Genomic DNA, 113,227 nt, shown 5'->3' with positions numbered 1-113,227 from the left:
GGCCAACGTGTTCATGTTTGCTTGCGAGATATACCGGGTCGAATTTTTCCCGCGAAAAGTCGGGTTGCTGTCTGACGTATTCATCCACCAAACGGTCATAGTCGGCTTCGGTGATGAACTTGTAGATATCCCGGCGATAAAAGAATCCCAACTGGAAACCCAGGGTTTCGCTGGAATGAGTAGTCTTGCCGGAAAAGCAGTTTTCAAAATCGATGGCTTTGAGAGGTTTGCGTGTTTCGGGAATCATGATGTTGCCGGCCCAGAAATCCATGTGCGTGATGTTCTTCAGGGCCAAGGAATGCAGCAATTCGAACGCATCGAGAATGAAGGCTTCGACGTGCTTCGGGTGCTGGATGAGCCATTGCACGCCGTTGACATGGTCGTCGAGCAGGCGCGTGAGAATGAAATACTCTTGGGTCAGGCCCATTCGATCACGGGTATAGCCGAAGCCTTGCAGAGGTGGCATTTGCACCCCGCGGTGTTGCGCTTCATGGGTATTGATCAGCTCTTCCAGTGGCCAGTCGAATCGGCCATTGCGCTGCGGCTTGCCCAGGGTTACCCGGACTTTAGCCTTGAAGGAGTCCAGCGGCTGGACCTTGGCAAACAGCGGTGTATCGCCGGATACCAGTGGCGCGCTTGCCCGTGAGAGTTTGCGAGCGCGGCGTTTGTTAATCAGCTGTTCAAGCGCCTGTCGGGTTTCGACGCAAGGCTGTTCGCTCAAGTGCAGCGTGGTGTTGAACAGGCTGAAAGTGAAGGGGTAGTCGAGTTGGAGTGTCTTACTGCTGAACACAAGGGCGTCCTGCCTGATATCTAAGTGCGATCATTTCACGATTTTTTTACAAAACCATAACAATTTCTTCACGTTATCTTAACGGCGTTTTGTGTTAGCAAATAGCAAATAAAAACGCCCTTCGACGGAAGGGCGTTATGTGTGTCCGGCGTGTTATTCAGAAGGGCGCAGGGCACTCGAATCGCAAGCGTTCGCCGCTTTGCGGGTGAGTGAAACTCAGCATGCTCGCGTGCAGGCACAGACGTGGCCAGGCAGCGAGTGCTTGCTCATGGGCGTAAAGCCCGTCACCCAACAGCGGGTGGCCGATGGAGAGCATGTGCACGCGCAACTGGTGAGAGCGGCCGGTGATCGGTGTCAGCTCGACGCGGCACCAGTCGCCACAACGCTCCAGCACACGCCAGAAGGTCAAGGCATGCTTGCCGAACTCGTGGTCCACCACATGGCGTGGCTTGGTCGGCGGGTCGTAGCGCAGGGGCAGGTCGATGCTACCGCTGTCCAGTTCCGGTTGCCCCCAGCACAGGGCGGTGTAGGCCTTTTCGGTTTCGCGGTCGTGAAATTGCCGAGACAGCTCGCGATGTGTATCCGGGTCGCGGGCCAGCAGAATGATGCCGGAGGTTTCCCAGTCCAGCCGATGAACAATTCGTGCTTCCGGGTAGCCGTTTTCTTGCAGACGCGTAATCAGGCAGTCCTTGTTGTCATCGGCCCGGCCAGGGACGGAGAGCAACAGGGTCGGCTTGTCTACCACCAGTACGGCGGCGTCCTGATGGATGATGCGGATGTTGGACAACGGCATTAAAACAGCCTCGTAACAAACGCCAACGGCGGCTCAGAACCTTCACTGTCCGTGTAGGAGCTGCCGCAGGCTGCGATCTTTTGATTTTGCTTTTAAAACAAGATCAAGAGATCCCAGCCTGCGGCAGCTCCTACACAGGCTCGAAGGTTCTGCGCCGCCGTGGCTCCTGTCGGATCGACTCAGCGATCTGGCAGGGTGATATTGAGTTCCAGAATCGAGCAGCTGCCCTGGTTTTCCAGAGCGACATGCACGTCATCGGACCCGATATTGACGTACTTGCGGATCACTTCCACCAGTTCCTTCTGCAAGGCTGGCAGGTAATCCGGCGTACTGCGCTGGCCGCGTTCATGCGCCACGATGATCTGTAGACGCTCTTTCGCTACCGAGGCGGTATTAGGCTTTTTGTTGGCACGAAAGAAGTCAAAAAGGTTCATTACCTACCTCCAAAAAGTCGCTCGAAGAATCCCTTCTTCTCGACATCGAGGAAACGATGGTCCACGGTTTTGCCCAGCAGACGATCGACCGCATCGCTGTACGCCTGACCGGCGTCGCTCTGGTCGTCGAGAATCACTGGCACGCCCTGGTTGGAGGCTTTGAGGACGGCTTGCGATTCCGGAATCACGCCCAGCAGGGTAACTGCGAGGATGTCCTTGACGTCTTCGACGCCGAGCATTTCGCCGTTGCTCACGCGTGTAGGGTTGTAGCGGGTCAGCAGCAGGTGTTCCTTGATCGGCTCTTCGCCGTTCTCGGCGCGACGGGACTTGCTGGCCAGCAGGCCGAGCATGCGGTCCGAGTCACGTACCGATGACACTTCCGGGTTGGTCACGACAATCGCTTCATCAGCGAAGTACATGGCCAGGTGGGCGCCTTTCTCGATGCCCGCCGGGGAGTCGCAGACCACGAATTCGAAGTCTTCTTTGAGTGCCATCAGCACTTTTTCCACGCCTTCCAGGGTCAGCGCGTCTTTGTCGCGGGTCTGACTGGCGGCCAGGACGTAGAGGTTTTCCAGGCGCTTGTCTTTGATCAGCGCCTGTTGCAGGTTGGCTTCGCCGTTTACCACGTTGACGAAGTCATACACCACGCGGCGCTCGCAACCCATGATCAGGTCGAGGTTACGCAGGCCGACGTCAAAGTCGACAATAACTGTTTTGTGACCACGCAGAGCGAGGCCGGTACCGATAGCGGCGCTGGTGGTGGTCTTACCCACACCACCCTTGCCGGATGTAACCACGAGAATCTTGGCCAAGGTGTTTTACCCCTAAGGAAAAAGGACGTTTAGCCCCTGAAAAACATCTCTTGAAAAACTACTGCAGTCGGACAGCCTTGGCTGGAATCCGGTTCTGAGCGGCGTTTACCCCCGGTAAACACTGCTTTTAGCCTTTTTCCTACTTCGTTTGAGCCGTTTTCGCTACGTTTTAGAGATGCTTGGAAAATGCGGCAGTATCCGTTAAAGCCGAATGATGTTCAACACGTCGCCCGACAGGCTGACTTGTACGCCCGCGCCCCACAATGGATCACGACGCAAATCCTCGGAAACCTTGTAGTGGCCGGCGATGGAGACCAGTTCAGCGGTCATTTGCTGACAGAAAATCCTGGCTTTCGTGTCACCTTTGACGCCGGCCAAGACACGACCGCGCATCGCGCCGTATACATGGATGTTCCCATCGGCGAGAAGTTCCGCCCCCGGGCTGACCGACGAAATCACCACCAAATCGCAACCCTGAGCATAAATCTGCTGGCCACCGCGTACCGGCGAGGTAATGATTTTGGTCGGTTTGATGGTCGGCTCCGGTGGTTTTTCCGGTTTTTTTGCAACGATGCCTTCGTTCGGGTCGAGCGGCCGCTCACGGGCACCGGACGGCGGCAGCACCGGCAGATCGACCGCGATGGCGGCGGCGATGTCTTCGATGCGGCTGGCACGGATCGCCAGGGTGCGCAGGCCGTGCTGGCGGCAGATGCGCATCAGTCCGGGCAGATCGACCGAGCCTTCGCTGGCCGGGAGTTTGTCCAGGGCCAGGACCAGCGGCGCGTTACTGAAGAAGTTGGGCGCCTGGGCGACCTTTGCGGCGAGTTGCCGATCAAGGTTCTCAAGGTCGTTACGGGCCAGTTCCAGCACCGTAATGGCGAGCATGCTGCCCTTCAACTGGAACACGGGATTTTGGTCTAGCGGTTCGGTTTGGCTCATGGTCGGCATACAACGGCTTGTCACTAAAAGTGCCGAGACTTATAACGAGAACGCCCGCAGGCCGCAAGCCGGGTCGAACGATGTAGAATGCGCGGCCACTGTCTTGACGGAACCTTTAATGGATCGCCCGCGTTTTCGAACAGCATTTCTTTCTCCACGTTTCTGGCCGCTGTGGTGTGGCTTGGGGCTGTTGTGGCTGATTGTGCAGCTGCCGTATCCGGCGTTGCTGTCGGTCGGTCGCGTCTTGGGTGCATTGATGTATCGAGTGGCCGGCGACCGACGGCGCATTGCCAAGCGCAATCTTGAGCTGTGTTTCCCTGAAAAGACCGCTGCCGAGCGCAAGCGTCTGCTCAAGGAAAACTTCGCCTCCACCGGCATCGCCTTCTTCGAGATGGCCATGAGCTGGTGGTGGTCGCGCAGGCGTCTGGCGAAACTGGCTCATGTCGAAGGCCTGGAACATTTGCAGCAGGCCCAGCGCGACGGCAAGGGCGTGATTCTGATGGCCGTGCATTTCACCACGCTTGAGATCGGCGCGGCGCTGCTCGGTCAGCAGCACACCATCGATGGCATGTACCGCGAACACAAAAATCCGCTGTTCGACTACATCCAGCGTCGTGGCCGCGAGCGGCACAACCTTGACTCGCTGGCGGTGGAGCGCGACGACGTGCGTGGCATGCTCAAACTGCTGCGGGCAGGCCGAGCGATCTGGTACGCACCGGATCAGGACTATGGCGCCAAGCAAAGTATCTTCGTGCCGTTGTTCGGGATTCAGGCGGCGACCGTCACCGCCACCAGCAAGTTCGCGCGGCTGGGCAAGGCGCTGGTCGTACCGTTCACTCAGCAACGCCTGGCTGACGGCAGTGGTTATCGGTTGGTGATTCATGCGCCGCTCGAGGGTTTTCCCGGCGAGACGGAAGAGGCTGACTGCATTCGCATCAACCAGTGGGTCGAAAGTGCTTTGCGCGAATGTCCGGAGCAATACCTCTGGGCACATCGCCGCTTCAAGAGCCGTCCACCGGGCGAACCGAAGCTGTACGCCAAACGCGGTTGAGTCACCGATCCCTTTAAGCACCATGGAGTGTTGCGATGAGTTCTGCTGAACCGGTTACAGGGTTGATACTTTCCGGCGGCGGGGCTCGGGCGGCTTATCAGGTGGGCGTGCTGGCGGCGATTGCCGAGCTGCTGCCGGTGGGGGCGGCGAATCCGTTTCCGGTGATCGTCGGCACCTCGGCCGGCGCGATCAACGCGGTCAGCCTGGCCAGTGGGGCAATGGACTTTCGCGGCGCGATTCAGCGTCTGACCGCCTTCTGGCAAGGTTTCCGTAGCCATCTGGTATTGCGCAGCGACTGGCCTGGGGTGATCCACCAAGCCACCCGTTTTGTCAGTCACAATCTGATGGGGATTGGCGCTCCGGTGCCAGTGGCCCTGCTCAACAGCTCGCCGCTGCGCGGTTTGCTCAACGACAAACTGCACATGCCCGGGATTGCCGAGGCCATCGCGCAAAAGCAATTGAAGGCGGTGGCGGTCACGGCGTTTGGCTATGAGTCCGGTCAGGCCGTCACGTTTTATCAGGGTGGCGGCACCATCGAATCCTGGTTGCGCCATCGGCGAATCGGCGTGCCGACCCAATTGAGCGTCGAACACTTGCTGGCCAGTTCGGCGATTCCATTGCTGTTTGCGCCGGTGAAAATCGGCGAAGAATATTTTGGCGATGGCGCGGTACGTCAATCGGCACCGATCAGCCCGGCCCTGCACCTGGGTGCCAGCCGCGTGCTGGTGGTGGGCGTCAGCGGCAACCCGCGCGGGGTCGACCCGGAACAGCCGCTGCAACGCGCCTACACCGGTCAGCAGCCGACCCTGGCACAAATAGGCGGGCACATGCTCAACAGTACGTTCATTGACAGCCTGGAAAGTGACATCGAGTTGCTGCAGCGTCTGAATCAGTTCAGCCATCTGCTGCCCGACGGCGTACCGAGTCGTGCATTGGGAGCAGCGCCGGTGGACGTGCTGGTGATTTCGCCGAGTCAGCCAATCGATGAAATTGCGGCGCGGCATCGCCAGGAATTACCGGCGGCCTTGCGTCTGTTTTTGCGCGGGCCGGGGGCGACCAAGACTAGCGGGGCGGGGGTGCTGAGTTATCTGCTGTTTGAGGCGGGGTATTGCAGCGAGTTGATCGATCTGGGGCGGCGCGATGCGTTGGCCAAGCGGGATGAGCTGTGCCGGTTTCTGGGGTTGGTGGAGCCTGCGGTTTCGGCTTGAGATTTGCGGTGCGGCAATTCGCGGGCAAGCCTCGCTCCCACAGGTTTTGTGTCGTTCACATCATCGGCGAACGACACAAAACCTGTGGAAGCGAGGCTTGCCCGCGAAGCTTTTACGATTAGAAGTGGAACTTCACCAGGAAGCTCGTGTTGCTCTGATCGGTCTTGAAGTACTGGCTGTCCTTGATCCCATACTTGTCTGACCAGTAGTCGTACTCGACACCGACGTACAACTGCTTCTCGCCAATGTTCAGGGCTTTACCCAAGTCGTATTTGATCTGTGGGTTGAAGTGCAGGTTGGCGTGGTAGGTGCCTTTGCTGTTCTTGTCGTTGTCGACCACCCAGTCCATGAAACCATCGATCAGGATGTTCGAATCGCCCACGGGAATGGTGTAGGACCAGACCGGGGTGATCTGCCAGACGTTGTCACCCGGGCGACTGCCCTCGGTGTGACGCTGGTAGAAGTTCAACTGGAAGTAGTCGAACCCGGGAATCGCCAGGTCGAAACCAGGACCGATCAGGTAGGACTCGGTATCGCCCTCACCGAATTCGTACGTCATGGCCAGCAGCACGTCCTTGACCGGGCCGAACTCCAGTTTCTGATCGAAGATCTTGCCAAACGACAAGCGCGGGCTGATTTCGCCGTAATAGGTGTTCGAGCCGACGCCGCTGTCTTCTTTGCCGTTGTAGAAAATCTTGTCGACGAACACGAAGTTGTCGCCGTATTTCCAGGCATCGGCGTGCTCGAAGGTGACGGTTTGCTGAATGCGCGGGTTGACCTGGAAGTCTTTGCCATAGAGGTAGGTCAGACTGTTGTTCTGCCATTGCAGCAAGTCGCCGGCCATTGCCTGGCCCCCGGCCAGCAAGGATCCCGCGAGCATCAGGCTGGTGCACGTACGTTTCATTCGGTTGCTCCCAAAAAGTAGGTGGTTCCACGTTATTTTTCTAAGGTCGGCGCTCTGGTGTGGCGCCTTTTTCTTTAGCTGTAAAAAATCATCCAATCGGTCAGCTTCAGTGCTGTTAGCAAGAGCTGAGCCAAGGCTTTTAAAAAGCCAAAAAACTCCCGTTCGGCGGCTCAAGAGCAGTCGATTGAGAGTGGTTTTGGAGTGCCTTGGTACCGTCCAGCGCCGGGATAAGTTGGCTTTCTGGTCAGGAATTAAATCCGGGCTTTTTTTTAGACCAGATTCGGGCGGCCGCGGAGAATACTGACTCCTCGGCCAGGTCTCAAGTGCCCCGCAACAGCGCATCGACGACAGGTTTGGAGCACGGTTGCGGATCATCTAGAAATGCACCTTCACCAGCAGGCTGGTGGTGTTCTCGTTAGTGTCGAGGTTGGCGTTGTTTTCGATGCCGTATTTGTCTTTCCAGTAGCTGTATTCGACGCCGACGTACACCTGTTTCTCCCGCCAGCCCAAGGCCTTCCCCAGGTCATATTTGATCTGCGGGTTCAAGTGCAGGTTGGCGTGGTAGCTGCCATGTGAGTTTTGGTCGTTATCCACGACCCAGTCGATGTAGCCGTCGATCAACAGGTTCGAACTGCCCAATGGCAGGGTGTAGGACCAGGCCGGCGTGATCTGCCAGACATCGTCGCCGGGACGCGAGCCTTCGGTCTGGCGATAGTAGAAGTTCAAGGTGAAAAAATTGAAGCCCGGTACCGAGAGGTCGAAACCGGGGCCGATCAGATAGGCCTCAGTGTCGTCTTCGCCATTCTCGTAGGTCATGGCCAGCAACACGTCCTTGATCGGGCCGAATTCGAAACGGTGGTCGAGGATTTTGCCGAAAGACAGGCGCGGACTGAACTCGCCGTAATAGGCGTGAACGCCTTTGTTCCGGTCTTTCTCGCCGTTGTAGTAAGTGCTGTCGACGAACAGGAAGTTGTCGCCGTACTTCCAGCGGTCGGCGTGCTCAAAGGTTATCGTCTGCTGGATCGACGGGTTGACCGCGAAATCCTTGCCATACAGATAGCTCAGGCTGTTGGTCTGCCACAGCAGCAAATCCCCGGCCATGGCTTGACTCGCGGCCAACAGGCCAGTGCCCAACAGCACGCTGGTTTTTGTCCGAATCATCTGTTGCTCCCTCTTGTTTTTATTGTTTGAGGCGCAGGCATCCAACCTGTGGGAGCGGGCTTGCTCGCGAAAGCGGTGTGTCAGAAACATGAATGTCGACTGATACGACGCCTTCGCGAGCAAGCCCGCTCCCACAGGGTTTGTGTTGTTACTTGTTAGTGCGCGTGACAGTCGTTGACGGTTTCGCGCTCGTGACCGCCAAGAATGTTGAACAACAGGTTCAGCGCCAAGGCGCTCAGCGTGGCCATGGCGATGCCGCTGTGGGTGATCGGGCTCATCCACATTGGCAGGTGCGCGAAGAATTCCGGGCGTACCACCGGGATCAGCCCCATGCCGATGCTCACCGCCACCAGCAATTGGTTGCGACGGTCACCGATATCGGCCTCTTGAAGAATCTTGATCCCGGTGGCGGCGACCATGCCGAACATCGCAATGGCCGCGCCGCCCAGTACTGCGGGTGGAATCGATGCCACCAGGAATGCCGCTTTCGGCAGCAGGCTCAGCACTATCAGCAAGCCGCCGGCAACGATGGTCACCGAACGGCAACGCACGCCGGTCATCTGCACCAAACCGATGTTCTGGGCGAAAGAGGAGTGGGTGAAAGTGTTGAAGAAACCGGCGAAAAACGAAGCGCCGGCATCACACAGCAAGCCGCGACGCAGCATCCGTGGCGTGACGTCCTGCCCCGTGATTTTGCCCAGCGCCAGGAACATCCCGGTGGACTCGACGAAGATGATCACCACCACCAGGCACATCGAAAGGATCGGCGCGAGGTGGAATTGCGGCATGCCGAAATGCAGTGGCGTGACGATTTGCAGCCACGGTGCCTGGGCCATGCCGCTGAGGTCGACCATGCCGATGACGCCGCAGATGACGTAGCCCAGGCACATACCGATCAGCACCGAAATGTTGACCCAGAAACCGCGCATGAAACGATGGACCAACAGAATCGTAGCCAGTACCAATGCAGCGATAGCCAGGTAAACAGGCGAACCGAATTGAGCTGCGTCAGCACCGCCGCCGGCCCAATTCACGGCCACGGGGAACAGCGACAAACCGATCGAGGTGATGACGGTGCCGGTCACCAGTGGCGGGAAGAAGCGCACGACTTTGGACATGAACGGCGCGATGACCATGCCGAAGAATCCGGCGGCGATGGTCGCGCCGAAAATCCCTTGCAGGCCGATGCCAGGCATCCCGGCCATGGCCACCATGCTGCCGACCGCGGCGAAACTGGCGCCCATCATCACCGGCATGCGGATGCCCATCGGGCCGATGCCCAGCGACTGGACGATGGTGGCGATGCCGGCCACCAGCAGGTCGGCGTTGATCAGGAAGGCGATTTCTTCACGGCTCAGCCCTGCGGCCTGCCCGATGATCAGCGGCACCGCGATGGCTCCGCCGTACATCAGTAGAACGTGTTGCAGACCGACCAGGATCAGTTGCAAAAGGGGTAAGCGCTGAATGGCGGGTGCGTCGGGGATGCGGGCTTCGGATAGCTCGGACATGCAACACCTCGGATCTTTTTTATTCTTGTGATTTGTGTCAGGTGGACCTGTGGCGAGGGGGCTTGCCCCCGTTGGGCTGCGGAGCAGCCCCAAAACCAACAACCGCGTCCTATCTGGAGGACCGCATCCTCTGGTTTTGCGACCGCTTCGCGTTCGAACGGGGGCAAGCCCCCTCGCCACAACGGCGTGTTGCTTATTGGGTTTGGGCCCCCTGAACAATCCACGCACCAATCAAGTCACGTTCCTGTTGGGTCATCTGGGTGATGTTGCCCAGTGGCATGATCTGGCTGGCAACAGCCTGGGCCTGGATGCGCGGGGCCTGGAGCTTGATCTGCTCCGGGGTATCGAACATCACGCCCGCGGGCGCTGCGCTGAACAGCGGGCTGGTGGGTTTGGCCGAATGGCAGACCGTGCAGCGTTCCTGGATCACGTCGTGCACCTTGTCGAAGGCAGGACCGGCATTTGATGCCTGGGCGGGTGCAGTTTCAGGGGCCGCCGCGGGTGCAGCTTCAGCCGGTTTCTTGCCACCACCAAGGGCCGTTTCCGGCAGCGGCTGGTACTCGATGGTCCCAGGCGCCTTGGCCACTTCCGGTGCGCTGGACATCGGTGCCGGCCCGGTCACGTAGGCCAGGCAGATCATGCCGACCGCCGCAACGGGCAGGGTCCAGGCAAACTTGTGGCTGTCATGACGGGTGTTGAAGTAGTGACGCACCAACACCGCCAGTACCGCGATCCCGGCCAGGATCAGCCAGTTGTATTGGCTGCCGTAGGTGCTCGGGAAGTGGTTGCTGATCATGATGAACAGCACCGGCAAGGTGAAGTAGTTGTTGTGGCGCGAACGCAGCAAGCCTTTGGCCGGCAGCGCCGGATCGGGCGTGCGGTTCTCGGCGATCGCCGCCACCAAGGCGCGCTGCGCCGGCATGATGATACGGAACACGTTGCCGACCATGATGGTGCCGATGATCGCGCCGACGTGCAGGTACGCACCACGACCGCTGAACACTTTGCTGAAGCCGTAAGCGGCGCCAATGATCAGCACGAACAGGATTGCGCCTAGCAGGGCAGGGCGTTTGCCCAGGGCCGAGTCGCAGAGGAAGGAGTAGACAAACCAGCCGACGAACAGCGAACCGATGCCCAGCAGAACACCTTCAGGGCCGGTCAGGCTGCTGCCCGGAGCGAGCAAGTACAGCGTCGGGTTGGAGTAGAACACCACGCACAGCAGTGCGACCCCCGACAGCCAGGTGAAGTAGGCTTCCCATTTGAACCAGTGCAGGTTGTCCGGCATGGTCGGTGGAGCCAGTTTGTATTTTTCCAGGTGATAGATACCGCCGCCGTGGATCGCCCACAAATCGCCCGCCAGCCCGTTTTTCGGGTTGACCCGATTGAGGTTGTTTTCCAGCCAGACGAAATAGAACGACGCGCCGATCCAGGCCACGCCAGTAATCATGTGAACCCAGCGCACGCTCAGGTTCAGCCATTCCAACAGATGTGCTTCCACAGTCTTTACCTCTCGCCTGTCACTCTGTTGTCGAGTGATCAGACCTTCTCTTATTGGTGGGGGGCGAGGATCAAACGCTCATCCTCTTTGAAAAAATGCTCATCGCAGTTGTTGCCTGTGCCACTGCGATCAACCACCAGGAAGTCATCCCGCTTTTCGATCGTCAGCACCGGGTGGTGCCAAACGCCGCGATGGTAATTAATGCCCTGCCTGCCGTTGGTGACGAAGGCGCGGACCAAGCCTGATACAGGTTCATCGCCAAGTGGCGCGACCACGATCAGAAAGGGGTTGCCGAGCAGCGGAATGAAAGCCTGGCTGCCCAGCGGGTGACGCTCCAGCATGCAGACGGTCAGCGGCATGTCCTGCGCGTCGGCGCGGAAGATGCTGATGATCGCCTTGTCCTCTGGCGTGGCGGTTTCGACCACAGCCAGTTTGTGAAAGCGCATGGTCGAACCATTGTTGATCATGAAGTGATCGCTGCCGTCGGTTTCGATCACGTCACCGAAAGGGGCGAAGGCTTCTTTGGTCAGCGGTTCAATCGTCAATGTGCGCATGCTGGTCTTCTTAGTCTTTATAATTTGATCGTTCCCACGCTCTGCGTGGGAACGCCGCCATGGACGCTCCGCGTCCACTGTGACGCGGAGCGTCACGGTATGCATTCCCACGCAGAGCGTGGGAGCGATCGGGTGTTACTTCGCGACCTTGCCCAATACCCGCAGGCGGCTCACGCCCCCATCCGGGAACACGTTCAGGCGGATGTGGGTGATCGGGCCCAGCGCCTTGATCTGCTCGGCGAAGGTGTGTTCGGCGTGCATTTCCAGCTTCTGGCTTGGCAACAGTTCACGCCAGAACAGCGATTGGGTTTCGATCTGGCTGTCGGTGCCACCCTTCACGAATGCACCCTGGATCGAACAGGTGTCCGGGTAGTTGCCTTTGAAGTGCAGGGTGTCGACGATGACTTTTTCGATCTCGCCCGCATGGCCCAGCGCGACGATCACCCAGTCATTGCCCGGCGTACGACGACGTGCGGTTTCCCAGCCGTCGCCCATGTTGATGCCACGGCCCGGGTTGAGGATGTTGCTCATGCGGCCGAAGTGTTCGTCGGAGCAGGCCAGCGCACGGCCACCGTTCAGAGCTGCGGCCAGGTCGACCTGTTCGTTGTCGCCCACAGCTGACCAGTCGCGGAACGGAATGCCGTACACACGCAGACGGGCGACGCCGCCATCCGGGTAGATGTTGAAACGCAGGTGGCTGAACGCCTGGTCGTTGTTGATTTCATGGTAGTGGTGGCTGTTGCCTTGCAACTCGACGGCCGACAGCACTTCAGTCCACTGGGTGTTTTCGTCCGGCTCGCCCGAGGCCAGGAAGCAGGCTTCCAGGGAGGCCGACGGCGGGAAGTTGCCGGTGAAGAATGAAGTGTCGATGTCCACGCCTTTGATCGAGCCCGGTACGCCCAGGCGGATCACCGCGCTGTCGTAGCCTTCGAAGCGCTTGCGGCGCGACTCCCAGCCGTCCATCCACTTGCCGTTGTCATCGAACACGCCCTCCTTCCACACGGCCGGGGTCGGTTGGAACAGACGGTTGGCGTCTGCGAACCAGTCATCGGTGACCGAGATGATTTTGGTGCCCAGACGGGCGTCGGCCAGGTTGACGAACTTCTCGAAAGGTACGGCGTAAGCTTTCATTCTTCTTGTCTGCCTTTAAATAAGTTGGCTTGGGATGCTCGCAGTGCCCTGGGTGATTTCGCGTTTTGAACACTCGGGCAAGGCTCGCTATAGGGTCAGTAAACGGAACAAAGCGATCTTGTTGATCTCCGCCAGCGCGCATTTGAATTCGGTGTCGACCGAGTTGTGAATGCGCGTTTCGAACGCCGCGAGGATCTGATGCCGGTTGCTGCCTTTTACCGCCATGATGAAGGGAAACTTGAACTTGGCCTTGTAGGCGTCGTTCAGCTCGGTGAAGCGCTGGAACTCTTCGGCCGTGCATTGGTGAATACCCGCGCCAGACTGTTCTTCAGTGCTGGCTGCGGTAAGCTGGCCTTGGACGGCGGCTTTGCCGGCCAGGTCCGGGTGAGCGTTGATCAGGGCCAGTTGGCTTGCGTGATCAGCGCTCAACAGGATGTCGCTCATGCGCTGGTGCAGGGTTTCGATCTCGTCGATCGAAGCGTCCTGGCCCAGGTCGAAGGCCTTTTCGGCCACCCATGGCGAGTGTTCGTAGATGTCGGCGAAGGCGGCGACAAACGCGTCGCGGCTCAGGGTCGAGGGCTTCAGGGTTTGGAAGTGGCTCATTTCGCGGCCCCTTGATACGGGTGGGTTTCGTGCCAGTGACGGGCGATGTCGACGCGACGGCTGAACCACACCTGTTCATGACTTTTAGCGTATTCGATAAAGCGTTTGAGCGAGGCCAGGCGCGCCGGACGGCCGATCAGCCGGCAGTGCAGGCCGATCGACAACATCTTCGGTGCTTCGGCGCCTTCGGCGTACAGCACATCGAAGGCGTCTTTCAGGTACTCAAAGAAATCGTCGCCCTTGTTGAAACCCTGGACCTGGGTGAAGCGCATGTCGTTGGTGTCCAGGGTGTACGGGATCACCAAATGCGCCTTGCCGGTCGGGTTGTTCGGTTCCCAGTAGGGCAGGTCGTCGTCGTAGGTGTCACAGTCGTAGAGGAAACCGCCTTCTTCCATCACCAGCCGACGGGTGTTCGGGCCGGTGCGGCCGGTATACCAACCCAGTGGGCGCTCGCCGGTGATTTCGGTGAGGATGCGGATCGCTTCGAGCATGTGCTCGCGTTCCTGCGCTTCGTCCATGTATTGGTAGTCGATCCAGCGATAGCCGTGGCTGCAGATCTCGTGACCGGCCTCGACCATCGCGCGGATCACGTCCGGGTGGCGCTGGGCGGCCATGGCCACGGCGAAGATGGTCAGCGGGATGTCGAATTCCTTGAACAGTTTCAGAATCCGCCAGACGCCGGCACGGCTGCCATACTCGTAGAGGGATTCCATGCTCATGTTGCGCTCGCCTTGCAGCGGCTGCGCCGAAACCATCTCCGAGAGGAAAGCTTCGGACTCTTTATCGCCGTGCAGGATATTGCGCTCGCCACCTTCCTCGTAGTTGAGCACGAAGGACAGCGCGATCCGGGCATTGCCCGGCCAGTGTGGGTGAGGAGGGTTACTGCCGTAACCGATCAGGTCGCGTGGATAGTCAGCGCTCACTGCAGTCTTCCTTCTTGTTCGTGTCGACTTATTCAAAGTCAGGGTGTGTGTGGCGGCCTGGCGATGAGAGGGCAGGCTGGCGTCACAGTGATGGAGTGATTGTATACAACTTTATATTCACTTTGTAAGCCTGATTTTTTGCATTTTTCACTGACTGCCCTCTTTGGAGAGTATTGCAAGAAACCTGCCTGACTGGTCAGCTAATGGATAAGAGGTCCTTTGATCTTATGGTTTGGCGCAAGATTCGCTGCCAAAGGCTGAATGACGGTGGTAGCGGTAAAAATGTCGTTTTTATTGTGTACAATTTTTTTGAAAAATGTCTTAATCAGTCGCTCGCCGCAGCTTTTCGTGCTCCGAAACGGTGCGGTCTCCTTTTCAACTGGCTTCGGGAGGCGCGAGGTCTGACTGCTCCACGCAGGCAGGCGCGCAGAATCAATGGGACGTTTGACTACACACGTTTTGGACGCTGCACACGGTTGCCCGGGCAGTTCGATCAAGGTCGAGTTGTACCGCGTTGAAGGTTCGCAGCTGGAATGGGTCGCCACTGCGCTCACCAACAGCGATGGCCGTGTCGATGCGCCGCTGCTGCAAGGCGATGACTATCGGTCCGGGGTTTATCAGCTTCAGTTTCATGCGGGTGATTACTACCGCGCCCGTGGGGTTCAGCTGCCTGAGCCTGCGTTCCTGGATGTGGTGGTGCTGCGTTTCGGCATCTCTGCGGAACAGGATCACTACCATGTGCCGTTGTTGATTTCGCCGTATAGCTATTCGACCTACAGAGGAAGCTAGGACTTTCCCCCCAAGAATCCTGCGCATATAGCTTCTTTGGTCTTTCGCCCGCTCACACTGCGGGCTTTTTTTTTGCCCTGAGATATGTGGTGTTGCTGATGACGCCTTCGCGAGCAAGCCCGCTCCCACACTGGATCTTCTGCGTATACATTATTTGTGACCGGCAGAGATCAAATGTGGGAGCGGGCTTGCTCGCGAAGCTTTTGCTTTTAACGACTCAACAACGAAGCCGCGCCGGCACCACTGAACAACCCCGCACTCACCCGGTTAAACCAACTCTGCCCCTTGCCGCTGCGCAGATACTGCGCCGCGCCGTGAGCACCCAGCCCATAAGCCAATTTGCACAGCAGATCCAGCACGGTCCAGGTGGCAATCATCACCAGTAACTGCGGCAAGAAGGGTTGCTCGGCACTCAAAAACTGCGGCAGGAAAGCGGCGAAGAACAAAATGTCTTTCGGATTGCTCGCGCCGAGCATGAACGCGCGCCCGAACAGTGCGCGAAAGCGCGGCACTGGTGCAGCCTGGGGCACTTCGGCGCCTTGGGTTGGCAGGCGCGATTGCTGCCAGCTCTGCCAGGCGAGATAAAACAGGTACAGCGCGCCGACGATTTTCAGGGCGCTGAACAGCTGTTCCGACGCCAGCAACAATGCGCCCAGACCCAAAGCCGAAGCACTGAGCAGGCAGATCGACGCAATCACGCCGCCCAGAAACGCTGGGTAAGAACGGCGCAAACCGTAATTCAGACTGTTGCTGATCATCAGCAAAGACAGTGGCCCCGGGATCAGGATCACCACCAGCGCAGCGCCGCTGAACAGCAGCCAGGTTTCCAGACTCATCACTTTCCTCCATTTGCACAAAAGCCTCACCCGACGGGGTGAGGCTGATTTGAAACACTGTTTTTGAAACGTAGACGGCTTACAAGAAAATGAACTTGGCGATGAAGATCGCGCAAAGCACCCACAGGCTGACGGAAATTTCCTTGTACTTACCGGTGCCGGCCTTCAGCGCCACATAAGTGATGAAGCCCAGCGCGATGCCGTCGGCGACCGAGAAGGTCAGCGGCATCATGATCGCGGTAACGATCGCCGGAATGCTGTCGGTCGCTTCGTCCCATTCGATATGCGCCATGCCGCCCATCATCAGCATCGCCACATAAATCAGTGCACCTGCGGTTGCATAAGCGGGGATCATGCCAGCCAGCGGGGCGAAAAACATTGCGGCAATAAATAGCACACCTACGGTCACGGCGGTAAGACCAGTCCGACCACCCGCTGCTACACCAGCGGCACTTTCCACATAGCTGGTGACTGGCGGAACACCGACCACCGCACCAAATACGCTGGAAGCACTGTCGGCTTTCATGGCGCGGGAAAGGTTTTCGATCCGGCCGTCAGCGTTCACCAGGTTGGCGCGCTGGGCGACGCCCATCAGTGTCCCGGCGGTGTCGAACATGTGTACGAAGAGGAAGGCCAGCACCACGCTGATCATGCTGACGTTGAATACGCCGGCGACATTCATGGCCATCCAGGTCGGTGCCAGGCTCGGCGGGGCAGACATGATGCCCTCGTAGTGCACCAGACCCAGGCCCCAACCGGCCAGGGTCACGGTGATGATGCTGATGAGGATCGCGCCGAACACTTTGTGGTAGCTGAGCACGGCAATCATCAGGAAGCAGATGGCCGCCAGCAGCGGACCAGGCTCGCGCAGGGAACCAAGCTTGATCAGAGTGGCCGGGCTATCGACAACGATGCCAGCGGTTTTCAAACCGATCAGCCCCAGAAACAGGCCCACACCGGCGCCCATGGCAAAGCGCAAACTCACTGGAATGCTGTTGAGCAGCCATTCGCGAATCCGGGAAAAGGTCAGGAACATGAACAACACACCGGAAACGAACACCGCACCGAGGGCGGTTTCCCAGTTGTAGCCCATGGTGCCGACCACGGTGTAAGTGAAGAACGCGTTCAAGCCCATGCCCGGCGCCAGGCCCACTGGCCAGTTGGCGTACAGGCCCATCAGCAGGCAACCCAGCGCGGCGGCGATGCAGGTGGCGACGAACGCCGCCCCGTGATCGATGCCGGCATCGGCCATGATGTTCGGGTTGACGAAGATGATGTAAGCCATGGTGATGAAGGTTGTCAGACCGGCGATCAGCTCGGTCTTCACCGTGGTGCCATGCAAGCTGAGTTTGAAGATGCGCTCCAGCCAGCCATTGCGTAATGGCGGCGAGAGTTCCAGCGTCGGGGCTTCGGATTTGCGGCTTTCCACAGCGAGTACTCCTCAAGAGTTTTATTGTTATTTCCAGGGCCGGACCCATGAGGGTGGCAGCGGCCCTTTGAGGTACTTGCGAATTTGTTGACCTGATGGTCAGGAACTCGCACGAAGCGAATTATGCTTTTGTATACAAATAAAGCAAATAATGTTTTTGATTTTGTAGACGAAAAGTTTGTTGATCGGGATATATCGGCTATAGACGATCGTTCCCACGCTCTGCGTGGGAATGCCGCCATGGACGCTCTGCGTCCGCCGTTGATGTGACGCAGAGCGTCACGGGATGCATTCCCACGCAGAGCGTGGGAACGATCAGCTTGGAAAGACCTGGGCTTTACCCAGCGCCAGATTCACCGCCAGCCACCCATTCACCGCCGTCTCCCCAGCCTCGGCAAACACCCGCTCCAGCAATTTCACCTGTTCGCGCCGCAGTGACTGCTCAAACCGCGCACCATCGTCGGTCAGTTCCAGCAGCCGCTTACGCTTGTCGGTCTCGGACGCGACGCTGTTCACCAAATGCATTTCCACCAATTGCCGCAGCGGAATGTTCAGCGCCTGCTTGCTCACGCCGAGCAACGCCAGCAACTCCTTGACGCTGAGGGCAGGGTAACGGGCGATGAAAAACACGATGCGTTGATGCACCCGGCTCAAGCCGCGACGCTCGAGCATTTCGTCGGCTTTGGCGGTGAACGCTTGGTAACCGAAGAAAAACGCTTCCATGGCTTGTTGCTGAGTGCTGGGGTTTTTAAGGTCAAGCATGTTGACGTATCCGCTCGGTCTGTCGTAATTTCGGTCAACCAGTTTGACTCATTTTCCTCTGGCCTCGCTACCGGTGACCCCCCATGGCTTTTTCCGAACGTGTCTCGCGCCTTAAAAGTTCTTTGATCCGTGAAATCCTCGCCGCTGCCCAGCGCCCGGAAGTGATGTCGTTCGCTGGCGGCTTGCCGGCCGAAGCCATGCTGCCGAAAGTCGAGTGGGCGGACATGCCGCTGTCCATGGGGCAATACGGCATGAGTGAAGGCGAACCGGCGCTGCGTGATGCGCTGGCGGCCGAAGCCCGAGCGTTGGGCGTGCCGTGCGAGGCGAGTCAGGTGCTGGTGGTGAGCGGTTCCCAGCAAACCCTCGATCTGGCGGCCAAGCTCTATATCGACAAAGGCACCGAGATCCTGCTTGAAGCGCCGACTTACCTGGCGGCGTTGCAGATTTTTCAGCTGTTCGGCGCCGACTGCATCACCGTCCCGCTGGAAGCCGACGGCCCGAACCTGGCGCAATTGCGCAGTCGTCTGGAAAAGCACAAACCCGCGTTCATCTACCTGATTCCGACGTTTCAGAACCCGTCGGCAGTGCGTTATAGCGAAGCCAAGCGCGACGCAGTGGCGGCGTTGCTCGACGAGTTCGGCGTGACCCTGATCGAAGACGAACCCTACCGCGAACTGACCTTCGACGGCGGCAGTGCCACGCCAATCGTCAGTCGCTTGAACAAGGCCAGCTGGATCTACACCGGCACCGTGTCGAAAACCCTGTTGCCGGGCTTGCGGGTTGGTTACCTGATCGCCAGTCCGGACCTGTTTCCGCACTTGTTGCGGCTCAAGCAATCGGCCGATCTGCACACCAACCGCATCGGGCAGTGGCAAGCGCTGCAATGGATCGGCACTGAGAAATACCAACAGCACTTGGGTGAGTTGCGGGACTTCTATCGGGTTCGTCGGGATGCGTTTCAGTCGGCATTGGAAACGCACTTTTCCGATCTGGCGGAGTGGAACGTGCCGCAGGGCGGGTTGTTTTTCTGGCTGACGCTCAAGCAGCCGCTGGATACCCGCACGCTGCTCAAGGCTGCGCTGGCGGCGGATGTGGCGTTTATGCCGGGCGAACCGTTTTTCCCAGAGCCGGACAAGAACCCCGGTCATCTGCGGCTGAACTTCAGCCATATCGACCCGGCGCGGCTGGACGAAGGGCTCAAGCGATTGGCTACGGTGGTGCGTCAGGCTCAGGCGGCGCAAGCGGCCTGAGGCTGTTGGTGGGAGAGGGGGTAGAAACGAATAAACCGGCCAGTCGGCCGGTTTATTTTTGTCTGGATTTTTGTGGTGATTGTGCCGGCCTCTTCGCGAGCAAGCCCGCTCCCACATTGGATCGATAGTGAACACAAAACCAATGTGGGAGCGGGCTTGCTCGCGAAGACGTCATCCATCACGCCACAAAACCATCAGGCAGCAGCAAACCGCTTATCCAGATAATCAATGATCACCTTGGATTCATACATCCAGGTGGTCTGGCCATTCTCTTCGATGCGCAGGCACGGCACCTTGATCTTGCCACCTTGCTCCAGCAGAGCCTGGCGATCCTGTTCGTTGTTCTTGGCATCGCGCAATGCCACCGGAACGTTCAGGCGGCGCAGGGTGCGGCGGGTTTTCACGCAGAACGGGCAGGCGTGGAACTGATACAGGGTCAGGTCCTTGGCGGCTGTTTCGACCTGAGCCTGAGCAGCGGCGGGGCGCTGCTTCTTGCTTGGACGAGTAATGAAATCAATGAAGATGATCAGTTGGCCGAGGCCGACACGAAGCGCTTTTACTAACACGGTACAAGCCTCACAGGAGCAAGCAGAAGGCGCGCAGCTTACCTGATTTTTCATGGGCGAAAAAAAACCGGCGATCAGTGCCGGTTTTCTTCGTGCTGCGAGTTACTTGATCAGGCTGAGAAACTCGCTGCGGGTGGCCGCGTTTTCGCGGAACTCGCCGAGCATCACCGAGGTGATCATCGTCGAATTCTGTTTCTCCACACCGCGCATCATCATGCACATGTGCTTGGCCTCGATCACCACCGCAACGCCGATGGCGCCGGTGACTTGCTGGACCGCATCGGCGATCTGGCGGCTGAGGTTTTCCTGGATCTGCAGGCGACGGGCGTACATATCAACGATGCGCGCGACTTTCGACAGCCCCAGGACCTTGCCGCTCGGGATGTAGGCAACGTGCGCCTTACCGATGAACGGCAGCATGTGGTGCTCGCACAACGAGTAGAGCTCGATGTCCTTGACTAGCACCATCTCGCTGTTGTCGGAGCTGAACAAGGCACCGTTGGTGACCTCTTCCAGTGTCTGTTCATAACCGCGGCAGAGGTACTGCATGGCTTTGGCGGCACGTTTTGGCGTGTCGAGCAGGCCCTCGCGGGAGGCGTCCTCGCCCAATTGGCCGAGAATCTCGGTGTAATTCTGTTCCAGGGACATGAAACTACCTGTGGGATTTTACGCAAAGGGCAAGGGTACGGTGACGGACACGGCGCTGCAAGCGTGAAGCGACGGCATCACTCGTCGCGACCTTCCATCATGGTGCGTTTGAGCATCACATAAACCGCTCCGGCGCCGCCGTGTTTCGGCTGGCACGAGGTGAAGCCGAGCACCTGTGAATGCTGGCGCAGCCACGTGTTGACGTGGCTCTTGATCATCGGCCGCTTGCCGTCCAGGCGAACCGCTTTGCCGTGGGTGACACGTACGCAGCGGATTTCGAATTTTGTCGCTTCTGCCAGAAAGGCCCACAGGGTTTCACGGGCCTTTTCCACATTCATGCCATGCAGGTCGAGGCTGCCTTCAAACGGAATCTGTCCGATCTTGAGCTTGCGCATCTGGCTTTCCTGGACACCGTCACGGGCCCACATCAGCTCATCTTCGGGGCCGACATCAATGACGAACTGATCGGACAGCCCGTCAACGGTGGTGGTATCGGTGCGCACAGTGGCGGCCTGGCGCAGCTTGGCGATTTGCGCGCGGTCTGCCTTGGGTTTGCCGGTTTCGGCGCGATCGTGCTTGATCGGCTTGACGCCTTGGATCGCGTTTTTGAACAGGGAAAAATCGTCGTCTTGCATGTCAGCCTCCGCGAAGGGCGGCCAGTTTACCCAAGTCGGGACGAATCGGGCGCGACAAAACGTCCGGCGTTGGGCTCAGTCGTGTTTTTTCATCAGATGCGGTGCCATATTCAGCTCTTGCGACTGGCGCGAGCGGCGACGGCAGCGTCGCCATAGCCACACGCCGATGTACAGCACGAACAGGCCCACGCCCAGAATGATCGCCGAGCCCAGCGGGCTGGCATTCAACTCGCCCAGCGCCGGTGGCCGGCCCAGCAGGCTGGCCGCGCCGGCCATCGCCAGCAACACACCGCACGTCGCCAGCAAGGCAGCGAACGCTGCGCCGAAGCGAAAACGCCAGTTGCTTTGGCCTTTGGGCCGCAAGCGGCGTGCATCAAAACCATCGGATAACTTCATTCCGACCTTCCTCAATGGGTATCGGCCCTTCGACCGGGAGTTGACCGGGATGTTCCTGAGGCTAGGGCAATTACAGCAAATGAGAGGCTTTTGCGGATGAGCGGCGGCATGGACCGCTCATCGACGGTCGATCAGATCAGTTCGTGCGTCAGGGCGAGGGTGGCGAAGTTGTCCGCCATGATCGCCATTTCGGTGTGTTGCACATGCTCGGCAGTGAGTACGCCACCCTTGTAAGGCAGGTCGCGAGTCGCGCAGGCGTCTTCAACCAATGTGCAACGAAAACCCAGGTTCTTCGCGGCGCGCACAGTCGTGCTGACGCTGGAATGGCTCATGAAGCCGCAGACGATAAGGTCCAGCGAGCCGAGATTCTGCAGGCGCTCCAGCAATTCGGTGCCGTGAAACGCACTCGGCAGCAATTTGCCGATGATGGTTTCGTCGCCCTGTGGTTCGAGCCCCGGGATGAACTCGCCGCGCTCGCCTTGCGGGTCGAACAGCCCACCAACGGTGCCGAGGTGGCGCACGTGTACGATCGGCCGACCGGCTGCACGGGCAGCGGCCACCAGTTGCTTGATGTTCGCGACGGCAGCATCCATGCCGCTCAGTGCCAAGGGGCCGCTGAGGTATTCTTTCTGGGCATCGATGATGACAAGGGTCGCATGACCCAGATTGGCCGCTGCGTAACCACGGCCGCTGAGTTGAAACATCGTTTTTGGAACGGACATTCTGGGGCTCCTTCGGGTGGGGCTTTTGCGACATTGTCCTCTGGCTGAGCGCTTCTGTGAATCGCTACCATCGTAGGCACCGCCGTTGTTGGGTCGCAGCCTTGTCAAGATACTCGTTCTGTTCAATAGCTTGCTGAAAAAATAGAAGAGTCCTACATCTGATCCGGTGTTTTTCCTGCGTCGTCGTGGCGTCTTTTGGCTGTTAGAATCGTCAGTCGTTTTTTCTGGAGTTTGCCCCGTGATCACTTCCCGACTTCGTACCCTGCGTGACCATATCCGTTGGGCCGTCAGCCGCTTCCATGGGGAGGATCTGTTTTTCGGCCATGGGACCGACAACGCCTGGGACGAAGCCCGTCAACTGGTGTTGGGTGCGCTGCACTTGCCGTGGGAAATCGCCGACAGCTATCTGGACTGCCGTCTGGAAGATGATGAACTGGTCAATCTGCAACGCTTGCTCAAGCGCCGCATCGAAGAGCGCATTCCGACCGCTTACCTGCTGGGCGAAGCCTGGTTCTGTGGCATGTCGTTCATTGTCGACGAGCGCGTGCTGATCCCGCGTTCGCCCATTGGCGAGCTGATCGAAAAGCGTTTCGAACCGTGGCTCGGCGCCGAACCTGCGCGCATTCTCGACCTGTGCACCGGTTCCGGCTGCATCGGCATTGCCTGTGCTTACGAGTTCCAGAATGCCGAAGTGGTACTGGCCGATCTGTCGTTCGAAGCGCTGGAAGTGGCGAACCAGAATATCGAGCGTCACGGTGTCGATGAGCGGGTGTTCACCGTTCAGGGCGATGGTTTCGATGGCTTGCCGGGTCAACGTTTCGACCTGATCGTGTCGAACCCGCCTTACGTCGATGCGGAAGATTTCGCCGACATGCCGGATGAGTATCAGCACGAACCGGAACTGGGCCTGGCCTGTGGCGACGACGGTTTGAACCTCGTGCGCCGCATGCTCGCAGAAGCGGCGGATCATCTGACCGAGAAGGGGTTGCTGATTGTCGAGGTGGGTAACAGCCAGGTTCACGTCGAAGCGCTGTACCCGGAAGTCGACTTCGCCTGGCTTGAGTTCGAGCGCGGTGGGCATGGGGTGTTCATGCTGACAGCGGAGCAATGCCGCGATCATCAGGCGTTGTTTGCTTCTCGCGTCTGACCTTAGAAAGCCTTCGCGGGCAAGCCACGCTCCCACAGGTTTTGTATGTGCCGCATCATTTGGACACGACACAAAACCTGTGGGGGCGAGGCTTGCCCGCGATGGCCGCGCCGGGGTCTCAAGCCTTCAACGGTGCGTAGCAATCCAGATCAACAACCCCGCCTGAAAAACCGCAAACGCCACCAGACAGGTAATGGTAAAACGCAGCCCGGCGTCTTCGCGCTTGTACTTGCTGACTTTTTCTTCGTGCTTCTTCAGTTTGACTTCCTGTTCCGCCAGGTTCTGCTCGGCTTGCTGGAGCATCTGCGCGGCTTCGAGGATTTCTACCTGCTGTAGCTTTTCGCTGTTCCAGTCGCCGAGCAAATCACCGACCGACACCTCTTTAACGCTGCCCTTCAAATGCTGGGCGTCGGCGTAGACCAGGTCAAAACCGTGCACCCGCAGAAAGTGATCGCGGCGCAGGCGAGTGTCTTCGTTCAGCGCATCCTTGTTGTTCAGGTCAGTGCCGTCGACGGTGTAGGCGGGCCATCTCTTCTTCGCCCAGGTAATGCCCTGAGCGGCCATATAGCGCCCGATACCGCGGTTCATCGGCTCGATCTGCAAACCGCTTTCCGGCCCGAAATGCACGCGTTTGGTCGTGTGATTGACCCACACGTCCAGATGATTCTGTTCTTTGCGCACCCGCTGGCCCGGCAGCTTGATGGTCATGCGCAGCAGGCTGTGTTCCTTGCTATTGCGCTCGGCGTAACCGAATTCGACAAAGCGCAACGGCCGTCCGCCAGTGTTGCGGTCGGTTTGCAGCGGCGCCAGGCGGAGCATTTTGTGGTGCTCGACGTGGACGTCCGCCCACGGCAGCTCGACCGCTGGCAGTGCGTCTTTTTCAGCGGTGGTGTCGGGTGAAGTCTGGGTATCAGTCATAACGGCGAGATCCTGTCCAAGCCCTGCTTGCCGCCAGCCAGTGCGCTGGCGACAAAGGCTTATCGGCCGTTTTTTTCAGGACTGGAGGGTAGGGGCCGTTCTCAACTCGTTTTCCCGCGGCGTGAAAACGAGTTGAGAACGTCCACTGACAGCGCTTAACGGGTGCGAAGTCCGTCAATAAACCCGAGGATTCGCGCGCCGAGTTCGGATGCCAGTGGTAATTGCGGATCCTTATAGGAGGCCAATTGCCGCTTCACATCGTTGGGCACGATGCGCATCACGTGGTTCATGCCTTCGATCAGCGCCAGCTCGGCGTCCGGTTTGGCCGCCTTGAGCGCCTGGGCATCACCGACGCCGACCTGAATGTCGTTGCTGCCCTGGATGATCAGCGCCGGCATTTTCAATTTGGCGAAGGCCGCCGCCGGGTCTTGGCGGAACAACGAAATCAGATATGGCTGCACGCTGGGGCGGAAAATCACCTGCAATTGCGGGGGCACGTTGTCGTCGGTGCGGCCGGCCTTGAGGCTGTCGAGCAGTTCATTACTGCGCAACATCAAGGGAGGCGGCAGGCGATTGCTTAGCTGCTGGCGCAGTACCTGATCGATCGGCCGGGCGCTGCCGGACATGGAAATCACCGCCGCGGCATCGACGTTTGGCGCCGCCAGGCTGGCGATCAACGCACCTTCGCTGTGGCCCAGCAAAATCAGTTTGCCAAAGCGTGGATCGGCTTTGAGCTTGTGGCCCCAGGCTTCGGCGTCGGCCACATAGGCCTCCACCGACAGATTACGTTCGTCTGGAGTCGCAGCCAGGCTCGCCGCCACGCCGCGCTTGTCGTAGCGCACACTGGCGATGTTGTGTTTGGCCAGCACCCAGGCCAGCCGTTTGAGGCTGTCGTTGCGCCCGCCGTCGGGGTTGTTTCCGTCACGATCCGTAGGACCGGAGCCGGAAATGATCAGTACAACCGGTACAGGCGTGTCGGACTTGGGCAGCAACAGCGAGCCGAAAAGCTCGCCGCTGCCCGTGTCCAATGTGATCGGGCGTTGCAGGACAGTGGCCTGTGCAAAGCCGGTAAACAAGGTAAGGCTCAAGGCTAGAACTCGCAGCATCATCACGCCATCATCAACAAGGTGCCGGTTGGACTCGCAGGCACCCATAAGGTTCGAGGATGAACTAGTCGGGTAGCCTGCGTATACTGGCGCGCATTACGTATTTTAGTTTCGATTTCACGGAGCGTCCCGCATGTCCGGCAATACCTACGGCAAGCTGTTCACTGTCACCACCGCGGGCGAAAGCCATGGTCCGGCGTTGGTCGCCATTGTCGATGGCTGCCCGCCGGGCCTGGAGATTTCCCTTGAGGATCTGCAGCGCGACCTGGACCGCCGCAAGCCCGGCACCAGCCGCCACACCACCCAGCGCCAGGAAGCCGACGAAGTCGAAATCCTCAGCGGCGTGTTCGAAGGCCGCACCACCGGTTGCGCCATCGGCCTGTTGATCCGCAACACCGACCAGAAGTCCAAGGACTACTCGGCGATCAAGGATCTGTTCCGCCCGGCCCACGCCGACTACACCTACCACCACAAATACGGCGAGCGCGATTACCGCGGCGGCGGTCGCAGTTCGGCCCGTGAAACCGCCATGCGCGTGGCGGCGGGGGCGATTGCGAAAAAGTACCTGGCCACCCAGGGCATCGTCATTCGTGGCTACATGAGCCAGCTCGGCCCGATCGAAATTCCGTTCAAGACCTGGGATTCGGTGGAAGAAAACGCTTTCTTCAGCCCCGACCCGGACAAAGTGCCGGAGCTGGAAGCCTATATGGACCAGTTGCGTCGCGACCAGGATTCGGTCGGCGCGAAGATCACCGTGGTTGCCGAAGGCGTGATGCCTGGCCTCGGTGAGCCGATCTTCGACCGTCTCGACGCAGAACTGGCCCATGCGCTGATGAGCATCAACGCGGTCAAAGGTGTGGAAATCGGTGCCGGGTTTGCCAGCATCGCCCAGCGTGGCACCGAACACCGTGATGAAATGACCCCGGAAGGTTTCCTCAGCAACAACGCCGGCGGCATTCTCGGTGGCATCTCGTCCGGTCAGCCGATCGTTGCGCATCTGGCGCTCAAGCCAACCTCGAGCATCACCACGCCGGGCCGTTCCATTGACATCCATGGTAACCCGGTTGAGGTCGTCACCAAGGGCCGTCACGACCCGTGCGTCGGCATCCGCGCCACACCGATTGCCGAAGCGATGATGGCCATCGTGTTGATGGATCACTTGCTGCGTCACCGCGGGCAGAACCTCAATGTGCGCGTGAGCACTCCGGTGCTGGGTCAGCTTTAATGGCTGACCTTATGGCCGCCGGGGTCTGACGACCATGGCGGCGCTTCCGTACTGGCGGCTTTCCAGTTTCTATCTGTTCTATTTCGCCTTGCTCGGTTCGACAGCGCCATTCCTGGCGCTGTACTTCGATCACCTGGGCTTTTCCAGTGCGCGCATCGGCGAACTGGTGGCGATCCCGATGCTGATGCGCTGCGTGGCGCCGAATATCTGGGGCTGGCTCGGTGACTACACCGGGCGACGGCTGGCCATCGTGCGGTTCGGCGCGGTCTGTACGCTGCTGACCTTCTCACTGATTTTCGTCAGCAAAAGCTACGCCTGGCTGGCGATGGTCATGGCCTTGCACGCGTTCTTCTGGCACGCGGTATTGCCTCAGTTCGAAGTCATCACCCTGGCGCACTTGAACGGCCAGACATCTCGCTACAGTCAGATTCGCCTGTGGGGTTCCATCGGTTTCATCATCACCGTGGTCGCCCTCGGACGGATGTTCGAATGGCTCAGCCTGGACATCTATCCGGTGGCGTTGGTGCTGATCATGGCCGGGATCGTCGTCAGCAGTTTATGGGTGCCTAACGCGCAACCGATTCAGAGTGAACGGTTGGCGGGGGAGGGATTCCTCCAGCAATTGCGCAACCCCGGGGTATTGGCGTTCTACGGTTGCGTGGCGCTGATGCAGATGAGTCACGGGCCGTATTACACCTTTCTGACCCTGCACCTTGAGCGACTCGGGTACAGTCGCGGGCTGATCGGCATGCTCTGGGCAGTCGGCGTGGTTGCCGAAGTCTTGATGTTTGTGGCCATGAGCAAAATCCTTACGCGTTTCTCGGTGCGCCGAGTGCTGCTGGCGAGTTTCCTGCTGGCGGCGTTGCGTTGGTTGTTGCTCGGTTCGTTTGCCGAGTTTCTCTGGGTGCTGCTGTTTGCCCAAGTGCTGCACGCCGCAACCTTCGGCAGCTTTCACGCGGCTGCCATCCAGTTCGTGCAACGTAGCTTCGGCGCGCGTCAGCAAGGACAGGGCCAAGCGTTGTATGCCGCGCTGGCCGGCACTGGCGGTGCACTGGGCGCGCTGTACTCCGGCTATAGCTGGAATGCCCTCGGCGCCACATTGACCTTTAGTATTGCCAGCCTCGCAGCCTTCGCCGCTGCCGTTATCATTGCAACACGTATGCAAGAGGACAGGCCATGAGCCTTACCCGTGAACACCTCGCCCAGGAAATCATCGACGCCGGGCGATTTCTGTATGGGCGTGGCTGGTCGCCGGCCACCAGCAGTAATTACTCGACCCGCCTGTCGCCGACCGAAGCCTTGCTGACGGTGTCTGGCAAGCACAAAGGCCAGTTGAGCCTGGATGATGTGCTGGCCACCAACCTGTCGGGCAATAGCCTGGAGCCGGGCAAAAAACCGTCCGCCGAAACCCTGCTGCATACTCAGCTCTACCGCTGGCGCCCGGAGATTGGCGCGGTGCTGCACACCCATTCGGTGCATGCCACGGTGCTGTCGCGCCTGACGCCGGAAGACTTCATCGAGTTCGAAGACTACGAACTGCAAAAGGCCTTCAGCGGCGTCTCGACCCACGAATCCCGGGTGCGCGTGCCGATTTTCGACAATGATCAGGACATTGCACGGCTGGCCGCCAAGGTGCAGCCTTGGCTTGATGCCCACCCCGATTGCGTCGGCTACCTGATCCGCGGCCATGGCCTCTACACGTGGGGCGCACGCATGAGCGACGCGCTGCGGCAGATCGAGGCCTTTGAATTTTTGTTCGAGTGCGAGTTGAAGACGCGCTCGCTCTCGAACCATAAAGCATGAACCGTTAAGGAGTTGCCCAGATGAGCAGCCTGTCCGTTTATCACGTCTCCAGCCCTGAAATACCGAACAAAGTCCTGACCCACCTCGAGGACATTGCCTCGACCCTGGCCGAGCAGGGCGTGCGCTTCGACCGTTGGCAAGCCACGGCGAAAATCCAGCCCGGCGCCAGCCATGAAGAAGTGATCGCCGCGTATCAGGAGCAAATCGACAAGCTGATGACCGAGCGCGGTTACATCACTGTCGACGTGATCAGCCTGAACAGCGATCACCCGCAAAAAGCCGAGTTGCGCGCCAAGTTCCTCGATGAACACCGCCATGCTGAAGACGAAGTACGATTTTTCGTCGCCGGCCGTGGCTTGTTCAGCCTGCACATCGGCGATTACGTCTACGCCGTGCTCTGCGAGAAAAACGACTTGATCTCGGTGCCGGCCGGCACAAAGCACTGGTTCGACATGGGCGAGCACCCGCATTTTGTCGCAATCCGACTGTTCAACAACCCCGAAGGCTGGGTGGCCAGTTTCACCGGCGATGACATCGCCAGCCGCTTCCCGCGTCTCGAGGACTGAGTCGATGCCGATCAAAGCGATTCTCACCGACATCGAAGGCACCACCAGTGCGGTGAGTTTTGTGTTCGACGTGCTGTTTCCCTACGCGGCCAAACACCTACCGGATTTCGTTCGCGAAAACGCCGAACGCGCCGACGTTGCCGAGCAGCTCGCCGCTGTTCGGCGTGACAGCGGTGAGCCGCAAGCCGACGTCGAACGGGTCATCGAAATCCTGCTGGGGTGGATCGCCGAAGACCGCAAGGCCACGCCACTCAAGGCGTTGCAAGGCATGGTCTGGGAGCAGGGTTATCAGGTCGGGCAGTTGAAAGGCCACGTGTACCCGGATGCCGTTGAAGCGCTCAAGCGCTGGCATCAGGAAGGCTATCAACTGTTTGTGTATTCTTCGGGCTCGATTCAGGCGCAAAAACTGATCTTCGGTTGCTCGGACGCGGGGGATTTGTCGCCACTGTTCAGCGGCCATTTCGACACCACCTCAGGGCCCAAGCGCGAAGCGCAGTCCTACGAGCGCATTACCCAGGCAATTGGCGTCGAGGCTTCGCAGATTCTGTTTCTGTCCGACATCGTTCAAGAGCTGGATGCCGCGCAGACGGCCGGGATGGCAACCTGTGGCTTGGCCCGTGAGGGTGGAGAACTGGCAGGGCATGTGACCGTCGACAGCTTTGCGCGGATAAATCCTTCCACTTTTTAAAGATCAACGCACATAACATGTGGGAGCGAGCAGGCTCGCTCCCACATGGATTACGCTCCAGAAAACAAAACAGGCCGTGAAGCGAAAGCTCTCACGGCCTGTTTGTTTGTAGCGTTGTAGCGTTTAAACCGAGTGATAGGTCGGCAAGGCGAACCGTTGCTGGCTTTGCAGCATGGAGATCTGCGGCAGTTCGCTGGCCTGTTCGGCGACGTCACGACGTATCGCGCTAATCACCCATGACAGCTGATCGCCGGCATGCAATTGCTGGTAGGAAATCGAACGTTTGAAGACTTTGCCGTCCGTACTGCGAAGGGTCAGCAGAATGCCGCCGTCAGGCCGTGGCTGGGTGGTCACTTCGAAGTTGGAGAACAGCGACGAAAATTTTTCCTGGATCAGGCTCATGTCTATCAGCTCCGTGAGTGCTTTGAAGGGCAACATGGAGAGGTAGTTGCAGTGATTGTGCCAGCGCCCTATTTTTTAAAAATTCATATAAATCAATAAGTTAATAAAATTGTGTTTTTGTGCTTTCGTGCAATCTGCATGAATGGTCATCGTGCATCCTGCATTTTGCGTGGTCGGCATCGATTCGATGGAACCAATCACAACGCCAGGGTTCCGCTTTTCGATCTTCGGTCTGAACGCTTCAGTCGCGGATACAAAACATTTCAAAAACTGCGTGTACAGCGCAAGAACCGCTGACGTATTTTCGGCCTCAATCAACGCCACCCGACAATAAGAAGATCGAACGGGAGCACCATGAGCCGCACGCTGAACGACACGATTACCTGGGGCATGATGCTCCGCAAGCTGCCTTCCATTGCCAAAGCCATTCCCCGCGTGGTGAAGGGCATGAAAGCCGCCAACGTCAAGGACCCGACCCAACCGTGCGGCCTTGGCTGGAGCTTCGAGCAGGCGACATTGCGTAATCCCAATGGTCCGGCCTTGCTGCAGGGCGAGGTAGCGCTCACTTATGCACAGGTCAATCAGTGGGCCAATCGCATCGCCTATCATTTGATAGCCCAAGGCATCGGCAAGGGCGATGTGGTGGCGATCTTTATCGAAAATCGTCCGGAACTATTGGTGACGATATTGGCGGTGGCCAAGGTCGGCGCGATCAGCGCCTTGCTCAATACCTCCCAGACCCGCGATACCCTGGCCCATAGCCTGAACCTGGGGGCGCCGGTGGCGATCGTGGTCGGAGAAGAGCTGGTTCCGGCCTTCAATGCGGTCCGCGAGCGGGTGTCCATCGACGCGGCGCGCACCTGGTTTGTCGCCGATCAAGACACTTATCGCGACCCGGGCAATTCGCCCGATGGCTTCATCAACCTGATGAGGGTCAGCACCGAAGCGTGCAGCGATAACCCCGTCAGCAGTCAGCAGGTTTTTCTCGACGATCCTTGTTTCTACATTTACACCTCGGGCACCACCGGGTTGCCCAAGGCGGGGGTGTTCAAGCATGGCCGCTGGATGCGCAGTTCCGCCAGCTTCGGGCTGATTGCCCTGGATATGCAGCCGCAGGACGTCGTCTATTGCACCTTGCCGCTGTACCACGCCACCGGGCTCTGCGTGTGCTGGGGCTCGGCAATCAGCGGGGCGTCGGGGTTTGCCATCCGCCGCAAGTTCAGCGCCAGCCAGTTCTGGAGCGACGTGCGCAAATACCGGGCGACCACCCTCGGTTATGTCGGCGAATTGTGCCGCTACCTGGTGGATCAACCGCGCAGCGTCGATGACAGTCGGCACAGCGTGACGAAGATGATCGGCAATGGTCTGCGCCCCGGCGCGTGGAGCGAGTTCAAGACGCGTTTTGCCGTTGACCATATCTGCGAGCTGTACGCCGCCAGCGACGGCAATATCGGCTTCACCAATATCCTCAACTTCGACAACACCATCGGTTTTTCCCTGATGTCCTGGGAACTGGTGGCGTACGACCACGACAGCGGTGCACCCACCCGTGATGCCAAGGGCTTCATGCGCAAAGTGGCCAAGGGCGAGCAGGGTTTGCTGCTGGCGAGGATCGACGACAAGGCGCCGCTGGACGGCTACACCGATCCGCAGAAGACCGCCAAAGTCGTGCTCCACGACGTGTTCAAGAAGGGCGACCGTTACTTCAATACCGGTGACTTGCTGCGCAACATCGGGTTTGGCCACGCCCAGTTTGTCGATCGTTTGGGCGACACCTACCGCTGGAAGGGCGAAAACGTCTCGACCACCGAGGTCGAGAACATCCTCCTGCAACACCCGCAGATCGCCGAAGCCGTGGCTTATGGCGTAGAAATCCACAACACCAACGGACGTGCCGGGATGGCTGCAATCACGCCGGCTGAATCCCTGGCGACCCTGGATTTCAGCGAGTTGCTGGCTTTCGCCAGGCAGCAAATGCCTGCCTATGCGGTGCCACTTTTCCTACGGGTGAAAGTGAAAATGGAAACCACCGGGACCTTCAAATACCAGAAAACCCGACTCAAGGACGAAGCCTTCGACCCGAACAAAACCGGCGATGACCCGATCTACGCCTGGTTGCCGGGCACCCAGACTTATGTGCAAGTCACCGAGCAGGTGCTGGCGGATATTCACTGTGGCAGGTACCGCTATTGAATGTGGCTCTTATTAAATGTGGCTATGGCTTTCCATGAGAAAAAAGAAGTGACAGGTTCCGGAGCGCTCGGGAAACTATCGGCTTTTCCGATTGACCGAATGTGGAGTCCCCAATGTCAGACAAAAGCCGCCAGATGACACCCGAAGAGGCTGCCGAATTTGCCGAACAGGTGTTCAACAAAGCGCGCGAGGGCGATGCGGCCATGATGGCTGCGCTGCTGACCAAGGGCTTGCCGCCGAACCTGCGCAACCACAAGGGCGATACCTTGCTGATGCTCGCTGCGTACCACGGCCATGTCGAGACGGTAAAAGTCCTGCTCGAGCACAAGGCCGATCCGGAAATCCGCAACGACAACGGCCAGAGCCCGATTGCCGGCGCGGCGTTCAAGGGTGATCTGGCGGTGGTCAAGGCGTTGGTGGAAGGTGGCGCGCAAGTGGAAGGTTCGTCCTTCGACGGTCGCACTGCATTGATGATGGCGGCGATGTTCAACCGCGTCGAAATCGTCGACTACCTGATCAGCAAAGGCGCCGATCCGAAAGCCAAGGATGCCAACGGCGTATCCGCGCTGGACGCGGCCAAAACCATGGGCGCGGTGGATACCACGGCTCAGCTGCAAAAACTGCTCGGCTGATCACATTAAAAGATCGCAGCCTTCGGCAGCCCTACAGCGCGCACGTCATGCCAATGTAGGAGCTGCCGAAGGCTGCGATCTTTTCGTCTTTGCGTTTAACCTGCGCTATCCTTCGCGCCCTCAAATCTCCCTCGCTACAGGATCCACCTCATGAAAGCCGCACTCGTCGAACTCATCAGCAAAATCAGCTCCGGGTGCATGAGCGATGACGAAATCCTGAAAGTCGCTGACGAAGCGGCTCAGGCTTACGCCGATCCAGAGGCTTTTCTGGCGGCCAATCCGGACATCAACTACGACGAAACCTTCCCGATTTCGTTGGGTGAGTGGGTGGTCGTCGGCAGCTTGCCGGAAACCGTGCTGTTCCAGGCTGACACCTACATGGACCTGTTTGCGCAGATCGTCGCTTCGTTCGGTCCCAGCGTCGATTTCAACATCAAACCCAAGCAGCTGGCCAAGACCGAAGCCCTGACGGCGCTCAATCGCATTCAGGTGCAGATGAGCAGCATGAACAAGGAAAACGGCGGTTACACGCTGATGAACTTCAGCCAGTTGCTCGACGATGAACTGCAAGTGGTGCTGGTCTACGGTAATGACGTGCCACGGGTTCTCGAATTGTGCGCCGAAGTCGGCATCGCCGCCGCGCCCGCCCTGGAAGCCCTGAAAGTGGCGATCCATGTCTGAAGCTGTCTAGAACGGTAATAAAACGGAACCCTCGCAAGGCCCGACTATCCTAAGAGTGCATACCACTCTTCGGGAGCGTCACCATGGGTTCCACGTTCAACAGCCTGGTCGGTCTGATTATTCTTGCCCTGGATATCTGGGCCATCATCAACGTGCTTAAAAGTGGCGCCGAAACCGGGATGAAAATCATCTGGGTGCTATTGATCCTCCTGCTGCCGGTCCTGGGCCTGATCATCTGGGCCATCGCCGGGCCGCGAGGCAATGTGCGGATCTGACAGACTGACACTTTTCCCCTGTAGGAACGCCGGACCCTGTGGGAGCGGGCTTGCTCGCGAATGCAGACTGTCAGTCGACATCAATGTTGAATGATAAGCCGCTTTCGCGAGCAAGCCCGCTCCCACATTGGTTCATCGAGCCTTTGAGAATAATGTTCGCTCGGGGAACGTTCGACCTGTCATATTCCGCGACATAGAATGCGCGTCTTTCCCGGTCGATCGGGGCGTTCGATTGGCCATCATGGGCGGGTAACCGTCCGTTGCCACCCGCATTCACGGAGCACTTCCCATGAGCAATACTCCAACCAGCGAGTACCTGGAAACCCTCTACGAAGGCTATGGCCAGCGTTTTCGCATGGAAAAACTGCTGCACGAAGTACGCACCGAACACCAGCACCTGGTGATCTTCGAGAACCCGCGCATGGGCCGGGTAATGGCACTGGACGGCGTGATCCAGACCACCGAAGCCGACGAATTCATCTACCACGAAATGCTCACCCACGTGCCGATCCTCGCCCATGGCACCGCCAAGCGCGTACTGATCATCGGCGGCGGCGACGGCGGCATGCTGCGTGAAGTGGCCAAGCACCGCAGCATCGAGCACATCACCATGGTCGAGATCGACGGCACCGTGGTCGACATGTGCAAGGAATTCCTGCCGAATCACTCCAAGGGGGCGTTCGATGATCCACGCCTGAACCTGGTGATCGACGACGGCATGCGTTTCGTCGCCACCACCACCGAAAAGTTCGACGTGATCATTTCCGACTCCACCGACCCGATCGGCCCGGGCGAAGTGCTGTTCTCCGAAAACTTCTACCAGGCTTGCCGTCGCTGCCTGAACGAAGGCGGCATCCTGGTGACCCAGAACGGCACGCCGTTCATGCAAATCGAAGAAGTCAAAACCACCGCCGGCCGTCTGCGCAGCCTGTTTCCGGACTGGCACTTCTATCAGGCGGCCGTGCCGACCTACATCGGCGGCGCGATGACCTTCGCTTGGGGCGCAACCAATACCGCCTATCGCAAATTGTCCCGCGAAACCCTGCAACAGCGGTTCGCCGGCAGCGGCATCATCACCCGCTACTACAACCCGGAAATCCACATCGGTGCGTTCGCCTTGCCGCAATACGTACTGCAAGCGGTGAACAAACCCAGCAACGACTAAAGGTTGCACACAACTCCCCTGTGGGAGCGGGCTTGCTCGCGAAAGCGGTGATTCAGTCGACATGCATATTGACTGAATCACCGCTTTCGCGAGCAAGCCCGCTCCCACAAGGGGTCTTGTTTTTCCTGTCAGAACACCGCAATTCGTTTGAACGATCAGTCAGCGCAAAAGTCCAGATACTTGTAAGCCCATCCATGGGTTTTATCGAGGAGGCACCGATGCAAAAGTGGAAAATCACTTTCGTGGATGATCACGGTGAAACAGTGGACGAACTCTTCGAGTGCGAGGAATGCCCGAACAGCGAGCAAGCCGCCAAGCTCATTCGCGCCCGGTGCCTGCCGGTCGCTGCCGAACTGGATCTCAATGATCTGGAGGGTCGTACCGATGATCCGACCGTCAAAAGCCTGAAATCCCAGAACAGCATTGAAATCATCAGTATTACCCCGATCTGATACACCTCTTGTCACATTCACAACCAGACCTTGGCAGCAGCTCTATCTTGGGGCTACTCTGCAAGCGAGATCAGCGAATGACTCGCTAAGGTCTGGTCTTGTCAGCTACATGCTTGTTTCCCGTCGGCAACCTCTGTTGCCGTATCGCTCTCACCAATCGGTTGAAAGTGCAGGGAATACGGAAAGTCTATCCATCAGTCTGAGGGGGACGTTTCATGAGCACAGCCTATCAAGAAGACATCAGCAGCAGTGTGCTGCGCCGCATGAAAGAAGGCGGTTTCGACTTTTCACGATTCCATCCCATCGAGTTCTACGCCATTTTTCCGGACGAGGAGCGGGCACGCAGGGCGGCAGGTCATTTCAGTGGTGAATCCTTGAATGCCCAGATCAGCGTGCGCGACGACGGCGCGTGGCATCTGGAACTGAGCAAAGTGATGTACGCCACCTACGACGGGATCGGCGACTTTGAGCAGGACTTCGAGGCGGTGGTCGAGCCTCTGGGCGGTATCATCGAAGGATGGGGCGTCAAGCAGGAGGTACGAGGGTTACTCGCATAACTTTATGAACAGTGACAACACTCAGCAACGGCTGACCTTTGGGTTGGCCGTTTTCGTTTTCGCGGTTTGAAAAGGCTCTTGATCGTGTTTTTGATTCACAACGTTTCAACAACGCAAAAAAAAGCCGCCTAAACAGGCGGCTAAAAGGGAAGTTCGGCAAGTGTTCGGTCATCTTTCCAGCGAATGCGCCGATTATCCGCATCGCCCTCCGGGCAGTGAAATCAACTCTGACTATGCTGCAGGTAGGCGACAGCATTGCTTCGCCATGAAGCGGGGGCGATCAGGTTGGGGCATTTACCGCACAGGATTGGTGCGGTGCATGCAGCGCCATTATCCAACTGATTGATATCAAAGCGTTTATGCCGATGGCACGGGCCTTGCGAAGGCTTGGTTGTCCGGGTGACAAGGAGTACGGCATGATCCGCACCTATTTTGATGAGATGTACGATGCCGGCGGCCAGGTCCGCCCGCATTATCGGGAGTTTGCCCGTTGGCTGGCCGAAACGCCTGACGAGCTTTTGGCACAACGGCGACGCGAGGCCGATCTGTTATTTCATCGTGCCGGGATTACATTCACGCTCTATGGTGATGAGCAGGGGACAGAGCGCCTGATTCCCTTCGACACCATTCCCCGCAGTATCCCCGCCAGTGAATGGCGGGTCGTCGAGCGCGGCTGCATTCAGCGGGTCAAGGCATTGAACATGTTCCTTGCCGACCTCTATCACGAGCAGCGCATCATCAAGGCCGGCATCATTCCTGCCGAGCAAGTGCTGGCCAACGAGCAATACCAGTTGGCGATGCAAGGGCTGGATCTGCACCGCGATATCTATTCGCACATTTCCGGCGTCGACCTGGTGCGCGATGGCGACGGCACGTACTACGTGCTCGAAGACAATCTTCGTACACCCAGCGGCGTGAGCTACATGCTCGAAGACCGCAAAATGATGATGCGATTATTCCCCGAGTTGTTCGCGGCCCAGCGCATTGCACCGATCGACCACTATCCGAACCTGTTGCTCGACACCCTGAAAAGCTCCAGCCCGATCGACAACCCGAGCGTGGTAGTGCTGACGCCGGGGCGCTTCAACAGCGCGTTTTTCGAGCATGCGTTTCTGGCCCGGGAAATGGGCGTTGAACTGGTAGAAGGCGCGGACCTGTTCGTGCGCGATGACAAGGTGTTCATGCGCACCACGGACGGGCCGAAAGCCGTCGACGTGATCTATCGTCGCCTCGACGATGCGTTCCTTGATCCGCTGGCGTTCAACCCGGACTCGATGCTCGGCGTTCCAGGTCTGCTGTCGTCCTACCGCTCCGGCAACGTGGTTCTGGCGAATGCCATCGGCACCGGGGTCGCGGACGACAAATCGGTATATCCCTTCGTCACGGACATGATTCGTTTCTACCTGGATGAAGAGCCGATCCTGAAGAACGTGCCTACATGGCAGTGTCGTAATCCCTCTGAACTGTCCCACGTGCTGGCCAATCTTCCAGAACTGGTGGTCAAGGAAACCCAAGGCTCCGGTGGTTACGGAATGCTGGTGGGGCCGGCGGCGACGGCAGCGGAAATCGAATCTTTCCGTGAGAGGATCAAAGCCAAGCCCCACGCGTACATCGCCCAACCGACGTTGTCTTTATCGACCTGTCCGACCTTTGTCGAAAACGGCATCGCTCCACGCCATATCGACCTGCGTCCGTTTGTATTGTCTGGCCGCGAAACCCGGGTAGTGCCCGGCGGTTTGACCCGTGTCGCCTTGCGCGAAGGCTCCCTGGTGGTGAACTCATCCCAGGGCGGCGGAACCAAGGACACCTGGGTGGTCGAGGATTGAAGGAAGCCTGCCATGTTAAGTAGAACTGCCTCGGATCTGTATTGGATGTCGCGTTACCTGGAGCGGGCCGAAAACCTCGCACGGATGCTCGACATCAGTTATTCGCTGTCACTGATGCCTCAGGACGGTCGTGGCGACGGCTTGCACGAACTCGCCATGCCGTTGCTGATCACCGGCACTCTGGACGATTACCTGGAGCGTCACGGCGATCTGCATGCCGAACGGCTGCTGCATTTTTTCGCGTTGGATGCGGCCAACCCGGCGAGCATCTACAGCTGCCTCGGTGCCGCGCGAGCCAGCGCCCACGCGGTGCGTGGGCGAATCACCGCCGACATGTGGGAAAACATCAACGCCACCTGGCTGGAAATTCGCGGGATCGCCGAGCAAGGCTTGAGTCGCTACGGCATGAGCCGTTTCTGTGAGTGGATCAAGGAACGTTCCCACCTGTTCCGCGGCGCGTCCTACGGCACCATCATGCGTAATGACGCGTTCCGGTTCATTCGTCTGGGCACCTTTATCGAAAGGGCTGACAACACCTTGCGCCTGCTCGATGCCCGTTACGAAATGGCCGGCGATCAGGCCGAAGCAGTCAGCGACGGCACGGCTCACGCCTATTACCAGTGGAGCGCCTTGCTGCGGGCCTTGTCGTCGTTTGAGGCTTACACCGAGATTTACCGCGACGCCCCTGGTGCCCGACATGTGGCCGAGTTGTTGCTGCTGCGCGCCGACGTGCCGCGATCCCTGCGCGCCTGCACCGAAGAAATCGACCAGATCCTCGCCCAATTGCCGGGGGCCAACGGCCGTCCCGCGCAACGCCTGGCCGCGGAAATGGACGCACGCCTGCGCTACACCGGTATCAACGAAATTCTCGACGAAGGCCTGCACGCCTGGCTGACCGAGTTCATCCCGCTGGTGCGCCAGTTGGGCAACGCCATACACAGTTCCTACCTGGAGGCTGCATGAGACTTTCCATTAGCCACGAGACCACCTATCACTACGAAGATCAGGTGCGGGCGAGCATCCAGTACCTGCGACTGACCCCCCATGACAGCGAGCGCCAACACGTGCTCAGCTGGCAGCTCGACCTGCCACGCCCGGTGCGCGCGCAACTCGATCCGTTCGGCAACATTCTGCATGTGCTGACCCTGGACGAACCCCACGAGGCAATCATCATCGGGGCCCGAGGGCAGGTGGACATCGACGAACTGCGCGAAGCCGAGCATGAAAGCCAGTCGGCGCTGCCGTTCCTGCGCTTCACGCGCCTGACCGAGGCCGACGAAGCGCTGCGCGCATTCGCCGACAAGGCCTGCAAACAACGCCGGGATCGTACGGCGCTGATCGATTTGATGCATGGCCTGAACCAGCACATGACCTACACGCCGGGTTCCACCGAAGTGGACACCAGCGCCGCCCAGGCTTTCGCCGGGCGTTCCGGGGTCTGCCAGGACCACACCCATGCGTTCCTCGCCTGCGCCCGCAGCCTGGGCATTCCCTCGCGTTATGTGTCGGGGTATTTGTACAGCGAGAATTGCGAACACCTGGCCAGTCACGCCTGGGCTGAAGCCTGGCTGGATGACGCCTGGTACAGCTTCGACGTAACCAACGAACTGGCCCGCCCGGAGCGTCACCTGAAACTGGCCGTGGGCCTGGATTACCTCGACGCCTGCCCGGTGCGCGGCATGCGTCGTGGCGGTGGGTGCGAGCAGATGCATGCGAAGGTGTTTGTGTCACCGACGCCGGTGCCGGTGATCTCAGTGCAACAGCAATAAGATTGGGGATACCGCTTCGCGAGCAAGTCCGCTCCCACATTAGAACTTTGGCATGCACAAAATTTGTGACACAAAGGAGATCCAATGTGGGAGCGGGCTTGCTCGCGAAGAGGCCAGCCCAGGCAACACAAGGCTCAAGCGATCAAGGCTTCACCTTCCGCCCCGCCATATGCTTCAAATACCCCACCAACAACTCCAGATCCCCCTCCGGCAACACCGTCGTCGCGAACGCTGGCATTTTCGCCTGCGGCCACTGGCGCAAGCTCTGCGGATCACGAATATAGCGCTTGAGGAAGTCCGCGCCGAAGTACTCGGTCGGGTTGAACGGAATATTCAGGTCCGGTCCGAACTGCGAATCCCCCGCGCCATTGAGTCGATGACAGGCCAGGCAGTTCTTCTGAAACAGTGCAAAGCCCTTGTTCACCGGATCGTCCGCCTTCAGCGCAGGATCGGGCAGCAGGGCAGGGAAGCGCTCGGCCACCGGGGCCATGCGCTTGATGCTGGCCACTTCGAACGGCCATTGCTCGGGGCTGATATTGCCCGCTTGTGGATCGGTCCAGACCAGATAAAACGGCCCGGCACTGTGCTTGCCCTCGGACAATGCTGGCCATGGCTTGGCGGGGTCTTCAATTGCCAGCCAGGCCCGCGCGCCTTGGGTATTGAGCAACGGCGCGGCGGCCAGTTCGGCGGCAAAACCGTCCAGGGCAACGGCTTGCAGATGATCGTCAGGCTTGATGCCCGTCAACAACGCCGCTAACGGCACGGCGCGATAGCTCATGTCCCGTTTGTAGGAAACGTCGTTAGTGATCGTGATGGTCTGAACCTGAGGATGCTTGAGCAATTGCTCGGTCTGCCAGGTGCGAGAACTCGCGCCCAGCTCCAGATTCAGCTGTGCGGCAGACAGAGGCATGCTGAGCAGCAAGGCCCCAAATAGAGTGAGCGCTTTCAAGTGATCGCCGTCCATGTCGTGGAAGTGCCGCAAAGGTTGGCACAGCCACGCTGACCCGGGTAGCGAGCCAATCACATTTTTATCAGGCGAAATGAAAACCCTGATGCTCGATCAGCCAATCACCTTGGTCAGGTTCGGCAAAATCAACAACAGTGTAGTGGCAAATAGAATGAGCCCGGCTTGACGAACTTTCGAATGCTTGAACATGGCTTGACCGCCTTTTTTGTTATTTCCTGATGCCTGCCTGCCTATCTCCATGACGGCAGAGCGCTGCACTTCCTTGTATGACGAGTGCCTCGGCAAAACCCGACGACAACTTCGTACAGGTTTACCTTAGGGCCCGCGTCACGCTTGGCTTAGATCCATTTCGTATGTGCTGAGCACTCATCGCTTTTAAAAAGGTATGAGGCTTATGGCCAGCTTCTTGGGCGCCCGTTTGCTAGACAGCTTGGTGACTTGAATTGGTTTATCCGATAGCAGACTACCGTTCGTCTGAGCGTGACCGTCAACGCCAATGAGCGCTGTGGTCATTGAATCCACGGCTGCTCGGCATAAGGTGAGGGCATAAAGATCAGGTCATACGGTCTCCCGTAGGAGCTGCCGCAGGCTGCGATCTTTTGATCTTCATTCACCATCAGGTTTCGAGGACGTCATGACCCAAGCTTTGATATTCGACGCGTTACGCACGCCCCGTGGCAAAGGCAAGGCCAATGGCGCCTTGCACAGCGTCAAGCCAGTGAACCTGGTGGCCGGGCTGCTGACGGCGCTGCAGCAGCGCACGTCCCTGGACACCAGTCAGGTCGATGATGTGGTGCTCGGCTGCGTGACGCCCATCGGCGATCAGGGTTCCGACATCGCCAAGACCGCCACGCAGGTGGCCGATTGGGACGTCAGCGTGGCCGGCATGCAGCTCAATCGCTTCTGCGCGTCGGGGCTGGAAGCGGTAAACCTCGGTGCGATGAAAGTGCGTTCCGGTTTCGAAGACCTGGTGGTGGTCGGTGGCGTCGAATCGATGTCCCGCGTGCCGATGGGCAGCGATGGCGGGGCCTGGGCGCTGGACCCGGAAACCAATTTGCACAACCACTTCACGCCTCAGGGCGTGGGTGCGGACCTGATCGCCACGATTGAAGGTTTCAGCCGTCAGGACGTCGATGCCTTCGCGTTGCACTCCCAGCAGAAGGCAGCGCGGGCGCGGGCGGACGGTTCGTTCAATAAGTCGCTGGTGCCAGTGCAAGACCAGAACGGCATCATCCTGCTCGATCACGATGAGTTCATTCGTGCTGAATCGACGATGGAAGGCCTGGGCAAGCTCAAGCCGAGTTTCGAAATGATCGGGCAAATGGGCTTCGACGCCACGGCATTGCGGGTTTATAGCCAGATCGAGCGGATCAACCACGTGCACACGCCGGGCAACAGTTCCGGAATCGTCGATGGCGCGGCGCTGATGCTGATCGGCTCCGAGGCCAAGGGCCGGGCGCTGGGCTTGCAGCCACGGGCGCGAATCGTCGCCACGGCGGTCACCAGCACCGACCCGACCATCATGCTCACCGGCCCGGCGCCGGCCACGCGCAAGGCGCTGGCCAAGGCCGGGCTGCGGGTCGAAGACATCGACCTGTTCGAAGTCAATGAAGCGTTCGCCTCGGTCGTGCTCAAGTTCATCAAGGACATGGCCATCGACCCCGACAAGGTCAACGTCAACGGTGGCTCCATCGCCATGGGCCACCCACTCGGCGCCACCGGCTGCGCGATTCTCGGCACGCTGCTCGATGAACTGGAAACCCGGCGCCTGCGCTATGGCCTGGCGACATTGTGTGTCGGCGGCGGCATGGGCATTGCCACCATCATCGAACGCCTCTGAGCCCCGATTTCAAGGAAATAGCCATGACCGAAGCCATCCGTTACGAAAAAGGTCAGGACCAGATCGTCGTCCTGACCATCGACATGCCAGGCCAGAGTGCCAACACCATGAACGCGGTCTACCGCGAGGCCATGGCCACCTGCGTCGCCCGACTAGTCGCCGACAAGGACGCCATTGCCGGCGTGATCATTACCTCGGCCAAGAAAACCTTCTTCGCCGGCGGCGACCTCAATGAACTGATCAAGGTCGGCAAACCCGAAGCCAAAGCTTTTTACGACATGGTGCTGACCCTCAAGGGCCAACTGCGCACCCTGGAAACCCTCGGCAAACCGGTGGTCGCCGCCATTAACGGCGCGGCGCTCGGCGGCGGTTGGGAGATCTGCCTGGCGTGTCATCACCGTGTGGCGCTGGACAATCCATCGGTGCTGCTTGGCCTGCCGGAAGTCACTCTTGGCCTGTTGCCGGGCGGAGGCGGGGTAGTCCGCATGGTCCGCATGCTGGGCATCGAAAAAGCCCTGCCGTATCTGCTTGAAGGCAAAAAAATCCGGCCGCAACAGGCGTTGCAGGCACGATTGATCGATGAGTTGGCAGCCGATCGCGATGAGCTCATGGCCAAGGCGCGGGCGTGGATTGTCGCTCACCCGGTCGCTGTGCAGCGCTGGGACGTGAAGGGTTATCAGATCCCTGGCGGCACGCCGTCGGACCCGAAGCTCGCGGCGATGCTTGCTATCACGCCATCGATTCTGCGCAGCAAAACCCAGGGCTGCCTGCCCGCGCCGGAGAAAATTCTCTGTGCTGCGGTGGAAGGCGCCCAGGTGGATTTCGACACGGCGCACTTGATCGAAACCCGTTACTTCACCGAACTGACCACCGGCCAAGTGTCGAAAAACCTCATTGGCACGTTCTGGTTTCAGCTCAATGAGATCAATGCCGGCGGCTCGCGACCCCAAGGCATAGCGCCTTATGTGACGAAGAAAGTCGGCGTGCTTGGCGCCGGGATGATGGGCGCGGGCATCGCGTTTGTCAGCGCATCAGCCGGCATCGACGTGGTGCTCAAAGACATCAACCTCGCCGCGGCAGAGAAGGGCAAGGCTCACTCGGCGGCGTTGCTGGACAAGAAGGTTGCGCGTGGTCAGTTAACCCGGGAGCAGCGCGAAGAGATTTTGGCGCGAATCCATGCCACCGAAAACGATGCGGATTTGGCCGGTTGTGATCTGATTATTGAAGCGGTGTTTGAGGATCGCGAACTGAAGGCCAAGGTCTCATCAGCCGCGCAAACAGTCGTCGGCCCGGACGCGGTCATCGCCTCCAACACCTCGACCTTGCCGATCAGTGGCCTGGCCACCGCCGTGCCGGACCAGACGAAATTCATCGGCCTGCATTTCTTCAGTCCCGTCGAGAAAATGCCACTGGTGGAAATCATCAAGGGCGTCCATACCAGCGACGAAACACTGGCTCGAGGTTTCGATTTCGTCCTGCAAATCAAAAAGACCCCGATTGTGGTTAACGACAGTCGTGGCTTTTTTACCTCGCGGGTGTTCGGCACCTTCACCAACGAAGGCATCGCCATGCTCGGCGAAGGTGTGAGCGCGCCGATGATCGAGACCGAAGCGCGCAAGGCCGGCATGCCTGTCGGGCCTCTGGCGATCTCCGACGAAGTTTCCCTCAGCCTCATGAGCCATATCCGCGAACAAACCGCCAAAGACCTGCGAGCAGAAGGGAAAACCCTGATTGAGCACCCGGCGTTCGCCGTGATTGACTTGTTGCTCAAGGAATACAAGCGTCCGGGCAAGGCCGCTGGAGGTGGTTTCTACGATTACCCGGCGACTGGGCAGAAGCATTTGTGGCCTGAGCTGAAAAGCCGTTTCGAGAAAGCCGATGGGCAGATTTCGCCGAAGGACATACGTGATCGGCTGCTGTTCGTACAAGCTATCGAAACCGTGCGCTGTATGGAGGAGGGCGTGCTGACCTCGACGGCGGATGCCAATGTCGGTTCGATCTTCGGCATCGGCTTCGCGGCCTGGACCGGCGGTGCGCTGCAATTCATCAACCAGTACGGCGTGAAAGACTTCGTCGCCCGGGCCCAGTACCTGGCCGAGCAGTACGGCGAGCGCTTCACACCGCCTGCGCTGCTGCTGGAGAAAGCCGCCAAAGACGCGTTGTTTTAAGGGACGTTCAAAGGGACCGATGACGCGCTCCGGGGCTTGCCTTGCCACTGTGTTTCAAGGCAGGCTCTGGGGTGTGCATTATTCCCTTCATGTGTCAGGTATTTTTTATGTCGTTACGCATCTGCATTCTGGAAACCGACATCCTGCGTCCGGAACTGGTCGATCAATATCAGGGTTACGGGCAGATGTTCCAGCGTCTGTTTTCGCAGCAACCCATCGCTGCCGAGTTCACCGTGTACAACGTGATGCAGGGCGATTATCCCAGCGATGACCTGACCTTCGATGCGTATCTGGTCACCGGCAGCAAGGCCGATTCCTTCGGCACCGACCCGTGGATTCAAACCCTCAAGACCTACCTGCTGAACCGCTACGAGCGCGGCGACAAACTGCTGGGCGTGTGCTTCGGCCATCAACTGCTGGCGCTGCTATTGGGCGGCAAGAGCGAGCGGGCGACCCAGGGTTGGGGCGTCGGCACTCACAGCTACAAACTTGCGGCCAAGGCGCCATGGATGAGCCCGCTGAGGGAAGAGCTGACGCTGCTGATCAGCCACCAGGATCAGGTCACCGCGCTACCGGAAAACGCTACGGTCATCGCCTCGAGCGATTTCTGCCCGTTCGCCGCGTACCACATCAACGATCAAGTGCTGTGCTTCCAGGGGCATCCTGAGTTCATTCACGATTACTCACGGGCATTGTTGGATATTCGTCAGGAAGCGCTGGGCGAGCAGATCTATGCGAAAGGTATGGCGAGTCTTGAACACGAGCATCACGGCACTACCGTTGCGGAGTGGATGATGCGGTTTGTGGCGCATAAGCCTGAGGGTGAAGCGGTTAAACGCTAAAAGCTTCGCGAGCAAGCCCGCTCCCACATTGGATCTGTGTCACGACGAAAATCCAATGTGGGAGCGGGCTTGCTCGCGAATGGGGGCAACCGGTTCTGACTGAAACCCCACCGTCTCACAACCATCCCGACCGCTTGAAACTCGCCCACAAACCGACACACCCAATGGTGATGAACCCCAACACCCCGAAATACCCATAATGCCAACTCAACTCCGGCATGTTCTGGAAGTTCATCCCGTAGATCCCGGCCACCGCCGTCGGGAACGCCAGAATCGCCGCCCATGCCGCAAACTTGCGCTGCACCACGCTCTGGCGTGACGCCTCCAGCAATACCCCGACCTCGATGGTCTGGCTGGCAATGTCCGCCAGCGTTGTCAGGTCTTCCATCTGCCGCGTGACATGGATCTGCACATCGCGAAAATACGGGCGCATGTTCTTGTCGATGAATGGGAAGCTCAGTTTCTGCAACTCTTCACCGATTTCCACCATCGGCGCCGCATATCGGCGCAAGCGCAATACATCGCGGCGCAGGCTGTGGAGTTTCTGGATGTCGCGCTCGTTCAGGGAACCGCACATAACGTTTTGTTCCAGCTCATCGATCTCGGCATGGATCGCTTCGCCCATCGGCTGGTAGTTTTCAATCACGAAATCGAGGATGGCATAAAGTACGAAATCTTCCCCATGCTCCAACAACAGCGGCCGTGCCTCACAACGCTGTCGGACATAGGCGTAGGACGCCGAGTGACCATTACGAGCGGTAATGATGTAACCCTTGCCGGCGAAGATATGAGTCTCGATGAACTCCAGTTTGCCTTCATTGCGGATCGGCGAATACGTGACGATGAACAGGGCATCACCGAAGGTTTCCAGCTTCGGCCGGCTGTGTTTTTCCAGGGCGTCTTCGATGGCCAGTTCGTGCAGGTTGAATTGGCGTTGCAGGTTGAACAGCTCCTGGGCGTTCGGCTCTTCGAGGCCAATCCACACAAAGTGGCCAGGCTTGGCAGCCCAGGCAGCGCCTTCGTCGAGGGTGATATTGGTGACTTTCTTACCGGCGCTGTAAACCGCAGCAGCAACGACTCTACCCATGATGGTGATTCACTTCTTATTAGCCGCTTTCTGTAAAGACTGGCGGTGCCAGGCAGGATTCAGCATAACCTTGTCTGCTGCTTGAGAGTCAGCAAAATCTGTAGAGTTCGCAGGCAAAAGAAAACCCGCACAGGGCGGGTTTCTTTCAGGCGGCTTGCAGTTGCCGATCCATCGAGTCGATGCACTCGCGCATCTGCTCGCGGCACTGGACGATCAGCATGGGCATGTCATCCAGACTCAATCCAGCCGTAGGAATCGCCGGCAGCGAACGGATCAGAATCTTCCCACTGCGCCAGCGGTTCAATCGCATGTGTTTGACGTAACTGCTGACACACACCGGCACGATTGGCACGCCCGCGGCAATCGCCATCTGGAACGCGCCTTTCTTGAACGGCAGCAACTCTTCGCCGAGGTTGCGCGTGCCTTCCGGGAAGACCCAGATCGAGGTGTCTTCATGCTGCAAGGTGTGAGTCGTGGTTAGCATCGACTGGCGTGCCTTGTGCGCATTGCCGCGGTCAATCAACACATTGCCGGCCAGCCAGAACAACTGCCCGAACAGTGGCACCCACTTCAGGCTTTTCTTGCCGATACACACGGTGCGGCGGGGCACTACGTTGCCGAACACAAACAGATCGTAGTTGGACTGGTGGTTGGCGATGATCACGCAACTGTCAGGCTTATCCATCAATGGCCCGACGTCAGCCTTCACCCGCAAACGCAAAATGCACATCGCCGGCCACGCGTACAGACGTGCGCATAAACGGCTATTGTCCGGATTAAACGGCCGGCATAGACCGAGGATCACTCCAAGCACGCCGGCCAGAATAAAGTGCAAGCCCATCAATAACATACGAAACACAAACAGCATTTAAAGGGCCCACCGGGACAAAAGGTGGCGCAGTGTACGGATGTGCACTGTTTTCGGCAATTGCCGCTATAGAAGTGGGAGATAGCCGATGTTTGAGCGCATGTTTCCGACTTATGGGTCAGATGCGGTCTAGAGCGGTTGTAAGGTTTTAAACCAAACACGCAAGAAAAAGCCCGACACGACGGTCGGGCTTTTCGGTGCAACGCGTTAGGGCTTAGCCCATATGCTCCTGATCCAGGATGATCGCGTTGTCCAGCGTCTCCAGCAGTGCCTTGCGCACTTTCAGCTTGGTGTTTTTGTGGGCGGTCATGTTGAGCTTCTTCAATTGACGAGCCGCCGCCAGTGCCGCGCCTTGCAGCTCTTCGGCCGACACCACCACATCAAGGAAGCCGGCATCCACAGCACTCTGCGGATTGAACATCTCGGCATTGATCACCGCACGATGAAACGCCGACTTGCGCAGACGATCACGCGCCAGCTCGATACCGGCGTGGTGCATGGTCATACCGATCTGCACTTCGTTCAGACCAATGCTGAACGGGCCATCGACACCAATGCGGTAGTCGGCCGACAACAGAATAAACGCACCCTTGGCCACCGCATGCCCAGGGCAGGCCACAACCACCGGGAACGGGTGCGACAGCAAGCGACGAGCCAGGGTCGAACCGGCAGCCACCAGCGCCACAGCCTCTTTAGGGCCGGCCGTCATCACCTTCAAGTCATAGCCACCCGAAAAAATACCTGGCTGACTGGTAATGATCACCACCGCCCGATCCGCCACCGCTCGATCCAGCGCAGCGTTAAACGCAACAATCACATCCGGCGAGATGGCATTGACCTTGCCATTACTCAAGGTCAGGGTCGCGATACCGTCTTCGAGATGGTAAGAAATCAACTCACTCATGACGCCAATCCTTCTAATAAAGTAGGGCAGACGTTACCCACCGCCGTAGGCCAGGTAAAGCGCCGTGACTGACTCGCCAGTCACCCTTTCGCCGCCCGCCAGCCGTAGTCAGCCACGTCCGCCGCGCATTGGCTTCTATATAGAAGGAAAGGCGAAGCCGGAGATTGGCAGGTTTGCCATGCCCTTGAACGGCACGAAACGGATAACGGCGTTAACCGCATGAAAATTCTGAAAAAAATGTTTGCCATAAGAAAAGCTTTCGACTACATTAGCGCGCCTCGACAGACAGAACATGTTTGAAGAGATACGGTGAAGTGTCCGAGTGGCTTAAGGAGCACGCCTGGAAAGTGTGTATACAAGAAATTGTATCGAGAGTTCGAATCTCTCCTTCACCGCCACATTTATACGTTAGAGCCCTGATTATTCAGGGCTTTTTCGTTTCTGCGTTTCTAAAAAAAATCCCAGCCCATACTTTGGCCCATACCCTGGATGGCTCAGTGCTTTGCGACCAAAGGCTAATTTTTCCGACAGTTTCTAAGCGGCGTAGTCCAACAGCGTCAGTCGATCAATCTGGCTCGCATCGTTGTAACCGGGACCGTCCTCGGCTGACACCAACGCGCGAACGCTTGTCAGTGGATAGTAATAGCGCGTCGATTCAGCGTGCTAGGCACGTTAAACCAGAAGTCATGGGGTATAGGCCTTATAAAGTCAAATTTCAGTAAGGTTCAACATGCTTCATGCTCGGTTTTGCTCCCGGTTTGGATGCGGTGTATGACCTTTCTTTCACGGTAGCTGCGTTGCTCTCGATACGTTGTGCGGTCTATGGGTGGACACCTTCCAAGTATCTTCAACAGTCTGGACGAAACTGAAAAAGAGCCCTAAAAGCAGGTTGGTGGGCAAGCCAGGTCTTCGCGGTTTTTGTTTTGCCAGCGGGCTCCAGTATTCCGGATCGCTCCAGCCAGGCCTCGGGATCGGCTCGAAATCCCTCCAGCATAGTTTCTGCTTGCTCTACTGACATGTTCGCGACGGACGATGACCAGAAGGCATCCTTCAGGGCGAAGTTACCTTCAACACTGACAAGGCTCTTCACGCACTCTGGGTAGCGGTGGGCGAATGCATAGGCCACCACTCCACCGACCGAATGCCCAACAAGACTCACTGCACATTCATTGAACTCGGCTTCGACCACCTCGTGTATTCGTTCGACCTGTCCCTGAATATTGATTTTCCCCATAGGTGTGCCCTGGTGTTTTCCATAGCCGTAAAGGTCAGGGGCAAGGAAGGGTCGATCACCGAGCTGTCTATGGATCTCAGGATCATTCAACGTACCGATAAGGCCGTTGATGAATACCACAGGGGTGTTGGATGCGTTATTCATTTGGCTTTTCCTTGCGAACAATGAAGTGAGTTCTTTTCTTTAGCGTCGTGAACGGTTGAGCGAACATCTGGGACGGGTCTCACAGACATTGCGACGAGATCTTCCAGCAACGCTCTCCCCTGAAGCCAATCACCAAGTCCGCTGGCCGAATTAATGTGCCCTTGGGGCCCAATATTCACCAGGCGGCTGCCCCAGGCATATGCACATCGCCGGCTGTAATCCATATCTGCATACGGGTCGTTGGAGCTTGCGACAACCGTACTTGGAAATGCAAAACGCTTCAGCCCAAGCGGACTAAACCCTAGCGCCTCGTTCGGAAAACTGGAGCGGTCGGGGTCTGGTACGGCAACCAGTAAAGCGGCCCTGACCGATGTGCGGCTACATTGCGCCCAGTGGGCGACTTGCAGGCAGCCAAGGCTGTGGGCTACTAACACCGTGTCGGGCCCAGCTCGGCTAATCGCGACCTCCAGATTCTCGACCCATCTTGCGCAAACCGGTCGATTCCAGTCTTGCCCCCCAATGCTCTCCATGGATGCGTCGGTGTGTGCCCATATCGTTTGCCAGTGACCTGGCCCGGAATTGCCAATACCCGGGAGGAGCAATATCGAAGGTGTCATTTCTTGTTTCTCGGAAGGGGTGTCCGCAGAATGTAGCGAATGACACATCGACCTTGGATGGCAAATCATCCGAAAGAAGCACCATCAACCGATGATTCATCGGATTATTCAGCAGAGGAAAAGCATGGGGCTGGACAGCAAAGATTGGCAGATTCTGGAGGCACTGCAAAAGAATGCACGGCAAAGCCTGGCATCCTTGGGCAAGTGCATTGGGCTTTCGCAACCGGCTATGAGCGAACGGGTCCAGAAACTCGAAGCTGCGGGTGTCATAGAGGGTTACGGCGCGCGGGTAAGTTTGCGTGAGGTAGGGCTGGGATTGCAGGCGATCCTGCGCATTCGCACAACTCACCAGCACATCAAGCGCTATCTGGAGTTGTTTAACGACATACCAGAGGTGCTAGAGGCTGACAGGATTACGGGGGAGGACTGCTTCATAGTCCGTTGCGCGTTTTCTCAGCCCGCTGATTTGGAGATTATAGTCGATGCGCTGGCTGTCCATGGTTCGGTCACAACTTCGTTGGTTCTGTCCAATGCTGTGCGCAAACAGGTACCTGTACGTCCGAGAAGTGGCCCAGACAATTAACTGCTTGCCAGACGCTTACCGCTTACCGCCTTCCAGTACAGGAATACCTAACACATCATCAGTATTCGCGGCTGGTGTCCGAGTGAGGCCAATACCGTTGCCTATATCTGCGAGTAAGTCACTGTAACGATGATCTTTGATGTCGTGCAATGCTGTGACAGCGAGAGGCAGTCCCTTAGCACCTGGTAGACCTCGCGGGCATAATAGAGAGTGGCTATGCTAAAAATTTTTCCTTCTGCGGATGGTCGCCTCAGATTAGACCATTACAAAACCAGTCTTGCATCAGATGAATACGCAATCTCCGGCTGATAGGCTGGGCATCTACCAAAGTTTTTTGGAAATTGCGGTTCGATCAATTTTATTAAGCTCTTCCTCTTAGCCAACACCTGAGCGGACGAGTTCTGATATATTTAGATCTAAAACTAATTTTCCTATCATTTTTACCGCTGTTTCGACACGATTGTCTAGTATTCCGCCATAATTTATGCGAATACAGTTTTCATATTTTCCTGAGGAGGAGAAAATTTTCCCCGTTGCGATCTGTATCTTATTTTTTATTAGTTTGTCACTTAACTCATATGCTGAAACGCCCTTAGGAAGCTCGATCCAAAGAAAGTAACCACCTTCAGGCCTACTAACCCTGACTCGAGCATTAAGGTACTTTGATATCCAGAGCATCATGATGTCTCTGTTGGATTTATAATGTGCACGCATTCGACGAAGATGGATCTGGTAATATCCCTTTTCCATGAATTCAGCGATAGCCCTTTGATTTGCTGTTGCTGTTGCACCGGAGCTAATGTACTTTGTATGCAAAACTTTTTCGTAGATGCGACCGGGAACTATCCAGCCGACCCTTAACCCGGGTGCCAATGTTTTGGAAAATGAGCCGCAAAGAATAATCCTACCTTCTGTATCCTGTGACTTTATTGCTTTGGGTCGAGGGTATCGGAATATTAGGTCGCCATAGGTATCATCTTCTACGATGTAAAATCCAAATTTTTTCGATAGATTTACCAGGATTTCCTTGCGGTCATCCGGCATTACATATCCTAAAGGGTTGTTGCAGTTTGGATTCACCAATACGGCTCGGATAGTCCATTTTTCAGCAATCAACTCTAGTGATTCGAGGTCTATTCCCGTTAGTGGGTCGGTTGGAACTTCGATGACTTTTACGCCACATCCTTTAAGTATTTGAATCGCACCATGAAAGCAGGGTGACTCGACTACTACGATATCGTCCTGGTTGCAAATAGATCGGACAGAACACATTAAAGCTTCTTGGCAACCGGCGGTGATGATAATTTCATCAGGGTCGACCTGACATCCAGAGTCAATGATCAATCGGCTTATTTGTGTTCTTAAATCGAAGTTTCCTTTGATATTCTCATAGTTGAGTCCATCCTTCTGCCATCTTTTTGCCTCGTAACTTAAGCTTCTCATTAAGTGCTGTAGCGTGGATGTCTCAACACTCGGCATGCCTCTGCCAAGCTGCAATACATCTTCGTCAGGTGTGCTGGCAGTAACTTTATAGATTTCATCCCATTCCAGTATATCGATGGGGTGTTTTTCAATCTCGCGCATCGTTGGCAGCAGATAGAGGTTCTGCTTTTTATTCACAAAATGGCCCGATTTCGGTAAGGGCGATGCTAATCCTTCCTCCTCCAAAACTCGATAAGCCTGCTGGACTGTCCCTAAGCTAACGCCGTGTTCTGTACTCAATATCCGCAAAGATGGTAGTCGTTGTCCTTCTCGGTAAAGCCCCCTTTCAATCCTGCTACGCAGTAAATCGGCCAAATCTGAATACTTTGCCACTGATCCCTCCATAGAGCGCCGCTCCCCTCACCATACAGGCGTGAGCACTTCATCAACCAGATAGAGATTGTATTTACCGTGACCTATCTGGGGAACATTGTCACGGCGGCAAGGGTTCATAGTCGTCTACAGTCACCATCTGTGGCAAGCGCTCTGGTGGGGGGCATGCATAACAGGATACTCAGCGGCTTCGACGCTCTAGCGTAAGTGCCCTCATCAAATGTTTACACCGCGATTCGTGACTCGAATCGGTATAGTACAAGCCATGATGCGACACGGAAAAGCTGATCTGACTGTCTGATGAAGCTCGTAGAATTTGGTAGCTCCACCTGCCATTGTCCACCGGATTTTTTGTGGTCGTAGTGAACCCACTATGCAACCGGTAGTAGTCTATGAAAACTCTCCTCACTGCTATCGGTGAGGTGTCCAGTTTCCTTGTTGAACGAGCCCCATGAGAGACAGGACACCGTTTCCTCCCTCACCACAAGGGATAGGAAAACGACGGTGTTTATAACTAATAGCAAAGATAAGAGTGTAGAAATCCACGTCGCAGGATCGTCGAGCAAAGCAGGCCGTGGTTTGCGTGAGCCTGGAGCCTGGCAAGAACGTGTCCGTGGTCGCCCGATGCAATAGATCAACAAGCTGTACCAAGACGGCAGCCAGTGCTGGCGAAGCGGTGGTGCTAGTCTCTGAGTTGAGCAATGTGCGCAAGAAAACCCGCGAACTGCAACACATGCTGGGCAAGAAAACTATGGGCGCGGAAATTCTCAAAGACGCCGCCGTTGAGATCGCCCGATCGCGAAAATGAATTGCGCACTCACCCTTTTTACCAGGGGGACAGTGAAGCTGGTCAGCAAATATCTCGGTGAAGCGCACTCGCAATTGACGGTACCCAACGAGCGGGCAGTAGACCGCCGTTGGATGTGTTGGTTACTGAGATCAAGCAGCAGATCAGCGAGGTGCCCAGTCATGGCTAACCGTTGGCAATGTGGGTAGAGATTAGTGAAGAAAGCGAACTCCCGGTTTTAATGGTCAGGATTCGTGATGGTGTACACGGTTCGAAAGCGAGCAGACTTGCGCCTGATTTTATAATATAAAATCGTAATTCTAGTTTGTTTGTCGGGAGCTCGGGAAGCCTTTTAGTATGCGCCTAAAAAATTATAGGGTGATGATTATACATGACATGTAGGTTGTGTGAAAAAAACCGGCTCCTTCACGATGTCTTATGGAGGATTGATCAAGATATCGTGAAATTCTTACGTAAGATTTTTAGTTGGTGGGTTGGGTAATTAATTATCTGGTGCTACCAGGCTAAAAGGGATAGATGGTTTTGTTGGTGCATACTAAAAAACAGGCCAGTCTCGGCCTGTTTAAATATATAAAATCCTTTTTTAATCACGATTTTGGAAAAATTATATAGTACATGCGATCGGGCCCAGGGCCTGGTTGGTCAGCTCCCCTTGCCCAGCCAGTAGACTCGTAAAGTTCGACAGCTTCCTTGTACAAAGCTCTGGTTTTGAGGAATATTTCATCATATCCCATTGATTTTGCAGTTGCTACAGCGGTGTCCAGCATAGCTCGACCTGCACCGAACCCCCTAAAATTCCTATCCAGATAAAGCTTGGTTAGCTTGACTCTACTGTCACCATTTGAGGTTAATATAGCTGAGCCTACTGGTAAATCCCCGAACACGGTTACCATCTCAACTACATTGTCCTTGGGTTGTCCAAAGGACATGATGTCTCGATCGTCTTCGTCAGGGTCTGCAGCAATTCCATACTCCACAAAGGTTCTAAAAACCATCTTTCTTATTGCAACTGCGTCGTCTAATTTTGCGCTGCGAATTAAGAACTTATCATTCTTTAGATAAATTTTTCCTGTCATTTGTACCATGCCTCAACTTCTATGTCAGATAGCGGAACCAGTACGCAAGGCAGGATGGCGTTGTTTCTTATTTCCTTTTCAGTAAGGGCCAACATTGGGGCGATTTCTTCATAGTCGCCAGATATTATTCTTATCTGGCATGCGCCGCATTTACCTTGTCGACACCTGGTGCGAATAATCCCTAATTTTTCGCACGCATCAACTAGGGCATAAGCTGATTGGGTAACAGGCTCACGGCTACCAGAAAATGTAAGTGTGAAATTATCTTTGCTCATATTTCGTCCAGTCCCAGTCGAGATTTTCGTAAAGCTTCATTAGTCCCCTGTTGTTATTTGTAAATTCCACATCCTTTTGAAGGTCAATGGCATTGGTTTTGATTTTTTTACGCAATTTATCTAAAGACTTACGGTCTAGTTGATCAAATACGGCTAGCCATGCTTCAAGGTCTGCTCTGAAGAAGTTATTAGCGACTAGCTCGACAGTATCTTTAAAAACTTTTTTACCGTCACCTGAAAGTGACCAATAGATATCACGAGCCAGCACGGAAAATTGTGATCCGTGATTCCACTCATCTTTTGCGTGAGCGTTAACTGCAGTCAGGAACATTGGCTGAATAGACGATGCTTGCGCCAGAAGATCCAAGTAGTCGGTAATATGATTCTCTGTGCAGCAGGCGGTAGCGATTCGTGCAACTCTCCTTTTCCATTCCGAATCGAGACTGCTTATGTAATTGTTCATTGTTTTAACAAGATGGAAGTCTTTAGGGAATAATGAGAGCTTTCTATTAACTCGTACAGCATCGCACGTGAGAATAGCTAAAAGAGTATGATATCCCTCGTCTGTCATAGCTTCTGCCATCGAACGGGCCATCTCAGGGCCAACAAGATTGTCCTGTCGCGAGCGAATGATCTCTATGCATGCCGGAGTGACCAAGTCAGTTTCGATAAAAATCGTATTGCTCTGGTAGATTATCCAACCGGCGGAAAGCAAGTCGTTCTTTTCTTGATTTTCGAGTTCTCCCCATTCATCGAACATTGAAAATGGAATCATCTCCTCTATAAAATCCGGAGCGTCGGTAATAAATGACAAGCGTGTAATTCGGCCCGAATTCACCACCTCTGATTCTGTCGACCAACCAAGGCTTATTCTGTTAATAACCTCTTTTGAGTAATCTCTAGCTTCAATATTTAGACTACTATGACTAGACATTCTCATCCCCTTGCGCAGTAAATTCTAGAAAAAGCATATCTCTTGATGCGGCTTGGTCGTTCGAAGAATTCATCCTGCTTACGCTGTGGTAAATCTTGGAGTCATCAAAAAGCACCAAGTCTCCAAATCGTTTCAAGGTAAAAGTCTCAATCAACTCCTTGTCGTTGTCATAGATAGAGTTTTCTGCACCTGCACAGTTTTCAGTACGGTTGACACAGAATAGACTTGAGAAGGTAACTCCATCTTTATGAATCCCTTCTGGTGTGGGGAACCCAGGTATATCCTTCGACGAAGTAATCCTGACCTGATGCAAATAAATCTTCCAGCTAGATACATTTTTATATCGGCTAAATATGGCGACATAATCCCTAATCATACGTTTTAAAAAAGGGTGCGTGGCAACATAAGGGGTGATAGGTTCGAAGTGTCTGTCGCGCCCCCCATTCAAAGTGTTATTGTACTTGTCCTGAAAGAAAGGCTGGTGAGGTAATATACTAATCTCGTCGTTTTGAACATCGTATTGAAGCTCGGAAAATCTGCGTCTTCTGTACTTTCCACCGTCAGCCATAAATTCATCCGGTGGCAGGCCATCCCATGTTTCGAGGATTTTTTTCCAATCGTCAGATCGGTGGGCCAAAGTGATGAAATAATTAAAATAATTTCCTACCCAGTAGCCCGGTTTTTTAAGTTGCGTCTGTATGCGTTCTGAGGAGCTTTGTGTTCCGATTAAAAGTTCGGCCGATAAATTTTCATGCTTCATGCTTACTTATCCTTCAATGGATTGTGGAAAGCCCTAGCGCCGCTCCAAAAAAAACAAAAAATACAGCTACTATTTTGGAACCGATCCTGCTAGCGGATGGCGATGTTATTTTCGAGGCTATCCTGTGCTATTACGGCATAACAGGAAAGAACGGAGAACTATCAGTGCACTTAACATCACGAGAAAAGCAAAAAATGCAGATCTGGAGTGCCTGACTTCTCAAACTGGGGTAAAGTGCAGCAAAATAGACGAGCGCCTTTGGGTTACTTATCCCAATAAAAAATGACTGAGACCATTGTCGCCACAGAGAAGGTGTCTTTGGATTCGACTCACATGATCTTACAGTTCCAGTAATTGTCATGCTTTTCTTGAAGGCTCCGACTCCTAGATAAATAAGGTATACGGCGCCGGCGAGTTTTAATGTGTTGAACATGGTTGGGTGGTTTTCAAAAAAAGTCGCTATACCCAATGATGATATTAAGCCCATGATTAATATCGCAAGCACATCTCCTGAGAGTACTCCAATTGCTTTGAGTGGCCCGTATTTGATGGAGTTGTTAACTAAAAACACTGTGGATGGCCCAGGAGATCCTGCCTGTACCATAGTAATCAAGATGAACGACAGCCACGCATAGGTGGTCATAGGCTAGCCCTCTTCTAGTTGGATAGTCTTTGGAGTTCTATCCGTGACCAATAATGATTTTCTAAAGTTATATTTTTCGCCTAATTAATCGCATAACTAAGATTCAGGCTGTTAACTTTTTCCACACACAGTCGATCAACAAGTCATCTGTATGGTGTTTTTTTTGGAAATCTGTACCAGGATCCGTATGCCATTCTTCAAAAGAGCCAGATAGATAGCGTGGCCCTTGAGGTGCAGGAAGCGTGGCTTGCAAATGGGTAAGGATGAGGTCGGTGACGCGTGGAAATGACCTAAGTGGGTGTAGATAACTATGTTGTTATCGATCGCGCCAGCAGACAGGCCTCTACAAAACAAACCTAGGACTCGCTGACTTTGTGTAGGCAGTCGTGGTGCATGAGTCGCCAGGCGTAACTACACTCCACGAGTGAACTGACCCCACAAAGCTGGACGATTACATGCCTGTACCTAAGCTGCCTGATTTCTGTATTCAACAGGACTCATGCCGTTTAGCGTCAGTCTGATACGCGAGTGATTGTAATACGGGATGTACTGGTCGATGCCTGCATGAAGCTCATCAAGGTCGTTCAGCCAGTCCGCGATACGACTACTGTACCTGCGGTTTGAGGCCTCAATCGACACGAGCCAGTAGGTCGGGTGACCCGCGGTAACTGAAGGCGGTTTAATGCCAGGTGAGCGAGCCAAGTGAGAGGGCCACTTACATCGACTTGACCGGTCCAGGTGATCCCCAGGAAGCATTTGAAGCAGGTTTTCTGCTGCGGTTGCAGCAGACGCTGATCATGCGGCGTGAAGCCGTCACCTCCCAATCAACCAGCCTTGATGCCTGAGTCTGTAATTGACGTTTGAGACTTTGCTTTTCCCGCCAAAACCTCCGATCTAGCGATCTTTGATCGCGCCGGTCGGAGGGTTCACTCGTTTTTTCTCGAAGCCACCGCTATCCACCGTCTCATTTCATTATCTGATTAGCACCACGCTTTCCTTTCCCCGTCAGTAATTGCCCTCGATCTCTATCGAGTGCAATGCAGTTTCGACGTCAGAGCCGAGCTTGTCTTAGGGATATGGCTATAGATGGCGACAGCGGCGACAGCGGCGACAACGCATGTAGAACGTGGTCTGGAGCATGGCGACAAAAGTGGCGACAGTCGCCACTTTTTGCTCGCTTTGGCCGGGATGCTTGACCACCTTTTCGAGCGGGTATAAAAATTGGCGCACGGAACGCTGTCGTTGACAGCACCAGCCCAGGTAGCCAGAACCTTTAAGGCTACGCCACTTGTGTGGTGGTTCTTCCGAAGTGCGATTAGCGTCCGGCGGCTCGCACGGTCACTCCCCAAGAGTGATGGATGCCTACTCGACCGATCTGCCCACAGCGGCAGACGATGGACCTTCCTCGCTGCACTGCAGCAACCTCACCTCTCGGCACACTTCGCTGCGCCAATCCGCGCCCGTCTCTTTCTCCTTGAAAGAGACGGGCGCTCGTACCACTGCTGCAAGCCACGTCGTACAAGGCATTGCCGCAACTCTCCTCGTGACAATCGGCCTGACAAATCCGATTCGTCGCCATCCGCAATAACACAGGCACCGGTGCCGCAGCCTAAGGAAAGGCTGCACCTGACTGACAGTCAGGCATGCCCCAGGTGTCGATGTTGTTGCCTTCTCCCACTCAGGATGTCCAGGTGCCGAACTCGTCAGTCGGCACAGCCTCCACCCGCCCGTGTCTTTGGATACGTCAAGGAGGTCAGGTTCATGGGGTCATGCCCTCGCTCCCGGTCGTATGGAGCCGTGCGTTCCACGTCAGTGAACACCTCACAGGCCGCAGGGGCCTTGATCCCTGATAACACTCAACAGCCGTGGCGGGACTACGTGAGGACAACCAGCAATTACCGAGGAGAGGGCCCATGCAGCAGTTAGATCCGAAGCTTGAACTACCACGACCGCCTCGACCGCTGATTGAGTCAAACCCCGTGGCCGAGCCTTATCCGGTCCAGGCACTGGGTGGAATTCTTGGGCCCGCGGTTGAGCGCATGGCCGAGGTCATCGGCGTGCCCCAGGCACTGGCCGCACAATCGGTCTTGGCTGCCTCGGCGCTGGCCACTCAAGGTCATGCGGGCTTGCAACTCGATGGACGAAATTACCCCCTGTCGCTGTTCCTGATTACAGTGGCCGCGTCAGGTGATCGCAAGACCGCGGCAGATCGTTTTGCATTGCTGCCAGCACGGCAATGGGAGCGTGAGCAGTGGCAGCGCTACCGTGAACAACTCGCCCGGTACCGTGTCGCGCAGCGACAGGCGCAGCGTATCAACCCTGGCGATCCCGACCCCACAAACGGCGTACCGCTTGAAGCGGAGCCCTCTGCACCTAGGCTGATCACCACGGATCCGACTATCGAGGCCCTGATCAAGGGACTCTGCCATGACTTGCCGAGCATGGGCCTGTTCTGTGACGAGGGGGGACAATTCCTCGGTAGCAGCACCATGAGTCGAGATAACCGTTTGAAAGCGGTTACGACCTTGTCGTCACTCTGGGACGGCAGTCCGATAGATCGCGCGCGGTCCATGGTGGGTGAAAGCTTGCGAGCTTACGATCGACGCTTAAGCCTGCACCTGATGCTGCAACCGTATCTAGCCATGCAGTTACTCAGTGACCCGTTGCTGCAGGGGCAAGGCATTCTCGGTCGCTGCCTCATGACCTGGCCCACCAGCCTGGCTGGACAACGTAGCTATCAGGCTGTCGACTTGTCCAAAGACGCCGCCCTAAAGCGCTATCACCACCGTCTTTCGGCGCTGTTTGATCAGCCGTGGTCACTTTCCGCTGACGGTGCTCTACAGCTATCACCGCTGAACCTCAGTCCCTTGGCCCGCCGTCGCTGGATTGATCTGCATGACGCCATCGAAGCCCAGTTGGGTGAGTTTGGGGAGCTGGCCAGTGTGCGGCCTAGTGGATCGAAGGCCGCCGACAACCTGCTGCGCATTGCCGGCATCCTGGCCGTCGTGGAGGAGAATGGCGTGGTGGAGGTCGACCATATCCAACGGGCCTCCGCCTTAGTCGGTTACTACCTCACCGAGATCCAGCGCCTGACCGAACAGGAACCAGTGTGCCGGGTAAAGGAAGAGGCGGACCGGCTGCTGCGCTGGCTGAAGGTCAAGGAGTGGAAGCGCTTCAGTATTCGAGAGCTGAATCGCAACGGTCCCCGCTTTGCCCGTAAGAGCAGTCGTCATGCCGCCAAGCTGTTGGTCGAGTTGATTGATCATCATTGGCTGATCACCGATGGCCATACCTTCGAGGTGCGCCATGTTCAATCTTGATGAAGCGCTACGCAACCATCTGGCTCAGCGCCAAAAGGAGCTGAAAGCGCGGTTTGTCGCCGCGACTGTCGCCACTTTGTCGCCGCGCTCAAAGCCAGGCAGGACAAGGGTTGTCGCCGCTGTCGCCAATGTCGCCACTATCCGTAAAACTATCACCTCGACGACAGCCATCATTCAGTGGTTGAAAGAGGAGGGCGCGCATCTTTACGCCACCGACAACACGCTGTGTTTTCGCCCGACTGATTGGGCGCAGTTCGCCATCGTGAGTGCGAACTGGAGAGCCCTTTTGCATGATCTCGCTGCAGTCGATCAGGAACAGAAAAATGGCTCGGGTCGGTAAGCGAGCTGGGCGTAATTTTGGCTTCGGTCGCCAGCTCAGCTATGCCGGACCGCAAGCCCTGAAAGATCTGTTTGGTGGCGGCCATTTTGCTACCGTCAAAGCCCATAGCGATCGCTGGCAGGCATTCGTGCAATGGTGTCGATCAGAGGAGGGAACGGGACTCAACGACGCGCGACAGATCGACCGCGAGATCCTGATGCGGTACGCGGCCCATATGCGGGAGCAAGTTGAGCAGGGCAACGTCGGCATTGCCACCGCGCAAAACCGCCTGTCCAGCGTGAACCGAACGATGGCCGCGTTGCGCGGTGATGAGTACGTCAAAATCCCCAGTCCGAGCAAGGCGCTGGGTTTGCAGCGCTCAAGCGTGCGCAGTGAGGCCCCGCAAGGCCAAGACCGTGTGCAGGTCGAGTTGATCGCACAGGCGTTGTCAGAGCGAGGCCAGCAATCGAGGGTGAGTGCCATTGTGCTCCTTGCTCGGGAGACCGGCATGCGCCTGCGTGAAGCGATCTTGGCGGACTTGCCCCGGCTGAAACGTGAGGCTCGGCAACTGGGTAAGATCAATATCCAGGACGGCACCAAAGGCGGTCGATCAGGCGCATCGGCACCGCGTTGGATTGCGGTCACGGATCAAGTTCGTGGCGCCCTGGATAGAGCCAGTGAGGTCTCACCCAGTGGCAGTCGGAATTTGTTGGCGCCCGACGAAAGCTACAAAGACTTCATGCAGACAGTCGTGCGACCGGCGCGGGACCTCCTACATGAGCACGGATTAAAAGGCTTTCATGAGCTGCGGGCGGCTTACGCCTGTGAGCGCTATGAACAACTGACCGGCTTCTCCGCGCCCATCAATGGCGGTCGTGGTCATCGAGAGGATCGAGCACTCGATCAGCGTGCACGCCAGCAGATCAGCCACGAGTTGGGGCATAACCGCATCGACGTGGTGAGTGCCTACGTCGGAGGTCGTCGATGAAAGCCGAGTTCGATATGGCGTTGTTTCTGAGTCCGGTGCTCAAAGGTGCGCATGCCACGCGGCAGCGGCACATCAGGCAAGCAGAAAGGATGCAAGAGGTAATTCGTGAGCGCTGGAGTTGCGCAACGCCCTGGTCCTGGAAGGAAAAGCACACCAGATGGTTTTTAGAGCACTGTCTGCGTTGCTCTGCGCCAGCGACTGTTTACTACTACGAATTAACAGCAGGGTTGATTCGTCGAAGATGTGAAGGCCGTTCAGCTGACTATCAGCTCAATATGGATAAGCGCTCCCCAAACCATAACGGTAAATAAGCCAAATACTCTGCTTCAAGCTGACTCTCCCAGGGCCCTCTACGGAAGTGCTTCGTTGGGTTGAGGGGGAGGAGATCGCTGTTTGTAAGGAATTATAAGCGGGGCGGTAGGAGTGCTAATCAGCCATGAAAATACGGTCGGTACCTAGCAATCTCGCGATTGATCCGCATAAAAGCCCCTCGGGACTGACACCGCCGATGGTGACGCTAGAGGCGTTACTGATTTTGTATTTTTACGGTCTGGAAGGTTGTCGCCTACTTTTGTCTCGAAACGCTGAAATGGGCTCCATCAAGGTTTACATAGGATGCAGGTTATAGAAACAACGCTCTCACGAGGGGATTCATCCAGTCCTTGAGTTGCTCGGGCAGCGGGTCGATACAACCTGACATCGGGCTAAATTGAGCCTCATAGGGGGATGTGGGTTGTCGACAAGACCTGGCGCAACCCCATGAACGAGCGAATCTGGCGAACCCCGGGCAGGTAAAGCAATTGCTCCGCGTGGAGCCGGTTGAAACTGTTGCTGTCCTTGGTTCGTATCAACATGAAGTAGTCGAATTCCCCCGTCACCACATGGCATTCCATGCAGCCGGACACCTTTTGCGCCGCGGCTTCGAAGGCTGCGAAGGATTCCGGCGTCGAGCGGTCCAGTACCACGCCGATCAACACCACCATCCCTGCATCGAGCGCTTGATTGTCCAGCAACGCGACAATGCCCTTGATCAGGCCCGCCTGCTTGAGGCGTTCGACTCGTCGCAGGCAGGCCGGCGCGCTCAGTTTCACCTTCTCGGCGAGCGCCACATTGGAGATAGAGGCGTCTCGCTGCAGGGTCTTGAGAATGGCGCGGTCGGTCCGGTCCAGCGGGTGCGGCTCCGCACCTGAAGTGCCGGGTTTCTTGTGATTATTTGTTGCGCTCATATTGGTTTCTACACAATAAAAATATGTTTTAAGTAGTGATAGATGATTTATGTTTCTTTAATGGATTGAAACTTGCAACACATATTTTCAGCTTTGTTCTTAATATTGAACTCGTCGGAGCCCCTCTGAAAGAACCTGGAACGCAGCCTTTTTGCCTTTCGGTCTGGCGCTTGGATATCCAATAAACAAGGAGCAGAGTCATGAACCTGAATCGTTTTAAACGTTATCCGCTGACCTTCGGTCCTTCTCCGATCACGCCCTTGAAACGCCTCAGCGAACACCTGGGCGGCAAGGTCGAGTTGTATGCCAAACGTGAAGACTGCAACAGTGGCCTGGCCTTCGGCGGCAACAAGACGCGCAAGCTCGAATACCTGATTCCCGAGGCACTCGAACAGGGCTGCGACACCCTGGTCTCCATCGGCGGGATCCAGTCGAACCAGACCCGGCAGGTCGCCGCCGTCGCTGCCCACCTCGGCATGAAGTGTGTGCTGGTGCAGGAAAATTGGGTGAACTACTCCGACGCCGTGTATGACCGGGTCGGCAATATCGAGATGTCCCGCATCATGGGTGCGGACGTACGACTGGACGCTGCAGGGTTCGACATCGGTATTCGGCCCAGCTGGGAGAAGGCCATGAACGACGTGGTGGAACGGGGTGGCAAGCCGTTCCCGATACCGGCGGGTTGTTCCGAACATCCCTACGGCGGGCTCGGGTTCGTCGGCTTTGCCGAGGAAGTGCGGGAGCAGGAAAAACAACTGGGGTTCAAGTTCGATTACATCGTGGTCTGCTCCGTCACCGGCAGTACCCAGGCCGGCATGGTCGTCGGTTTCGCCGCGGACGGCCGTTCGAAGAACGTTATCGGCATTGATGCCTCGGCCAAGCCCGAGAAAACCAAGGCACAGATCCTGCGTATCGCCCGGCACACCGCTGAGCTGGTGGAACTGGGTCGTGAGATCACCGAAGACGACGTGGTGCTCGATACACGCTTCGCCTACCCGGAATATGGTTTGCCCAACGAAGGTACGCTGGAAGCCATTCGTCTGTGCGGCAGCCTTGAAGGTGTGTTGACCGACCCAGTGTATGAAGGCAAATCCATGCACGGGATGATCGAAATGGTCCGCCGTGGCGAGTTCCCCGAAGGCTCGAAAGTGCTTTACGCACACCTGGGCGGGGCACCTGCGCTGAACGCCTACAGTTTCCTGTTCCGCAACGGCTGATTAACGCCAATAACCTGTAGGCGCGAGCTTGCTCACGAAGCGGTGGGTTAGTCGGCATCAATGTTGAATGTCACGGCCACATCGTCGGATCACCGCCCGGAGCAAGCTGCTCCTACCAAACTGCCGGGAGTACCACCATGCATGCGATATCGCAATCCGCAGTCTGGATCAAGGAGCCTTCGGCGGATGCCGGAGTGGTCATCGTGACCAGCGCCGCGTTGCCCAAATACATGATCGACAAGCTGCACGTGGCGATAGATGACTGGGACCAGGTGGCTTATCTAGCCGTCAAGCAATCCGAGGAGTTGATGGTCGACTGGTTGCGGGTCGGGTCTAGCCCGGAGCAATCTGCTGGGGGCTACGCGTGTTATGCCAGCCACCTGTTGCGCTCCGTCTCCCACGGCAGTTTTTTACTGGATGTCGAAGTCGGCACGGTTCCCGGCTTGACCTGGCTGGGGTCCGTGCGCGGTCACCCGTTGCGCGTCGTCGAACTGGGAACGATAGCCTCATCCACCGCAGCGATGGATCAACAGGTAGAACAAGTGCTTTCGGCGACCCGCCGTCTGGCGAAAAGCGTGCTGCAGGCGCGCGGCGTCATTTAGCCAGTGTCCTCGCCAATTCGCCTGTTGAATCAACCACCCCAAACAACAAAGGCAACGCCTATGAGCCAAGCTGCCGACTGTCGTACCAACGCCCTGAAGTGGATGCGCGAGCCTTCAAATTGCACACGTATCGTGGTCATCGCGTGCGGGCTTGATAGCGATCATATTGACTTGATCCATCAGGGTTTCAGCTGTTTTGACAATGTGGCACTGATCCATGTCGATGCTGTGAACACGATGCCTGGCCAGCTCGCTGAAGTGCGAGTGGCCAAGGGTGACTACTGTTTTGTCGTGCTCGGTGAACTGGATGAGCGTTTATTGCACGACCTTTCCATTGGTCAGCCCTGCATCTACCCGATTGCTTCAGACGGGGCGGCCGAACGTTCGGTCATTGCGGCAGTAGAACAGGTGAAAAGCCTCGCCCGAGTGAACCGTTCGCACCACCTTGAAGTGTTATCCGACACCTGCAGGAGTTGCTCATGAGCCCGTCCGATATCCAGACCCAATTGCCGGGCCAGACAGCTGAAGATGCACAGGAAATGGCCGAGTGGCGGGAGGCGTTGCTGTCCGTCATTGCCCACGGCGGCACGGTCCGGGCAAAACAGATCCTCGACATGCTGGTGGCCGTGGCCAGCACTTCCGAGATCGGTTGGCGGCCCAGCCACGGCACGCCCTATATCAATACGATCAGCGTCGAGCAGCAGCCGGTGTTTCCGGGCGACCTGGCGCTGGAAGAGCGACTGGCTTCGATCATGCGCTGGAACGCGCTGGTCATGGTCGCCAGAGCCAACCAAGCCTATGGGGAACTGGGTGGCCACATCGCCAGTTACGCCAGCGCCGCCGATTTGTTTGAAGTGGGCTTCAACCATTTTTTCAAGGCGCGCACCGACACTCGTGGCGGTGATCTGGTGTTTTACCAGCCGCACTCGGCACCGGGCGTTTATGCGCGGGCCTTTCTGGAAGGGCGCCTCGAGGAGCAGGATCTGCAACATTATCGGCAAGAGATCGGCGCGCGCGCCAATGGCGCCCGGGGTTTGTCGAGTTACCCGCACCCGTGGTTGATGCCGGACTTCTGGCAGTTCCCGACGGGCTCGATGGGCATCGGTCCGATCAGCTCGATCTACCAGGCGCGTTTCATGCGTTACCTGGAGCACCGCGGCCTGCAAAATACCTCGGGGCGGACCGTCTGGGGGGTGTTTGGCGACGGTGAAATGGATGAGCCGGAAAGCATGTCGGCGCTGACCCTGGCGGCGCGTGAAGGGCTGGATAATCTGGTGTGGGTGGTCAACTGCAACCTTCAGCGCCTGGACGGTCCGGTGCGTGGCAACGGTCGCATCATCGATGAGCTGGAGGCGCTGTTCGGCGGGGCCGGCTGGAACGTCATCAAACTGGTCTGGGGCTCCGACTGGGACGGATTGTTTGCCCGGGATAAAGACGGCACGCTGGTCCGGGCATTGTCGGCAACGGTCGATGGCCAGTTCCAGACGTTCGCGGCCAAGGATGGGCGCTTCAACCGTGAGCATTTCTTTGGCCAGAACGAAGCCCTGGCGCATTTGGCTCAAGGCCTGACCGACGAGCAGATCGACCGCCTCAAACGCGGTGGTCATGACCTGGTGAAAATCTTTGCCGCGTATCAAAGCGCAATGCTCGAGGGCAAGAAGCCTACGGTGATTCTGGCGCAAACCAAGAAAGGCTTCGGCATGGGCGACGCCGGGCAGGGCAAGATGACCGTGCACCAGCAGAAGAAACTCGACAAGGACGCCTTGATCGCCTTCCGCAACCGCTTCAATTTGCCGCTGACCGATGAACAGGCGACCTCGCTGAGCTTCTTCAAACCTGCTACCGACAGCGCGGAAATGCGTTACCTGCACGAACGTCGCCGGGCGTTGGGCGGGTACATGCCGTCGCGGCCCACCACTTCGGCGTCGTTGGTTGTGCCTGACGTCAACAGCTACGCCGGGTTTGCCATCACCGCCGAAGGCAAGGAAATGTCCACCACCATGGCCTTCGTGCGGATGCTCAGCGGTTTGCTGCGGGACAAGCAACTGGGGCCGCGCATCGTGCCGATCGTGGCGGATGAAGCGCGTACCTTCGGCATGGCCAGCCTGTTCAAGCAGATCGGCATCTACTCCAGCGTGGGGCAGCGTTATGAGCCGGAGGACATTGGTTCTATCCTGAGTTATCGAGAAGCCCTGGACGGGCAGATTCTCGAAGAGGGCATCAGCGAGGCCGGCGCCATCAGCTCCTGGGTGGCTGCCGCGACCAGCTACTCGGTGCATGGCCTGCCGATGTTGCCGTTCTACATCTATTACTCGATGTTCGGCTTCCAGCGCATCGGCGACCTGATCTGGGCAGCGGCAGATCAGCGTGCTCGCGGGTTCCTGCTCGGCGCCACCGCGGGGCGCACGACCCTGGGCGGCGAAGGTTTGCAACACCAGGACGGCAACAGCCATTTGATGGCGTCGATGGTGCCCAATTGCCGTGCCTACGACCCGGCGTTCGCCAGTGAGTTTGCGGTGATTCTGGACCACGGCATGCGCCAGATGCTGGAGCGTCAGGTCGACGAGTTTTACTACGTCACGTTGATGAACGAGAACTACCCGCAGCCGAATCTTCCCGAAGGTGTCGAGCAGGCGATTATCAAGGGCATGTACCTGTTCGCCCGACATGAAGTCGAAGACGCGAGCGGCAGCGTTCAGCTGTTGGGCTCCGGCACGATCCTGCGGGAGGTGATCGCGGCGGCCGAGTTGTTGGCCCGCGACTGGAACATCGACAGCGAAGTCTGGAGCGTCACCAGCTTCACCGAGCTGGCCCGGGATGCCCGGGAAGTGGAACGCTGGAACCGCCTGCACCCCGGACAAACCGCGCGGCACAGTCATGTTCAGGAGTCGCTCAACGACACGGCGCCGATCATTGCCTGCACCGATTACGTGCGCGCCTTGCCCCAGTTGATCGCCAGTTATCTCGATGCCCATTACACCGTGCTCGGCACCGACGGCTTTGGTCGCAGTGATACCCGCAACCAGCTGCGCAGGTTCTTCGAAGTGGACCGCCATCAGGTCGTCTTGAGCGCACTGACTGCACTGGTGCATGAGGGGCATCTGGACGCCAGTGTCTGTGCCGAGGCGATTGAGCGCTACGCCATTGACGTTGACGCAGTAGTCCCTTGGGACGCTTGAAACCGGCTTCAGACAGAATCGAATTTTCAGGAAACGGTTATGAAGAATGTGCATGAAGTTCGAATGCCCGACATCGGCGATGCCAAGGATGTCGGTGTCATTGAAATCCTGGTCAAGGCGGGCAATGCGGTAGTCGAAGGGCAGCCCCTGATCATCGTTGAGACCGACAAGGCGTCCATGGAGATTCCTTCGCCGCAAGCGGGCGTGTTGCAATCATTGGCGGTCAAGCTGGATGACAAGGTCAGCGAAGGATCGTCGATTGCCTTTATCGAGATTGATCGGCCATTGTCAGTGCTTCCACAACCGGATATCGCACCTGTAGCCGAAGCTGTTGCAACCTGCGCCGAACCCGAGCGGGTCGTTGCGACACCATCGCCAACTGAAACCAATGGTTCACTAACGGACTTGCCGCTGGCATCGCCCTCGGTGCGTAAGTTCTCTCGGGAACTGGGTGTTTCACTCAAGGCCATTCAGGGCACGGGAGCGCGTCATCGCATCACTAAGGATGATGTCCTGGCCCATGTAAAAGGGGCTCTGACCGCCCAGGCGCCGGCGGCCAATGCTCAGCCGTTGGGTGGTTTATTACCTTGGCCGGTGGTTGATTTCGCCAAATATGGGCCGGTGGAAAGCAAGGCGCTGTCCCGGATCAAGACAATCAGTGGCGCTAACTTACACCGCAATTGGGTGATGATTCCTCACGTTACCAATCATGACGATGCGGATATCACATTGCTGGAACAGTTCCGTGTGCAGATGAACCAGGAAAAAGCACAAGGCGGAATAAAGATCACGTTGCTGGCCTTGTTGATGAAAGCCTGTGCGGCGGCGCTGAAAAAGTTTCCGGAGTTCAATGCCAGCCTCAATGGCGACGAACTGGTGTTTAAGCGTTACTTCCATATCGGGTTTGCCGCCGATACGCCGCAGGGATTGGTCGTCCCTGTGATCAAGGATGTAGACCAGAAAGGCGTGCTGGCGATTGCGCGGGAAATGTCAGCGCTTGCTGAGAAGGCTCGTGCAGCTAAGTTGAGCGTTAGCGATATGAGTGGCGGCTGCTTTTCCATCTCATCGTTGGGCGGGATTGGCGGGACCTATTTCACGCCGATCATCAATGCGCCCGAGGTCGCCATATTAGGGGTGGGTAAAAGCAGGGAAAGACTGGCGATGGAAGATGGGCAAGTGGTCACGCGGAACATTCTGCCATTGAGCCTGAGCTGGGATCATCGCGTGATCGATGGCGCCGCCGCCGGGCGTTTCAATGCCTATCTGGGCAGTGTGCTGGCGGATTACCGCAGGCTTGTTTTGTAGTCTGAAAGTGACGGTTTGGTTGAGCCGTTTATAGATTTTTCGTTTGTCATCGCGTTGATCTACGAGGCGCTGTAAATCACCCCCTGTTGCGATGCTCATCATCTGGAAGGTACGGATAAATTGGTGGGTGTTTTCCCGCGACCGCAAATCAGAATGTGGCGGATCATCCTCATGTCTCCATCAATTGGGATGACGTTACCGTTGCGCTTTGGTCACGCCCCGGTGTGGTGTGGACGTGGGTAAACTCATCGGCGTGGTGGCGGCGACGGAAACTTCCCCGGCAAGTCGAGGGTGTGCAGGCATTCTTGAAGGATACCGTGACGAACGCCGTGTTCTGGCCTCGGGCGAAAAACAGTGTCGTCAGTGCATTGGCCACACGGTATTCGGCGCGGTGTCCCCCGTTGGGTCAGTAGGCTGTTGCACGCATCCAGGACGCGTTGCATACGCAGGAGCATGGTGCGCAAGGTCCCGATGGATTCTTATGCTGGCGATACGTTACGCCTCCAGGCTTGAGCGCTTGTCGCCATCTAGGGCGTTGAAGGAGTAGTCCACCAATTCCGGACAGTAGCGTTGGACCCTTGGAATTGTCATGACCATGCGCTCTTACAGTCGGATGCTCGAATGTCATCTCGTCGGTAAACACTGGATCTTGTCGCTTGTCCGGGGTTGTTGAGTCCGCGTTATGGCGCTGGGTTAATCAGTTCCTGCTCGTTCATGTTGGCGTGCGATCTTATCTCGTCGGTGGTATGCCATCAGGTGATGATGTCAACCTTCAACGCCGGGGCGTGACTGCGTGAACACCCTATCCCCGGCGATTCGTAGAGACCCATTAGCTCAACTGCTCTCGCCGATAGCCAGAATGGTCGCCACCAAGGCCAGCGCGCGAGGCACCAGCGTGTCCAGTTCCAGATATTCACGATCGGTGTGGACCTTGCCACCAACCGGCCCGAGGCCACACAGGGTTGGAATGCCCAGGCTGGCGGTGAATCCGGAGTCGGCGCAACCGCCGGTGAATTCGCCTTCGACGCTGAAACCCAGCACCAGCGCTTTTTGTTGGTAGATGTGCAGCAGCCGTTCGCTGTGATGGGCTTCCATCGGTAGAAAGGTCGTCGCTTCCTTGAGGATGGCGCTGGTGCCGATCAGTTCTTCTTCTGCGACGATGGCCTGGATTGCGGTAAAGATCTGATCCCAGTGCTTGAGTTCGATGAAGCGCACGTCCAGTCGGGCGGAGGCGCTAGGCGCGACGGTGTTGCTGGACGTGCCACCGGATATCAGGCCAACGTTAGTGGTGATGCCTGCCGGGTAATCGGTCAAGGCATGGAGCTTGACGATCTTGCGTGCCAGGGCCTCGATGGCGCTGGCTCCGTCGGCATGGTTGACCCCGGCATGCGCCGCGCGGCCGCTGACTTCGATGATCAGCGTGGCACCGCCTTTGCGTGCGCTGACCACGTTACCGCTGGCCCGGCCGGGTTCGGTATTGAGCACGGCGCGGGCGGCACGGGCTGCGTTTTCGATATGGGTTCTGGCGCTGCCGGAGCCGATTTCTTCGTCACCGGTGTACAGAACCTGCACCGGACAGGGCAACTGACCGGCGCGCTTGAGTGCCATGAGGGCGAAGCAATTGAGCACCAAGCCGCCTTTCATGTCGGCGACGCCGGGGCCATAGGCGAGATTGGCGTCGCGGCTGTAGCCGCGAGTCGTGGTGGTGCCTTTGGGGAACACTGTGTCGCGATGGCCCAGCAACAGCACCGGCTTTCCAGATGCGCCTGGCACTTCGGCGAGTATCACGTCGCCAAAACCATCGACCGGCATGCGCTTGAGCAGGATGCCGTCAGCTTCCAGTTCAGCCTCGAGCAGCGCGCCCACAGCGTCGACGCCCGCCTTGTCATAGCTGTTGGAGTCGGTGTCGACGATACGCTGTAGCAGCGCTTCCATGGCTTGGCGCTGGTCAGCAAGCCAGTCCAGCGCCTGTTGTGGCGTGGCGTTCATTGCGCCTGCTCCCGTAACTGATGTTCCTGAGTCAGGCGTGCCGCGTCGTTGCCCAGGTCCCAGAATAGCCCGGCCATGATTTGCAGGCTTTCCTTGACCACCGGTGCCAGCAAGTGCTCGTTCGGCGCATGTTGTGAGCATGCCGGGTACGAGTGCGGCACCCACAATGTTGGCAGGCCGAGCACGTCCGCGAACACGTCGTTGGGCAGCGAGCCACCGAGGTTTGGCAGCAGCGCAGGTTTTTTGCCGGTGGTCTGTGCCAAGGAGCTGAGCGCCCAATTGACCCATGGGCTTTGCGGGTCTAGCCGAGTGGCATGCATCACATCGATGCGGCTTTGCTTGATCTCGACATTGCTGAAACCATGAGCATCCAGGTGGGTGCGCACAGCCGGGATAAAGGTCGTGTAGTCGCTGTTCACCACGAAGCGGATATGGCAGTGGGCGTTGGCCTTACCGGGGATCGCATGCACGGGGGCGTCCGGGTTGCCGGTCTTGAAGGCGATGACGTCGAGGGTGTTCCAGCCGAACACCTTTTCGCTCAGCGAGAGCTCCGGATTACCCCAGTTGGCGTCGATTTCCGGATCGCCCGGTCCGCCACCGACGTCAATATCGGCCAGTGCCTGCCGAACCGGCTCCGGCAGTGTCTCGGGCATCAGCCCCGCAACTTTCACCCGACCGTGTTCATCGACCATGCTTGCGATGGCATTGGCCAGAATGATGCCAGGGTTAGCCAGCAACCCGCCCCAGTTGCCAGAGTGATGAGCGCCTTCGCGCAAATTGACCACCAGCTCGAAGTTGAACACCCCACGTGAGCCAAGAAAAATCGTCGGTCGTGATGCCGACAGGCGCGGGCCGTCCGAGGCGATGAAAATATCCGCCGCGAGCTCTTTACTGTGCGCGGCACAGAATGCATTCAAGCCCGGCGAGCCTTCTTCTTCGCCCATTTCCAGCAGCAGTTTGACGTTGAAACCCAGCTTGCCGTCGCGAGCCTTGAGCGTTTGCTCCAGCGCGGTCAGGTTGATCAGGTGCTGGCCTTTGTTATCCGCCGTGCCGCGGCCGTACCAGCGATCGCCTTCGACAGTGACTTGCCACGGCGACAGGCCTTCACGCCATTGCGCTTCATAGCCCCGCACCACATCACCGTGGCCGTAGCTGAGCACGGTTGGCAGTTCTGGATGTTCAATGCGTGTGGCGATCATGAAGGGGCCGCGCTCTGCCACCGGGTTGTCATAGATCTTGACGCTGAAGCCCATCGCCTCGACATGCGGGGTGATGAAGTCATTGAGGTAGCGATGCAACTCGGGCTGGCTGTCCGTTGCCTGGCTTTCGGTGTGCAAGGCGACGCTACGTTCGAGCAGATTGAAAAATGCGCCGTTGTCAAATTGCTCTGTGGTGTTGCTGATGGCCAGTGAACGACTCATGAGTGGACAAGCTCCAGTGTTTGGGCAGGATTGTCGTGAAGGTGGCAACGCACGTTGCCGCCGATAAGCGGACCATTGGCCGGGTAGGCCGTTTTGCAGGGGGCGAAGCAGTTCGGGCAGCGCGGATGGAAGGCGCAACCGGACGGCGGTGACATCGGATTGGGGAAGGTGCCGTGCAGGCCGATTTCGGGAATGCCCAGGCGTGGATCGGGCGTGAGCACCGAATCCAGCAAGGCGCGGGTATAAGGGTGGCCGGGTTTAGCGAACAACGATTCGCGAGTGCGTTCTTCGACGATGCGCCCCAGATACATCACCGCGACCCGGTCGGCGAGGTGTTCGATGACTGCCAGGTTATGGCTGATCAGTAGATAGGTCAGGCCGAATTCGCGCTTGAGGTCTTGCAGCAGGTTGAGAATCTGCGCCTGCACCGAAACGTCCAGCGCCGAGGTGGGTTCGTCGCAGATCAACACGTCAGGGCGCATGATCAACGCCCGGGCAATGGCCACCCGTTGCCGCTGGCCGCCGGACAGTTGGCTCGGATAGCTGTCGATGACCCGTTTGGGCAGGCCGACCACATCGAGCATCTCTTCGGTCTTCTTGCGCCGCTCGGCGGTGCTGCCTATGTCATGTACGATCAGCGGCAGGGTAACGATTTCGCGCAGCGTCTTGCGTGGGTTCAGCGAGGAGTACGGGTCCTGGAATATCGGCTGAATGTGCCGGGACATTTCCTTACGATCAGTCGCCGCCAGATGTTTGCCATTGACCAGCACATCGCCGCTGGTCGGCGGCAACAGACCGAGCAGCATCTTTGCCAGGGTACTTTTTCCGCAACCGGACTCGCCTACCAGACCTAGGGTCTCGCCACGCATCAGGCGCAGGGAAACGCCATCTACGGCTTTCAGTGTGGCGGCGGGTTTGAAAAAGCCCTTGTTGATCCGAAACTCGCGACGGATGTCACACAGCTCCAAAGTGATGTCTTTTTTCATGACCATGCACTCTCCTGAAGGCGAATCGGCGCTGGGTCTGGTGCGGCGAACAGGCAGCGTGCCATGTGTCCGTCCTGCTCGACTTCGGGGATGTTTTGCGCGCAGGCCGGTATCGCCTGACTGCAACGATTGCGGAACGCACAACCTTGCTGTTCGCCTACCAGGCTCGGCACCAGGCCTGGAATCGAACCCAGCGCCTCACCCGGTTTGGTCCGGCCAGGGATTGGAATACTGGCCAGCAGACCACGGGTGTACGGATGCTGCGGGTTCTCGAACAGTTGCAGGGCAGGGGCGGTTTCGACGATTTCTCCGGCATACATCACTGCGACCCGATCGGCGATCCGTGCCACCAGCCCAAGGTCGTGGGTGATGAAGATCACCGCCAGGCCGAGTTCTTTCTGAATGTCGCGGATCAAGCGCAGGATCTGCGCTTGAATGGTCACGTCCAGTGCCGTGGTTGGCTCATCAGCGATGATCAGGTCCGGTTCGCACATCAACGCCATGGCGATGATCACCCGCTGGCGCAAACCGCCAGAAAGTTGATGCGGATACTGACGCAAGCGCTCGGTAGCATTGCTGATACCGACTTTCTCCAGCATCTGCGCGGCGCGAGCCAGGGCATCCTTGCGTGACACCCTGCGATGCTGAGTCAGAACTTCGCTGAGCTGATCGCCAATGCTGTAGGCCGGGTTCAGCGAGGTCATCGGTTCCTGGAAGATCATCGCCAGACGGTTGCCGCGCAGGTCACACATGCGCCGCTCGCTCTGGCCCAGCATGTCGATACCGTCCAGAGTCAGCCGGGACGCGGTGCGTTTAGCCTTGCGTGGCAACAGGTCCATCAGCGCCAGCGAGGTCAGGGATTTACCGCAGCCGGATTCGCCGACGATGCACAGCATTTCACCGCGCTCGACTTCAAAATCCAGACCGCGCACGGCATGCAGCATGTCATCCGGCGTCGGGCTGTTGCCCATGGGGATGTCCACGCGCAGGTTTTCTACATGGAGTAGTGCCATGTTCGGTACCTTCTATCAGTTACGGCCGTCTATCAGTTGCGGCCGTCGGGCAGGATCAGATCGCGCAGACCATCGCCGACCAGGTTGATGCCCAGCACCAGAATCATCAGGGCGACGCCGGGAATGGCGATGACCCATGGGGAAAAGAACATGTAGGGTTTTCCTTCAGCGATCATCAAACCCCAGGACGGCGTCGGCGGCTGCACGCCAACCCCGAGGAACGACAGTGCCGACTCCAGCAGGATCGCGTGGGCCATTTCCAGAGTAGCGACGACGATCAGCGCGCCGACCAGATTGGGCAGAATTTCACTGACCAGAATGCGCAGGGTCGAGCAGCCAAGAGCCTGGGCCGACGCCACATATTCAGCATCGCGAATCTGTTGCACCGAAGCCCTGACCACCACCGCGAAGCGATCCCATAACAGGCAGCCGAGCAGCACGATTACCACTTTCAGTGAGCCGCCCATCAGCGAGGCCGAGGCCAGCGCGACCATCACGACCGGCATCGCCAGTCGGGTGGTGATCAGGTAGCTGATAAACGCATCGACCTTGCCGCCGTAGTAACCAGCCAACAGCCCCATGACGGTGCCGATAAAGCCGGAAATCAGCGCCGCCGCAATGCCGATGAACAGCGAAATACGTGCGCCGTAGAGCAGTCGCGACAGGTAGTCACGGCCCAGCTTGTCGGTGCCGAGGACGTACTCCCAGGTGCCGTGGGCCATCCATACCGGCGGTTTCATGCGCAGCATCACGTCTTGCGCATAAGGGTCGTAAGGTGCCAGCCACGGCGCGAATAGTGCACCAGCGAAGATGATCAGCAACAACACCGCGCCGATGGCGAAACCACGATGACGAAAGCTCTTGCCAAGTACTCGGCTCAGGCTGCTCGGTGGTGGCAGGTAGTCATTGATCGCAAGGGTCGTGGGGGTGCTCATGTAAGCCTCCTAGCGCACGCGAATGCGCGGGTCGAGCAGTGCGTTGAGCACATCGGCCAGCAAGGTGAGGATGATGTAGATCACCGCAATCAGCAGGACCACGGCCTGTACCACCGGAAAGTCGTCACGGGCGATGGCGTCCCAGGCGAGTTGTCCGATGCCTTGCAGGGAGAACACGGTTTCGATCACCACCGAACCGCCGAGCATGAAGCCGAACTCCACCGCCGCCAGCGCGACTACCGGAATCAAGGCGTTGCGCAGTGCATGCTTGAACAACACGCGGGCAGGGCGCAGGCCCTTGGCGCGGGCGGTGCGGATGTAATCGGAACTGAGTACATCAAGCATGCCGGCGCGGGTCAGACGCATGATTGCCGGAGTCGCGTAGTAGCCCAAGGCAATGGCCGGCATGACGAAGTGCAGCATGGTCGAGTTGCCGGACACCGGTAGCCACTTGAGCGTCACCGCGAACACCACGATCAACATCAGCGCAAACCAGAAACTTGGCATTGCCTGACCCAGCACCGCAATGCTCAAGGCCAGTCGGTCAACCCAGGTGTCGCGTTTGACCGCCGCCAGCACGCCCAGTGGAATCGCCACCAGCAAGGCGATACCCAGCGCCATGGCACCTAACCCGAGGGTAATCGGCAAGCGGCTGGCGACGAGGTTGTAGACCGACTCCTGAAAGAAAAAAGAGTTGCCCAGGTCCAGCCGTAGCAAATCGCCCAGCCAGTTGAAGTACTGGGTCGGTAGCGGTTTGTTCAAACCGTACTGCACGCGGATCTGTTCGATCTGTTCGCTAGTGGCTTCCGGTCCGCCAATGGCCGTGGCCAGGTCGCCGGACAGATGCAAAAGAGAAAAGCTGATCACCGACACGGTAATGGCAACGCAAATAGCGATGCCCAGACGGCGCAGAAGGAATCCAAGCATGGCAAGTTTCCTCATATCCAATGGATGGCAGGTGTGAGGACGTGTCCGTGGTGCGGGTTAGTCCGCAAGCCACGGCACCTCTCGATCAATCCGCTCGGTTGCGGATTACTTCCAACTGGACTGAACGAAACGCGGCAGCTCATCCGGGTACGGCGTGAACGCGAGTTCGGAGGTGTAGGCGTAGTTCATCGAGTAGTTGAACAGCGGCGCCCAGTACGCCTGTTCGCTGATGCGCTGCAACGCCTTGCGGTAGTTGTCCTTGCGAAATTGCGGGTCGAGGGCGTTATCGGCGGCCTGCAACCAACGCTGGACTTGCGGATCTTTGATGTTGTCGTCCGGATTGCCCTTGAACCAGGTGCCGGCCGACGCCGAGGTGTCGAGGATCGAGAACGAGCCCCAGGCCTGAAACGACATCGGCACCTTGCCGCCACGTTGCTGATCGCGCAGGGCGGCGTACTTCAAGTAGCGTAGCTTGGCGTTGATGCCCACAGCGCGCAGGTTACCGATGATGGCTTCGACGTAATCACGGTCGCGATAAGCGAAGATTTCTGTCTCGAAGCCATTTGGGTAACCGGCTTCGGCGAGCAGCGCCTTGGCCTTGGCCGGGTCATAGTTGTAGACCGTGGCCGCGGTGGTATCGCAGCCGAACTGGCCTGGATAACAGGCAACCTGCAAGGGTTTGGCTTCGCCACCCACCAATTGCGTGGCCAGCGCATTGCGGTTGATCGCATAGTTGATGGCCTGACGCACCTTGAGGTTCTTCATCGGCGAGTTTTCCGTGGAGGTGCCCCGAGCATCAAGAATCAGGAAGCCGATGCGCATGGTTTCGCTGCTGGTCACGGTCAGGTTCGGCATGCCTTTGAGGTCGACTGCCTGATCCGAGGTCACACGCCAGGTCCAATCGACACCATCGGTCATCAACTCGGCCAGGCGGGTTTCTGCATCCGGGATCACCCGGAACGTGAGGTGGCCGATATGTGGCTTGCCTTGTGGGCTGTCCGAAAAGTAGTCCTTGTTGATCTCCATGGTCACGCCTTCGCCAGCCACCACCGACACGGCTTTATACGGCCCGGTACCAATTGGCTTGCGACTGAATTCGGCCAGGCCGACCTTCTCGAAGTACTGCTTGGGGAACATCGGAACGGCGTTGGACAGGTATTCCAGTGCCGGAGGGAAGGGCTTCTTCAAATACAGGCGGACGCTGTAGTCACCGGTCTTTTCGGCGCTCTTGATCCAGTCTACGTTTTGCACGGTAACGACTTTCGCTTCCGGCGACACCACGTAGTTGAGGGTGAACACCACGTCGTCGGCGGTGAAGGCGTCGCCGTTGTGAAATTTGACGCCTTTGCGCAGATCAAAGTCGATGGTGGTGTCGTCGACCTGTTTCCAGCTGGTGGCCAACATGGGTTTGTATTCGCCGCTCTTGGGATCGCGGTAGATCAGGTTGTCCCAGATCAGCCGGCCGAGAATCACACCTTCGCGTAAATCGTTGTGATAGGGGCTGATGTTTTCAGGCTCGCTGTCGGAAGCGTAAACCAGGGTGTCGTTGGCTTTACCGGCGTGAGCCGGAAAACTGCTGATGAGGCCCATCAGCGCAATACTGCAGGCGAAACCTTTGATGCCCATGCCGTCGTCTCCGTTGGCGAGAGTGGTTGAATCAAAGGGCAGCGAATCGCAAATGCGTAAAGGAGGATGAATAGGTCAGGTAATGTTTTTTTGGTCTGGACACGAATGTAGGGAAAGGCTATCAATGCCACAAGAATAATATTTCGATACTTCCGTTGCCGAAAAGGCAATCCTTGGGGGCGCCGATGCAGCTGTATGGTGTGCAGTCCACGGCTCTGCGCTATTTTCTGGAAGTAGCGCGATGCGGATCGATCAGCGAAGCCTCGGTACGGCTGAATGTCGCGGCGTCAGCGGTGAGCCGACAAATCTCCAAGCTTGAGTTGGCCCTGGATGCCAGCCTGTTTGAGCGTCGTGCCCGTGGCATGGTGCTCAGCGAGGCGGGGGCGCGACTGGCGGCTTATGCGCGCAAGTCGCAGCTTGAGGCCGAGCAGGTGGTGCTGGAAATTACCGAGCTGCATGGCTTGCAACGGGGTCATGTGCATGTTGCCTGCTCGGAAGGATTTGCACTGGAATACATGCCCAGGAGCATTAGCGCGTTCAGGCGTGAGTATCAGGGCATTCATTTCACATTGGAGGTCTGTGCGCCTGCGGAAGCGACTGAGAAGGTTCGTTCTGGGGAAGCCGATCTGGCGATGACCTTCAGCCTGATGCCGCAAAAGGAAATCAAGGTCGAACATGTCCTGAGCGGGGCGATTTTTGCCGTGGTCTCCAATTCTCACCCCTTGGCCGGGCGTGAAGCGGTCAGCCTCGCCGAGTTGCAACCCTGGCCCATAGCGTTACCGAAGGCCGACACCACGATACGGCAACTGTTCGACATCTGTTGCGGTGTACAGGGGTTGTTGTTCGACCCGGTGTTGACCACTAATTACGTTGCCGCACTCTATAGCTTCGTCCGCGAAGAAGGTGTGATTAGCCTGGCCAGCGAAATGACCTTGCACAAACAGGTAGCGGACAAGCAGCTGCAATGCTTGCCGATCCTGGATGAAGGCATGCAGGCACGGCGCATCGAACTGCAAAGCATGGCTGGACGCAATTTACCGGCGGCGGTTTCTGCGTTCAGGGATTTTCTGATCGCTGAGCTGGCGAAGGCGAAGCGTCGTTGAAAAGACCAGGTTACTCGACGCTTCCGCCTTGTGGTCGCTCTAGCACCCAAATCAAACTCTACGAGTGGCTGCGAATAACTGTGGGCTTAACCATACGACGCAACAATGCGGAGCCTTCCCGTCCTCGTGGGCTTGGCCGAAAAAGCCCCAAGAGCGAGGCTTGCAACGGCGACAGGCGCCACATCTGTCGCCACGCTGCAGGCCAAGCACCACGCGGGTTGTCGCCGGTGTCGCCATCCTCCACTCGATAAACGAGGTGAGATGATGGCTTGAACATCTCGCTCCTCATTCAACAGTATTTGCTACCGGATGCCCGGAGGCATATCGCGCCCAATCCTCCATCAATATTCGCCGCTTTTCAAAAAGATCGCCACGTCGATAAGCCGCCTCTACCGCATTCTCTACTGTATGCGCGAGCGCCTGCTCACAGACCTCTCGAGGATGGTGAGTAACTTCACTAGCCCAATCCCTGAAAGTCGAGCGGAATCCATGCGTCGTGAGATCGTCCCGCTTCATCCGACGCAATGCCATCAACATCGCCATATTGCTCAGAGGACGCTTTTTGCGAGCCCCCGCAAATAGGTGATTGTTTCCTTCAACACGAGGAAGCCCTGTGAGTAAATCCAATGCCGCTTTTGATAGAGGCACCCGGTGTTCCTTACCTGCTTTCATCCTCAGCGCAGGAATGGTCCATACCCTTGCTGGCACATCAATCTCTGCCCACGTCGACTCAAGCACCTCACTGGTTCGGCAGGCAGTCAGGATGGTAAATCGCAATGCTTTAGAGCTAAGATCATCTGCTTTCTCAAGGGGCGCCATAAAGGCGGGAAGCTCTGTCCATGACATTGCTGCGTGATGCTTCACAGCACGCACTTTTGAGCGAGGTGGTAGCAGTTTGTCCAGGTGTCCACGCCATCGAGCGGGGTTTTCTCCATCGCGTAGCCCTCTGGCCTTTGCTGCATCGAGTACCAGTTCGATTCGGTTTCGCAAGCGGCTGGCAGTTTCGGGTATTGCTGTCCAAATCGGCTTGAGGATTTTCAACACATGCTCAATGCCTATTTCCTGCGTCGGAAGATCGCCTATGACCTTGAATGCATAAGTAGCCAGAGTGTTCTCCCACTGCTGAGCATGCTTGGCATTTTTCCAGCCCGTCCTGTGGGCAGCGATGTAGTCGAGTGCAACCTCTTTGAAAGTGGTTGCTTTGGCCCTGGCTGCATCCTGAGCTAAACGCTCGGCTTCTATTTCCAGTCGTTGCCGTTCCATCTCCTCATCCCGAGTGGTAAGAGGATCGACGCCTGATTTGCTCAGCTTTCTGGCTTCTGCTGCTTTCTCACGAGCTACCGCAAGGCTTACTTCGGGGTGCCCGCCCAGCCCCATGTCTCGGCTCTTGCCAGCAAGCTTGTAGCGGAAGATCCAACTTGCGCCACCGGTACGGCCGACTTTCAAGTAGAGGCCGTCACCATCATTGGTCATTCCAGGTAACCCGGATCTGACTATTTTCTCTACCGTTTTCGTCGTCAGGGATGCCATCAATCACCTCCTATTTGAAAGGCTGATGACTCAATCTAAATGAACTCCGGCCCATACTCCAGCCCATACCTTGGACCCTGGCTTCATGTAGCCACGCTTGGAACACCAAAGAAAAAAATCACTCAATCATCTGTTTTTATAGAAGTTTTATAAGAAACCTTAAAAGTCGCTGGACTTCTAAAAACACTAAAATAGCGGACTCCTTCACCGCCATATTCAGTAAACGCAAACCCCTGATTTTCCTAGAGAAAGTCGGGGGTTTGTGGTTTTTGGCGTCTGAAAAAGGGCGGTATGGGAACGGTATGGGAATAAGGGGGCTTTTCTACCCCCTATCCGACTACCCTAGTCGAGCTCGTGAGACCTCAACGTGCGCCAGCAAAATACTCGCTTTCCTCAGGAGCATTTTTCCAAGATTCAAGAGCATTGATTACGTCTTGGCTGACAAGGGTGCCATTGTCCGCGAGGCACAGCACTTCTGAAGCGACAGCTTTGTTTTGAGAGATGGTCCCGAGTTGATAGCCAGGGAAGTAAGACCCTGCGCTTGCAAAGCGAGGACGGATGTTCACTATGATGAGTGGCGCGATCACGACGCTACTGGTCTCGTCGTGGAGAACCTCAAGTTTGATCAAGAAAAGAGATAACCCGTTAGGATCTGAGTCATAGTCAGTCTCCAGGCGGAACGCTACTCGCTCCGTCTCCTGAGGCTTCACTTCGTGGTGGACCTTTACGCGGGAAACTGACCCTACCTCTTTGCATATCTTCAGGTCGTACGTTGCCGAGATAGGTACAAGTCTATGGTGGTGATTAGTCAACGTCTCCCAGTGCTTGAGCGTGGTTGCCCTAACCTCTTTTATATAAGTGACTTGCGTACCGCGATTGACCAGCTTTAGCTCTAGGGTGGTGATGTATTCATCGTCTTCGCCGCTACAGCGTTCTACTTCATACAAATCAACAATTTTGATACCCGGGGCCAAATCCAGCAAATGCTCTGGCACAGGGTTCAAGATTGCAGCGGCAAGCAATTCTTTGTAAAGCCTCAATGCCTTTCGATCAATGATATCTGCATGCGCCATCTTATGATGCTTGTCGCAAAGAAGGACGAGGTTGCTTGGATCGTTATTTTCACGATTGTGATCGATATGGTGAATTTCTAGGTAAGTATGCTCAGAGCACTGATTTATTGCGCAGCAATGGCCGCTTTCAACTTTTATTGCTCTGGCAACCTCTGCCGGAATGGTGGGGCGTTTCGTTGTGTAGATGCTATCCATGTCCTTACTCGCCGATATCTGAGTTAATTTGTTTATTGAAAAACTCGAGCAAATCAGTCAGTTGCTCAAGATCGACTACCGGGTGCGGTGCACCCCTGCCAAGAAAGCTTCCTTGGTCGACCAGCAAAGCCCCTACCACCTCAGCTCCCTTCAGAGCCGGTACGTCCGATAGCCAATTGACCTTTCGTTCCAGTTTCGAGTGAAAATTCTCTTGGTCGTCCGGACCAAGTTTGCCAACAACATTAGTTAGTTTGCTCTTTGAAAAAGGCTGTGTAAGCACCTTGCATTCAAGTATCAGCGCGAGCAATCCGGAGGGATGCAACGCCAGCACATCGATCTCTCCAGGCACCTTTTTACCGTTCGGATGAACCAACTGACAATTGCCGGCCGCCCAGTATCCTTTATCGCTGACTACACCGGCCTTCCATCCTATTTTTAGGCAAAGGTCCACGGCCGCTTGTTCAAACGGCTGCGAGATATGCATCTGAAAAGCAGATGGATGTACTGGTGAGCCCCCATAATCCGCGCAATCAAAAACCGAGTTCTCAACAAAGCAGTTGATCGAATCGATAATTGTCAAAACCGTCGTGGCGAAGGTCTTGTTGTCGATGCGTAGTACAGGTCTTTCAACCAACATGTTCGACGGGAAATCTTTCATGCGACGTTTAGGATACCAATCTGCTTGCCAGAAGCAGGCCTCCACACTTGCTTGCACCGAGGCTACTTGAAGACCAAAACCGGTGATTTCGGCCGCAAATTCCTCGAAGAGCACTACGCCGCTGTAAACCTCGGCCCCAGCCAACTTGAACTGCAGCGCAAATTGAAGCACGGTAAGCCTGGCTTTAAGTCCCAACCAGAAGGCCGGTTTTTCTCCCGCCTGGGCGAATACTGTACCGGCAAATAACTCGATATCGCTTGACTTCTCCCCTTCCAGCACACGCGTAACGGCATCGGAAAATGCGCGGGGATTCTCAAAAATGACTGACTTAGAATGCTCTAGAGTTCTTTGTGTCTCTCCGTAAGGTGAAGCCATTGCATTCCATTGTGCCAGTAACACCTTGTATCTTTCACTGGAGTGCGAAAACCCGCGGGGATGGAATTCAACGGACTCAAATCTAAACACTTTGTGATGTTCATAACTCGCGACTAACTGCTCCCAAGCCATGGCTGCGAAAACGAGTTTCTGCAGTTGAGCAGCACTTTTATCAACAGCAGTCTGTGCCTGACGGTTTGGCCAGATCATCGCTATGGATGTTTTCATCGCGGAGCCGCAAATTGGTACCTCTTTCTTCCAATTGGTGTCGCGATAGTAGAAATCGTCCACCGCCTCCAACAGTGCAGGAATCGCAATTCTTGTGTCAATTGTGCAGGCAATGGAATCTAAGCGTTGCTTGGTGTACTCGATGGCTCTCAGCCATTGCTCGTCATTCTGCAGTGCAAGCAAACCATGCGACGCTAGCAATTGAGCAGCGTCAGAGAACCATTCAGAATCCCCCGAAATACTGCAGCGCAAACCGCGGGCTAGTTCGTTGGCCTGTTTGTAAATTCTCGACGAGTCTTTGAACAGAAAATTATCTCGGGTCATCACTACATTGCGTTCCATGTCAAATTGCTATCATACCTTTTCGTCCTGCTTCACATGAGCAATTATCTACAGATTGCGGGCAAGCTGCAGTATCCCAACGACATCCGGTCCATCCTCATTAATCCACGTCCCATAATGCTGCCGGATCATATTCCCTGTCGTATGCCCCATCTGCTCAGCAATCCCATCGATTGAAGCCACGCCCGTGATCAGCAACTGACTGGCGTAAGTATGCCGACATTGCCTCGGCCCCAATACCGAACCCCAGCCGCGTTCAAGTGCGCCTTTAAAAACCGATCCCGGACAACAAAGTCGCTCACATGCGGCAACCCGCTTTTGCTATTCAGGAAAACAAAATGCAGTTTGTGCTGCCGCACCGTCTTATTGTCCCGCTCAACGATATCAACCGTCTCCACCTTCTTGTTCTGATTGCTCGCATCAATCTTGAGCAACTCATCCCACGCCGGCTCCAGCAGCCGAACCTCCGCGTCGACCGTCGAGTCTTCGTAACCCGGTTCGGGTCTCTCCTTCATTGCCACATTTGAAACACGCAAATCACTGATTTTCCTAGAGAAAGTCGGTTATTTGCGGTTTTTGGTGTCTGAAAAAGAGCCATATGGGAATATGGGGCCATGAGCTACTTTTTTTGCCCCGTGCTAGCTTTATCGAAAGGTGCTTTTCTTGATTACTAATGGCGATGGGTTCCGGCTGTAGGTTTGACACTGTCTAGGTCTTTCCACCAATGACCTAACCACCGGTTTGCCTCTGCTCTTGACGAAAACAGGTGACGTTGATGCAACCCGAACTTAGCTTCACCGATGCGGTACGCACAATTCTGCGAGGTCGCCCCGCAGGTATGATGCCTCAAGAAATCAGAGAGAACATAAAGGTGCGTTACCCTGCGTACTACGGTACCGAGTCGCATCTACGGAATGTGCAGAACGGAAATTACAAGGATGTTGATCACGCGGTTCTGGCGCAGATATACATCGCCTGCCGCAGCGCCAGGGATATTTTTGCGGACAAGTCTCAGAAGCCTCATCGAATGTCGTTAGAATCAGATGCTGAGCCTATCGAGCAGGACGCGGAAGATTTCATCGAGGGTGAGAACCTTGAAAAGCTAGCTGACGATGTCGGTACCTTATATGTCCTCGGAACCAATTTATACATGGCCGATGGCATTGAGATCATCAAGATAGGCATTACCACAGGCTCTGTGGACAAGCGAATCGCTCAACTTTACACAACTGGAGTGCCCTTCCGTTTTCGAGTCATTTCTCAATGGGAGACCACTAACTACTCGAAGCTTGAGCAAGCACTGCATTGTCTTTTCAATAGGTATCGCATCAATAAGGCTCGCGAGTTTTTCACAGCCCATTGCCTTAGTCACATACCTGATCTGATCGAAATCCATGGGAAGATTGAACAGGCTTGAATTCAAAAAGACACGTATTTTATTCACATCGATGGCTGTGATACTGACATGACCTCCCATCACTTAGTCAATCCAAGGACATTCATGGCCGACTCCAGCAATAGCATTAGCAAAGTCATCACTACTAGCACGACTTTCATCGATAAAGCAGTTGAATTTCGGCACTTTATGCTGTTGATCTCCTTCCTGCTGGCACTGGACTCATGCCTGATGATCTTTTACAAAAAGAATCTGCTGCAGTCTTTTGGTAGTTTGAGCGCTCCAGAGGTCAATGCAGCTGGAGCTTTGGTTTTCCTAGGCATTTTTGCATTTTTGATGGCCCTTCTTTTTCCTGTGTTGCGTCAGGTTTTACTTGCAGCGACAACATGGATTAAGTGGCGATTCCCGAGCAGGGATAACCAAATTAATCACGACTATCGCTATCCGTCTAGCATGCGTAAAAAAGCGCTCATTGAAAGAGACAAACTAATTATAGAACTGCTCGACAAACAGGATGATCAAAAAAGAGATCACGAAACCAACATGAACATCGGCTTTGGGCTAGTGCTCAGTTTCGCAATCAACTATCTGATCTTGGGGACCGGTCAAGTGTTGACGCTCACTCAAACCGCGGCCACATTGCTGGATGCTAGCCCAGGTTTTTGGATCAGCGCTTTGATCCGGCTTGCTGTAGGCACGTTTATGGTTTCCCTGATGGTGATACTTGCTATGTCCCTAACACCAGAAGCCAGCGACAAAATCTACCTGCCTGAGAGCGAGGAGGAGAAGGCAGCACGGATAGAAAGAGAGAAAAAAATGCAGGGCACTAGTGATGTCTACTTAGGCTAATGGATCTGTTGCACTGGCTTGAAGCTTAATATGTTTCAAGCCAGTCATGATGCCCTGGTATCTCCGCAGCCGATGGGATACAGATTCAATGACCATGAAACAGGCAGAGCTGGAAAAGGTTCATGTAGAGATCGTCAAACTGATCGCTGAACAGCGCAAGCTGAACGCCGAGGCCGGCAAGATCCGAACGATATGTAGGAATTAACTGCTTTTCGGGTACGACCTTTTCAAGCTGCCCCCAAAGCCGTGTTTCAGGCGTATTCCGCCCTCCTGTTAGACTGCCAACCCCTCGACGGTAATCGATCTCTATACTCAATTCTCGCGCCGTTTTCCCCGTCGTTTCACCCTATCGACGACAGCTCTGAACAAGGACATTTCATGATCACCACCACAACCCACACCATCGAAGGTCGGCAAATCACCGCTTACCTGGACATCGTCAGCGCTGAGTCGGTGCAAGGCGTTAACGTGATCCGTGATCTGTTCGCCGGTATGCGGGATTTTTTCGGCGGGCGGTCCCAGACATTGGAGCGGGCATTGAAGGATGCGCGAATTCAGGCGACCGACGAGATCAAGGAGCGGGCGCGGGCGCTTCAGGCGGATGCAGTGGTAGGGCTCGATTATGAGATCAGCATGCCGGCCGGCAAGGGTGGAATGGTGGTGGTGTTTGTGACCGGGACGGCGGTCAAACTGCGGTAAGTCAGTGTGAAAAAATCATGAGGGTGCCGCGCCAGAGCGTGCTCGTTTTGTTTATTCGTCATTTGGTTTTGTAGGAAGCAAGCGCTGGCCATTCGTCGGCACGTAACAATCTGAATCACAAGTCCGGGAATGACCGACTAGTCTCAAAATCCTGGGTGGTCGATATTTTTCAGGCAAATAGGGCTTGCCGGTATCGACCCGTTGATAGGAGCGAAGATATGACTGAGCCGTATATCGAAGACGACGGGGCGGAGTTTCCAATCAATAATTGCGTGCAGTGTGGTCAGACGGACTATGTGCCGAGCTTTGGTGAAGACCGTATCAAAATCAACAAAATCAAATCTACAGTGCCTCGAACTCGAGGGCCGAAGTCGAAATTCATGCCCAAGCTGGGTGCGCCTTCCAGGAAGTAAACAGTGACTCGTACGAGCCCCGCCATTGAGCGGGGTTTCTTGTTTTTGAAGGGTAGAAAGCGTGGCTTGGCGGCAATGCGGGAAAACGTCCTACAAACTTTGCGAGCGCTAGTTTTTTTTTCACAAACTTTTCACACCTGCCTACGTAGTCTCAGCTCATCCGTTAGAAAGCAGTACCCTGGCCCGTCTCCCCAGCGGGCTTTTTTTTGCCTGTCATAAAACCTTTTCCATAAATGCTGTCCAACCGTCGCTAATGACGAGGTTGATCCGTGTTTGTGTCTGGACTTTGCCTCCTCTAAAGCATTCAATCTCCGGCCTTTCGGTTTCCCCCTTTTTTGAGGTTCTCGTTATGCGTTTGACACTGCCTGCTCTGGTTTTGGGCCTTTTGGTTGCTCAAGGTGCGATGGCTGCCGGTGATGGCACCGCTGCGCTCGGTGGTGGTCTGGGTGGCGCGCTGGGTAATGTGGTCGGTCAGAAAATGGGCGGCAGCACAGGTGCAGCAATTGGTGCTGGTGTAGCGGGCGCAGCCGGCAGTGCTGTTGCAGCACGCAAAGGCAGCCGCACCAAAGCGGCTATTGGCGGCGGGGTAGGCGCGGCGGGCGGTTCGGTGATCGGCAACAGCCTGGGCGGCAAGACAGGTTCCACCATCGGTGCCGGCCTGGGTGGTGCATTGGGCGGCGGCGTGGGCAGCAATCTGTCCAAAAAGCGCCACTGATCTTAATGATCCGCTGAAAAAGCCCGGCTCGATGCCGGGCTTTTTCGTTTTGGAACGTTTCTCCCGTATATGGCTCAAATCTCTTACAGTCGGTATCTGATTTGCTGTTCAACAGACGCAGATGCCAGGCTGAGGCCTATCCGCGGCACGATCTTCCCCCGATGCGGAAATTAGAGGTTCATATCATGCGTTTGACATTGTCCACGGTGGTTTTGGGACTTTTGGTTGCTCAGGGTGCGATGGCTGCCGGCGACGGCACCGCTGCAGTGGGCGGTGGTCTTGGCGGCGCGTTAGGTAACGTGGTCGGCGGTCAACTAGGCGGTAGCACGGGAGCAGCGGTTGGCGCTGGCGTCGGCGGTGCGGCAGGCAGCGCGGTCGGTGCGCGCAAGGGCAGCCGCACAGAAGCAGCCGTTGGCGGCGGTATCGGCGCGGCGGGCGGCTCAGTGATTGGCAATAGTTTGGGCGGCTCCACCGGTTCGACCATTGGCGCTGGCGTGGGTGGTGCAGCCGGTGGCGCGGTGGGCAGTAACCTGGGTAATGACAGCGGCAGCTCGCACTCCGGCGGTGGCAAACACAAACACAAGCATAAAAATAAGTACAAGCATCGCTAACTCGATATCGAGTTAGAGTAGAAACCCGGCCCAGCGCCGGGTTTTTCGTTTCTGTCAGTAGGACTCAGGAACGTTTGCCCGTAGGACGCCTCGAACGTCATACACCCCTGAACGTTGCGAGGCATGTCATGACTCCGGAAACCGAAGGCATGGAAGATGAAGGTCCGATCAACGATCCTGGCAACGAAGATCCGGGGTCTCTGATGGACGACGCCACGGTGCCGCTCAACGATGCCGATGACGCAGGCGATGTGGGCAATATCGAGTACGACGAATACGATGAGGAAGACGACGAGTGACAGGGGGTTGTGGTCGGGCCGACCGATCGTCCCTCTGATCGAACCGCGCCTATCGTGTTGTCCTCGAAATGTCAGGATCTGCTTTTCAGGTCCATTGAGAGGTGCGTTATGAACGCTGATCCAAAAGACTCTGATATCGACGACGATACCCCCGAGTATCCGCTACCTTCACCCACCGACTCCCTGAGTCGCGATCAGCGCCCGCCCGACGATGACGACACCGGCGTGGAGCAGGTGCCCACCGATACCGATGATGTGGAGCGCGGGGATGTGGAAGCCAACCCCGATGACCCGGACATTGCCGGTGACGATCTATCGGGAGAACCGAGCTGAAGCCTGCGCAGCGATCCATCGCCGCTCGTCGATTGTGCGGCACCTTAAAAAAGCGACCGCTGCCAGACATCAGGTAAAGCACTCTTTAATGGAGGTGCGCCATGATCAGGTCAAAACTGACGACCTTGACGGTGGTCGGCTTATTGTCGATCAGTTCATTGTCGGCGTTAGCTCAATCTTCCGGCCGCGATGCGCCGGTCGACAAGGGCGGGATGCCACCTTACTCGGAAATGAATGCGGGTTCCTCGGACGGGAAGACGCCGCCACCGGACACCATTGGTGGTGGGAATGGCGGCGATGCCAGCGGGAGTAGCACCAGCCCGGGGGAGGGAAGTGGGTCGATGAGCGAGGGAGGTTCGATGGAGAGTGGTTCTGGAGGTGGGTCTGGAGAGTCAGGTGATTTTGAGATTGATGAGAGCGGTGGAGGAGTAGGAAGTGGAGGTAAAACTGGCGGTTCTGGCGGCTAAGTCAGTGTTTAATGTGGAACTGAGCCCAGCATCGAGCTGGGCTTTAGATGTTTTTCACAGGCGTCACTTATGCTTGACGCATTTGCTCGATGAGCGTGTTGCGTGAGTTCATGATTCTATATTGTTGGTTGTTTTATTGAGTATTATCTTCAGGTTTTTTTTTGCGTTGTAATAATTAATGACTCGATCCAGTTTTTATAGAAGGTTTTTTGCTCTTCAATGTTGCTAGTAATATTTTTGTCTTCGTAGTCGAAAATTCGTACTATGTCCTCTTCTTCGCTAGGTTTTCCAAGTTTAAGTTCGTATGCGACTAAGCCGCTAGACATTTGGGACGACATTCGTGAAGGGTGAACATTTAATTTGGCTCCTTTGCACAGAAATTTTATCTCAGGATAGTCGGCTCTTAACATGCCAAAGCATACGTAAAGGTCATAGGCTGTATAAATTTTTTTTAAACCACTTTGCATCGTGAATGTGAGTGTCGGTTTTTTTCTGTCGCATTCGATTGTGGCCCTTTCTATGACTCCATGATTGTTTATTAAAATTTCTATTGTTTTCATGGTTACTTCCTGAAAGGGTTGGGTATTGAGTAGCCCTTATAGCTACCATCATCGTAGACGGGGGTGACGCCCACGATGTCGTGATTTTTTATTCCTCCTGGGAACGCTATTTCAACCTCACGCCGATGTGGTGACATCATGCCCAGTTCTTTATTTACATCGATACCGCGAATGTTTTTCAGCACATATATATAGCCGTCGGCAAGACCGTACCCTGTGGCAAACTTTTTTGCCTCTTTTTCGTTTGTCGTAGTGCTGACAAAGTAACTGGGAGGGCTTCTGTTATCTGATGCATGCAAAAACAGATCTGTACTTTCTCCCAAGGGTTCAAATCCTGCCTCAAAAATTTCCCATGGTTCTCGGTCGTCACCACGGTACAAATAATAGTTCTCTTGTTTTGGATTTGGGGGGCCGGGCTCCCCCTCATCAACCCCCACCTTACCCGCCGGATCCTCATCCCCAAACGACGGCTTCTTACATCCATCGCCTCCAGGACAATCACTCAACCCCAACGGATCAACCCAACCCACCGGATTGCGCGTGTACTGATAGCCGTTTAACCCACCCACCAACTTGCTCGGGTCCGGCGTCAGGTACCGTCCGACATCCGGATTGTAGTAGCGATGCCGGTTGTAGTGCAGGCCGGTTTCCGCGTCGAAATACTGCCCTTGAAAGCGCAGCGGTTGATCGAGGACCTGGTGGGTGTCGCGGTTGAGGCGGGTGAGGCGGCCATAGGCGGTGTATCGGGCGGCCCAGATGATGTCGCCGCTGTAGTCGGTGAGTTCTTGCGGTGTGCCGAGGTGGTCGAGTTGGTAGTAGAACGGGCAGGCCTGGCGCGGGCCTTTGCCGTCGAGCATGGCCAGCGGGCGGAAGGTGCCGGGTTCGTAGATGTAGCTTCGATGGTAATCCTGGCTGTGTTCGGCGACGAGGTGGTCGCCTTGCCAGAAGAACTCGGTGGCTTTGCCATCGACGGATTTGCTGATACGGCGGCCGAAGGCGTCGTAGCGGTAAGTGGCTTGGCTACCGTTGGGCAGGGTGGCGCCGATCAACCGGTGCTGGCAGTCGTAGCGGTATTCGGTGACGAGTTTTTGCGCGGTGCCGCGGCGTTCGCGAATCAGGTTGCCGAAGGCGTCGTAGTCGTAATGCCGGTCGCCTTGCATCAGCAGGCGATTACCCAGCACCTTCGCAACGCCAGGGCGATCCTGCATCAGCAGGTTGCCCGCTGGGTCGTGGGCGAAGCTTTCCGGCGATTGGTCACGGGAATGGCGGACGCGGGTCAGGCGGTCGAGCGAGTCGTACTGGTAGCTGCGCTGGCCGTGGCGGGTATCGGCGATATGGTCGAGATTGCCGTTGGCGCTGTAGGCATAGTCGCGACGGTACAGCGGATGTTGATATTGGCTAACGGCATGGGCTTTCAGGCCGCCCTGGTCGTCGTAGGTGTATTCGCTGAGCAGCAGACCCTGTTGGCGGGTTTGTTCGCGACCGAAGGCAAACTGGTGCGTGGTGAGGCGTGTGCCGTTGAGGTCAATGGCCGTCAGCGCGCCGCCCTTGGCGTGGTGATAATCGAGTTTGCTGTTGTCCGGCAGGCGCAGGCGCTTGAGTTGGCCACAGGCGTCGTAGGCATAACGTAGCGTGCCCCAGCCCTGATGCTCGGTGATCAGGCGGTCCTGCTGGTCGTAGTCGAATTCCAGCGGATGATCGTGGCCATCGTCGACACTGGTCAGTCGGCCGAGGCGGTCGTAGCGGTACTTGACCTTGACGCCATCGGGCAGGGTCTTGACCAACAGACGTCCAGCCGAGTCCCGCTGATAGCCGGTGATCAGCTGCGAGCCGTCGTCGCCGAACTCGGCTTTCTCCAGCAGGTGGCCGTTGAGGTCGTAGCTGTAAGCGGTGCGGCGGCCGTCGAAGCCGGTTTCCTGTCGGATCAGGCCGCTGGGCGTGTAGTCCAGGCGATACTTTTCACCGGATTCGTTTTCGATTTCCGTGAGCAGCAGCTGCGCGTTGTCGTAGCGATATTTGAGCTGGGTGCCGTCTGGGTTGATCCGGCGGCTGACCAGGTGCAAATCGTCGGCGTATTCATAGCGAGTGACGCGGCCCAGCTCATCGCGTTCGGCGGTAATCTTGCCGTAGGCGTTGTAACTAAAGGCGCGGCTGGCCCCGGTAGGCAAAGTCGTCTGAACCAGTCGGCCGACGGCATCCCATTGGTACTGGGTGAGCGCACTGTGTTCGTCCTGACGGGTCGTCTGCCGGCCTAGCGCGTCGTAGGAAAAGCGCCGCTGGCCACCGTCCGGCAAGGTCTCTTCGAGTAGTTGTCCCAGCCCGTTCCGGATGAAGACATGTCGGCTGGTGTCCGGGTAGCGGATCGACAGCAAACGTCCCTGAGGGTCGTAGTGGTAATGAGTGACCTGGCCGTCGGGATCGGTCGCTTCGGTGACATCCCCCTGTGCATTGCGCCGATATTTCCACACCGCTTTGCCGCGATAGCGCGCATGCAGGAAACCGTTGCGGTATTCGTAGGATGTTGGCTCGTCTTCCGGCGGAATCAGCGCCACCAACCTTCCGACTTCGTCGTAGCGGTATTCGGTGACAGCCCCGAGCGGATCCTGCTCGGCCACCAAGCGGCCCTGCTCGTCATAGGCCTTGAGGTGTTCGCCACCGTTCAGTTCAACCTTGCGCACCAGCCGCGCCCGGTCGTCGTGGACGTAAACCTCTTGGCTGCCATCGATGTTCTGGACGGTCACGCTGCCCTGGTCATCCCAGACATAACGCGTGTCCATCTGCGCAAACGATGCCCAATGCCGCACACAGCGCGCCGACTTGCCAGAGCGTTCCCATTCCCAGAAGAAACTCGCGCCACCGGCCAGTTGCCGCTGCAGAATCACATGCTGGTCGTCGTAGTCGTAGCGCTCGCTTTCACCCGCGGCGTTGGTTGCTTCGATCAAGCGTTGGCGGGCGTCATAGCGATAGAAAACCAGCGTTTGCTCTGTATGCCAGGCTTCACCCACGGCATCGGTGGGATGAAACGACTGATATTCAATGGCGACGAGGTGCCTGCGTTCGTAGCAAAACAGCAGCGAACGACCGGCGCCGTTATCGAGGCGTTGAATGCGATCCTGACGGTCGCGGGTGATGCGCAGTCGGTTGTCGTAAGCGTCGCTGATCGCCGTGAGACGACCGTTATGAAAGTGATAGAAACGTGCGTCATCGCCGGCCTGGACGAGGATCAATTCTTCGGGGGCATCGCCGAGATAAATCGCCGCCCGCGACAGGCTGTTGTGGATCACCGGGCGCTCGACGCTCGGTAGCGGAAACGTCGTACGACGGTTTTCGTGGTCGATCCAGACGACCTGTTCATCGCCCAGCTCCAACCGATGCGCCAGCGAATGGCTCCAGCCCCAACCCAGCCCGCAATCGATCTCCACCGCGCTGGTTCGGTACAACCGGGTGAAGGCAAACGGCATCAGCCCATCCAGCGAACCGTCGGTCAGGGTCAGCAGTTCTTCGCCGCTGACCATCGACACCGGACAGCCGTTGGTCGCGGTCCTATCCGCCGCATCTGCACTGTCGCCGTTAGGGGTTTTCGCCTGACTCGATGCATCGTCGTGAGGTTCGTGTCGCCCCAGCCGGGTCATGGCGTCGGATTTGTCGCGAGCAATGGCAACCGGATTGTTCACCCGCACAACCGGTGAGTCGCCGGCGCTGATCTGCAGCGGAACCGATGGTGCCGGTTTCAGTGGTGCATTGCGCGCGTTGACCACGAGCGGTTTGAGTGCGCCAGCGTGGGCTGTCAGGTCAGATTTGGCCGTCAGTTCGGCCAGCCGCAAACTGGCCCCCGCCAACCACTGCCGAGCCTGCTGGGACTTGATCTTGTCCAATACTCTGGCGCTCATGCCGAGCTTCAGGCCCGTAGGGCCGGTGAGGCGTACCAGCAGGAAACTGATCAATAGTTCTGTACGAATTTGCGCCACGACTTCGGCGATGTACTGCGGCGGCAACATCCTCAGCCAACTGGTAAAGGCCGCGAGATGGATGAACATCAACGGCTCATCGCTCAACATCAGCAACACATTGGCGATGGCTTCAGCCGAGGCGTTCAGCAGCGTCTCAAGCTCGCCCAGGGTCAGGTACTCAAGGAGTTTTTCGCTGTTGGTTTGCAGGTCTGCCAGCAGGGCGTAGACCTGCTTCACGTCATCCCACAAACCGTGCAGCGAACGCTCGAAGCCGCGCCAGTCGGCCTGTTGCAGCATGCCGTAGCGCTGGGTGAACCCAGCCTCGGAAAAACCTGCCCATAAAGGCTTGAATTCGCTCGTCCATTCGTTACGCAACCAGCCTTCCAGCTCGCCGATCACGTCCTGATAAGAGGCATAGAGTGCTTTGACGTGCTCAGCGCAAACATTGGGAAAGAAGGTGATGCGATAGCGCTGGCCGCGCCAGCAGTCGGGGATTTCGAGGATGCCGCTGGGGCCAATGGTTTCGTGGACGGGCTCACCGAACGTCAGTTCACCATTACGCTGCGAGATAACCGGTTCGAGCATCACCGGCGTATTGCCGATCGGCACGAAACGCGCGGTCTCAAACAGGTGCACCAGGGTCAACGGACCGCTGGCGGGGCACATGGCGAGCGTCGAACTGACAGGGGCGGTGGAGTCCTTCGGTGCGCTGAGCCGGACTTCATTGCCGACTTTGAATACCTGCTCGACGTTCAGCGCCCCACCGGTCCAGAAGTTTTCCGCCCAGGCGTCGTAGTCGTTGAGGCAAAGTCGAAAATCACCGAGCAGCGCTTCGACGTCCGGCTGCTCGGGGTTCATGGTGGCGACCACCAGCAGGCCGATGGCATTGTTCAAGGCCAGGACCTTGTCAGGTTCGAACATTCGCAGTCCCTCGCGCTGATTAATCTGGAGCGCAAGACTTTGCGGGGGATCAACGAGGAAAGAAGTCGGGAAAGGAGGTGTTTGGTGTAGGGCAAGTCGCTAAATCATCGCGGGCGTCTCGACACAGTTTTTTGTATCCCCCAGGCATTGCCCGTTGCTCTCTGCCAACCGCGCTCGCTATGCTGCTGAACCCTTTAATCCATCACGGATCCGGTCGTGCCTTAGCCGCTCCTGGGATGTCATGAGAAAACGGATCAGATGCGATGAATGCACCCTTGGATGAGTTCGGCCCGATCAAGGCCGTGATTTTCGACATGGACGGCTTGTTGCTGGACACCGAGGGCATTTACACCGAGGTCACGTCCATCATTGCCGGACGTTATGGTCGGACCTTCGACTGGAGCGTCAAACAGAACATCATCGGTCGTGGCGCGGGTGATCTGGCGCGCTATGTGGTCGAGGCGCTGGACCTGCCGATTACAGCCGAAGAGTTTCTGGTGATCCGCGAACCGCTGATGCGCGAGCGTTTTCCGACGGCGCTGGCGATGCCTGGCGCAGAGGAGCTGGTTCGGCACTTGAAGGCCAACAACATTCCTATTGCGGTGGGCACCAGTTCTTCACGTCAGTCGTTCGGCCAGAAAACCACCTTGCACCGCGACTGGTTCGCGCTGTTCGACTTCATCGTCACCGCGGATGACCCGGAAGTGGGCGCGGCCAAACCGGCGCCGGATATCTTCCTGACGGCGGCACGGCGCCTGGGTGTCGCGCCTGAGGATTGCCTGGTGTTCGAGGATTCACCGTTCGGCGTCACCGCAGCGAAAGCGGCGGGGATGACGGCGATTGCGATCCCGGATGCGGCGATGGCCGACGAAAAGTACGCACACGCCGATGGCATTCTTCGTACGTTGAAGGCGTTCAAGCCCAGTGCATGTGGCCTGCCGGCACTCGATTGGGCTTAATGCCGATAAATGTGGGAGCGGGCTTGCTCGCGAAGAGGGCGTGTCAGGCAACAGTAATGTCGACTGATACGACGCCTTCGCGAGCAAGCCCGCTCCCACAAGTGACCTGTATCAGGCGCCGAAACCACCGTCGATGGTCAGGCTGGCACCGGTGATGTAGCCGGCTTCGGGGCCGACAAGGTAGGCGACAAAGCTGGCAATTTCTTCCACTTTGCCGTAACGACCCACAGCCATCAGCGGGATCAGGCTTTCAGCGAAGTCACCGCTGGCGGGGTTCATGTCGGTGTCGACCGGGCCCGGTTGTACGTTGTTGATGGTGATACCCCGTGGGCCGAGGTCCCGAGCCAAACCTTTGGTCAGGCCGACCAGCGCCGATTTGCTCATGGCGTACGGGCCACCACCGGCGAAGGGCATGCGCTCGGCATTGGTGCTGCCGATGTTAATGATGCGACCGCCTTCGGTCATATGTTTGGCCGCTTCCTGGGTGGCGATGAATACGCTGCGTACGTTGATCGCCAGGGTGTGGTCGAAGTCTTCGAGTTTGAAGTCTTCCAGTGGTGCAACGGCCAAAACGCCTGCGTTGTTGACCAGGATGTCCAGGCGACCGAAGGCTTCGACGGTGGCATTAACGGCATTGCGAATCGCGACGGCATCGGCGCTGTCGGCCTTGATGGCCAAGGCTTTGCCGCCAGCGCTGGTGATGCTGTTTTGCAACTCTTCTGCTTTGGCGGTGGAGCTGACGTAAGTGAAGGCGACGGTAGCGCCTTCGGCGGCCAGGCGTTTGACGATGGCAGCACCGATGCCGCGTGAACCGCCTTGAATCAGAGCTACTTTACCGCTGAGGTGTTGAGTGGTCATGTCGATCTCCAGAAATTCAAGGCGGGCTGCCTTGTTGTTGGAGTCGAGTATCGGCCTCGCATTACCCTGGGGGTAGACCGTCATTGCTATAGTCTGTGTAAACCAAAAGTTTATAGTGGCGCTTATGGAAACCTTCAGCAGTATCGAATGCTTCGTGCGTAGCGCCGAGGTTGGCAGCTTCGCCGAAGCGGCGCGGCGCTTGAGCCTGACGCCGGCGGCGGTGGGCAAGAGCGTCGCCAAGCTGGAGGCGCGACTCGGTGTGCGGCTGTTCCAGCGCAGCACGCGCAGCCTGACGCTGACTGAAGCCGGCCAGTTGTTTCTCGGCGAAGTCAGCGCCAGCCTGCACACGATTCAGAATGCCGTGGCCAACCTGGCCAGCGCCGAAGGACGTCCGGCAGGCACGCTCAAGGTCAGTATGGGGACGGTGTTCGGGCGTTTGTACATCGTGCCGTTGCTGGGAGAGTTTCTGCGGCGCTTTCCGGCGATCAACCCGGACTGGCATTTCGATAACCGTCAGGTCGACTTGATCGGCCAGGGTTTCGATGCGGCGATTGGTGGCGGATTCGAACTGCCTCAGGGTGTGGTGGCGCGAAAGCTGACGCCCGCCCATCGGGTGTTGGTGGCTTCAGCCGAGTACCTGGCGGGCCACGAGGCGATCATCGAGCCCGACGACCTCAAACACCACGATGGCATCTTGATACGCTCGCCGCAGACGGGGCGCGTGCGTTCCTGGCAGTTGACCAGTCGCGCCCGGCAACACAGCCCGCTGACGCTCAAGGCGCGGATGACCATGAGCGATTCGGAAGCCGCCTGCGCCACGGCGGCTCAGGGGTTGGGCATTGCGTTGGTGAGCATGCCGTTTGCCGTGGGCTATCTGGATGCCGGAACGTTGCAGCGGGTGTTGCCTGACTGGTATGTCGACGACGGCAACATCTCCATCTATTACGCCGAACACAAATTGCTGCCGGGCAAGACCCGGGCGTTTGTCGATTTCATTATTGAGCAGTTTGCGGGGCAGGGGTTGGGGCAGCGGTTTAGTGCTCTGTGAGTCTGATTTAGAACCGAGGTGCGGCCTTCGCGGGCAAGCCACGCTCCCACAGGTTTTGTGTCGTTTACATCATTACGATACGACCACAAAACCCTGTGGGAGCGTGGCTTGCCCGCGATGAACGATAGCGCGGTCCAAGACAGTGATTTTTTAAGCTTTTGATTTGCTGATGATGTTCCCGGCATGCAGCCCGCATTCTTTCTGCGTGGCTTCTTCCCACCACCAACGACCTTCGCGCTCGTGCTGGTTCGGCAATACCGGGCGGGTGCAAGGCTCGCAGCCGATGCTGATGAAGCCGCGCTCATGCAGGCTGTTGTACGGCAACTCCAGCATGCGGATGTAGCCCCAGATCTCTTCGCTGGTCATTTGCGCCAGCGGATTGAATTTGTACAGAGTGCGTTCCGGGGTGGAGAACGCGGTATCGACTTCCAGCACCGCGACCGCGCTGCGGGTGCCCGGGCTCTGGTCCCGACGCTGGCCGGTGGCCCACGCAGTCACGCCCGACAGCTTGCGACGCAACGGCTCGATCTTGCGGATGCCGCAGCACTCGCCATGGCCGTCCTTGTAGAAACTGAACAGGCCCTTTTCCTTCACGAAAGGTTCGAGCTTGGTGTAGTCCGGCGATACCACTTCGATATCGATCTTGTAGTGCTCGCGCACCTGTTCGATAAAGCGGTAGGTCTCGGGGTGCAAGCGGCCGGTGTCGAGACTAAACACTTTGACGTTCTTGTTCAGCTTCCAGGCCATGTCCACCAGCACCACATCCTCGGCGCCGCTGAAAGATATCCACAGATCATCGCCGAACTCGGCGAACGCGAGTTTCAGGATGTCCTGGGCGGATTTGTTGGCATAGGTCGTGGCGAGTTCCACGACATCGAACGATGGGCTCATCAGGGCGGCTTCCTACAGGTCGGTGGCGCTGGGCGCTCTATATATGCCTGATGGTAACAAAATCCTGCGGCGGCTGGTGCGCCCTCTGCGTTGCACAGAGGAGGGCGAGTCGCTAGAGTTCGGCAGTCCTTTTGCTCGCTCGACTCAATAAACAGTACAAAATGGGAGTGTCTTGTGGAAATTGCCTGTCTGGATCTTGAAGGTGTGCTGGTCCCGGAAATCTGGATCGCCTTTGCCGAAAAAACCGGGATCGACTCCCTCAGGGCCACCACTCGGGACATCCCCGACTACGACGTGTTGATGAAGCAGCGTCTGCGCATTCTCGACGAGCACGGCCTGAAGCTTTCCGACATCCAGGAAGTGATCGCGACGCTCAAGCCTCTGGAAGGCGCGAGCGAATTCGTCGACTGGCTGCGTGAGCGTTTTCAGGTGGTGATTCTGTCGGACACCTTTTACGAATTCTCCCAACCGCTGATGCGTCAACTGGGCTTCCCAACCTTGCTTTGCCATCGTCTGATTACCGACGATGCCGGTCGGGTCACGGGCTATCAGTTGCGTCAGAAAGATCCCAAGCGTCAGTCGGTGTTGGCGTTCAAGAGCCTCTACTATCGGGTGATCGCGGCGGGGGATTCCTACAACGACACGACGATGCTGGGCGAGGCGGATGCCGGGATTCTGTTCCATGCGCCGGACAATGTGATTCGTGAGTTTCCACAGTTCCCGGCGGTGCACAGCTTTGCGGAGTTGAAGCAAGAGTTCATCAAGGCTTCGAATCGGGCGTTGAGTTTGTAGTCGTCAGGGATGGCCCCATCGCGGGCAAGCCCGCTCCCACAGGTTATGTGTCGATCAACACAAATCCTGCGGGAGCGGGTTTGCCCGCGAAGCTTTTAAAGGCCCCCCAAAGTATCGAGCAACACCTTCACCTTGGTTATCGATTCCTGATATTCCGCCTGCCAGTCCGAATCCGCGACGATCCCGCCGCCACCCCAGCAGCACACCTGCCCATCCTTGACCAGCAAACTGCGAATGGCGATGGAGCTGTCCATCTCGCCGCGCACGTCCAGGTACAGCAATGAACCGCAATACAACCCACGACGGGTCGGCTCTAGTTCATCAATGATCTGCATCGCGCGAATCTTTGGTGCGCCGGTAATCGAGCCGCCGGGGAAGCTGCCGGCGATCAAATCCAGCGCATCCTTGTCATCCGCCAGCTCGCCAGTAACGCTGCTCACCAGGTGATGCACGTTCGGATAGCTTTCCAGGCTGAACAACTCCGGCACCCGCACCGAGCCGATGCGGCAGGTGCGACCGAGGTCGTTGCGAAGCAAATCGACGATCATCAGGTTTTCCGCACGATCCTTGGGGCTGGCCAGCAGTTCGGCGGCGTTCGCCGCATCTTCAGCAGCTGTCAGGCCGCGGGGGCGGGTGCCTTTGATCGGGCGGGTTTCAACGTGGCGCTCGCTGACTTTGACGAAGCGCTCCGGCGACAGGCTCAGGACGGCGTCGCCGTCGGGCAGGCTCTGGAAGCCGGAAAACGGCGTCGGGCACGCCGCCCGCAGCGCGCAGTACGCGGCCCACGGATCACCCTGGCATTGCGCGCGAAAGCGCTGGGCGAAGTTGACCTGATAGCAGTCGCCGGCCTGGATGTACTGCTGAATGCGTTCGAAGGCTTGTCGATAGTCGTCAGCGCTCAGGTCGGCGCTCATCGGGCCGTCCAGTTTGAAAGGCTCGATCTTCTGAGGTGCAGGCTGCGTGAACAGTTCGATCAGCCGCTGTCGTTCGCTGTCGATCAACGCCGGGTGGAACACCAGTTGGCTGGTGGCCAAGTGGTGATCGCTGATCAGTGCCCAGTCGTACAGCCCGAAACGTGCGTCGGGCAATTGCAGATCGTCCCGTGCCTGACTCGGCAGGTTTTCCAGATGCCGGCCGAAGTCGTAGCTCAGATAACCGATCAGCCCGCCGGCGAAAGGCAGGTCGAAAGGAGCAGTGGCTTCGCCGAGTCGCGTCAGATTGTCGCGAAGGCGTTGCAGGAAATGGCTGCCGCTTTCATCCGGTAATACGGCCAGTTGCTCCAGCGGCCAGGCACTGAGCAGGTCATAACGCCCACGCTCGGCGCTAGGCCGGCCGCTGTCGAGCAGCACGGCACCGGGGGCATGACGAATCGCCGCGAAGTACTCGGCGGGGTTGGCGCGATAGGGCAGCGGGTGTACGGAACAGGTCAACATGGGCGGGGCAGATCAGCCATCGAGGCGGGGGAGCGATTGTAGTCCTCTGCAGGATTTGCTCCTAGAGGGGATGTCGGGGGATTGCAAATTGAGAGCTTTAGTGACTGTCAGTCAGCCATCGCGAGCAGGCTCGCTCCCACAGGGGTTAGCGCGGTCCTTGTGGGAGCGAGCCTGCTCGCGATGGCAGCACCTTGGTCTCGGATCAGCCCTCAACCGCAGGAATATGCCCAAACATTTCCTGAACGAACTCCACGCGCTCCTGCGCTGTTTCGATTATCCCGCGGGCCTGTAATTCTTCCAGTCGCGCTTCGACCGCGTGGGTACGCAAGGTCAATCCGCAATCGTTGGCGATTTGAATGTTCAACCCGGGCCGGGCGTTAAGCTCAAGAATCAGTGGCCCTTTCTCCTGGTCGAGCACCATGTCGACACCGATGTAACCCAGCCCGCACAGCTCAAAGCAGCCGGCAGCGAGCTTCATGAAACCGTCCCAGTAGGGCAGTTGCACGCCGTCCACTGCGTTGGTGGTGTCCGGATGTTTGTTGATGATGTTGTTCAGCCAGGTGCCGCGCAATGTCAGGCCTGTGGCCAGATCGACACCGACGCCGATGGCGCCCTGGTGCAGGTTGGCCTTGCCGCCGGACTGGCGGGTCGGCAGGCGCAACATGGCCATCACCGGATAGCCCATCAGCACGATTATGCGAATGTCCGGCACACCTTCATAGCTGATGCTTTTGAAGATCTGGTCCGGGGTCACTCGGTATTCGATCAGCGCGCGGTCACGGTGACCGCCGAGCGAGTACAGGCCGGTCAGGATGCTGGAAATCTGATGCTCGATTTCCTCGTGGCTGATGATCTTGCCCGACACCGTGCGATAGCGGCCCTCGAAGCGGTCGGCGATCACCAGAATGCCATCACCGCCAGCGCCCTGGGCCGGCTTGACCACGAAATCGGTACGCCCGCCGATGATCTCGCTGAGGTTGTCGATTTCCTTCTCGGTGGAGATCACGCCGTACAGCTCCGGCACGTGGATGCCGGCGGCGATGGCGCGCTCCTTGGTGATGATCTTGTCATCGACGATCGGGTACAGGCTGCGCTTGTTGTACTTGAGCACGTAGTCTGCGTTGCGCCGATTGATCCCCATGATGCCCCGGGCCTCCAGGGCTTTCCAGGTCTTCCAGAGACCGAACATCAGGCGTCAGCCTTCTTGAGGAAAGCCTTGAAGCGCACCAGTTCGGTCAGGCGGTAACCGCGATAGCGACCCATGGCCAGCATGAAGCCCACCAGGATCAGCAGAATCGCCGGGAAGGTGAACACGAAGTACACCAGCTCAGGCACGCTCATGATCAGGTGCGCCAAAGAAGCGGCGAACAGCGTGCCGATCGCCACTTTCATCGCGTGGCCACCACCGCGCTCTTCCCAGGTGATCGACAGTCGTTCGATGGTCATGGTCAGAATCACCATCGGGAACAGCGCCACCGACAACCCGCGTTCCAGGCCGAGTTTGTGACTGAACAGGCTGATAGCCGCGATCAGCACCACCACGAAGGTCAGCACCACCGATAGCCTCGGCAGCATTTGTAGCTTCAAGTGCTCAAGGTAGGAGCGCAGCGACAGCCCCAACGTCGTGATGATCGTAAACAGCACGATGCCGAAACCGAGCTGGGTTTCCCGGAAGGCGAGGGCGATCAGCACCGGGGTAAAGGTGCCGAGTGTCTGAATGCCGATCAGGTTGCGCAGGATCAGGATCACCAGCACGCCGATCGGAATCATCACCATGATCATGAAGGTCTGCTGGGTTTCCAGCGGCAGGCCGTACAGCGAGTAGTCGAGGAAGTTGGCGTCGGAGTTTTCGTCGGTCAGCTTGGCCAGGCGAATGGCGTTCATTTCGCTGTTGTTCAGGCTGAAAGTGACGTTGGCTTTTTTGCCGCCATCGACGGTGATCAGGTTCTCGTCGCCGGTCCACCACAGCAAGCGGTCGGTGGGCAGGCCCTGTTCGCCGGTTTCCGGGTTGAAGTACAGCCAGTCAGTGCCGTTGAAGCTGCGCAACCAGAGTTCAGGCATTTGCGGCTGATCGGCTACCAGGCGAATGGTGTGGACCTTTTCCACCGGCACGTGGGCGATGGACAGTACCAGTTCGACGATTTTGGCTTTGTTCACGGTGGACGGATCGCCGGCCAGCAGCAGTTTTACGTTGTCGTCGTTGAGGTTGTTGACCCGCTTGATGGCTTCGCCGATGAAGGTTTCGACGTCAGCCGAGTGTTGGCGGATCGGCGCGAGCAGGGCTTCGGCGGCGATTTTTTCCGGGCCTTCGACGGCGATGCTGTCGCGGAAGGTCGGGCCTTTGACCTTGGATTTTTCGCCGCTGTAGCGCTTGGTCAGCACCAGTCGGTAATAAAGAGTCTGGTTGCCCTTGGCCCGACGCGCCGACCAGGTGACCTTGCGGTTACCGTCGACACGGTTCACCGCCACGCCGTAATTATTGGAAATGAAACTCTCGTTGAGGCTCACGTAGTCGCGGCTCAGCGGCGGCACGAACATCTGGATCTTGATCGGATCCTTGGCGTTGGCGACGAACTCGACCTTGGCGTCGATGTTCCACAAGTCGTCGGTAGCGTCTTCGGTCACCGGGATTCCGAGCACGAAAATCTGATAGGCCGTAACTGAAATGCCCAGCACCACCAGGATGGCGATCAGCAGTTTCAGATGGAGGGTAAGAGAGCGCATTGGAATTACTCTGCGGTATGTGCGTCGGTGGCGCAGGCGGGTTTGCCAGCAGCGTATTTAAGACTGGGGTCGACCAGCGCATCGAAGCGTTTGAGCGCTTCGGAGCCGATCAAGAGCGGGTATTGGAAGGCACTGCGGTCGGTCAAGTTCACTTCGATGCTGCGTAAAGCCGAACCCATGCAGATATCCAGCTCGATGACCGGACGGGCGGTGTATTTTTTGCCTTCTTCCGGGTCGTAGTCACCGGCCCGGCGCTTGATCTTGCTGACACGGGCCAGCGGTCGTTCGATCGGGTGCGAATGCGCGGCGTCGATAGCCAGATAGAAGCGCACCCAGGATTCGCCATTGCGTTTGAAACGTTTGATGTCGCGGGCACTCAACGAAGCAGTTTTCGCCCCCGTGTCGAGTTTGGCGGCGACTTCCAGATTGATGCCGTCCAGCGAAGCGTACTCATTGAGGCCGTACACAGTCTTTTCCCCTGCTGCAGCGAAACCCGGCAGGCCAAAAAGACAAAGGAATGTGGTGAAGGGCTTGAGTCTCATAAATCCTGGTGCGCAGCGGTCCGTTCTTCAATTCAAGGCCCTGGCATTGCTGCACAAGCTCCCTCGTATGCCTATCTGTTTTTCATGACAGGCAATGCAGATGACAAGCAAATGCGGGCGGCATTCTAGCACGGTGGGTTTATGGCGCCAGCGCTGGCCGACGGCTATAACTTGAGGGGTTGCTTCCTTATGGTGCAGCGTGGTTATTAGTCGATTGTCGACAATATCGAATTATCCTTTGACGTAAGCGGCCATATTCGCTAGTTTTTGCGGCATTGGTTTTCAAGGTGTCGACAATATGCTGGATCAACTCGATCCCCCGGTCACAGTTCAGGACGACTCGGAAACACTTTCCGAAAACGTCTTCCGACGTATTCAGGCGGCCATCGTCAAAGGCGAGATCGCCCCGGGCAGCAAGATCTCAGAGCCCGAGCTGGCGCGCACCTACGGCATCAGCCGCGGGCCGCTGCGTGAGGCCATTCACCGTCTGGAAGGCCAGCGCCTGCTGGTTCGCGTGCCGCACGTCGGGGCGCGGGTGGTATCGCTGAGCCACGCCGAACTGCTGGAACTCTACGAAATTCGCGAATCCCTGGAAGGCATGGCGTGCCGTCTGGCGGCTGAACGCATGACGGTCGAAGAAATCGACGAACTGCGTCGGGTGCTGGAAACCCATGAGCGCGATGCGGCGTTTCAGGCCGGTGTCGGTTACTACCAGCAGGAAGGCGATTTCGACTTTCATTACCGGATCATCCAGGGCAGCGGCAACCGCACCCTGACCCAGATGCTGTGCGGTGAGCTCTATCAGCTGGTGCGCATGTACCGCATCCAGTTTTCCACCACGCCCAATCGGCCGCGCCAGGCGTTTGCCGAACACCACCGAATTCTCGATGCCATCGCCGACCGTGACGGTGAGTTGGCCGAGTTGTTGATGCGCCGTCACATCGGCGCCTCCAAACGCAATATCGCCCGTCACTACCAGGACGGCGCTAACCCGACAGCCACTGAACGAGGTGAGTCATGAGTTCCAACAAGAGCACTCCAGGCCAGCGTTTCCGCGATGCGGTCGCCAGCGAACATCCGCTGCAAGTGGTCGGCACGATCAACGCCAACCACGCACTGCTCGCCAAGCGCGCCGGTTTCAAGGCTATTTACCTGTCGGGTGGCGGGGTGGCTGCCGGCTCCCTCGGCGTGCCGGACCTGGGAATTACCGGTCTGGATGACGTGCTGACCGACGTGCGCCGCATCACTGACGTCTGCGACTTGCCACTGCTGGTGGACGTGGACACCGGTTTCGGTTCCTCGGCGTTCAACGTTGCCCGTACCGTGAAGTCGATGATCAAGTTTGGCGCGGCGGCGATTCACATCGAAGACCAGGTCGGCGCCAAGCGCTGCGGTCATCGTCCTAATAAGGAGATCGTCTCGCTGCAGGAAATGGTCGACCGCATCAAAGCGGCCGTCGATGCCCGCACCGACGACAGCTTCGTGATCATGGCCCGCACCGACGCCCTGGCGGTGGAAGGTCTGGAGTCTGCACTGGATCGCGCCGCCGCATGCATCGAAGCCGGCGCCGACATGATCTTCCCGGAAGCCATCACCGAGCTTGAGATGTACAAGCTGTTCGCCAGCCGCGTGAAAGCGCCGATCCTGGCCAACATCACCGAGTTCGGCGCGACGCCGCTGTACACCACCGAGCAGCTCGCCGCCGCCGACGTGTCGCTGGTGCTGTACCCGCTGTCGGCGTTCCGCGCGATGAACAAAGCCGCGGAAAACGTCTACACCGCGATCCGCCGCGACGGCACGCAGCAGAACGTCATCGACACCATGCAGACGCGCATGGAGCTGTACGATCGCATCGATTACCACACCTTCGAGCAGAAGCTCGATGCGTTGTTCGCGGCGAAGAAATAAAGATCAAGAGATCGCAGCGAGGCTGCGATCTTTCGGCATCACAAAGAACCTGATGAAACACAATTTGCCGATTCCCTGACAAATTCAAGAAAACTGGAGACAGCAATGGCCGAAGCAAAAGTACTCAGTGGCGCCGGGCTCCGTGGCCAGGTTGCCGGGCAAACCGCACTGTCCACCGTGGGCCAGTCGGGCGCAGGCCTGACCTATCGCGGCTATGACGTTCGCGACCTGGCGGCTGACGCACAATTTGAAGAAGTGGCTTACCTGCTGCTATACGGCGAGCTGCCAACCAAAGCGCAACTTGCTGCCTACACCGAGAAACTGAGCAAGCTGCGTGACCTGCCGCAAGCGCTGAAAGAAGTGCTGGAACGCATCCCCGCCGACGCCCATCCGATGGACGTGATGCGCACCGGTTGCTCGTTTCTGGGCAACATCGAGCCGGAGAGCGACTTCTCCGAGCAACACGACAAAACCGACCGCCTGTTGGCCGCGTTCCCGGCGATCATGTGCTACTGGTATCGCTTCAGTCACGACGGTAAACGCATCAATTGCGTGACCGACGAAGCCTGCATCGGCGGCCATTTCCTGCACTTGTTGCACGACAAGAAGCCGAGCGAATTGCACGTCAAGGTGATGAACGTTTCGCTGATCCTCTACGCGGAACACGAGTTCAACGCCTCGACCTTCACCGCCCGCGTGTGTGCCTCGACCCTGTCGGATTTGTATTCCTGCATCACGGCGGCCATCGGCTCCCTGCGCGGCCCGTTGCACGGTGGCGCCAACGAAGCGGCGATGGAAATGATCGAGCGCTTCTCGTCGCCTGAAGAGGCGGTCGAGGGCACCCTCGGCATGCTGGCGCGCAAGGACAAGATCATGGGCTTCGGCCACGCGATCTATAAGGACAACGATCCGCGCAACGAGGTGATCAAGGCCTGGTCGAAAAAACTCGCCGACGAAGTGGGCGACACGGTGCTGTTCCCGGTGTCCGAAGCCATCGACAAGACCATGTGGGAGCAAAAGAAACTGTTCCCGAACGCCGACTTCTACCATGCGTCGACGTACCACTTCATGGGCATTCCGACCAAGTTGTTCACGCCGATCTTCGTCTGCTCGCGCCTGACTGGTTGGGCGGCGCATGTGTTCGAGCAACGTGCCAACAACCGCATCATCCGCCCGAGCGCCGAATACGTCGGCGTCGAACAGCGCAAGTTCGTGCCAATCGAACAACGCTGACCGGGAGGGCTACCGCGCTGGTTACTGAATGAACCGGGAACCAGTGTGGGAGCGGGCTTGCTCGCGAAGACGGACTGACATCCAACATTGATGTCGACTGACACACCGCTTTCGCGAGCAAGCCCGCTCCCACATTTGACCGTGTTCACTTCGGGAGCTGCGCCAGGCGCCCACCCTTTGAAACCACCGTGACCGAGTCCTGACGATGAACACTGAATTCCGCAAACCGCTGCCCGGCAGCCATCTGGATTATTTCGACGTCCGCGCGGCGGTCGATGCCATTCAGCCTGGCGCCTACGACACCCTGCCGTACACCTCCCGCGTGCTGGCGGAAAACCTTGTGCGTCGCTGCGACCCGGCCACGCTCACCGAATCCCTCAAGCAATTCATCGAGCGCAAACGCGATCTCGATTTCCCGTGGTTCCCGGCCCGCGTGGTGTGCCACGACATTCTTGGCCAGACCGCCCTGGTCGACCTCGCCGGCCTGCGCGACGCCATCGCCCTGCAAGGTGGCGACCCGGCGCAAGTGAACCCGGTGGTGCCGACTCAGTTGATCGTCGATCACTCCCTGGCCGTTGAACGTGGTGGCTTCGATCCCGAGGCGTTTGAAAAGAACCGCGCCATCGAAGACCGTCGCAACGAAGACCGTTTTCACTTCATCAACTGGACCAAAAAAGCCTTCAAGAACGTCGACGTGATTCCGCCGGGCAACGGGATCATGCACCAGATCAACCTGGAGAAAATGTCGCCGGTGATTCAGGTGCGTGACGGCGTGGCCTTCCCCGATACCTGCGTCGGCACCGACAGTCACACCCCGCACGTCGATGCGCTGGGCGTGATCGCCATTGGTGTTGGTGGTCTGGAAGCGGAAAGCGTGATGCTCGGTCGCGCATCGTGGATGCGTCTGCCGGAAAGCGTCGGTGTCGAACTCACTGGCAAGTTGCAACCGGGCATCACCGCCACCGACATGGTGCTGGCGCTGACCGAATACCTGCGCAAACAAAAAGTCGTCGGCGCGTGGCTGGAGTTTTTCGGTGAAGGGGCTTCTGCTCTGACCTTGGGCGACCGTGCGACCATTTCCAACATGGCCCCGGAATACGGCGCCACGGCGGCAATGTTCTACATCGACCAGCAGACCATCGACTACCTGAAACTCACCGGCCGTGAAGACGAGCAAGTGCAGTTGGTCGAGAATTACGCCAAGCAGACCGGCCTCTGGGCTGACAGCCTGAAAGGTGCGCAATACGAGCGCGGGTTGAGCTTCGACCTGTCTTCGGTGGTGCGCAACATGGCCGGCCCGAGCAACCCGCACGCTCGTGTCGCCACATCCGATCTCGCGGCGCAAGGCATCTCCGGCCAGTGGGATGACGTGCCGGGCCAGATGCCGGACGGCGCGGTGATCATCGCCGCCATCACCAGTTGCACCAACACCAGCAACCCACGCAACGTCATTGCCGCAGGCCTGCTGGCGCGCAACGCCAACAAGCTCGGGCTGAGCCGCAAGCCATGGGTCAAATCCTCGCTGGCGCCGGGTTCGAAAACCGTGGCGCTGTATCTGGATGAAGCCGGGCTGACTAAAGAGTTGGAGCAACTCGGCTTCGGCGTCGTGGCCTTCGCCTGCACCACGTGCAACGGCATGTCCGGCGCGCTGGACCCGGTGATCCAGCAAGAAATCATCGACCGTGATCTGTACGCGACGGCCGTGCTGTCCGGTAACCGCAACTTCGACGGGCGGATTCACCCATACGCCAAAAACGCGTTCTTGGCTTCGCCGCCATTGGTGGTCGCTTACGCCATCGCCGGGACCATTCGTTTCGACATCGAAAAAGATGTGCTGGGCCTGGACGCGAACGGCAAGGAAATCCGCCTGAAAGACATCTGGCCGAGCGACGAAGAAATCGACGCGGTGGTCAAGGCATCGGTGAAACCGGAGCAGTTCCGCCAGGTGTACATCCCGATGTTCGCCATCCACGAAGACACTGGTCCGAAGGTTACGCCGCTGTATGACTGGCGCGAAATGAGCACCTACATCCGTCGTCCGCCGTACTGGGAAGGCGCGCTGGCCGGCGCTCGTCCGCTCAAAGGCATGCGCCCGCTGGCGGTGCTGCCGGACAACATCACCACCGATCACCTGTCGCCTTCCAACGCGATCATGCTCGACAGCGCCGCCGGTGAATATCTGGCGAAAATGGGCTTGCCGGAAGAAGACTTCAACTCCTACGCCACCCACCGCGGCGACCACTTGACTGCGCAGCGCGCGACGTTCGCCAACCCGAAACTGTTCAATGAAATGGTTCAGGAGAACGGCAAGGTCAAGCAGGGTTCCCTGGCGCGAGTCGAGCCGGAAGGCCAGGTCATGCGCATGTGGGAAGCCATCGAAACCTACATGGAACGCAAGCAGCCGCTGATCATCATCGCCGGCGCCGACTACGGTCAGGGTTCGTCCCGTGACTGGGCGGCCAAAGGCGTACGTCTGGCGGGTGTGGAAGCGATCGCCGCTGAAGGTTTCGAGCGCATCCACCGTACCAACCTGGTGGGCATGGGCGTGTTGCCGCTGGAGTTCAAACCGGGCACCGACCGTCACACCCTGGCCATCGACGGCAGCGAAACCTACGACGTGATCGGCGACCGCACCCCGCGTGCGACGCTGACGCTGGTGATCAATCGCAAGAATGGCGAACGCGTCGAAGTGCCGGTGACCTGCCGTCTCGACACCGCCGAAGAAGTGTCGATCTACGAGGCCGGCGGCGTGTTGCAGCGTTTCGCTCAGGACTTCCTCGAAGAATCGGCGGTCGCCGTTTAACACACGATATGCGGACACGGGATTTCAGGCCCGTGTCTGTCTATCTATAAGGAGCACCAATGGCTCACGCACCTCAGATCAAAATCCCCGCCACCTACATGCGCGGCGGCACCAGCAAAGGCGTGTTCTTCAGCCTGAAAGACCTGCCTGAAGCGGCACAGATTCCCGGCCCGGCTCGCGATGCGTTATTGCTGCGAGTGATCGGCAGTCCCGACCCATACGACAAGCAAATCGATGGCATGGGCGGTGCGACGTCCAGCACCAGCAAAACCGTGATCCTGTCGAAAAGCATCAAGGCCGATCATGACGTCGATTACCTGTTCGGTCAGGTCTCCATCGACAAGCCTTTCGTCGATTGGAGCGGCAACTGCGGCAACCTGTCGGCGGCGGTCGGTTCGTTCGCCATCAGTAATGGCCTGGTGGATGCCAGCCGCATTCCACACAACGGTGTGGCGGTGGTGCGCGTGTGGCAGGCCAACATCGGCAAGACCATCATCGCCCACGTGCCGATCACCAACGGTGAGGTCCAGGAAACCGGCGATTTCGAACTCGACGGCGTGACCTTTCCGGCGGCCGAAGTGCAGCTCGAATTCATGGACCCTGCGGCGGAAGAAGAGGGTGGCGGTGGTTCGATGTTCCCCACCGGCAATCTGGTGGATGACCTCGAAGTGCCGGGCGTCGGTACGCTCAGGGCGACCTTGATCAACGCCGGCATTCCGACCATTTTCATCAATGCCGAAGACATCGGCTACACCGGCACCGAATTGCAGGGCGCCATCAATGGCGACCTGAAGGCCCTGGCGATGTTCGAAACCATCCGCGCTTACGGCGCGTTGCGCATGGGGTTGATTCAGCACCTGGACGAAGCGGCCAAGCGTCAACACACCCCGAAGGTGGCGTTCGTCGCCAAGCCGGCGGATTACATTGCGTCCAGCGGCAAGGCGATTGCGGCCACCGACATTGACTTGCTGGTGCGTGCGCTGTCCATGGGCAAACTGCACCACGCGATGATGGGCACGGCGGCAGTGGCCATCGGCACGGCGGCGGCGATTTCCGGCACGTTGGTGAATCTGGCGGCAGGTGGCATCGAACGCAACGCGGTGCGCTTCGGTCATCCCTCCGGTACCTTGCGCGTGGGCGCCGAGGCCAGCCAGGTCAACGGTGAATGGACTGTGAACAAAGCCATCATGAGCCGCAGTGCGCGGGTGTTGATGGAAGGTTATGTTCGCGTGCCGGGGGATTCTTTCTAACCCCGACACTGAACCAATGTGGGAGCGGGCTTGCTCGCGAAGGCGGTGTATCAGGCAATATTGATTTCGACTGACGCTCCCTCTTCGCGAGCAAGCCCGCTCCCACAGTTAATTGCATTTCAATAACAAGAATGGCGTCACCAACTAAGATTGATCCTGAACCGAGGTCCCATCAGCGAACCACTGACCGAGTGAATCGAACATGAGCGCCAACGTCGACCTGAACAACCGCCCCGACTACGACACGGTCCTGCAGGACATCGCCGACTACGTCCTCAACTTCAAAATCGAATCGCCAGAGGCGCTGGATACCGCCCGCAATTGCCTGATGGACACCCTCGGCTGCGGTCTGCTGGCCCTGCGTTTTCCCGAATGCACCAAACACCTGGGACCTATCGTCGAAGGCACTGTCGTTCCCTTCGGTGCTCGCGTGCCGGGCACCAGTTATCGTCTTGATCCGGTCAAAGCCGCGTGGGATATCGGTTGCATCGTCCGCTGGCTCGATTACAACGACACCTGGCTCGCCGCCGAATGGGGTCATCCGTCCGATAACCTCGGCGCCATTCTTGCGGTGGCCGACCATCTGTCGCAAAAACACCTGGCCAATGGCGACGCACCGCTGACCCTTCGCGTGGTGTTGGAAGCGATGATCATGGCTCACGAGATTCAAGGCGTGATTGCCCTGGAAAACTCATTCAACCGCGTCGGCATCGACCACGTCATCCTGGTGAAAGTCGCCTCGACCGCCGTCACCGCCAAGCTCATGGGCGCCAATCGCGAGCAACTGCTATCGGCGTTGTCCCATGCCTTTGCCGATGGCCAGGCGTTGCGCACTTACCGGCATGCGCCAAATGCCGGGTCGCGCAAATCCTGGGCGGCAGGGGACGCGTCCAGCCGTGGTGTGCGTCTGGCGGACATTGCGATGCGTGGGGAGATGGGTGTTCCCGGTGTACTGACCGCCAAACAATGGGGGTTCTACGACGTACTGTTCAGCCACACCAACAATGACATGGCGCTCAAACCTGAAGACAAACGTGCCTTCAGCTTTTCCCGGCCGTTCGGCAGCTACGTGATGGAAAACGTGCTGTTCAAGATCAGCTTTCCCGCCGAGTTTCACGCGCAAACTGCGTGCGAAGCTGCCGTCACCCTGCATCCATTGGTCAGGAACCGCCTGCACGAGATCGACAGAATCGTCATCACCACCCACGAATCGGCGATCCGCATCATCTCCAAGGTCGGCCCGCTGGCCAACGCTGCGGACCGCGATCACTGCATCCAGTACATGACCGCCGTACCCCTGGTGTTCGGTAATCTGGTGGCCGAGCAATACGAAGACGACTTCCATGCCGTGCATCCCATTATTGATGTGCTGCGCGACAAAATGGTCATCGTCGAAGACCCGCGCTTCACCCGCGAATACCTGGAACCGGACAAACGCTCAATCGCCAATGCGGTGCAGGTGTTCTTCAAGGATGGCTCCAGCACCGAGAGCGTGGTGGTGGAATACCCGATCGGCCATCGCCGTCGCCGCGCCGATGGAATTCCGCTGCTGGAAGACAAATTCAAGACCAATCTGGCGACGCGCTTCACGGCTCAGCGCAGTGCCGAGATCTTTGCGTTGTGCAAGGACCAGGCGCGGCTTGAGGAGACGGCGGTGAACCGGTTTGTGGATTTGTTTGTGATCTAGGAGACCGAGTTATCGTT

108 protein-coding genes, 1 tRNA gene and 2 pseudogenes (1 of these 111 cut by a window edge) are annotated in these 113,227 nt (G+C 57.4%); 54 read left to right on the top strand and 57 right to left on the bottom strand.

The window, feature by feature from the left end:
* From KVG95_RS22635 to minC, 5 genes are all read right to left on the bottom strand, one after another.
* Positions 1-790, bottom strand: partial view of a protein kinase family protein gene (locus tag KVG95_RS22635; protein WP_217858033.1) — the 5' portion only. Its footprint begins 50 nt before the window's first position; 790 of the gene's 840 nt are visible here — the first part of the coding sequence; its start codon is at positions 788-790; the stop codon falls past the left edge of the window.
* A 157-nt stretch (positions 791-947) separates the two neighbouring features.
* Positions 948-1,583, bottom strand: coding sequence for an RluA family pseudouridine synthase (locus tag KVG95_RS22630; RefSeq protein WP_028941050.1), 636 nt, complete (start codon positions 1,581-1,583; stop codon positions 948-950).
* Between the two features lie 179 nt (positions 1,584-1,762).
* A complete protein-coding gene (gene minE, locus KVG95_RS22625; protein WP_048394400.1) occupies positions 1,763-2,017 on the bottom strand; it encodes a cell division topological specificity factor MinE in 255 nt (84 codons plus the stop codon).
* Complete coding sequence (minD, locus tag KVG95_RS22620; RefSeq protein WP_050681334.1) at positions 2,017-2,829, bottom strand: septum site-determining protein MinD; 813 nt, start codon at positions 2,827-2,829, stop codon at positions 2,017-2,019. Before minD ends, minE begins: the two co-directional genes overlap by 1 nt.
* Before the next feature lie 201 nt (positions 2,830-3,030).
* Positions 3,031-3,768, bottom strand: coding sequence for a septum site-determining protein MinC (minC, locus tag KVG95_RS22615; RefSeq protein WP_052963713.1), 738 nt, complete (start codon positions 3,766-3,768; stop codon positions 3,031-3,033).
* A 118-nt stretch (positions 3,769-3,886) separates the two neighbouring features.
* On the opposite strand from minC, the gene KVG95_RS22610 reads away from it, so the two are divergent.
* Positions 3,887-4,819 carry a lipid A biosynthesis lauroyl acyltransferase gene (locus KVG95_RS22610; protein WP_052963634.1) on the top strand — a complete coding sequence of 311 codons (933 nt, stop codon included), beginning with the start codon at positions 3,887-3,889 and terminating at the stop codon, positions 4,817-4,819.
* Positions 4,820-4,854: 35 nt separating this feature from the next.
* Positions 4,855-6,027, top strand: a complete 1,173-nt coding sequence (locus tag KVG95_RS22605; RefSeq protein ID WP_217858032.1) for a patatin-like phospholipase family protein — start codon at positions 4,855-4,857, stop codon at positions 6,025-6,027.
* Between the two features lie 118 nt (positions 6,028-6,145).
* Here KVG95_RS22605 and KVG95_RS22600 read toward each other — a convergent pair whose 3' ends face one another.
* The 8 genes from KVG95_RS22600 to puuE all read right to left on the bottom strand — a co-directional run bounded on the left by KVG95_RS22600 (position 6,146) and on the right by puuE (position 14,309).
* A complete protein-coding gene (locus tag KVG95_RS22600) occupies positions 6,146-6,931 on the bottom strand; it encodes an outer membrane protein OmpK (RefSeq protein ID WP_217858031.1) in 786 nt (261 codons plus the stop codon).
* Positions 6,932-7,306: 375 nt separating this feature from the next.
* On the bottom strand, positions 7,307-8,092 hold the full coding sequence (locus tag KVG95_RS22595; protein WP_217858030.1) for an outer membrane protein OmpK: 786 nt from the start codon (positions 8,090-8,092) through the stop codon (positions 7,307-7,309).
* A gap of 155 nt (positions 8,093-8,247) precedes the next feature.
* Positions 8,248-9,600 (bottom strand): nucleobase:cation symporter-2 family protein, encoded by a 1,353-nt coding sequence (locus tag KVG95_RS22590; protein WP_217858029.1) that lies wholly within the window; start codon positions 9,598-9,600, stop codon positions 8,248-8,250.
* A 193-nt stretch (positions 9,601-9,793) separates the two neighbouring features.
* Positions 9,794-11,098 carry a urate hydroxylase PuuD gene (locus KVG95_RS22585; protein WP_217858028.1) on the bottom strand — a complete coding sequence of 435 codons (1,305 nt, stop codon included), beginning with the start codon at positions 11,096-11,098 and terminating at the stop codon, positions 9,794-9,796.
* A 50-nt stretch (positions 11,099-11,148) separates the two neighbouring features.
* On the bottom strand, positions 11,149-11,652 hold the full coding sequence (locus KVG95_RS22580) for an ureidoglycolate lyase (protein WP_052963640.1): 504 nt from the start codon (positions 11,650-11,652) through the stop codon (positions 11,149-11,151).
* 135 nt (positions 11,653-11,787) lie between these two features.
* Entirely contained in the window at positions 11,788-12,783 is a 996-nt protein-coding gene (alc, locus tag KVG95_RS22575; protein WP_030131652.1) for an allantoicase, read from the bottom strand.
* 87 nt (positions 12,784-12,870) lie between these two features.
* Positions 12,871-13,386 carry a 2-oxo-4-hydroxy-4-carboxy-5-ureidoimidazoline decarboxylase gene (gene uraD / locus KVG95_RS22570; protein WP_217858027.1) on the bottom strand — a complete coding sequence of 172 codons (516 nt, stop codon included), beginning with the start codon at positions 13,384-13,386 and terminating at the stop codon, positions 12,871-12,873.
* On the bottom strand, positions 13,383-14,309 hold the full coding sequence (gene puuE / locus KVG95_RS22565) for an allantoinase PuuE (protein WP_217858026.1): 927 nt from the start codon (positions 14,307-14,309) through the stop codon (positions 13,383-13,385). Before puuE ends, uraD begins: the two co-directional genes overlap by 4 nt.
* Before the next feature lie 435 nt (positions 14,310-14,744).
* Between puuE and uraH the strand changes: the two genes are divergently transcribed.
* Positions 14,745-15,098 (top strand): hydroxyisourate hydrolase, encoded by a 354-nt coding sequence (gene uraH / locus KVG95_RS22560; RefSeq protein WP_217858025.1) that lies wholly within the window; start codon positions 14,745-14,747, stop codon positions 15,096-15,098.
* Positions 15,099-15,307: 209 nt separating this feature from the next.
* Here the strand turns inward: uraH and KVG95_RS22555 are convergent, their stop codons facing one another.
* From KVG95_RS22555 to KVG95_RS22545, 3 genes are all read right to left on the bottom strand, one after another.
* Positions 15,308-15,934 (bottom strand): LysE family translocator, encoded by a 627-nt coding sequence (locus KVG95_RS22555; protein WP_217858024.1) that lies wholly within the window; start codon positions 15,932-15,934, stop codon positions 15,308-15,310.
* Positions 15,935-16,013: 79 nt separating this feature from the next.
* A complete protein-coding gene (locus KVG95_RS22550) occupies positions 16,014-17,363 on the bottom strand; it encodes an NCS2 family permease (RefSeq protein WP_008005650.1) in 1,350 nt (449 codons plus the stop codon).
* Between the two features lie 315 nt (positions 17,364-17,678).
* Entirely contained in the window at positions 17,679-18,125 is a 447-nt protein-coding gene (locus KVG95_RS22545) for a MarR family winged helix-turn-helix transcriptional regulator (RefSeq protein WP_217858023.1), read from the bottom strand.
* Positions 18,126-18,208: 83 nt separating this feature from the next.
* Here KVG95_RS22545 and KVG95_RS22540 point away from each other — a divergent pair, with 83 nt between their 5' ends.
* On the top strand, positions 18,209-19,375 hold the full coding sequence (locus tag KVG95_RS22540) for an aminotransferase-like domain-containing protein (protein ID WP_217858022.1): 1,167 nt from the start codon (positions 18,209-18,211) through the stop codon (positions 19,373-19,375).
* Positions 19,376-19,569: 194 nt separating this feature from the next.
* Here the strand turns inward: KVG95_RS22540 and KVG95_RS22535 are convergent, their stop codons facing one another.
* The 5 genes from KVG95_RS22535 to KVG95_RS22515 form a co-directional block, all read right to left on the bottom strand.
* Positions 19,570-19,941, bottom strand: coding sequence for a glutathione S-transferase N-terminal domain-containing protein (locus KVG95_RS22535; RefSeq protein WP_217858021.1), 372 nt, complete (start codon positions 19,939-19,941; stop codon positions 19,570-19,572).
* A gap of 102 nt (positions 19,942-20,043) precedes the next feature.
* Positions 20,044-20,589 carry a GTP cyclohydrolase I FolE gene (folE, locus tag KVG95_RS22530; protein ID WP_217858020.1) on the bottom strand — a complete coding sequence of 182 codons (546 nt, stop codon included), beginning with the start codon at positions 20,587-20,589 and terminating at the stop codon, positions 20,044-20,046.
* 77 nt (positions 20,590-20,666) lie between these two features.
* Positions 20,667-21,224 (bottom strand): Smr/MutS family protein, encoded by a 558-nt coding sequence (locus KVG95_RS22525; RefSeq protein ID WP_217858019.1) that lies wholly within the window; start codon positions 21,222-21,224, stop codon positions 20,667-20,669.
* A 75-nt stretch (positions 21,225-21,299) separates the two neighbouring features.
* On the bottom strand, positions 21,300-21,620 hold the full coding sequence (locus tag KVG95_RS22520; protein WP_052963687.1) for a hypothetical protein: 321 nt from the start codon (positions 21,618-21,620) through the stop codon (positions 21,300-21,302).
* A 131-nt stretch (positions 21,621-21,751) separates the two neighbouring features.
* A complete protein-coding gene (locus tag KVG95_RS22515; protein WP_217858018.1) occupies positions 21,752-22,342 on the bottom strand; it encodes a cysteine hydrolase family protein in 591 nt (196 codons plus the stop codon).
* Between the two features lie 238 nt (positions 22,343-22,580).
* Here KVG95_RS22515 and prmB point away from each other — a divergent pair, with 238 nt between their 5' ends.
* Positions 22,581-23,489 (top strand): 50S ribosomal protein L3 N(5)-glutamine methyltransferase, encoded by a 909-nt coding sequence (gene prmB / locus KVG95_RS22510; RefSeq protein WP_052963689.1) that lies wholly within the window; start codon positions 22,581-22,583, stop codon positions 23,487-23,489.
* Between the two features lie 126 nt (positions 23,490-23,615).
* Here the strand turns inward: prmB and KVG95_RS22505 are convergent, their stop codons facing one another.
* Both KVG95_RS22505 and KVG95_RS22500 read right to left on the bottom strand, forming a co-directional pair.
* Positions 23,616-24,407: a hypothetical protein gene (locus KVG95_RS22505; RefSeq protein WP_217858017.1), complete on the bottom strand. Its 792-nt coding sequence runs from the start codon at positions 24,405-24,407 to the stop codon at positions 23,616-23,618.
* A 155-nt stretch (positions 24,408-24,562) separates the two neighbouring features.
* Positions 24,563-25,561 carry an alpha/beta hydrolase gene (locus tag KVG95_RS22500; RefSeq protein ID WP_217858016.1) on the bottom strand — a complete coding sequence of 333 codons (999 nt, stop codon included), beginning with the start codon at positions 25,559-25,561 and terminating at the stop codon, positions 24,563-24,565.
* An 85-nt stretch (positions 25,562-25,646) separates the two neighbouring features.
* Here KVG95_RS22500 and aroC point away from each other — a divergent pair, with 85 nt between their 5' ends.
* From aroC to mtnC, 5 genes are read left to right on the top strand one after another with little or no spacing between them, the layout of a single operon-like run.
* A complete protein-coding gene (gene aroC / locus KVG95_RS22495) occupies positions 25,647-26,738 on the top strand; it encodes a chorismate synthase (protein ID WP_052963693.1) in 1,092 nt (363 codons plus the stop codon).
* A gap of 34 nt (positions 26,739-26,772) precedes the next feature.
* Positions 26,773-27,918 (top strand): MFS transporter, encoded by a 1,146-nt coding sequence (locus KVG95_RS22490; RefSeq protein WP_217858015.1) that lies wholly within the window; start codon positions 26,773-26,775, stop codon positions 27,916-27,918.
* A complete protein-coding gene (locus KVG95_RS22485) occupies positions 27,915-28,541 on the top strand; it encodes a methylthioribulose 1-phosphate dehydratase (protein WP_217858014.1) in 627 nt (208 codons plus the stop codon). The genes KVG95_RS22490 and KVG95_RS22485 overlap by 4 nt, the downstream gene beginning before the upstream one ends.
* Before the next feature lie 20 nt (positions 28,542-28,561).
* The gene (locus KVG95_RS22480) at positions 28,562-29,107 is read left to right on the top strand and encodes a 1,2-dihydroxy-3-keto-5-methylthiopentene dioxygenase (RefSeq protein WP_217858013.1); all 546 of its coding nucleotides are present in this window, start codon (positions 28,562-28,564) and stop codon (positions 29,105-29,107) included.
* Between the two features lie 4 nt (positions 29,108-29,111).
* Positions 29,112-29,795, top strand: a complete 684-nt coding sequence (gene mtnC / locus KVG95_RS22475; RefSeq protein WP_217858012.1) for an acireductone synthase — start codon at positions 29,112-29,114, stop codon at positions 29,793-29,795.
* Between the two features lie 123 nt (positions 29,796-29,918).
* Here the strand turns inward: mtnC and KVG95_RS22470 are convergent, their stop codons facing one another.
* Positions 29,919-30,197, bottom strand: a complete 279-nt coding sequence (locus KVG95_RS22470) for a DUF3509 domain-containing protein (protein ID WP_007898807.1) — start codon at positions 30,195-30,197, stop codon at positions 29,919-29,921.
* Between the two features lie 354 nt (positions 30,198-30,551).
* On the opposite strand from KVG95_RS22470, the gene KVG95_RS22465 reads away from it, so the two are divergent.
* From KVG95_RS22465 to KVG95_RS22420, 10 genes are all read left to right on the top strand, one after another.
* Positions 30,552-32,390: a long-chain-acyl-CoA synthetase gene (locus KVG95_RS22465; RefSeq protein ID WP_217858011.1), complete on the top strand. Its 1,839-nt coding sequence runs from the start codon at positions 30,552-30,554 to the stop codon at positions 32,388-32,390.
* 113 nt (positions 32,391-32,503) lie between these two features.
* Positions 32,504-33,022, top strand: a complete 519-nt coding sequence (locus tag KVG95_RS22460; protein ID WP_217858010.1) for an ankyrin repeat domain-containing protein — start codon at positions 32,504-32,506, stop codon at positions 33,020-33,022.
* Between the two features lie 150 nt (positions 33,023-33,172).
* Positions 33,173-33,703, top strand: coding sequence for a hypothetical protein (locus tag KVG95_RS22455; protein WP_217858009.1), 531 nt, complete (start codon positions 33,173-33,175; stop codon positions 33,701-33,703).
* Between the two features lie 83 nt (positions 33,704-33,786).
* Positions 33,787-33,978, top strand: a complete 192-nt coding sequence (locus KVG95_RS22450; RefSeq protein ID WP_007902193.1) for a PLDc N-terminal domain-containing protein — start codon at positions 33,787-33,789, stop codon at positions 33,976-33,978.
* A gap of 289 nt (positions 33,979-34,267) precedes the next feature.
* A complete protein-coding gene (gene speE / locus KVG95_RS22445) occupies positions 34,268-35,143 on the top strand; it encodes a polyamine aminopropyltransferase (protein WP_052963708.1) in 876 nt (291 codons plus the stop codon).
* A gap of 218 nt (positions 35,144-35,361) precedes the next feature.
* Positions 35,362-35,595 carry a hypothetical protein gene (locus KVG95_RS22440; RefSeq protein WP_038979787.1) on the top strand — a complete coding sequence of 78 codons (234 nt, stop codon included), beginning with the start codon at positions 35,362-35,364 and terminating at the stop codon, positions 35,593-35,595.
* 215 nt (positions 35,596-35,810) lie between these two features.
* Positions 35,811-36,152 carry a ribonuclease E inhibitor RraB gene (locus KVG95_RS22435; RefSeq protein WP_008005633.1) on the top strand — a complete coding sequence of 114 codons (342 nt, stop codon included), beginning with the start codon at positions 35,811-35,813 and terminating at the stop codon, positions 36,150-36,152.
* A 416-nt stretch (positions 36,153-36,568) separates the two neighbouring features.
* Positions 36,569-37,978 carry a circularly permuted type 2 ATP-grasp protein gene (locus KVG95_RS22430; protein WP_007902187.1) on the top strand — a complete coding sequence of 470 codons (1,410 nt, stop codon included), beginning with the start codon at positions 36,569-36,571 and terminating at the stop codon, positions 37,976-37,978.
* Between the two features lie 12 nt (positions 37,979-37,990).
* Positions 37,991-38,941: an alpha-E domain-containing protein gene (locus tag KVG95_RS22425; protein ID WP_010456611.1), complete on the top strand. Its 951-nt coding sequence runs from the start codon at positions 37,991-37,993 to the stop codon at positions 38,939-38,941.
* The gene (locus KVG95_RS22420) at positions 38,938-39,747 is read left to right on the top strand and encodes a transglutaminase family protein (protein ID WP_217858008.1); all 810 of its coding nucleotides are present in this window, start codon (positions 38,938-38,940) and stop codon (positions 39,745-39,747) included. Before KVG95_RS22425 ends, KVG95_RS22420 begins: the two co-directional genes overlap by 4 nt.
* 142 nt (positions 39,748-39,889) lie before the next feature.
* Here the strand turns inward: KVG95_RS22420 and KVG95_RS22415 are convergent, their stop codons facing one another.
* Positions 39,890-40,711 carry a c-type cytochrome gene (locus tag KVG95_RS22415; protein ID WP_217858007.1) on the bottom strand — a complete coding sequence of 274 codons (822 nt, stop codon included), beginning with the start codon at positions 40,709-40,711 and terminating at the stop codon, positions 39,890-39,892.
* Between the two features lie 637 nt (positions 40,712-41,348).
* Here KVG95_RS22415 and KVG95_RS22410 point away from each other — a divergent pair.
* From KVG95_RS22410 to KVG95_RS22400, 3 genes are all read left to right on the top strand, one after another.
* On the top strand, positions 41,349-42,554 hold the full coding sequence (locus KVG95_RS22410; protein WP_217858006.1) for an acetyl-CoA C-acetyltransferase: 1,206 nt from the start codon (positions 41,349-41,351) through the stop codon (positions 42,552-42,554).
* Between the two features lie 23 nt (positions 42,555-42,577).
* The gene (locus KVG95_RS22405) at positions 42,578-44,722 is read left to right on the top strand and encodes a 3-hydroxyacyl-CoA dehydrogenase NAD-binding domain-containing protein (RefSeq protein WP_217858005.1); all 2,145 of its coding nucleotides are present in this window, start codon (positions 42,578-42,580) and stop codon (positions 44,720-44,722) included.
* A 107-nt stretch (positions 44,723-44,829) separates the two neighbouring features.
* On the top strand, positions 44,830-45,564 hold the full coding sequence (locus KVG95_RS22400) for an amidotransferase (protein WP_217858004.1): 735 nt from the start codon (positions 44,830-44,832) through the stop codon (positions 45,562-45,564).
* Positions 45,565-45,679: 115 nt separating this feature from the next.
* On the opposite strand, the gene KVG95_RS22395 is transcribed toward KVG95_RS22400, so the two are convergent.
* The 3 genes from KVG95_RS22395 to KVG95_RS22385 all read right to left on the bottom strand — a co-directional run bounded on the left by KVG95_RS22395 (position 45,680) and on the right by KVG95_RS22385 (position 48,423).
* Entirely contained in the window at positions 45,680-46,651 is a 972-nt protein-coding gene (locus tag KVG95_RS22395; protein WP_217858003.1) for a magnesium and cobalt transport protein CorA, read from the bottom strand.
* 145 nt (positions 46,652-46,796) lie between these two features.
* Positions 46,797-47,519: a 1-acylglycerol-3-phosphate O-acyltransferase gene (locus tag KVG95_RS22390; protein ID WP_217858002.1), complete on the bottom strand. Its 723-nt coding sequence runs from the start codon at positions 47,517-47,519 to the stop codon at positions 46,797-46,799.
* A gap of 214 nt (positions 47,520-47,733) precedes the next feature.
* Positions 47,734-48,423, bottom strand: a complete 690-nt coding sequence (locus KVG95_RS22385; RefSeq protein WP_052966975.1) for a crotonase/enoyl-CoA hydratase family protein — start codon at positions 48,421-48,423, stop codon at positions 47,734-47,736.
* 308 nt (positions 48,424-48,731) lie between these two features.
* Between KVG95_RS22385 and KVG95_RS22380 the strand changes: the two genes are divergently transcribed.
* Positions 48,732-48,821, top strand: a tRNA-Ser gene (locus KVG95_RS22380).
* Positions 48,822-49,270: 449 nt separating this feature from the next.
* Here the strand turns inward: KVG95_RS22380 and KVG95_RS22375 are convergent.
* Together KVG95_RS22375 and KVG95_RS22370 are read right to left on the bottom strand one after the other, a co-directional pair.
* Positions 49,271-49,801, bottom strand: coding sequence for an alpha/beta fold hydrolase (locus KVG95_RS22375; protein ID WP_225923269.1), 531 nt, complete (start codon positions 49,799-49,801; stop codon positions 49,271-49,273).
* On the bottom strand, positions 49,798-50,418 hold the full coding sequence (locus KVG95_RS22370) for an RBBP9/YdeN family alpha/beta hydrolase (protein WP_217858001.1): 621 nt from the start codon (positions 50,416-50,418) through the stop codon (positions 49,798-49,800). Before KVG95_RS22370 ends, KVG95_RS22375 begins: the two co-directional genes overlap by 4 nt.
* Before the next feature lie 124 nt (positions 50,419-50,542).
* Between KVG95_RS22370 and KVG95_RS22365 the strand changes: the two genes are divergently transcribed.
* Positions 50,543-51,001, top strand: a complete 459-nt coding sequence (locus KVG95_RS22365; protein ID WP_217858000.1) for an Lrp/AsnC family transcriptional regulator — start codon at positions 50,543-50,545, stop codon at positions 50,999-51,001.
* Positions 51,002-51,376: 375 nt separating this feature from the next.
* On the opposite strand, the gene KVG95_RS22360 is transcribed toward KVG95_RS22365, so the two are convergent.
* Entirely contained in the window at positions 51,377-52,816 is a 1,440-nt protein-coding gene (locus tag KVG95_RS22360; protein WP_217857999.1) for an aminotransferase-like domain-containing protein, read from the bottom strand.
* A 583-nt stretch (positions 52,817-53,399) separates the two neighbouring features.
* Here KVG95_RS22360 and KVG95_RS22355 point away from each other — a divergent pair.
* The gene (locus tag KVG95_RS22355; RefSeq protein ID WP_217857998.1) at positions 53,400-53,624 is read left to right on the top strand and encodes a helix-turn-helix domain-containing protein; all 225 of its coding nucleotides are present in this window, start codon (positions 53,400-53,402) and stop codon (positions 53,622-53,624) included.
* Between the two features lie 587 nt (positions 53,625-54,211).
* Here KVG95_RS22355 and KVG95_RS22350 read toward each other — a convergent pair.
* The 6 genes and pseudogenes from KVG95_RS22350 to KVG95_RS22325 all read right to left on the bottom strand — a co-directional run.
* A complete protein-coding gene (locus KVG95_RS22350; protein WP_217857997.1) occupies positions 54,212-54,700 on the bottom strand; it encodes a GNAT family N-acetyltransferase in 489 nt (162 codons plus the stop codon).
* Positions 54,697-54,975: a 2Fe-2S iron-sulfur cluster-binding protein gene (locus KVG95_RS22345; RefSeq protein WP_217857996.1), complete on the bottom strand. Its 279-nt coding sequence runs from the start codon at positions 54,973-54,975 to the stop codon at positions 54,697-54,699. Before KVG95_RS22345 ends, KVG95_RS22350 begins: the two co-directional genes overlap by 4 nt.
* Positions 54,962-55,909: a diiron oxygenase gene (locus tag KVG95_RS22340; protein ID WP_217857995.1), complete on the bottom strand. Its 948-nt coding sequence runs from the start codon at positions 55,907-55,909 to the stop codon at positions 54,962-54,964. The genes KVG95_RS22345 and KVG95_RS22340 overlap by 14 nt, the downstream gene beginning before the upstream one ends.
* Positions 55,902-56,669 (bottom strand): 2OG-Fe dioxygenase family protein, encoded by a 768-nt coding sequence (locus KVG95_RS22335; protein WP_217857994.1) that lies wholly within the window; start codon positions 56,667-56,669, stop codon positions 55,902-55,904. The genes KVG95_RS22340 and KVG95_RS22335 overlap by 8 nt, the downstream gene beginning before the upstream one ends.
* A gap of 130 nt (positions 56,670-56,799) precedes the next feature.
* On the bottom strand, positions 56,800-57,273 hold the full coding sequence (locus KVG95_RS30230; protein WP_225923274.1) for a LysE family translocator: 474 nt from the start codon (positions 57,271-57,273) through the stop codon (positions 56,800-56,802).
* Between the two features lie 504 nt (positions 57,274-57,777).
* Positions 57,778-57,885 (bottom strand): annotated as a pseudogene (locus tag KVG95_RS22325) (IS3 family transposase); the annotation flags it as partial.
* A gap of 1,340 nt (positions 57,886-59,225) precedes the next feature.
* Between KVG95_RS22325 and KVG95_RS22320 the strand changes: the two are divergent.
* The 4 genes from KVG95_RS22320 to KVG95_RS22305 are packed head-to-tail and all read left to right on the top strand — an operon-like array spanning position 59,226 to position 62,250.
* Complete coding sequence (locus KVG95_RS22320; RefSeq protein WP_217857992.1) at positions 59,226-60,632, top strand: YfjI family protein; 1,407 nt, start codon at positions 59,226-59,228, stop codon at positions 60,630-60,632.
* Positions 60,619-60,972, top strand: a complete 354-nt coding sequence (locus KVG95_RS22315; protein WP_217857991.1) for a hypothetical protein — start codon at positions 60,619-60,621, stop codon at positions 60,970-60,972. Before KVG95_RS22320 ends, KVG95_RS22315 begins: the two co-directional genes overlap by 14 nt.
* A complete protein-coding gene (locus tag KVG95_RS22310) occupies positions 60,956-61,939 on the top strand; it encodes an integrase domain-containing protein (protein ID WP_217857990.1) in 984 nt (327 codons plus the stop codon). Before KVG95_RS22315 ends, KVG95_RS22310 begins: the two co-directional genes overlap by 17 nt.
* Positions 61,936-62,250, top strand: a complete 315-nt coding sequence (locus tag KVG95_RS22305; protein ID WP_217857989.1) for a hypothetical protein — start codon at positions 61,936-61,938, stop codon at positions 62,248-62,250. The genes KVG95_RS22310 and KVG95_RS22305 overlap by 4 nt, the downstream gene beginning before the upstream one ends.
* A gap of 405 nt (positions 62,251-62,655) precedes the next feature.
* On the opposite strand, the gene KVG95_RS22300 is transcribed toward KVG95_RS22305, so the two are convergent.
* On the bottom strand, positions 62,656-63,165 hold the full coding sequence (locus tag KVG95_RS22300; protein ID WP_217857988.1) for an Lrp/AsnC family transcriptional regulator: 510 nt from the start codon (positions 63,163-63,165) through the stop codon (positions 62,656-62,658).
* Positions 63,166-63,365: 200 nt separating this feature from the next.
* Between KVG95_RS22300 and KVG95_RS22295 the strand changes: the two genes are divergently transcribed.
* The 5 genes from KVG95_RS22295 to KVG95_RS22275 all read left to right on the top strand — a co-directional run bounded on the left by KVG95_RS22295 (position 63,366) and on the right by KVG95_RS22275 (position 69,468).
* Positions 63,366-64,382 carry a 1-aminocyclopropane-1-carboxylate deaminase gene (locus KVG95_RS22295; RefSeq protein ID WP_024077475.1) on the top strand — a complete coding sequence of 339 codons (1,017 nt, stop codon included), beginning with the start codon at positions 63,366-63,368 and terminating at the stop codon, positions 64,380-64,382.
* Between the two features lie 137 nt (positions 64,383-64,519).
* Positions 64,520-64,984, top strand: a complete 465-nt coding sequence (locus KVG95_RS22290) for a transketolase (RefSeq protein ID WP_217857987.1) — start codon at positions 64,520-64,522, stop codon at positions 64,982-64,984.
* A gap of 60 nt (positions 64,985-65,044) precedes the next feature.
* Positions 65,045-65,467 carry a hypothetical protein gene (locus tag KVG95_RS22285; RefSeq protein ID WP_217857986.1) on the top strand — a complete coding sequence of 141 codons (423 nt, stop codon included), beginning with the start codon at positions 65,045-65,047 and terminating at the stop codon, positions 65,465-65,467.
* Entirely contained in the window at positions 65,464-68,163 is a 2,700-nt protein-coding gene (gene mdeB / locus KVG95_RS22280; RefSeq protein WP_217857985.1) for an alpha-ketoglutarate dehydrogenase, read from the top strand. The genes KVG95_RS22285 and mdeB overlap by 4 nt, the downstream gene beginning before the upstream one ends.
* A 39-nt stretch (positions 68,164-68,202) precedes the next feature.
* On the top strand, positions 68,203-69,468 hold the full coding sequence (locus KVG95_RS22275; protein ID WP_217857984.1) for a dihydrolipoyllysine-residue acetyltransferase: 1,266 nt from the start codon (positions 68,203-68,205) through the stop codon (positions 69,466-69,468).
* Positions 69,469-70,302: 834 nt separating this feature from the next.
* Here KVG95_RS22275 and KVG95_RS22270 read toward each other — a convergent pair.
* The 7 genes from KVG95_RS22270 to KVG95_RS22240 all read right to left on the bottom strand — a co-directional run bounded on the left by KVG95_RS22270 (position 70,303) and on the right by KVG95_RS22240 (position 78,365).
* Positions 70,303-71,457 carry a M20 family metallopeptidase gene (locus KVG95_RS22270; RefSeq protein WP_217857983.1) on the bottom strand — a complete coding sequence of 385 codons (1,155 nt, stop codon included), beginning with the start codon at positions 71,455-71,457 and terminating at the stop codon, positions 70,303-70,305.
* Entirely contained in the window at positions 71,454-72,878 is a 1,425-nt protein-coding gene (locus tag KVG95_RS22265; protein ID WP_217857982.1) for a M20 family metallopeptidase, read from the bottom strand. The genes KVG95_RS22270 and KVG95_RS22265 overlap by 4 nt, the downstream gene beginning before the upstream one ends.
* The gene (locus KVG95_RS22260; RefSeq protein ID WP_217857981.1) at positions 72,875-73,864 is read right to left on the bottom strand and encodes an ABC transporter ATP-binding protein; all 990 of its coding nucleotides are present in this window, start codon (positions 73,862-73,864) and stop codon (positions 72,875-72,877) included. Before KVG95_RS22260 ends, KVG95_RS22265 begins: the two co-directional genes overlap by 4 nt.
* The gene (locus KVG95_RS22255) at positions 73,861-74,877 is read right to left on the bottom strand and encodes an ABC transporter ATP-binding protein (RefSeq protein ID WP_217857980.1); all 1,017 of its coding nucleotides are present in this window, start codon (positions 74,875-74,877) and stop codon (positions 73,861-73,863) included. The genes KVG95_RS22260 and KVG95_RS22255 overlap by 4 nt, the downstream gene beginning before the upstream one ends.
* A gap of 32 nt (positions 74,878-74,909) precedes the next feature.
* Positions 74,910-75,812: an ABC transporter permease gene (locus tag KVG95_RS22250; protein ID WP_217857979.1), complete on the bottom strand. Its 903-nt coding sequence runs from the start codon at positions 75,810-75,812 to the stop codon at positions 74,910-74,912.
* A 9-nt stretch (positions 75,813-75,821) separates the two neighbouring features.
* Positions 75,822-76,739: an ABC transporter permease gene (locus tag KVG95_RS22245; protein WP_217857978.1), complete on the bottom strand. Its 918-nt coding sequence runs from the start codon at positions 76,737-76,739 to the stop codon at positions 75,822-75,824.
* A gap of 105 nt (positions 76,740-76,844) precedes the next feature.
* A complete protein-coding gene (locus KVG95_RS22240) occupies positions 76,845-78,365 on the bottom strand; it encodes an ABC transporter substrate-binding protein (RefSeq protein WP_217857977.1) in 1,521 nt (506 codons plus the stop codon).
* A 185-nt stretch (positions 78,366-78,550) separates the two neighbouring features.
* Here KVG95_RS22240 and KVG95_RS22235 point away from each other — a divergent pair, with 185 nt between their 5' ends.
* Positions 78,551-79,468 (top strand): LysR substrate-binding domain-containing protein, encoded by a 918-nt coding sequence (locus KVG95_RS22235; protein ID WP_217857976.1) that lies wholly within the window; start codon positions 78,551-78,553, stop codon positions 79,466-79,468.
* 285 nt (positions 79,469-79,753) lie between these two features.
* On the opposite strand, the gene KVG95_RS22230 is transcribed toward KVG95_RS22235, so the two are convergent.
* The 4 genes and pseudogenes from KVG95_RS22230 to KVG95_RS22215 form a co-directional block, all read right to left on the bottom strand.
* Entirely contained in the window at positions 79,754-80,998 is a 1,245-nt protein-coding gene (locus tag KVG95_RS22230) for a tyrosine-type recombinase/integrase (RefSeq protein WP_217857975.1), read from the bottom strand.
* Between the two features lie 362 nt (positions 80,999-81,360).
* A complete protein-coding gene (locus tag KVG95_RS22225) occupies positions 81,361-82,266 on the bottom strand; it encodes an HNH endonuclease signature motif containing protein (protein WP_217857974.1) in 906 nt (301 codons plus the stop codon).
* A 4-nt stretch (positions 82,267-82,270) separates the two neighbouring features.
* On the bottom strand, positions 82,271-83,869 hold the full coding sequence (locus tag KVG95_RS22220; RefSeq protein WP_217857973.1) for a hypothetical protein: 1,599 nt from the start codon (positions 83,867-83,869) through the stop codon (positions 82,271-82,273).
* A gap of 48 nt (positions 83,870-83,917) precedes the next feature.
* A pseudogene (locus KVG95_RS22215) lies at positions 83,918-84,377 on the bottom strand (site-specific integrase); the annotation flags it as partial.
* A 267-nt stretch (positions 84,378-84,644) separates the two neighbouring features.
* On the opposite strand from KVG95_RS22215, the gene KVG95_RS29905 reads away from it, so the two are divergent.
* The 9 genes from KVG95_RS29905 to KVG95_RS22175 all read left to right on the top strand — a co-directional run bounded on the left by KVG95_RS29905 (position 84,645) and on the right by KVG95_RS22175 (position 89,651).
* Positions 84,645-85,286: a GIY-YIG nuclease family protein gene (locus tag KVG95_RS29905; RefSeq protein ID WP_225923268.1), complete on the top strand. Its 642-nt coding sequence runs from the start codon at positions 84,645-84,647 to the stop codon at positions 85,284-85,286.
* 84 nt (positions 85,287-85,370) lie between these two features.
* Positions 85,371-86,114 carry a hypothetical protein gene (locus tag KVG95_RS22205; protein WP_217857971.1) on the top strand — a complete coding sequence of 248 codons (744 nt, stop codon included), beginning with the start codon at positions 85,371-85,373 and terminating at the stop codon, positions 86,112-86,114.
* A 378-nt stretch (positions 86,115-86,492) separates the two neighbouring features.
* Positions 86,493-86,813, top strand: a complete 321-nt coding sequence (locus KVG95_RS22200) for a YbjQ family protein (RefSeq protein WP_007902143.1) — start codon at positions 86,493-86,495, stop codon at positions 86,811-86,813.
* Between the two features lie 218 nt (positions 86,814-87,031).
* Positions 87,032-87,226 (top strand): hypothetical protein, encoded by a 195-nt coding sequence (locus KVG95_RS29900; RefSeq protein WP_008072999.1) that lies wholly within the window; start codon positions 87,032-87,034, stop codon positions 87,224-87,226.
* Positions 87,227-87,575: 349 nt separating this feature from the next.
* Positions 87,576-87,941, top strand: a complete 366-nt coding sequence (locus tag KVG95_RS22195; RefSeq protein WP_038979874.1) for a glycine zipper domain-containing protein — start codon at positions 87,576-87,578, stop codon at positions 87,939-87,941.
* Positions 87,942-88,126: 185 nt separating this feature from the next.
* Positions 88,127-88,552 (top strand): glycine zipper domain-containing protein, encoded by a 426-nt coding sequence (locus KVG95_RS22190; protein WP_030127952.1) that lies wholly within the window; start codon positions 88,127-88,129, stop codon positions 88,550-88,552.
* Between the two features lie 128 nt (positions 88,553-88,680).
* Positions 88,681-88,851, top strand: coding sequence for a hypothetical protein (locus KVG95_RS22185; protein ID WP_167344811.1), 171 nt, complete (start codon positions 88,681-88,683; stop codon positions 88,849-88,851).
* A 108-nt stretch (positions 88,852-88,959) separates the two neighbouring features.
* The gene (locus KVG95_RS22180; protein WP_038979875.1) at positions 88,960-89,184 is read left to right on the top strand and encodes a hypothetical protein; all 225 of its coding nucleotides are present in this window, start codon (positions 88,960-88,962) and stop codon (positions 89,182-89,184) included.
* Between the two features lie 101 nt (positions 89,185-89,285).
* Positions 89,286-89,651, top strand: coding sequence for a hypothetical protein (locus KVG95_RS22175; RefSeq protein ID WP_217857970.1), 366 nt, complete (start codon positions 89,286-89,288; stop codon positions 89,649-89,651).
* A gap of 149 nt (positions 89,652-89,800) precedes the next feature.
* Here the strand turns inward: KVG95_RS22175 and KVG95_RS22170 are convergent, their stop codons facing one another.
* Together KVG95_RS22170 and KVG95_RS22165 are read right to left on the bottom strand one after the other, a co-directional pair.
* Entirely contained in the window at positions 89,801-90,211 is a 411-nt protein-coding gene (locus tag KVG95_RS22170) for a hypothetical protein (RefSeq protein WP_217857969.1), read from the bottom strand.
* Between the two features lie 2 nt (positions 90,212-90,213).
* The gene (locus tag KVG95_RS22165) at positions 90,214-95,082 is read right to left on the bottom strand and encodes an RHS repeat-associated core domain-containing protein (RefSeq protein WP_217857968.1); all 4,869 of its coding nucleotides are present in this window, start codon (positions 95,080-95,082) and stop codon (positions 90,214-90,216) included.
* Positions 95,083-95,345: 263 nt separating this feature from the next.
* Here KVG95_RS22165 and KVG95_RS22160 point away from each other — a divergent pair, with 263 nt between their 5' ends.
* Positions 95,346-96,041: an HAD-IA family hydrolase gene (locus KVG95_RS22160; protein WP_217857967.1), complete on the top strand. Its 696-nt coding sequence runs from the start codon at positions 95,346-95,348 to the stop codon at positions 96,039-96,041.
* A 111-nt stretch (positions 96,042-96,152) separates the two neighbouring features.
* Here the strand turns inward: KVG95_RS22160 and KVG95_RS22155 are convergent, their stop codons facing one another.
* The gene (locus KVG95_RS22155) at positions 96,153-96,899 is read right to left on the bottom strand and encodes a 3-oxoacyl-ACP reductase family protein (RefSeq protein ID WP_217857966.1); all 747 of its coding nucleotides are present in this window, start codon (positions 96,897-96,899) and stop codon (positions 96,153-96,155) included.
* 124 nt (positions 96,900-97,023) lie between these two features.
* Between KVG95_RS22155 and KVG95_RS22150 the strand changes: the two genes are divergently transcribed.
* On the top strand, positions 97,024-97,947 hold the full coding sequence (locus KVG95_RS22150; protein ID WP_217857965.1) for a LysR family transcriptional regulator: 924 nt from the start codon (positions 97,024-97,026) through the stop codon (positions 97,945-97,947).
* Between the two features lie 150 nt (positions 97,948-98,097).
* Here the strand turns inward: KVG95_RS22150 and KVG95_RS22145 are convergent, their stop codons facing one another.
* Positions 98,098-98,838, bottom strand: a complete 741-nt coding sequence (locus KVG95_RS22145; RefSeq protein WP_217857964.1) for a phosphoadenylyl-sulfate reductase — start codon at positions 98,836-98,838, stop codon at positions 98,098-98,100.
* Between the two features lie 174 nt (positions 98,839-99,012).
* On the opposite strand from KVG95_RS22145, the gene thrH reads away from it, so the two are divergent.
* Entirely contained in the window at positions 99,013-99,630 is a 618-nt protein-coding gene (gene thrH / locus KVG95_RS22140; RefSeq protein WP_008074130.1) for a bifunctional phosphoserine phosphatase/homoserine phosphotransferase ThrH, read from the top strand.
* Positions 99,631-99,725: 95 nt separating this feature from the next.
* Here the strand turns inward: thrH and pabB are convergent, their stop codons facing one another.
* The 4 genes from pabB to rloA all read right to left on the bottom strand — a co-directional run bounded on the left by pabB (position 99,726) and on the right by rloA (position 104,329).
* The gene (gene pabB / locus KVG95_RS22135) at positions 99,726-101,063 is read right to left on the bottom strand and encodes an aminodeoxychorismate synthase component I (protein ID WP_217857963.1); all 1,338 of its coding nucleotides are present in this window, start codon (positions 101,061-101,063) and stop codon (positions 99,726-99,728) included.
* A gap of 202 nt (positions 101,064-101,265) precedes the next feature.
* Complete coding sequence (locus KVG95_RS22130; RefSeq protein WP_217857962.1) at positions 101,266-102,252, bottom strand: alpha-L-glutamate ligase-like protein; 987 nt, start codon at positions 102,250-102,252, stop codon at positions 101,266-101,268.
* Complete coding sequence (rloB, locus tag KVG95_RS22125) at positions 102,252-103,787, bottom strand: osmotic stress tolerance membrane protein RloB (RefSeq protein ID WP_217857961.1); 1,536 nt, start codon at positions 103,785-103,787, stop codon at positions 102,252-102,254. Before rloB ends, KVG95_RS22130 begins: the two co-directional genes overlap by 1 nt.
* A gap of 5 nt (positions 103,788-103,792) precedes the next feature.
* Entirely contained in the window at positions 103,793-104,329 is a 537-nt protein-coding gene (rloA, locus tag KVG95_RS22120; RefSeq protein ID WP_007902103.1) for a retropepsin-like aspartic peptidase RloA, read from the bottom strand.
* Between the two features lie 298 nt (positions 104,330-104,627).
* Here rloA and KVG95_RS22115 point away from each other — a divergent pair, with 298 nt between their 5' ends.
* The 6 genes from KVG95_RS22115 (at position 104,628) to prpD (ending at position 113,210) form a co-directional block, all read left to right on the top strand.
* Positions 104,628-105,350: a GntR family transcriptional regulator gene (locus KVG95_RS22115; RefSeq protein WP_007902102.1), complete on the top strand. Its 723-nt coding sequence runs from the start codon at positions 104,628-104,630 to the stop codon at positions 105,348-105,350.
* Entirely contained in the window at positions 105,347-106,237 is an 891-nt protein-coding gene (gene prpB / locus KVG95_RS22110) for a methylisocitrate lyase (RefSeq protein WP_123720825.1), read from the top strand. The genes KVG95_RS22115 and prpB overlap by 4 nt, the downstream gene beginning before the upstream one ends.
* A 105-nt stretch (positions 106,238-106,342) precedes the next feature.
* The gene (gene prpC, locus KVG95_RS22105; protein WP_217857960.1) at positions 106,343-107,470 is read left to right on the top strand and encodes a bifunctional 2-methylcitrate synthase/citrate synthase; all 1,128 of its coding nucleotides are present in this window, start codon (positions 106,343-106,345) and stop codon (positions 107,468-107,470) included.
* Between the two features lie 205 nt (positions 107,471-107,675).
* Complete coding sequence (gene acnD, locus KVG95_RS22100; protein WP_217857959.1) at positions 107,676-110,273, top strand: Fe/S-dependent 2-methylisocitrate dehydratase AcnD; 2,598 nt, start codon at positions 107,676-107,678, stop codon at positions 110,271-110,273.
* 59 nt (positions 110,274-110,332) lie between these two features.
* Entirely contained in the window at positions 110,333-111,523 is a 1,191-nt protein-coding gene (gene prpF, locus KVG95_RS22095; RefSeq protein WP_052965402.1) for a 2-methylaconitate cis-trans isomerase PrpF, read from the top strand.
* Between the two features lie 202 nt (positions 111,524-111,725).
* Positions 111,726-113,210 (top strand): 2-methylcitrate dehydratase, encoded by a 1,485-nt coding sequence (gene prpD, locus KVG95_RS22090; protein ID WP_217857958.1) that lies wholly within the window; start codon positions 111,726-111,728, stop codon positions 113,208-113,210.
* Positions 113,211-113,227 lie beyond the last annotated feature (17 nt).

The organism is Pseudomonas farris (assembly GCF_019145235.1).
GTDB classification, from domain to species: domain Bacteria; phylum Pseudomonadota; class Gammaproteobacteria; order Pseudomonadales; family Pseudomonadaceae; genus Aquipseudomonas; species Aquipseudomonas farris.
The sequence above is the reverse complement of the archived record's forward strand: the minus strand, read 5'-3'. Positions and strand labels throughout refer to the sequence as shown.

Excerpts from the sequence above, each read along its gene's own strand:
- KVG95_RS22630 (WP_028941050.1), bottom strand. The coding sequence starts at position 1,583 with ATGCCGTTGTCCAACATCCGCATCATCCATCAGGACGCCGCCGTACTG.
- minE (WP_048394400.1), bottom strand. The coding sequence starts at position 2,017 with ATGAACCTTTTTGACTTCTTTCGTGCCAACAAAAAGCCTAATACCGCC.
- minC (WP_052963713.1), bottom strand. The coding sequence starts at position 3,768 with ATGAGCCAAACCGAACCGCTAGACCAAAATCCCGTGTTCCAGTTGAAG.
- KVG95_RS22610 (WP_052963634.1), top strand. The coding sequence starts at position 3,887 with ATGGATCGCCCGCGTTTTCGAACAGCATTTCTTTCTCCACGTTTCTGG.
- KVG95_RS22605 (WP_217858032.1), top strand. The coding sequence starts at position 4,855 with ATGAGTTCTGCTGAACCGGTTACAGGGTTGATACTTTCCGGCGGCGGG.
- KVG95_RS22600 (WP_217858031.1), bottom strand. The coding sequence starts at position 6,931 with ATGAAACGTACGTGCACCAGCCTGATGCTCGCGGGATCCTTGCTGGCC.
- KVG95_RS22595 (WP_217858030.1), bottom strand. The coding sequence starts at position 8,092 with ATGATTCGGACAAAAACCAGCGTGCTGTTGGGCACTGGCCTGTTGGCC.
- KVG95_RS22590 (WP_217858029.1), bottom strand. The coding sequence starts at position 9,600 with ATGTCCGAGCTATCCGAAGCCCGCATCCCCGACGCACCCGCCATTCAG.
- KVG95_RS22580 (WP_052963640.1), bottom strand. The coding sequence starts at position 11,652 with ATGCGCACATTGACGATTGAACCGCTGACCAAAGAAGCCTTCGCCCCT.
- alc (WP_030131652.1), bottom strand. The coding sequence starts at position 12,783 with ATGAAAGCTTACGCCGTACCTTTCGAGAAGTTCGTCAACCTGGCCGAC.
- uraD (WP_217858027.1), bottom strand. The coding sequence starts at position 13,386 with ATGAGCCACTTCCAAACCCTGAAGCCCTCGACCCTGAGCCGCGACGCG.
- uraH (WP_217858025.1), top strand. The coding sequence starts at position 14,745 with ATGGGACGTTTGACTACACACGTTTTGGACGCTGCACACGGTTGCCCG.
- KVG95_RS22555 (WP_217858024.1), bottom strand. The coding sequence starts at position 15,934 with ATGAGTCTGGAAACCTGGCTGCTGTTCAGCGGCGCTGCGCTGGTGGTG.
- KVG95_RS22545 (WP_217858023.1), bottom strand. The coding sequence starts at position 18,125 with ATGCTTGACCTTAAAAACCCCAGCACTCAGCAACAAGCCATGGAAGCG.
- KVG95_RS22540 (WP_217858022.1), top strand. The coding sequence starts at position 18,209 with ATGGCTTTTTCCGAACGTGTCTCGCGCCTTAAAAGTTCTTTGATCCGT.
- folE (WP_217858020.1), bottom strand. The coding sequence starts at position 20,589 with ATGTCCCTGGAACAGAATTACACCGAGATTCTCGGCCAATTGGGCGAG.
- KVG95_RS22525 (WP_217858019.1), bottom strand. The coding sequence starts at position 21,224 with ATGCAAGACGACGATTTTTCCCTGTTCAAAAACGCGATCCAAGGCGTC.
- KVG95_RS22520 (WP_052963687.1), bottom strand. The coding sequence starts at position 21,620 with ATGAAGTTATCCGATGGTTTTGATGCACGCCGCTTGCGGCCCAAAGGC.
- KVG95_RS22515 (WP_217858018.1), bottom strand. The coding sequence starts at position 22,342 with ATGTCCGTTCCAAAAACGATGTTTCAACTCAGCGGCCGTGGTTACGCA.
- KVG95_RS22505 (WP_217858017.1), bottom strand. The coding sequence starts at position 24,407 with ATGACTGATACCCAGACTTCACCCGACACCACCGCTGAAAAAGACGCA.
- KVG95_RS22500 (WP_217858016.1), bottom strand. The coding sequence starts at position 25,561 with ATGGGTGCCTGCGAGTCCAACCGGCACCTTGTTGATGATGGCGTGATG.
- aroC (WP_052963693.1), top strand. The coding sequence starts at position 25,647 with ATGTCCGGCAATACCTACGGCAAGCTGTTCACTGTCACCACCGCGGGC.
- KVG95_RS22490 (WP_217858015.1), top strand. The coding sequence starts at position 26,773 with ATGGCGGCGCTTCCGTACTGGCGGCTTTCCAGTTTCTATCTGTTCTAT.
- KVG95_RS22485 (WP_217858014.1), top strand. The coding sequence starts at position 27,915 with ATGAGCCTTACCCGTGAACACCTCGCCCAGGAAATCATCGACGCCGGG.
- KVG95_RS22480 (WP_217858013.1), top strand. The coding sequence starts at position 28,562 with ATGAGCAGCCTGTCCGTTTATCACGTCTCCAGCCCTGAAATACCGAAC.
- mtnC (WP_217858012.1), top strand. The coding sequence starts at position 29,112 with ATGCCGATCAAAGCGATTCTCACCGACATCGAAGGCACCACCAGTGCG.
- KVG95_RS22470 (WP_007898807.1), bottom strand. The coding sequence starts at position 30,197 with ATGAGCCTGATCCAGGAAAAATTTTCGTCGCTGTTCTCCAACTTCGAA.
- KVG95_RS22465 (WP_217858011.1), top strand. The coding sequence starts at position 30,552 with ATGAGCCGCACGCTGAACGACACGATTACCTGGGGCATGATGCTCCGC.
- KVG95_RS22460 (WP_217858010.1), top strand. The coding sequence starts at position 32,504 with ATGTCAGACAAAAGCCGCCAGATGACACCCGAAGAGGCTGCCGAATTT.
- KVG95_RS22455 (WP_217858009.1), top strand. The coding sequence starts at position 33,173 with ATGAAAGCCGCACTCGTCGAACTCATCAGCAAAATCAGCTCCGGGTGC.
- KVG95_RS22450 (WP_007902193.1), top strand. The coding sequence starts at position 33,787 with ATGGGTTCCACGTTCAACAGCCTGGTCGGTCTGATTATTCTTGCCCTG.
- speE (WP_052963708.1), top strand. The coding sequence starts at position 34,268 with ATGAGCAATACTCCAACCAGCGAGTACCTGGAAACCCTCTACGAAGGC.
- KVG95_RS22440 (WP_038979787.1), top strand. The coding sequence starts at position 35,362 with ATGCAAAAGTGGAAAATCACTTTCGTGGATGATCACGGTGAAACAGTG.
- KVG95_RS22435 (WP_008005633.1), top strand. The coding sequence starts at position 35,811 with ATGAGCACAGCCTATCAAGAAGACATCAGCAGCAGTGTGCTGCGCCGC.
- KVG95_RS22430 (WP_007902187.1), top strand. The coding sequence starts at position 36,569 with ATGATCCGCACCTATTTTGATGAGATGTACGATGCCGGCGGCCAGGTC.
- KVG95_RS22425 (WP_010456611.1), top strand. The coding sequence starts at position 37,991 with ATGTTAAGTAGAACTGCCTCGGATCTGTATTGGATGTCGCGTTACCTG.
- KVG95_RS22420 (WP_217858008.1), top strand. The coding sequence starts at position 38,938 with ATGAGACTTTCCATTAGCCACGAGACCACCTATCACTACGAAGATCAG.
- KVG95_RS22415 (WP_217858007.1), bottom strand. The coding sequence starts at position 40,711 with ATGGACGGCGATCACTTGAAAGCGCTCACTCTATTTGGGGCCTTGCTG.
- KVG95_RS22410 (WP_217858006.1), top strand. The coding sequence starts at position 41,349 with ATGACCCAAGCTTTGATATTCGACGCGTTACGCACGCCCCGTGGCAAA.
- KVG95_RS22405 (WP_217858005.1), top strand. The coding sequence starts at position 42,578 with ATGACCGAAGCCATCCGTTACGAAAAAGGTCAGGACCAGATCGTCGTC.
- KVG95_RS22400 (WP_217858004.1), top strand. The coding sequence starts at position 44,830 with ATGTCGTTACGCATCTGCATTCTGGAAACCGACATCCTGCGTCCGGAA.
- KVG95_RS22395 (WP_217858003.1), bottom strand. The coding sequence starts at position 46,651 with ATGGGTAGAGTCGTTGCTGCTGCGGTTTACAGCGCCGGTAAGAAAGTC.
- KVG95_RS22390 (WP_217858002.1), bottom strand. The coding sequence starts at position 47,519 with ATGCTGTTTGTGTTTCGTATGTTATTGATGGGCTTGCACTTTATTCTG.
- KVG95_RS22385 (WP_052966975.1), bottom strand. The coding sequence starts at position 48,423 with ATGAGTGAGTTGATTTCTTACCATCTCGAAGACGGTATCGCGACCCTG.
- KVG95_RS22375 (WP_225923269.1), bottom strand. The coding sequence starts at position 49,801 with ATGAATAACGCATCCAACACCCCTGTGGTATTCATCAACGGCCTTATC.
- KVG95_RS22370 (WP_217858001.1), bottom strand. The coding sequence starts at position 50,418 with ATGACACCTTCGATATTGCTCCTCCCGGGTATTGGCAATTCCGGGCCA.
- KVG95_RS22365 (WP_217858000.1), top strand. The coding sequence starts at position 50,543 with ATGGGGCTGGACAGCAAAGATTGGCAGATTCTGGAGGCACTGCAAAAG.
- KVG95_RS22350 (WP_217857997.1), bottom strand. The coding sequence starts at position 54,700 with ATGACAGGAAAAATTTATCTAAAGAATGATAAGTTCTTAATTCGCAGC.
- KVG95_RS22345 (WP_217857996.1), bottom strand. The coding sequence starts at position 54,975 with ATGAGCAAAGATAATTTCACACTTACATTTTCTGGTAGCCGTGAGCCT.
- KVG95_RS22340 (WP_217857995.1), bottom strand. The coding sequence starts at position 55,909 with ATGTCTAGTCATAGTAGTCTAAATATTGAAGCTAGAGATTACTCAAAA.
- KVG95_RS22335 (WP_217857994.1), bottom strand. The coding sequence starts at position 56,669 with ATGAAGCATGAAAATTTATCGGCCGAACTTTTAATCGGAACACAAAGC.
- KVG95_RS30230 (WP_225923274.1), bottom strand. The coding sequence starts at position 57,273 with ATGGTACAGGCAGGATCTCCTGGGCCATCCACAGTGTTTTTAGTTAAC.
- KVG95_RS22320 (WP_217857992.1), top strand. The coding sequence starts at position 59,226 with ATGCAGCAGTTAGATCCGAAGCTTGAACTACCACGACCGCCTCGACCG.
- KVG95_RS22315 (WP_217857991.1), top strand. The coding sequence starts at position 60,619 with ATGTTCAATCTTGATGAAGCGCTACGCAACCATCTGGCTCAGCGCCAA.
- KVG95_RS22310 (WP_217857990.1), top strand. The coding sequence starts at position 60,956 with ATGGCTCGGGTCGGTAAGCGAGCTGGGCGTAATTTTGGCTTCGGTCGC.
- KVG95_RS22305 (WP_217857989.1), top strand. The coding sequence starts at position 61,936 with ATGAAAGCCGAGTTCGATATGGCGTTGTTTCTGAGTCCGGTGCTCAAA.
- KVG95_RS22300 (WP_217857988.1), bottom strand. The coding sequence starts at position 63,165 with ATGAGCGCAACAAATAATCACAAGAAACCCGGCACTTCAGGTGCGGAG.
- KVG95_RS22295 (WP_024077475.1), top strand. The coding sequence starts at position 63,366 with ATGAACCTGAATCGTTTTAAACGTTATCCGCTGACCTTCGGTCCTTCT.
- KVG95_RS22290 (WP_217857987.1), top strand. The coding sequence starts at position 64,520 with ATGCATGCGATATCGCAATCCGCAGTCTGGATCAAGGAGCCTTCGGCG.
- KVG95_RS22285 (WP_217857986.1), top strand. The coding sequence starts at position 65,045 with ATGAGCCAAGCTGCCGACTGTCGTACCAACGCCCTGAAGTGGATGCGC.
- mdeB (WP_217857985.1), top strand. The coding sequence starts at position 65,464 with ATGAGCCCGTCCGATATCCAGACCCAATTGCCGGGCCAGACAGCTGAA.
- KVG95_RS22275 (WP_217857984.1), top strand. The coding sequence starts at position 68,203 with ATGAAGAATGTGCATGAAGTTCGAATGCCCGACATCGGCGATGCCAAG.
- KVG95_RS22270 (WP_217857983.1), bottom strand. The coding sequence starts at position 71,457 with ATGAACGCCACGCCACAACAGGCGCTGGACTGGCTTGCTGACCAGCGC.
- KVG95_RS22265 (WP_217857982.1), bottom strand. The coding sequence starts at position 72,878 with ATGAGTCGTTCACTGGCCATCAGCAACACCACAGAGCAATTTGACAAC.
- KVG95_RS22260 (WP_217857981.1), bottom strand. The coding sequence starts at position 73,864 with ATGAAAAAAGACATCACTTTGGAGCTGTGTGACATCCGTCGCGAGTTT.
- KVG95_RS22255 (WP_217857980.1), bottom strand. The coding sequence starts at position 74,877 with ATGGCACTACTCCATGTAGAAAACCTGCGCGTGGACATCCCCATGGGC.
- KVG95_RS22250 (WP_217857979.1), bottom strand. The coding sequence starts at position 75,812 with ATGAGCACCCCCACGACCCTTGCGATCAATGACTACCTGCCACCACCG.
- KVG95_RS22245 (WP_217857978.1), bottom strand. The coding sequence starts at position 76,739 with ATGCTTGGATTCCTTCTGCGCCGTCTGGGCATCGCTATTTGCGTTGCC.
- KVG95_RS22240 (WP_217857977.1), bottom strand. The coding sequence starts at position 78,365 with ATGGGCATCAAAGGTTTCGCCTGCAGTATTGCGCTGATGGGCCTCATC.
- KVG95_RS22235 (WP_217857976.1), top strand. The coding sequence starts at position 78,551 with ATGCAGCTGTATGGTGTGCAGTCCACGGCTCTGCGCTATTTTCTGGAA.
- KVG95_RS22230 (WP_217857975.1), bottom strand. The coding sequence starts at position 80,998 with ATGGCATCCCTGACGACGAAAACGGTAGAGAAAATAGTCAGATCCGGG.
- KVG95_RS22225 (WP_217857974.1), bottom strand. The coding sequence starts at position 82,266 with ATGGATAGCATCTACACAACGAAACGCCCCACCATTCCGGCAGAGGTT.
- KVG95_RS22220 (WP_217857973.1), bottom strand. The coding sequence starts at position 83,869 with ATGGAACGCAATGTAGTGATGACCCGAGATAATTTTCTGTTCAAAGAC.
- KVG95_RS29905 (WP_225923268.1), top strand. The coding sequence starts at position 84,645 with ATGCAACCCGAACTTAGCTTCACCGATGCGGTACGCACAATTCTGCGA.
- KVG95_RS22205 (WP_217857971.1), top strand. The coding sequence starts at position 85,371 with ATGGCCGACTCCAGCAATAGCATTAGCAAAGTCATCACTACTAGCACG.
- KVG95_RS22200 (WP_007902143.1), top strand. The coding sequence starts at position 86,493 with ATGATCACCACCACAACCCACACCATCGAAGGTCGGCAAATCACCGCT.
- KVG95_RS29900 (WP_008072999.1), top strand. The coding sequence starts at position 87,032 with ATGACTGAGCCGTATATCGAAGACGACGGGGCGGAGTTTCCAATCAAT.
- KVG95_RS22195 (WP_038979874.1), top strand. The coding sequence starts at position 87,576 with ATGCGTTTGACACTGCCTGCTCTGGTTTTGGGCCTTTTGGTTGCTCAA.
- KVG95_RS22190 (WP_030127952.1), top strand. The coding sequence starts at position 88,127 with ATGCGTTTGACATTGTCCACGGTGGTTTTGGGACTTTTGGTTGCTCAG.
- KVG95_RS22185 (WP_167344811.1), top strand. The coding sequence starts at position 88,681 with ATGACTCCGGAAACCGAAGGCATGGAAGATGAAGGTCCGATCAACGAT.
- KVG95_RS22180 (WP_038979875.1), top strand. The coding sequence starts at position 88,960 with ATGAACGCTGATCCAAAAGACTCTGATATCGACGACGATACCCCCGAG.
- KVG95_RS22175 (WP_217857970.1), top strand. The coding sequence starts at position 89,286 with ATGATCAGGTCAAAACTGACGACCTTGACGGTGGTCGGCTTATTGTCG.
- KVG95_RS22170 (WP_217857969.1), bottom strand. The coding sequence starts at position 90,211 with ATGAAAACAATAGAAATTTTAATAAACAATCATGGAGTCATAGAAAGG.
- KVG95_RS22165 (WP_217857968.1), bottom strand. The coding sequence starts at position 95,082 with ATGTTCGAACCTGACAAGGTCCTGGCCTTGAACAATGCCATCGGCCTG.
- KVG95_RS22160 (WP_217857967.1), top strand. The coding sequence starts at position 95,346 with ATGAATGCACCCTTGGATGAGTTCGGCCCGATCAAGGCCGTGATTTTC.
- KVG95_RS22155 (WP_217857966.1), bottom strand. The coding sequence starts at position 96,899 with ATGACCACTCAACACCTCAGCGGTAAAGTAGCTCTGATTCAAGGCGGT.
- KVG95_RS22150 (WP_217857965.1), top strand. The coding sequence starts at position 97,024 with ATGGAAACCTTCAGCAGTATCGAATGCTTCGTGCGTAGCGCCGAGGTT.
- KVG95_RS22145 (WP_217857964.1), bottom strand. The coding sequence starts at position 98,838 with ATGAGCCCATCGTTCGATGTCGTGGAACTCGCCACGACCTATGCCAAC.
- pabB (WP_217857963.1), bottom strand. The coding sequence starts at position 101,063 with ATGTTGACCTGTTCCGTACACCCGCTGCCCTATCGCGCCAACCCCGCC.
- KVG95_RS22130 (WP_217857962.1), bottom strand. The coding sequence starts at position 102,252 with ATGTTCGGTCTCTGGAAGACCTGGAAAGCCCTGGAGGCCCGGGGCATC.
- rloB (WP_217857961.1), bottom strand. The coding sequence starts at position 103,787 with ATGCGCTCTCTTACCCTCCATCTGAAACTGCTGATCGCCATCCTGGTG.
- rloA (WP_007902103.1), bottom strand. The coding sequence starts at position 104,329 with ATGAGACTCAAGCCCTTCACCACATTCCTTTGTCTTTTTGGCCTGCCG.
- KVG95_RS22115 (WP_007902102.1), top strand. The coding sequence starts at position 104,628 with ATGCTGGATCAACTCGATCCCCCGGTCACAGTTCAGGACGACTCGGAA.
- prpB (WP_123720825.1), top strand. The coding sequence starts at position 105,347 with ATGAGTTCCAACAAGAGCACTCCAGGCCAGCGTTTCCGCGATGCGGTC.
- prpC (WP_217857960.1), top strand. The coding sequence starts at position 106,343 with ATGGCCGAAGCAAAAGTACTCAGTGGCGCCGGGCTCCGTGGCCAGGTT.
- acnD (WP_217857959.1), top strand. The coding sequence starts at position 107,676 with ATGAACACTGAATTCCGCAAACCGCTGCCCGGCAGCCATCTGGATTAT.
- prpF (WP_052965402.1), top strand. The coding sequence starts at position 110,333 with ATGGCTCACGCACCTCAGATCAAAATCCCCGCCACCTACATGCGCGGC.
- prpD (WP_217857958.1), top strand. The coding sequence starts at position 111,726 with ATGAGCGCCAACGTCGACCTGAACAACCGCCCCGACTACGACACGGTC.